At 63.7% G+C, this 113457-nt stretch carries 106 protein-coding genes, 1 tRNA gene and 2 pseudogenes (1 of these 109 cut by a window edge); 41 read left to right on the top strand and 68 right to left on the bottom strand.

The annotated features are described in order from the left end of the window. The 10 genes from QQK18_RS14325 to QQK18_RS14280 all read right to left on the bottom strand — a co-directional run. A protein-coding gene (locus QQK18_RS14325) for an NAD-dependent succinate-semialdehyde dehydrogenase (RefSeq protein ID WP_284341050.1) crosses the window boundary here: on the bottom strand, positions 1 to 365 show its 5' end (the start). The gene continues 1102 nt to the left of window position 1, outside the view; the window shows 365 of its 1467 coding nt (coding positions 1-365); the start codon lies at positions 363 to 365; the stop codon falls past the left edge of the window. Then, on the bottom strand, positions 365 to 1639 hold the full coding sequence (locus tag QQK18_RS14320) for an iron-containing alcohol dehydrogenase (protein WP_284341004.1): 1275 nt from the start codon (positions 1637 to 1639) through the stop codon (positions 365 to 367). Before QQK18_RS14320 ends, QQK18_RS14325 begins: the two co-directional genes overlap by 1 nt. Positions 1640 to 1642: 3 nt before the next feature. Next, the gene (locus tag QQK18_RS14315; RefSeq protein ID WP_284341003.1) at positions 1643 to 2653 is read right to left on the bottom strand and encodes an Ldh family oxidoreductase; all 1011 of its coding nucleotides are present in this window, start codon (positions 2651 to 2653) and stop codon (positions 1643 to 1645) included. After that, entirely contained in the window at positions 2644 to 3675 is a 1032-nt protein-coding gene (locus tag QQK18_RS14310) for an ABC transporter ATP-binding protein (RefSeq protein ID WP_284341002.1), read from the bottom strand. Before QQK18_RS14310 ends, QQK18_RS14315 begins: the two co-directional genes overlap by 10 nt. After that, a complete protein-coding gene (locus QQK18_RS14305; RefSeq protein ID WP_284341001.1) occupies positions 3659 to 4585 on the bottom strand; it encodes an ABC transporter ATP-binding protein in 927 nt (308 codons plus the stop codon). The genes QQK18_RS14310 and QQK18_RS14305 overlap by 17 nt, the downstream gene beginning before the upstream one ends. A 59-nt stretch (positions 4586 to 4644) precedes the next feature. Then, positions 4645 to 5457 (bottom strand): ABC transporter permease, encoded by an 813-nt coding sequence (locus QQK18_RS14300; RefSeq protein ID WP_284341000.1) that lies wholly within the window; start codon positions 5455 to 5457, stop codon positions 4645 to 4647. Beyond that, positions 5457 to 6389, bottom strand: coding sequence for an ABC transporter permease (locus QQK18_RS14295; RefSeq protein ID WP_284340999.1), 933 nt, complete (start codon positions 6387 to 6389; stop codon positions 5457 to 5459). Before QQK18_RS14295 ends, QQK18_RS14300 begins: the two co-directional genes overlap by 1 nt. A gap of 71 nt (positions 6390 to 6460) precedes the next feature. Next, positions 6461 to 8062, bottom strand: coding sequence for an ABC transporter substrate-binding protein (locus QQK18_RS14290; RefSeq protein ID WP_284340998.1), 1602 nt, complete (start codon positions 8060 to 8062; stop codon positions 6461 to 6463). Between the two features lie 25 nt (positions 8063 to 8087). Further along, positions 8088 to 9272 (bottom strand): enolase C-terminal domain-like protein, encoded by a 1185-nt coding sequence (locus QQK18_RS14285; protein ID WP_284340997.1) that lies wholly within the window; start codon positions 9270 to 9272, stop codon positions 8088 to 8090. Positions 9273 to 9284: 12 nt separating this feature from the next. Then, complete coding sequence (locus QQK18_RS14280; protein ID WP_284340996.1) at positions 9285 to 10466, bottom strand: enolase C-terminal domain-like protein; 1182 nt, start codon at positions 10464 to 10466, stop codon at positions 9285 to 9287. Between the two features lie 165 nt (positions 10467 to 10631). Between QQK18_RS14280 and QQK18_RS14275 the strand changes: the two genes are divergently transcribed. Then, complete coding sequence (locus QQK18_RS14275; RefSeq protein WP_284340995.1) at positions 10632 to 11315, top strand: GntR family transcriptional regulator; 684 nt, start codon at positions 10632 to 10634, stop codon at positions 11313 to 11315. Between the two features lie 505 nt (positions 11316 to 11820). On the opposite strand, the gene QQK18_RS14270 is transcribed toward QQK18_RS14275, so the two are convergent. The 15 genes from QQK18_RS14270 to QQK18_RS14200 form a co-directional block, all read right to left on the bottom strand. After that, a complete protein-coding gene (locus QQK18_RS14270) occupies positions 11821 to 12888 on the bottom strand; it encodes an ABC transporter ATP-binding protein (RefSeq protein ID WP_284340994.1) in 1068 nt (355 codons plus the stop codon). 28 nt (positions 12889 to 12916) lie between these two features. Continuing rightward, on the bottom strand, positions 12917 to 13801 hold the full coding sequence (locus QQK18_RS14265; protein WP_284340993.1) for an aldo/keto reductase: 885 nt from the start codon (positions 13799 to 13801) through the stop codon (positions 12917 to 12919). Then, positions 13798 to 14742, bottom strand: a complete 945-nt coding sequence (locus QQK18_RS14260; RefSeq protein ID WP_284340992.1) for an amidohydrolase family protein — start codon at positions 14740 to 14742, stop codon at positions 13798 to 13800. Before QQK18_RS14260 ends, QQK18_RS14265 begins: the two co-directional genes overlap by 4 nt. A 4-nt stretch (positions 14743 to 14746) precedes the next feature. Beyond that, on the bottom strand, positions 14747 to 15580 hold the full coding sequence (locus QQK18_RS14255) for a carbohydrate ABC transporter permease (RefSeq protein WP_284340991.1): 834 nt from the start codon (positions 15578 to 15580) through the stop codon (positions 14747 to 14749). After that, positions 15577 to 16512, bottom strand: a complete 936-nt coding sequence (locus tag QQK18_RS14250; protein ID WP_284340990.1) for a carbohydrate ABC transporter permease — start codon at positions 16510 to 16512, stop codon at positions 15577 to 15579. Before QQK18_RS14250 ends, QQK18_RS14255 begins: the two co-directional genes overlap by 4 nt. A 12-nt stretch (positions 16513 to 16524) precedes the next feature. Continuing rightward, positions 16525 to 17838 (bottom strand): ABC transporter substrate-binding protein, encoded by a 1314-nt coding sequence (locus QQK18_RS14245; protein WP_284340989.1) that lies wholly within the window; start codon positions 17836 to 17838, stop codon positions 16525 to 16527. A 19-nt stretch (positions 17839 to 17857) separates the two neighbouring features. After that, positions 17858 to 18046 (bottom strand): hypothetical protein, encoded by a 189-nt coding sequence (locus QQK18_RS14240; protein WP_284340988.1) that lies wholly within the window; start codon positions 18044 to 18046, stop codon positions 17858 to 17860. Positions 18047 to 18267: 221 nt separating this feature from the next. Continuing rightward, on the bottom strand, positions 18268 to 18759 hold the full coding sequence (locus tag QQK18_RS14235) for a TIGR02444 family protein (RefSeq protein WP_284340987.1): 492 nt from the start codon (positions 18757 to 18759) through the stop codon (positions 18268 to 18270). 4 nt (positions 18760 to 18763) lie between these two features. Further along, positions 18764 to 20485 carry a thiamine pyrophosphate-requiring protein gene (locus tag QQK18_RS14230; protein WP_284340986.1) on the bottom strand — a complete coding sequence of 574 codons (1722 nt, stop codon included), beginning with the start codon at positions 20483 to 20485 and terminating at the stop codon, positions 18764 to 18766. A 14-nt stretch (positions 20486 to 20499) separates the two neighbouring features. After that, the gene (locus QQK18_RS14225; protein ID WP_284340985.1) at positions 20500 to 21963 is read right to left on the bottom strand and encodes an aldehyde dehydrogenase family protein; all 1464 of its coding nucleotides are present in this window, start codon (positions 21961 to 21963) and stop codon (positions 20500 to 20502) included. Between the two features lie 68 nt (positions 21964 to 22031). After that, the gene (locus QQK18_RS14220; RefSeq protein WP_284340984.1) at positions 22032 to 24002 is read right to left on the bottom strand and encodes a TRAP transporter permease; all 1971 of its coding nucleotides are present in this window, start codon (positions 24000 to 24002) and stop codon (positions 22032 to 22034) included. Between the two features lies 1 nt (position 24003). Beyond that, complete coding sequence (locus QQK18_RS14215; protein ID WP_284340983.1) at positions 24004 to 24990, bottom strand: TAXI family TRAP transporter solute-binding subunit; 987 nt, start codon at positions 24988 to 24990, stop codon at positions 24004 to 24006. 15 nt (positions 24991 to 25005) lie between these two features. Further along, the gene (locus QQK18_RS14210; RefSeq protein WP_284340982.1) at positions 25006 to 26463 is read right to left on the bottom strand and encodes a UbiD family decarboxylase; all 1458 of its coding nucleotides are present in this window, start codon (positions 26461 to 26463) and stop codon (positions 25006 to 25008) included. A gap of 14 nt (positions 26464 to 26477) precedes the next feature. Then, entirely contained in the window at positions 26478 to 27728 is a 1251-nt protein-coding gene (locus QQK18_RS14205) for a flavin-dependent oxidoreductase (RefSeq protein ID WP_284340981.1), read from the bottom strand. A 78-nt stretch (positions 27729 to 27806) separates the two neighbouring features. Further along, on the bottom strand, positions 27807 to 28403 hold the full coding sequence (locus QQK18_RS14200; protein ID WP_284340980.1) for a UbiX family flavin prenyltransferase: 597 nt from the start codon (positions 28401 to 28403) through the stop codon (positions 27807 to 27809). Between the two features lie 233 nt (positions 28404 to 28636). Here QQK18_RS14200 and QQK18_RS14195 point away from each other — a divergent pair, with 233 nt between their 5' ends. Continuing rightward, on the top strand, positions 28637 to 29578 hold the full coding sequence (locus QQK18_RS14195; protein WP_284340979.1) for a MarR family winged helix-turn-helix transcriptional regulator: 942 nt from the start codon (positions 28637 to 28639) through the stop codon (positions 29576 to 29578). A 25-nt stretch (positions 29579 to 29603) separates the two neighbouring features. On the opposite strand, the gene maiA is transcribed toward QQK18_RS14195, so the two are convergent. Genes maiA through QQK18_RS14175 form a run of 4 tightly spaced genes read right to left on the bottom strand, consistent with a single transcriptional unit; the run spans position 29604 to position 32902 of the window. Next, positions 29604 to 30254, bottom strand: coding sequence for a maleylacetoacetate isomerase (gene maiA, locus QQK18_RS14190; RefSeq protein WP_284341049.1), 651 nt, complete (start codon positions 30252 to 30254; stop codon positions 29604 to 29606). Beyond that, the gene (locus tag QQK18_RS14185) at positions 30254 to 30952 is read right to left on the bottom strand and encodes a fumarylacetoacetate hydrolase family protein (protein ID WP_284340978.1); all 699 of its coding nucleotides are present in this window, start codon (positions 30950 to 30952) and stop codon (positions 30254 to 30256) included. The genes maiA and QQK18_RS14185 overlap by 1 nt, the downstream gene beginning before the upstream one ends. An 11-nt stretch (positions 30953 to 30963) precedes the next feature. Continuing rightward, entirely contained in the window at positions 30964 to 31782 is an 819-nt protein-coding gene (locus QQK18_RS14180; RefSeq protein ID WP_284340977.1) for a maleylpyruvate isomerase N-terminal domain-containing protein, read from the bottom strand. Positions 31783 to 31792: 10 nt separating this feature from the next. After that, complete coding sequence (locus tag QQK18_RS14175) at positions 31793 to 32902, bottom strand: cupin domain-containing protein (protein ID WP_284340976.1); 1110 nt, start codon at positions 32900 to 32902, stop codon at positions 31793 to 31795. Between the two features lie 141 nt (positions 32903 to 33043). On the opposite strand from QQK18_RS14175, the gene QQK18_RS14170 reads away from it, so the two are divergent. Both QQK18_RS14170 and QQK18_RS14165 read left to right on the top strand, forming a co-directional pair. Next, positions 33044 to 33469 (top strand): MarR family winged helix-turn-helix transcriptional regulator, encoded by a 426-nt coding sequence (locus QQK18_RS14170; protein ID WP_284340975.1) that lies wholly within the window; start codon positions 33044 to 33046, stop codon positions 33467 to 33469. A gap of 371 nt (positions 33470 to 33840) precedes the next feature. Continuing rightward, positions 33841 to 34359 carry a cupin domain-containing protein gene (locus tag QQK18_RS14165; RefSeq protein WP_284340974.1) on the top strand — a complete coding sequence of 173 codons (519 nt, stop codon included), beginning with the start codon at positions 33841 to 33843 and terminating at the stop codon, positions 34357 to 34359. A 125-nt stretch (positions 34360 to 34484) separates the two neighbouring features. Here the strand turns inward: QQK18_RS14165 and QQK18_RS14160 are convergent. From QQK18_RS14160 to QQK18_RS14150, 3 genes are all read right to left on the bottom strand, one after another. Then, a tRNA-Ser gene (locus QQK18_RS14160) sits at positions 34485 to 34577 on the bottom strand. Positions 34578 to 34897: 320 nt separating this feature from the next. Next, a complete protein-coding gene (locus tag QQK18_RS14155) occupies positions 34898 to 35599 on the bottom strand; it encodes a glutathione S-transferase N-terminal domain-containing protein (protein WP_284340973.1) in 702 nt (233 codons plus the stop codon). A 198-nt stretch (positions 35600 to 35797) separates the two neighbouring features. Continuing rightward, complete coding sequence (locus QQK18_RS14150; protein WP_284340972.1) at positions 35798 to 36238, bottom strand: glyoxalase superfamily protein; 441 nt, start codon at positions 36236 to 36238, stop codon at positions 35798 to 35800. A 304-nt stretch (positions 36239 to 36542) separates the two neighbouring features. Between QQK18_RS14150 and QQK18_RS14145 the strand changes: the two genes are divergently transcribed. Further along, positions 36543 to 37307, top strand: a complete 765-nt coding sequence (locus tag QQK18_RS14145) for a sulfite exporter TauE/SafE family protein (RefSeq protein WP_284340971.1) — start codon at positions 36543 to 36545, stop codon at positions 37305 to 37307. Here the strand turns inward: QQK18_RS14145 and QQK18_RS14140 are convergent. Both QQK18_RS14140 and QQK18_RS14135 read right to left on the bottom strand, forming a co-directional pair. After that, on the bottom strand, positions 37298 to 39400 hold the full coding sequence (locus tag QQK18_RS14140; protein WP_284340970.1) for a molybdopterin-containing oxidoreductase family protein: 2103 nt from the start codon (positions 39398 to 39400) through the stop codon (positions 37298 to 37300). The two genes, QQK18_RS14145 and QQK18_RS14140, sit on opposite strands and share 10 nt — an antisense overlap. A gap of 64 nt (positions 39401 to 39464) precedes the next feature. Then, positions 39465 to 40346 (bottom strand): alpha/beta fold hydrolase, encoded by an 882-nt coding sequence (locus QQK18_RS14135; protein ID WP_284340969.1) that lies wholly within the window; start codon positions 40344 to 40346, stop codon positions 39465 to 39467. A gap of 274 nt (positions 40347 to 40620) precedes the next feature. On the opposite strand from QQK18_RS14135, the gene QQK18_RS14130 reads away from it, so the two are divergent. Beyond that, positions 40621 to 40827, top strand: a complete 207-nt coding sequence (locus QQK18_RS14130) for a DUF378 domain-containing protein (RefSeq protein ID WP_284340968.1) — start codon at positions 40621 to 40623, stop codon at positions 40825 to 40827. Between the two features lie 8 nt (positions 40828 to 40835). On the opposite strand, the gene QQK18_RS14125 is transcribed toward QQK18_RS14130, so the two are convergent. Both QQK18_RS14125 and QQK18_RS14120 read right to left on the bottom strand, forming a co-directional pair. After that, the gene (locus QQK18_RS14125; protein WP_284340967.1) at positions 40836 to 41432 is read right to left on the bottom strand and encodes a hypothetical protein; all 597 of its coding nucleotides are present in this window, start codon (positions 41430 to 41432) and stop codon (positions 40836 to 40838) included. Between the two features lie 326 nt (positions 41433 to 41758). Then, on the bottom strand, positions 41759 to 42622 hold the full coding sequence (locus QQK18_RS14120; RefSeq protein WP_284340966.1) for a LysR substrate-binding domain-containing protein: 864 nt from the start codon (positions 42620 to 42622) through the stop codon (positions 41759 to 41761). Between the two features lie 112 nt (positions 42623 to 42734). On the opposite strand from QQK18_RS14120, the gene QQK18_RS14115 reads away from it, so the two are divergent. After that, complete coding sequence (locus QQK18_RS14115; protein WP_284340965.1) at positions 42735 to 42998, top strand: YjiS-like domain-containing protein; 264 nt, start codon at positions 42735 to 42737, stop codon at positions 42996 to 42998. A gap of 55 nt (positions 42999 to 43053) precedes the next feature. On the opposite strand, the gene sugE is transcribed toward QQK18_RS14115, so the two are convergent. The 4 genes from sugE to QQK18_RS14095 all read right to left on the bottom strand — a co-directional run bounded on the left by sugE (position 43054) and on the right by QQK18_RS14095 (position 47784). Then, the gene (gene sugE, locus QQK18_RS14110) at positions 43054 to 43368 is read right to left on the bottom strand and encodes a quaternary ammonium compound efflux SMR transporter SugE (protein ID WP_284340964.1); all 315 of its coding nucleotides are present in this window, start codon (positions 43366 to 43368) and stop codon (positions 43054 to 43056) included. A 213-nt stretch (positions 43369 to 43581) separates the two neighbouring features. After that, a complete protein-coding gene (locus QQK18_RS14105; protein ID WP_284340963.1) occupies positions 43582 to 45444 on the bottom strand; it encodes a flotillin family protein in 1863 nt (620 codons plus the stop codon). Then, positions 45444 to 46103, bottom strand: a complete 660-nt coding sequence (locus tag QQK18_RS14100) for a YqiJ family protein (RefSeq protein ID WP_284340962.1) — start codon at positions 46101 to 46103, stop codon at positions 45444 to 45446. Before QQK18_RS14100 ends, QQK18_RS14105 begins: the two co-directional genes overlap by 1 nt. A gap of 121 nt (positions 46104 to 46224) precedes the next feature. After that, a complete protein-coding gene (locus QQK18_RS14095; RefSeq protein WP_284340961.1) occupies positions 46225 to 47784 on the bottom strand; it encodes an MDR family MFS transporter in 1560 nt (519 codons plus the stop codon). A gap of 145 nt (positions 47785 to 47929) precedes the next feature. On the opposite strand from QQK18_RS14095, the gene QQK18_RS14090 reads away from it, so the two are divergent. Further along, positions 47930 to 48541: a MarR family winged helix-turn-helix transcriptional regulator gene (locus tag QQK18_RS14090; protein WP_284340960.1), complete on the top strand. Its 612-nt coding sequence runs from the start codon at positions 47930 to 47932 to the stop codon at positions 48539 to 48541. A 68-nt stretch (positions 48542 to 48609) separates the two neighbouring features. On the opposite strand, the gene ndk is transcribed toward QQK18_RS14090, so the two are convergent. Next, positions 48610 to 49032, bottom strand: coding sequence for a nucleoside-diphosphate kinase (ndk, locus tag QQK18_RS14085; RefSeq protein WP_284340959.1), 423 nt, complete (start codon positions 49030 to 49032; stop codon positions 48610 to 48612). A 239-nt stretch (positions 49033 to 49271) separates the two neighbouring features. Here ndk and QQK18_RS14080 point away from each other — a divergent pair, with 239 nt between their 5' ends. The 3 genes from QQK18_RS14080 (at position 49272) to QQK18_RS14070 (ending at position 52528) form a co-directional block, all read left to right on the top strand. Next, entirely contained in the window at positions 49272 to 51152 is a 1881-nt protein-coding gene (locus QQK18_RS14080) for an ABC-F family ATP-binding cassette domain-containing protein (RefSeq protein WP_284340958.1), read from the top strand. Continuing rightward, positions 51152 to 51592: a cupin domain-containing protein gene (locus QQK18_RS14075; RefSeq protein ID WP_284340957.1), complete on the top strand. Its 441-nt coding sequence runs from the start codon at positions 51152 to 51154 to the stop codon at positions 51590 to 51592. The genes QQK18_RS14080 and QQK18_RS14075 overlap by 1 nt, the downstream gene beginning before the upstream one ends. Before the next feature lie 81 nt (positions 51593 to 51673). Further along, entirely contained in the window at positions 51674 to 52528 is an 855-nt protein-coding gene (locus QQK18_RS14070; protein ID WP_284340956.1) for a DUF4344 domain-containing metallopeptidase, read from the top strand. 57 nt (positions 52529 to 52585) lie between these two features. On the opposite strand, the gene malQ is transcribed toward QQK18_RS14070, so the two are convergent. The 8 genes from malQ to QQK18_RS14030 form a co-directional block, all read right to left on the bottom strand. After that, the gene (malQ, locus tag QQK18_RS14065; protein WP_284340955.1) at positions 52586 to 54463 is read right to left on the bottom strand and encodes a 4-alpha-glucanotransferase; all 1878 of its coding nucleotides are present in this window, start codon (positions 54461 to 54463) and stop codon (positions 52586 to 52588) included. Next, the gene (glgB, locus tag QQK18_RS14060) at positions 54460 to 56676 is read right to left on the bottom strand and encodes a 1,4-alpha-glucan branching protein GlgB (protein ID WP_284340954.1); all 2217 of its coding nucleotides are present in this window, start codon (positions 56674 to 56676) and stop codon (positions 54460 to 54462) included. The genes malQ and glgB overlap by 4 nt, the downstream gene beginning before the upstream one ends. Then, entirely contained in the window at positions 56676 to 59942 is a 3267-nt protein-coding gene (gene treS, locus QQK18_RS14055) for a maltose alpha-D-glucosyltransferase (protein ID WP_284341048.1), read from the bottom strand. Before treS ends, glgB begins: the two co-directional genes overlap by 1 nt. A gap of 59 nt (positions 59943 to 60001) precedes the next feature. Further along, a complete protein-coding gene (locus tag QQK18_RS14050; protein ID WP_284340953.1) occupies positions 60002 to 62095 on the bottom strand; it encodes an alpha-1,4-glucan--maltose-1-phosphate maltosyltransferase in 2094 nt (697 codons plus the stop codon). A gap of 411 nt (positions 62096 to 62506) precedes the next feature. Then, positions 62507 to 63028, bottom strand: coding sequence for a hypothetical protein (locus tag QQK18_RS14045; RefSeq protein ID WP_284340952.1), 522 nt, complete (start codon positions 63026 to 63028; stop codon positions 62507 to 62509). Positions 63029 to 63329: 301 nt separating this feature from the next. Further along, entirely contained in the window at positions 63330 to 63947 is a 618-nt protein-coding gene (locus tag QQK18_RS14040; RefSeq protein ID WP_284340951.1) for a YitT family protein, read from the bottom strand. 10 nt (positions 63948 to 63957) lie between these two features. Further along, a complete protein-coding gene (locus QQK18_RS14035) occupies positions 63958 to 64404 on the bottom strand; it encodes a DNA polymerase III subunit chi (RefSeq protein ID WP_284340950.1) in 447 nt (148 codons plus the stop codon). A gap of 23 nt (positions 64405 to 64427) precedes the next feature. Further along, positions 64428 to 65918 (bottom strand): leucyl aminopeptidase, encoded by a 1491-nt coding sequence (locus tag QQK18_RS14030; protein ID WP_284340949.1) that lies wholly within the window; start codon positions 65916 to 65918, stop codon positions 64428 to 64430. Positions 65919 to 66156: 238 nt separating this feature from the next. Here QQK18_RS14030 and QQK18_RS14025 point away from each other — a divergent pair, with 238 nt between their 5' ends. The 6 genes from QQK18_RS14025 to rsmA all read left to right on the top strand — a co-directional run bounded on the left by QQK18_RS14025 (position 66157) and on the right by rsmA (position 73694). Next, positions 66157 to 67245, top strand: coding sequence for an LptF/LptG family permease (locus tag QQK18_RS14025; protein WP_284340948.1), 1089 nt, complete (start codon positions 66157 to 66159; stop codon positions 67243 to 67245). After that, on the top strand, positions 67242 to 68312 hold the full coding sequence (locus QQK18_RS14020) for an LptF/LptG family permease (protein ID WP_284340947.1): 1071 nt from the start codon (positions 67242 to 67244) through the stop codon (positions 68310 to 68312). The genes QQK18_RS14025 and QQK18_RS14020 overlap by 4 nt, the downstream gene beginning before the upstream one ends. After that, positions 68312 to 70615, top strand: coding sequence for an LPS-assembly protein LptD (locus QQK18_RS14015; RefSeq protein ID WP_284340946.1), 2304 nt, complete (start codon positions 68312 to 68314; stop codon positions 70613 to 70615). Before QQK18_RS14020 ends, QQK18_RS14015 begins: the two co-directional genes overlap by 1 nt. A gap of 102 nt (positions 70616 to 70717) precedes the next feature. Next, entirely contained in the window at positions 70718 to 71626 is a 909-nt protein-coding gene (locus QQK18_RS14010; protein WP_284340945.1) for a peptidylprolyl isomerase, read from the top strand. 197 nt (positions 71627 to 71823) lie between these two features. Next, entirely contained in the window at positions 71824 to 72831 is a 1008-nt protein-coding gene (gene pdxA / locus QQK18_RS14005) for a 4-hydroxythreonine-4-phosphate dehydrogenase PdxA (RefSeq protein ID WP_284340944.1), read from the top strand. Next, positions 72828 to 73694, top strand: coding sequence for a 16S rRNA (adenine(1518)-N(6)/adenine(1519)-N(6))-dimethyltransferase RsmA (gene rsmA, locus QQK18_RS14000; RefSeq protein ID WP_284340943.1), 867 nt, complete (start codon positions 72828 to 72830; stop codon positions 73692 to 73694). Before pdxA ends, rsmA begins: the two co-directional genes overlap by 4 nt. Before the next feature lie 340 nt (positions 73695 to 74034). On the opposite strand, the gene QQK18_RS13995 is transcribed toward rsmA, so the two are convergent. Further along, positions 74035 to 75168, bottom strand: coding sequence for a serine hydrolase domain-containing protein (locus tag QQK18_RS13995; protein ID WP_284340942.1), 1134 nt, complete (start codon positions 75166 to 75168; stop codon positions 74035 to 74037). 239 nt (positions 75169 to 75407) lie between these two features. Between QQK18_RS13995 and QQK18_RS13990 the strand changes: the two genes are divergently transcribed. Next, positions 75408 to 76991: a winged helix-turn-helix domain-containing protein gene (locus tag QQK18_RS13990; protein WP_284340941.1), complete on the top strand. Its 1584-nt coding sequence runs from the start codon at positions 75408 to 75410 to the stop codon at positions 76989 to 76991. Positions 76992 to 77026: 35 nt separating this feature from the next. Here QQK18_RS13990 and gmk read toward each other — a convergent pair whose 3' ends face one another. From gmk to fabD, 7 genes are all read right to left on the bottom strand, one after another. Beyond that, positions 77027 to 77665, bottom strand: coding sequence for a guanylate kinase (gene gmk / locus QQK18_RS13985; protein WP_284340940.1), 639 nt, complete (start codon positions 77663 to 77665; stop codon positions 77027 to 77029). A gap of 10 nt (positions 77666 to 77675) precedes the next feature. Then, positions 77676 to 78575 carry a YicC/YloC family endoribonuclease gene (locus tag QQK18_RS13980; RefSeq protein WP_284340939.1) on the bottom strand — a complete coding sequence of 300 codons (900 nt, stop codon included), beginning with the start codon at positions 78573 to 78575 and terminating at the stop codon, positions 77676 to 77678. Further along, entirely contained in the window at positions 78572 to 79717 is a 1146-nt protein-coding gene (gene mltG, locus QQK18_RS13975) for an endolytic transglycosylase MltG (protein ID WP_284340938.1), read from the bottom strand. The genes QQK18_RS13980 and mltG overlap by 4 nt, the downstream gene beginning before the upstream one ends. 161 nt (positions 79718 to 79878) lie before the next feature. Continuing rightward, positions 79879 to 81147: a beta-ketoacyl-ACP synthase II gene (gene fabF / locus QQK18_RS13970; RefSeq protein WP_284340937.1), complete on the bottom strand. Its 1269-nt coding sequence runs from the start codon at positions 81145 to 81147 to the stop codon at positions 79879 to 79881. Between the two features lie 25 nt (positions 81148 to 81172). Then, positions 81173 to 81409 (bottom strand): acyl carrier protein, encoded by a 237-nt coding sequence (locus QQK18_RS13965; RefSeq protein WP_284340936.1) that lies wholly within the window; start codon positions 81407 to 81409, stop codon positions 81173 to 81175. A 212-nt stretch (positions 81410 to 81621) separates the two neighbouring features. Continuing rightward, positions 81622 to 82359, bottom strand: coding sequence for a 3-oxoacyl-[acyl-carrier-protein] reductase (gene fabG, locus QQK18_RS13960; protein WP_284340935.1), 738 nt, complete (start codon positions 82357 to 82359; stop codon positions 81622 to 81624). 48 nt (positions 82360 to 82407) lie between these two features. Continuing rightward, complete coding sequence (gene fabD, locus QQK18_RS13955; RefSeq protein WP_284340934.1) at positions 82408 to 83361, bottom strand: ACP S-malonyltransferase; 954 nt, start codon at positions 83359 to 83361, stop codon at positions 82408 to 82410. Positions 83362 to 83615: 254 nt separating this feature from the next. Here fabD and QQK18_RS13950 point away from each other — a divergent pair, with 254 nt between their 5' ends. The 11 genes and pseudogenes from QQK18_RS13950 (at position 83616) to QQK18_RS13900 (ending at position 96595) form a co-directional block, all read left to right on the top strand. After that, positions 83616 to 85559: a glucose/sorbosone family PQQ-dependent dehydrogenase gene (locus QQK18_RS13950; protein WP_284340933.1), complete on the top strand. Its 1944-nt coding sequence runs from the start codon at positions 83616 to 83618 to the stop codon at positions 85557 to 85559. A gap of 422 nt (positions 85560 to 85981) precedes the next feature. Then, on the top strand, positions 85982 to 86377 hold the full coding sequence (gene rpsF, locus QQK18_RS13945; RefSeq protein ID WP_284340932.1) for a 30S ribosomal protein S6: 396 nt from the start codon (positions 85982 to 85984) through the stop codon (positions 86375 to 86377). 122 nt (positions 86378 to 86499) lie between these two features. Next, positions 86500 to 86754: a 30S ribosomal protein S18 gene (rpsR, locus tag QQK18_RS13940; RefSeq protein ID WP_379994296.1), complete on the top strand. Its 255-nt coding sequence runs from the start codon at positions 86500 to 86502 to the stop codon at positions 86752 to 86754. A 227-nt stretch (positions 86755 to 86981) separates the two neighbouring features. Further along, positions 86982 to 87563, top strand: a complete 582-nt coding sequence (gene rplI, locus QQK18_RS13935) for a 50S ribosomal protein L9 (RefSeq protein WP_284340931.1) — start codon at positions 86982 to 86984, stop codon at positions 87561 to 87563. A gap of 243 nt (positions 87564 to 87806) precedes the next feature. Next, positions 87807 to 89291, top strand: coding sequence for a replicative DNA helicase (locus tag QQK18_RS13930; protein ID WP_284340930.1), 1485 nt, complete (start codon positions 87807 to 87809; stop codon positions 89289 to 89291). 14 nt (positions 89292 to 89305) lie between these two features. After that, entirely contained in the window at positions 89306 to 90433 is a 1128-nt protein-coding gene (alr, locus tag QQK18_RS13925; protein ID WP_284340929.1) for an alanine racemase, read from the top strand. A gap of 123 nt (positions 90434 to 90556) precedes the next feature. Continuing rightward, complete coding sequence (gene radA, locus QQK18_RS13920) at positions 90557 to 91978, top strand: DNA repair protein RadA (protein ID WP_284340928.1); 1422 nt, start codon at positions 90557 to 90559, stop codon at positions 91976 to 91978. 213 nt (positions 91979 to 92191) lie between these two features. Continuing rightward, positions 92192 to 93408, top strand: a pseudogene (locus tag QQK18_RS13915) (MFS transporter). A gap of 233 nt (positions 93409 to 93641) precedes the next feature. Beyond that, positions 93642 to 94283 carry a CvpA family protein gene (locus tag QQK18_RS13910; protein WP_284340927.1) on the top strand — a complete coding sequence of 214 codons (642 nt, stop codon included), beginning with the start codon at positions 93642 to 93644 and terminating at the stop codon, positions 94281 to 94283. 87 nt (positions 94284 to 94370) lie between these two features. Further along, positions 94371 to 95861, top strand: coding sequence for an amidophosphoribosyltransferase (gene purF, locus QQK18_RS13905; protein WP_431307855.1), 1491 nt, complete (start codon positions 94371 to 94373; stop codon positions 95859 to 95861). Next, complete coding sequence (locus QQK18_RS13900; protein ID WP_284340925.1) at positions 95861 to 96595, top strand: SDR family NAD(P)-dependent oxidoreductase; 735 nt, start codon at positions 95861 to 95863, stop codon at positions 96593 to 96595. Before purF ends, QQK18_RS13900 begins: the two co-directional genes overlap by 1 nt. Positions 96596 to 96651: 56 nt before the next feature. Here QQK18_RS13900 and QQK18_RS13895 read toward each other — a convergent pair whose 3' ends face one another. From QQK18_RS13895 to QQK18_RS13875, 5 genes are all read right to left on the bottom strand, one after another. Beyond that, positions 96652 to 97929, bottom strand: a complete 1278-nt coding sequence (locus QQK18_RS13895) for a hemolysin family protein (RefSeq protein WP_284340924.1) — start codon at positions 97927 to 97929, stop codon at positions 96652 to 96654. Positions 97930 to 98033: 104 nt separating this feature from the next. Continuing rightward, on the bottom strand, positions 98034 to 99482 hold the full coding sequence (gene der / locus QQK18_RS13890) for a ribosome biogenesis GTPase Der (RefSeq protein ID WP_284340923.1): 1449 nt from the start codon (positions 99480 to 99482) through the stop codon (positions 98034 to 98036). Positions 99483 to 99501: 19 nt separating this feature from the next. Next, positions 99502 to 100242 (bottom strand): tetratricopeptide repeat protein, encoded by a 741-nt coding sequence (locus QQK18_RS13885; protein WP_284340922.1) that lies wholly within the window; start codon positions 100240 to 100242, stop codon positions 99502 to 99504. A 148-nt stretch (positions 100243 to 100390) separates the two neighbouring features. After that, complete coding sequence (locus QQK18_RS13880) at positions 100391 to 101167, bottom strand: class I SAM-dependent methyltransferase (protein WP_284340921.1); 777 nt, start codon at positions 101165 to 101167, stop codon at positions 100391 to 100393. Positions 101168 to 101445: 278 nt separating this feature from the next. Beyond that, complete coding sequence (locus QQK18_RS13875) at positions 101446 to 102078, bottom strand: TetR/AcrR family transcriptional regulator (RefSeq protein ID WP_284340920.1); 633 nt, start codon at positions 102076 to 102078, stop codon at positions 101446 to 101448. 100 nt (positions 102079 to 102178) lie between these two features. Here QQK18_RS13875 and QQK18_RS13870 point away from each other — a divergent pair, with 100 nt between their 5' ends. The 4 genes from QQK18_RS13870 to QQK18_RS13855 all read left to right on the top strand — a co-directional run bounded on the left by QQK18_RS13870 (position 102179) and on the right by QQK18_RS13855 (position 105808). Beyond that, the gene (locus QQK18_RS13870; protein ID WP_348523231.1) at positions 102179 to 103024 is read left to right on the top strand and encodes an NAD(P)H-binding protein; all 846 of its coding nucleotides are present in this window, start codon (positions 102179 to 102181) and stop codon (positions 103022 to 103024) included. Between the two features lie 3 nt (positions 103025 to 103027). Then, a complete protein-coding gene (locus tag QQK18_RS27570) occupies positions 103028 to 103510 on the top strand; it encodes an anthrone oxygenase family protein (RefSeq protein ID WP_431307854.1) in 483 nt (160 codons plus the stop codon). 32 nt (positions 103511 to 103542) lie between these two features. After that, positions 103543 to 104535, top strand: a complete 993-nt coding sequence (locus tag QQK18_RS13860; RefSeq protein WP_284340918.1) for an AraC family transcriptional regulator — start codon at positions 103543 to 103545, stop codon at positions 104533 to 104535. Between the two features lie 67 nt (positions 104536 to 104602). After that, positions 104603 to 105808 (top strand): MFS transporter, encoded by a 1206-nt coding sequence (locus QQK18_RS13855; RefSeq protein ID WP_379994305.1) that lies wholly within the window; start codon positions 104603 to 104605, stop codon positions 105806 to 105808. Between the two features lie 2 nt (positions 105809 to 105810). On the opposite strand, the gene QQK18_RS13850 is transcribed toward QQK18_RS13855, so the two are convergent. Next, positions 105811 to 106704 (bottom strand): LysR family transcriptional regulator ArgP, encoded by an 894-nt coding sequence (locus QQK18_RS13850; RefSeq protein WP_284340916.1) that lies wholly within the window; start codon positions 106702 to 106704, stop codon positions 105811 to 105813. Between the two features lie 89 nt (positions 106705 to 106793). Between QQK18_RS13850 and QQK18_RS13845 the strand changes: the two genes are divergently transcribed. Continuing rightward, positions 106794 to 107399 carry a LysE/ArgO family amino acid transporter gene (locus QQK18_RS13845; protein ID WP_284340915.1) on the top strand — a complete coding sequence of 202 codons (606 nt, stop codon included), beginning with the start codon at positions 106794 to 106796 and terminating at the stop codon, positions 107397 to 107399. Between the two features lie 68 nt (positions 107400 to 107467). Next, positions 107468 to 108211, top strand: coding sequence for a DUF4336 domain-containing protein (locus QQK18_RS13840; RefSeq protein ID WP_284340914.1), 744 nt, complete (start codon positions 107468 to 107470; stop codon positions 108209 to 108211). Between the two features lie 4 nt (positions 108212 to 108215). On the opposite strand, the gene QQK18_RS13835 is transcribed toward QQK18_RS13840, so the two are convergent. After that, positions 108216 to 108827 (bottom strand): cysteine hydrolase family protein, encoded by a 612-nt coding sequence (locus tag QQK18_RS13835; RefSeq protein ID WP_284340913.1) that lies wholly within the window; start codon positions 108825 to 108827, stop codon positions 108216 to 108218. A gap of 61 nt (positions 108828 to 108888) precedes the next feature. On the opposite strand from QQK18_RS13835, the gene QQK18_RS13830 reads away from it, so the two are divergent. From QQK18_RS13830 to QQK18_RS13820, 3 genes are all read left to right on the top strand, one after another. Next, a complete protein-coding gene (locus tag QQK18_RS13830) occupies positions 108889 to 109437 on the top strand; it encodes a DNA-3-methyladenine glycosylase (RefSeq protein ID WP_284341046.1) in 549 nt (182 codons plus the stop codon). Positions 109438 to 109621: 184 nt separating this feature from the next. Next, positions 109622 to 109810, top strand: a complete 189-nt coding sequence (locus tag QQK18_RS13825; protein ID WP_284340912.1) for a hypothetical protein — start codon at positions 109622 to 109624, stop codon at positions 109808 to 109810. After that, on the top strand, positions 109803 to 110348 hold the full coding sequence (locus tag QQK18_RS13820; protein WP_348523228.1) for a YbhB/YbcL family Raf kinase inhibitor-like protein: 546 nt from the start codon (positions 109803 to 109805) through the stop codon (positions 110346 to 110348). The genes QQK18_RS13825 and QQK18_RS13820 overlap by 8 nt, the downstream gene beginning before the upstream one ends. Before the next feature lie 19 nt (positions 110349 to 110367). Here the strand turns inward: QQK18_RS13820 and QQK18_RS13815 are convergent, their stop codons facing one another. After that, positions 110368 to 110556 (bottom strand): DUF3008 family protein, encoded by a 189-nt coding sequence (locus tag QQK18_RS13815; protein WP_284340911.1) that lies wholly within the window; start codon positions 110554 to 110556, stop codon positions 110368 to 110370. A gap of 138 nt (positions 110557 to 110694) precedes the next feature. On the opposite strand from QQK18_RS13815, the gene QQK18_RS13810 reads away from it, so the two are divergent. Further along, positions 110695 to 110937, top strand: coding sequence for a hypothetical protein (locus QQK18_RS13810; protein WP_284340910.1), 243 nt, complete (start codon positions 110695 to 110697; stop codon positions 110935 to 110937). A 26-nt stretch (positions 110938 to 110963) separates the two neighbouring features. Here QQK18_RS13810 and QQK18_RS13805 read toward each other — a convergent pair whose 3' ends face one another. Continuing rightward, positions 110964 to 111407, bottom strand: coding sequence for a hypothetical protein (locus QQK18_RS13805; protein ID WP_284340909.1), 444 nt, complete (start codon positions 111405 to 111407; stop codon positions 110964 to 110966). A 121-nt stretch (positions 111408 to 111528) separates the two neighbouring features. Beyond that, complete coding sequence (locus QQK18_RS13800) at positions 111529 to 111693, bottom strand: hypothetical protein (RefSeq protein ID WP_284340908.1); 165 nt, start codon at positions 111691 to 111693, stop codon at positions 111529 to 111531. A 129-nt stretch (positions 111694 to 111822) separates the two neighbouring features. On the opposite strand from QQK18_RS13800, the pseudogene QQK18_RS13795 reads away from it, so the two are divergent. Beyond that, positions 111823 to 112263, top strand: a pseudogene (locus QQK18_RS13795) (DUF2267 domain-containing protein). A gap of 72 nt (positions 112264 to 112335) precedes the next feature. Here QQK18_RS13795 and QQK18_RS13790 read toward each other — a convergent pair. Beyond that, the gene (locus QQK18_RS13790; RefSeq protein WP_284340907.1) at positions 112336 to 112638 is read right to left on the bottom strand and encodes a DUF2934 domain-containing protein; all 303 of its coding nucleotides are present in this window, start codon (positions 112636 to 112638) and stop codon (positions 112336 to 112338) included. A 511-nt stretch (positions 112639 to 113149) separates the two neighbouring features. On the opposite strand from QQK18_RS13790, the gene QQK18_RS13785 reads away from it, so the two are divergent. Further along, positions 113150 to 113457, top strand: a 308-nt coding sequence (locus tag QQK18_RS13785) for a hypothetical protein (protein WP_284340906.1), incomplete at its 3' end; no start/stop codon positions are given.

Below are 113457 nucleotides of genomic sequence, written 5' to 3'. Positions count from 1 at the left end.
CGGAAGAACTCGGCTGCGTAGGCAACCTCACCTTCGGCATCGGGCAACGCCTTGCCGTTCTCGAGGCTGATGAGTTCAGCGAGCATCTGCTTGCGTTCCATCATCAGCTCGAAGCAACGGCGCAGAATTTCCGAACGCTTGCGCGGGGCTGTAGCGACCCAGCCGGGCGCGGCCTCATGAGCGGCGGTCACGGCCGACAGGGCATCATCCACGGAAGCGTCTGCGACGGTGGTGACAGTCTTGCCGGTGGAAGGATCGATGATGTTGAGTCGGTTGCCGGTGCTGCCTTCGCGCCACTGCCCGCCAATCCACAGGTCGTTGGGGAGTTCGGCCGGATCAAAGGAAAGAGAGGAGAGCGTGTTCATTAGCTTGCCTTGGCGTCTGGTGTCTTGGCGTCTGGTGTCTTGGCGTCTGTTGTCTTGGCGGAAAGCATGGACAGGTCGCCGGTAAACGCGGCCTCGACCAGCAGGTCCATCCCTTCCCGGTCGACCGGGCGGGGATTGTTCTTGATCAGCCGATTGGCGGCCATCGCCTGCTCGGCGATCCACGGCAGGTCGTCGTATTTGACGCCGATCTCGGCCAAAGTATGCGGTATGGCAACATTGCGTAACAAAGCTGCAATTTCCGAGATACAGGCGTCGGCTGCCACCTCGTCACTCGATTGCTCGTCGGCGAAGTCAAGAATGCGGCCAATCGCGGCTATGTCTGCCAGCGCGAAACCACGGTTGAACGCCAATGCGTAGGGCAGCATCAGCGCCACACCCAGGCCATGCGCCGTGTGCGTAAGCGCGCCGACGGGGTACTGCACAGCATGACACACGGATGTGCCGGCCGTTCCGAAGGCCAAGCCCGCCTGTGTTGCACCGAGCATTACGGAAGCGCGCGCTTCCAGATTGCCACCGTCGCGGACTGCGGTTTGAAGGTTGCGCCCGATATTGCCGACGGCCGCCAGCGCATAATTGTCCGTCAGAGCGTTCTTGCCGATAAAGACGTGTTCATGGATCAGTCCCGGAGTCTGGGCTCGCGGCGCCGTCGTGAAGGCCTCGATAGCATGCACGAGGGCGTCCGCGCCTGAAACAGCGGTCAGCCCCGGCGGACACGTCACTGTCAGTTCCGGATCGCAAATAGCCGTATCGGGAATGAGGTATGGGCTTGCAATACCCACCTTAACCGCCCGGTCCGGATCGGCGACGACCGCAACCGGTGTCACTTCCGAACCCGTACCCGCCGTGGTGGGCAGGGCGACTAACGGCAAAATCGGTCCCGGTACCTTGAACTCCCCGTAATAGTCGCTAACTGCACCACCATGGACGGTCACCAGTGCGATGACCTTGGCGGCATCGATGCAGCTGCCGCCACCGATCCCGACGATCACCTGGGCACCGAATTCGCGCGCTGCTCCGATCCCGGCGTGCAGGCATGCCGTCGGCAGTTCAGCTTCGACTTCGGAAAATACCGAGACGTTCAGCCCCGCCGCCGAGAGGTCGGCATGGAGTGCGCGAAAACTGGCTTCGCCTTCCATTCGTTGGTCCGTCACAATCAGGACCTTTTGGCCGAAAGCTGTGACATAGCGCGGCAGCGATGCGCGCTGCCCGATGCCGAATACGATGTTACGAGGCGTACGAAGGGCGCCGAACATAATCTAGTCCTCGATGATACTGGCCGGTGCGGCCAAGTCCTGCAGACGCGACCACGTCACGTCCGCGATATTGATCCCGTCGGCCAATGCGCGCCGGCGCAGATCGCGGCCTCGCTCGCCTGGAATACGGACATGGTCGAAGCCCTCGGCTGGTGTTTCCTGCCGCAGCATCTCAACGAACGCTGCGACCGGCGCCAGAGGCTGATCGATGACGATGAAAAGGTCGGCCTTGGTGCAGCGTTTCGTGGAATCGAGCGTGCCCTTGACCTCTCTGCCGATCGACGAACCGGCGAGCGCCGTCAGCATAAGTTCGAAGGCCAACCCGAGAGCATAGCCCTTCGGTCCGCCAAATGGCGCGATGGCGCCGGAACGGGCTGCCGCCGCGTCCGTGGTCGGGTTGCCGTCACCGTCCAGCGCCCAGCCGAGCGGGATAGGGGTGCCCCGGTCGGCGTGGTCGTGAATCTCACCCATGGAGACGATGCTGGTGGCTGTATCCATCATGAAAATGCCATCGCCTGTCGGCAAGCCGATGGCGATAGGATTGGTTCCGATCATCGCACGCCTTCCGCCCCAAGGATGCACCAGCGCTTCGCTGGTCGAAAAGGCGATGAGACACCTGCCGGCTTCAGCGACGCGATCGGCATAAAAACCCAGCATTCCGATGTGGTTGGAGTTGGCGATAGCCGCCACCGCCACGCCCTGCGTCGCGGCACGGTCCAGCAACGCGTCGATAGCCGCCTGAGCCACGACCGGGCCGAGGCCCTGCTCCCCGTCGACTTTCAGGAAGCCAGGTGCGGTCCACTCATGTTGTCCTCGCGTCAGCGGATCGGCAACACCATTGCCGATCCGTTCGACAAGACGCGGCAGGCGCAGAAGCCCGTGCGAGGCAATGCCGCGCATTTCAGCGTCCAGCAGGAGGTCGCGCTGCAGGGCAGCGTTGTCGGGCGGAACTCCGGCGGCCGCGAGCGCTCGGTCGACGAGTTCACTGGCTCGGCTGACAGGCACTACCGGCATACTTGAAGATCCCCCGGTACATTGTCAAAGCGCCCGCCTTCCGTCGGCGCATCCACATCCTTCAGCCGCGACGCGATCGGCCAGGCCTGCGCGAAATGGCACGCAGCGAGATGGTTATCCGCCACCGGCTTCAGCGGAGGTTCGCTACTCTTGCAGACGTCCTGGGCAATTGGACAGCGTGTATGGAAGCGGCAACCGCTGGGAATGCTGATCGGGCTCGGGGGATCACCGGCAAGCAGGATGCGCCTGCGGCGCTTGCTCGGGTGCGATGCGGGAACTGCCGACAGCAAAGCCTCGGCATAAGGGTGCTGCGGCCCGGCAAAGAACGACGTTTTGGGCGCCAGTTCAACGATCTTTCCAAGATACATCACGGCCACCCTGTCGGCCATATGCCGCACAGTGGCCATATCGTGAGAGATGAAAAGATAGGCCGTGCCCTTGTCCTCCTGCATATCCTGCAAGATGTTTATGACCTGCGAGCGCACGGAGACGTCCAGCGCGGACACCGGCTCATCGGCAACAATGAGGCGCGGCCCCAGCGCGAAAGCGCGGATGATGCCCAGGCGCTGCCGCTGCCCGCCGGAAAACTGTCGCGGCCAGTTGTCGACGTGCTTGGAGCTGAGCCCCACGGCCTGCAGCAACCGTTCTGCTGTGCTGCGACGCTCACGCCCATTCCGAACCAGACCATGGACGGAAAGCGGCTCTGTCACGATCTCGCCGGCCGTCATGCGCGGATCCAGCGAGGAGAATGGGTCCTGAAAGACGAACTGTATCTCGCGCCTGATGCTCTTGAGCGCGCCCTGGGATATGCGCGTGATATCCTTGCCCTCGAAACGGATCGTACCTTGGGTAGGGTTGGTCAGCCGCAGGATCAGTCGCGAGACGGTCGACTTGCCGCATCCGGATTCGCCTACGAGCGCCAGCGTCTCGCGTTCAGCCAACGAAAAGCTCACGCCATCGACCGCGCGCACCGACCCGCCAAAGATTTTCTTGAGGTCGGTGACTTCAAGCAACTTGTTCATCGGCCGTGCTCCTTGCCCAGCAGGCGACGCGCTGATCGAGCGCGACGGTTTCGAGGTTGGGGACCAGCCGGTCGCATGTCGGCCGGCGTTCCGGGCAGCGCGGATGGAAGGCGCAGCCCGACGGCATTTCGGAGATATGCGGCACGGCGCCACCAATGGCGGGCAACCGGCGCTGCTGCTCCATCTCGATGGTTGGCGTGGCGTTCAACAATCCAATCGAATACGGGTGCAGGGTGTGGTCGAACAGCGCCCCGACGCCAGCCTCCTCGACCACGCGGCCGCCGTACATCACATTCACCCGGTCGGCAATTTCAGCAACGACGCCGAAATCGTGGGTGATGATGATGATGGCCAGATCCATTTCCTTTTGCTTGGCTCGCAGTAGATCGAGTATCTGCGCCTGAATGGTGACGTCCAGCGCCGTAGTCGGCTCGTCGGCAATCAACAGCTTAGGCTCGCAAGCCAGCGCCATGGCAATCATGACGCGCTGACGCATGCCGCCGCTCATCTCGTGTGGAAAATTGTCAATACGCCGATGCGGGTCGGGGATGCCGACAGAGTCCAGTTGCTCGATGGTCCGCGCTCGTGCCGCCTTGGCCGAAAGCCCCTTGTGCTTGCGCAGAGGCGCAGCGATCTGATCGCCGACGCGCATGACCGGATTGAGAGCGGTCATCGGCTCCTGGAAGATCATGGACATCTCGTTGCCGCGCAACTGTTCCAGCCCTTTTCGCGACAGGCTGGTCATGTCCTGGTCTTTGAAAAGAACCGATCCGCCAGTGATACGTGCCGCCGATGGCAGGAGACGCATGGCCGCCAGCGCGGTCAGGCTCTTGCCGGAACCGGATTCACCGACAACACCCAGGCACTCACCGCGCCTGACGGTTATGTCCACGCCGCGCAACGCTTCCATGGAAACCTTTTCGGGGCCGAATGCGACCTTGAGATCGCGGATGGTGAGAATGGGTTCGCTCATCGCACAGTCCGATCCGGATCGAGACGATCGCGCAGGGCGTCTCCGAGAATATTGAAGGAGAGTACCGTCAGGGTAATGGCGAGGCCGGCGAAAAGAGCCGGGAGCGGCGAACCGAAAATGTTCTGCACTCCATAGCGCACTATATTTCCCCAGGAGGGAGCGGGCGGTTGGGCGCCCAGCCCGATGAAGCTCAACGTTGCCTCGAGACGAATGGCCGTGCCGATCCACAGCGTCGTCATCACCACGAGCGGCCCGGAGATATTGGGCAGGACGTGGCGGACGATGGTCGAGTAGGATGGACGCCCCATGGCTATCGCAGCATCCACATAGGCCTCCTGTCGAACCGCCAGCGCGGATGCGCGGGACAGCCGGATGAAGCTCGGGATCAGCGCGAAGGAAATGGCAATCGACAGGTTGAGGATGCCCGGCCCCAGCAGCGCCACGACCAGAACGCCCAGCAGCAAGGGGTCGAAAGACATCATCATGTCGGTAAGGCGGGTGACGATGCGTTCCGGCCAGCCGCCGAAATAGGCAGCGCTCGTGCCCATGGTGATGCCGATTATCGCAGCGATCAGCGGCGACACGAGACCAACCGTCATGGACAGACGCGAACCTTCGAGAATGCGAGAGAACACGTCTCGGCCGAAATCGTCGGTACCCAGCCAATAGGTTGAACTCGGCCCCTGATCGCGGACCGCGAAGTTCTGCAACAACGGATCGTGGGGCTGGATGAAGTCGCCGAACACGACGACCACGGCCAAAAGGACCAGGAAGCAAACGGAAAAGGTGACAAATATCCGGTCGAGCATCAGGCGGCCCTCACACGCGGATCGATCACTGCGTAGAGCAAGTCGGTCAGGAAGTTGATCGTCACGACCAGTACCGAAAGGATGACGATGCCGCCCTGGATAAGCGTGTAGTCGCGGGAGGTGACGGCGCCGACGAGCAATTGTCCGACGCCGGGCCTGTTGAAGACCAGTTCGATGGCGATGGTGCCGCCCAGCGTGGCGATGATCGACAGTGACAGGTGCGTGGTCACCGGAATGAGCGCGTTGCGGAAAATGTGGCGCCAGATGACATTCTGTCGGCTCATGCCAAGCGCTTCGGCAGTGCGCACATAGTCGCGGCCCGCCACGTCGAGCACCGCGGTGCGTGTAAGGCGGATCATCCCGAATCCCTTGAGCAGGCCAAGGGTGAAGGCGGGCATAGCCAGGTATCTCAGATCGAAGGCATTGTCGCCGCCGCCCAGAAGCGGGAACCAGCGCAGCGTGAGGCCGAAAAGCAGCAGGAAGAGCACGCCCAGGTAGAAATCGGGAAGTGCAGAGCCGAACAGCGAACCGAGGCGGGTGGCGTGGTCCGTTGTCTTGCCGGCCCGCATCGCCGATACGACGCCGAGCGGAACGCCGATCAAGATGCCCACAATGGTCGAAGCTATGGTAAGCGCGACGGTATAGGGCAGGTTGCGCAGCATCGTCTCGGTGACCGAGGCGCGATTGATCAGGCTGTTTCCGAGGTCGAAATTCAGAAGGCCCCAAAGAAACTCGCCGTATTGGACCAGGATAGGCTTGTCGAGGCCGAGGGAGGCCCGCACATTCTGGATGGTTTCGGCGCTGGCGCGGTCGCCCAGCATGGCGATCACCGGATCGCCGGGCAGCAGCCGCATGGCAAAGAAGACGAAGCTGAAGACCAGGAAGGCCGTCAGGATGGCGTCGGCCGTGCGCTGGAGCACGAAGCGAAGCATTTGGCGATCTCCTTGGGAAAACGCTGGGGAACCGGACCGCCGGGAGGATGGCGGCCCGGTCCTTAGAGGCTTTACTCGCTGACTCGACGTGCCGTGGCGAACTCATGCTGACCGAAGCCGCTGATGGGCTCGTAGCCGAGGTCGATATCGCCCTGCATCACCGACACCAGGGGCGCGGTCTGCAAGGGGAACACGGGAACGTCGCGAAGAATCTGGAGTTGGGCCTCTGTGAGCAGTTCCATCTGCTTGGCGGTGTCGGTTTCGCCCACTGCCTGGGTAACCAGGTCGTCTACATTGCCGCCGATCTCGCCATAATGGGAGAAGTTGCGCAGAGCCGAAGGCTTTCCGACGGCGGCCGCCTCGCTGAGGAACTCGTTGATGACCGCGGGGGCCGTGGGCGCGATCGCCGTTGAAAGCTCGACGATCGTGCCTTTGTCCTCGCGGATATTGGCGTGATAGGTGGCATGGTCCTGCACCTGCAGGTTCACCTCGATCCCCACCTGCCGCAACATGTCCTGCACCATCAGCATGTTGGTGAGGTAGTCGTCGCGTTCCGAGATGATCGCATCCAGGGAAAAGCCATCAGGGAAGCCGGCTTCGGCAAGAAGTTCGCGAGCCTTGTCCGGATCGTAGTTGTAACGCAGCTCTTGCGGAATGTCGGCGGTCTGGACGGCACCGTAGAAGGATGCCGGAACGATGGCCGTCAGATCGCCATGCAGGATGCCGAATACCTCTTCCCACACATCGCGATTGATGGCGTAGGCGATAGCCTGACGCACCTGCACATTGTCGAGGGGCGGCACGGTCATGTTGAAATGCAGAAACTGCAGCGAACCGGGCAGCATGGTGATGATGTTGGCGTCGGGCGCGGCTTGCTGGATCTGCTCCACCCATTGCGGCGTGCGCTCGCCGCCCGAGGCGTCCAGTTCGCCAGCGATGAAGGCGATGGTGGCGGCGTTATTGTCCGGAATGTAGCGCAGATGCAGTTCGTCCATGGGCGGACGGCCAAGGAAATAGTCGTCGAAGGCCTTGAGCACCACGCGGTCTTGCGGGCGATATTCGGCGAATTCGAACGGTCCGCTGCCTACGGGAGAAAAGCCGAACTCGTCGCCGAGTTCTTCCACCGCCTTCTTGGGCACGATGAAGCGACCGAATCCCGGTGTCAGCGCCGACGCATGGAAGAAGGCATTCGAGCTCTTGAGCGTGAAGCGAACCGTCAGCGGATCGATGACCTCGATGGACTCGATATCCTTGAAACTGGCTCCGTGTACTCCGCCCAGAGCCGGGTCCATCTGGCGCTCATAGGAGAACTTGACGTCCTCGGCCGAAACTTCGCCATAGCCCTTGTGCCACTTCACACCCGGGCGCAGATGAAAGGTCCACTGCGTCTTGTCCTCCGAGATTTCCCAGCTCTCAGCCAATTGCGGCTGCAGGTTCTCGAGGTTCATATCCATGGTGCCGCGCGGCGGCGCCACGAGCGAATTGAAAACCTGCAGCACGACGGTCTCGTCGTCGCCGGTCTTGGTCAGTGCGGGATCGATCGAGCCGATATCACGCGCGCCGAGGCGAATATCCATGGTTTCCTGTGCGGTCGCCATGCCGGTCATTGCCGTGCCGGTCAGGGCGACGGCGGTCGCGGCTGCCAGCAGCAGCCTCTTTCCCCAAAATTTCATGACTGTAGTCTCCTCTCCTACTGGGTCATTGAATGACGATGTGATCGACCAGGTTCTTCCTCACGAAGTCCCAGTCGTACTGGACGCCGAGCCCGGGGCCTTCGGGCACGGCGAAGCAACCATCCGCGCCCACCGCATCGAGCGTGTCGGAATAGTCCGAGGCGTAGATGGAATTGACGGCCTGGCCCCGTGACGGGCCCACCATGGCCAGCTCGTAGAAATTGGTGTTGCGGATCGCGGCCATGCAGTGACGATGGGCCGGCCCATTGCCATGAAGCTCCACATCGAGGCCCAGCGCTTCGGCGAGGTGCGCGATCTTCATGGTTCCGGTAATGCCGATATCGAGGTCTGGGTCGGCACGGACGAAGTCGGTGCCGTCCAGCAGCACTACGTTGGCCATGGCCTCTACTCCGCGGACATGCTCTCCAAGCAGAATTGGAGTCTTGATGATCTCACGCAGGCGGCGATGGGCGTGGGCAGCGAGCCCGCCATCGCTATAGGGATCCTCGTACCAGAAGAAGCCTGCCTCATCGCAGGCCCTGCCCACCAGCACTGCATCGCCGAAGGTCTTGAGATGACAGGCGCTGTCATGCATCAGCGCCATGCGACCGCCGACCCGCTTGCCCAGGGCCAGGATGGCACCAATGTCATTCTCGGTGCCGCCATCGGTCCAGCCATGCATCTTGAAGGCGCGATAGCCGAGCTCGTAGCACTCGTCGGCAAAGTCGGCGAAAGCCTCTGGACTGGCGAGGCCGCCACCGGGACCGGCAAACCAGGTGGACGCATAAGCCGGCAACCGCCGCGGCGCTCCACCGAGCATCTGCGTCACCGAAGCGCCAATCCTCTTACCGGCGAGATCCCAGAGAGCATTGTCGATCTGGCAGGCGCCGATCCGGTCTTCCTTGCGCAGATAGCGACGCGCGATCTCGTAGATCTGCTCGCGCCCAAAGGCATCCATGCCAAGGATCCACTTGGCAAGGAACTTGGCGTGCAGATAGGTATCCGACCGGCCGCCGATATACTCCCCGCGCGACCCGTCCCGTGTCTCGACGGCGACGCCCAAACGCGTGCGCCTGTTCCGCACGCCCGGCATATCGATGCCGCCGGGATTGACGTCAAAGCCGACGTTTTCGATCTCCTGGGTGAAGAGAAAGAGTTCGACTTTTTTGATTTCCGAGCCGCGGCCCGACGCTGTCGTATCCTGTGCCATCGCGCCCTGCCCTTACTGGATCGTCACGTGCTGAGTGGTCATCTCGGCGATGGCATCCCAATCGTAGCTGACGCCGAGGCCAGGCCCCTCCGGCACCGGAAAAGTGCCGTCCGGGCTGACATCGTCGAGGGCGTCGGAATAGCTGCAGGTATAGACCGGCGCATTGAAATTGCCGCGCGACGGGCCGACCATGGACAGCTCGTAGAAATTCGTGTTGCGGATCGCCGCCATGCAGTGCCGGTGCGCGGGGCCCGGAGCGTGCAACTCCACGTCGAGGCCCAGCGCCTCGGCGAAATGGGCGATCTTCATCGTTCCGGTGATGCCCATGTCGAAGTCGGGGTCGGCGCGCACGAAATCGGTGCCGTCCGCCAGCGTCAGCGTCGCCATGGATTCAAGTCCGCGGACATGCTCCCCAAGCAGGATCGGGGTCTTGATCAGCTCGCGCAAGCGGCGGTGTCCATGGGCGGAAAGGCCGCCGTCGCTATAGGGATCTTCGTACCAGAAGAAGCCGGCCTCATCGCAGGCGCGGCCTACGGCCAGCGCATCGGCAAAAGTCGTGAAGCTGCAGGCGCTGTCATGCATCAGCGCCATGCGGCCGCCAACGCGCTTACCCAGTTCCAGGACAGCGCCGATATCCTTGTCGATGCCGCCATCCGACCAGCCGTGCATCTTGAAGGCCCGGTAGCCCATGGCGTAGCACTCTTCGGCGAAATCGGCATAAGCCTCGGGCGTCGCAAGGCCGCCACCGTCCCCGCCGAACCAGGTCGAGGCATATGCCTTAACCGAACGCTTTGAGCCGCCCAGAAGCTGAGCGACCGAAGCACCGAGACGCTGACCGGCGAGGTCCCAGAGGGCGCAGTCGATGACGCCTGCCCCCATACGGTCTTCCTTGCGCAACTGGCGGCGGATGTTCTCATAGGCCTTTTCGCGGGCAAAACAGTCCGTACCCAACACCGCCTTGGCGCAAGTGGCGGCCTGTGCGAGCGAATTCGCCTGCCCGCCGACGTAGGCGCCGACCGCACCATCAACCGTCTCGATCCGCACGGCAATGCGGGCCCTGCTGCCCGTCGCTCCCGGCATGTCGATGCCGCCGGGACCGACACCCGTCATTGGGTAGCTGAACAGACGGAGGTCGATGCGCTTGATCAAAGTCGCCTTCGATTCAGGCACGTCGCGACTGGCGGCCTCAGCCATATCTGATATCCTCCCGTATATCCTATAGTATTTGCTAAAGGGGTATAGGGCCCAGCCGAAGGGGGAGTCAACGCAAATTTCGCCCGCCTGCTGTTTTCAATGGATATGCTATAGGATACACGACGCCCTCTCCGCAGGCGCCAGTCAGAAAAGGGACGAGAACACTTGGCGACGTCACAGAACCCACCCGCGAGCACCGCGATCAAGCGCCCGCCCCGACTGGGCGACGAGGTCTACAACACGATCTACGCGCAGTTGATGAGTCAGAAGATTCTGCCCGGCAGCCGTATTTCCATCGACAATCTGGCGCGCGAACTGGGCGTCTCGCAGACACCTATCCGCGAGGCCCTCTCGCGCCTGGAAGCGCAGGGCCTGGTCGTCAAGACACACCTGATCGGCTTCAGCGCCGCCAGCCAAATGGATCGCACTCGGCTCGACCAGCTCTATGAGCTGCGATTGCTGCTGGAACCCTTTGCGGCACGCAAAGCGGCGACGCTGATGAGCTCGGAGCAGTTCGAAGCGCTCAAGCGAATGACCGACGACATGCGCAATGACCGCGGCCAGGGCCGCGTGAGCTACAGCGAATTTGCGCGGCTCGACAGCCAGTTCCACGACCTGATCGCGCAGGCCAGCGGCAATGATCTCGTACAGGAGACCCTCGCGAACCTGCACACCCACGTGCATCTCTTCCGGCTGTTCCATCACCAGCAGGCGACATCAGACGCCAATGCCGAGCATGCCAAGTTGATCGAGGCCTTCGAGGCCCGTGATCAGGATCGTGCCGAGCAGGCCATGCGCACTCATGTGGAACGGTCCTATGCCCGATTCCGAAGCTTCTTCGAGGACTGATGGGACAGGTGGCGGCGGGCAAGGCCTGCCGCCACGAAAGGCCTAGTCAGCGACCCCCGTTTGCCACCTGTAGTCAGGTGTGCCGGAGCTGACGCAGAGGTCGACGACGGCTCTCCACTCGCGGTAATGGTTATCGTGGCAGTTGCAGAAGGCCCAGCAAGATCGCTCTTGTTCGCCCGACCAAGTGGTACCGCTGCCACCGCGACCAATCAAACAAAGACGCAAACAGAGCGTTTCGCAGCGCGTCCGGCTAGGGACGGTCAGACGGTCGAAAGGGAGCACAACGCGGATGATCGGCCATGGGCCGGAAGACCAAGTATCCGGACGATTACCTCACCAATGAGCATATGGTTCGGCGCAGTGGCTATTTTCCGCAGTGACCTTGAAATGATCATGCTCAGCCCATAGGCCGACTGCTGGTTGACCGGTCTCTCGTTCGGAGTTCAACGCCGACCATTCAGTAGGCCGGGCAACGAATCGGGTGGGGCCACTCGAGAAGCGGGTTTTATCCAATCCGCTGACCGGTGGTCCGATCGAACAGATGGACAGTCGCCCCTTCGAACTTGAGATTGATGGTGTCGCCCGAGTTGATGGGTTGGCGATCACGCACGACGACGCTGACGGACTGCTCTCCAATCCGGCAATTGACAAGTGTCTCGGCGCCCGTCGGTTCGACGATGTTGACAGTGGCCGGAACGCCCTCACGGGAAACCGAGAGATGCTCGGGCCGGATACCGAAGGTCACCTCGACGCCATCGGCGTCGACGGAGAGATGCGGCAGGCCGATCACCGGACCGGACGGCAGCATGAGTTCCGAACCGCCGCCGGCGCGGCGCAACGTACCATCCATCAGGTTCATAGAGGGCGAGCCGATGAACCCAGCGACAAAGATGGTCTGCGGCCGATCATAGAGTTCGAGGGGCGTCCCCAACTGCTCGATATGACCCGAATGCATGACCACGATCCGGTCGGCCAAGGTCATGGCTTCAACCTGGTCGTGGGTCACATAGACGGTGGTCGTGCGCAGACGCTGGTGCAACTCCTTGATCTCCGCACGCATCTGCACGCGCAGCTTGGCATCGAGATTGGACAGAGGCTCGTCGAACAGGAACACCACCGGATCGCGTACGATGGCCCGACCCATGGCGACGCGCTGCCGCTGGCCGCCGGAAAGCTGCTTGGGCAGGCGCTGCAGCAACTCGGTCAGCCCCAGAATCTCTGCCGCGCGCCGTAAGCGGCCATCGATCTCGGCTTTGGGCAGGCGCTTGAGCCTCAGCGAGAAGCTCATGTTTTCTGCCACCGTCATATGCGGATAGAGCGCATAGCTCTGGAACACCATCGCGATGTCGCGGTTCTTGGGCGCAACGTCGTTCACCTTGCGCCCGCCAATCAAAATCGCGCCGCCAGTGACGGTTTCGAGGCCGGCAATGGTGCGCAGTAGCGTTGACTTTCCGCAGCCGGACGGGCCCACCAAAGCCACAAATTCACCGTCGGTGATTTCAATGTCAATGCCATGCAGGACATCGACTGGTCCGAAAGACTTGCGAAGCCCCTTCACTTCCAGTGCCGACATGGAATCCCTCCTCAATGTTCCGGGGCGCCTAGGCCTTGCCGTTAGGGTAGAAATTGTGCAATTGCGCCAGATCGAAGCGCGGCGCGCGCCGTGCCAGCACCAAATTCCGGACCACTTCGCCGGCATCACGCATGCCGACCAAAGCGCAGTCGACCTCGGGGGTAGACAGAACGAACTCTATGGACGCCTCAGCGACGCGGTCCTGCGATATCTCGGGGAAGGCCTGCTCGAACAGTCGCGGCAGCACGCCGGAGGTGGCGGCGCGCATAGTCACGATGCCCAGGCCGCGCTCGCGGGCATAGGGAATTATGCCAAAGGGTTGGCGCTGGTAGTCGCAAGCGCCGTGATAGATCAGGCTATAGGCTATCTGCAATACATCGAACCGGCCGCTATCAACCAGCCGCTCCAGGGCGCCCGAAGGCGTCTCGGCAGAGAGGCCCACGGCGCGGGCGATGCCACGCTGCTTTAGGCCGGTCAGCCAATCGAGAAAGCCCGACGCCAGCATGCGATCGGCGAAGCTGTTGGTATATTGCGAACCATGAATCTGCAGCACATCGACATAGCCGGTTTGCAGGCGCGTCAGACTGGCTTCGACCTCGGCGTCCAGTTGGGCCGCCGTGGCGTCGGGATCGTAGCGGACCTTGGTTGCCAGCACGACGCGGTCGCGCATGGGCGCCAAGGCCTTGCCGAACAGCCGCTCGGAAAGGCCGTTGCCATATCCTGGAGCGGTGTCGAAATAGGTGATGCCCGCTGCCACGGCGGCTTCAACGGCCTCCATGCCCTCGCGCTGCCTGGCAGCCGCAGTACGGTCACCGCCGCCCAGATAGCCCGAGAGCCCAAGCGGCGCGCCGCCAAAGCCGATGCGCGTCACCTCCAGCCCGGTACGACCCAGTGTCTGAACCGGCAGGCTCACCGCCCGAAATCCGGCAGTATCTTGTCGAGGACCTCGTCGATATAGTGCGAGAGCGGACCGCGGGTCTCGCCACCCCAGGCTATCCAGCCATGCACCAGGCGGCCACCGATGTCGCTGCGCACATTGATACCGAAAGGATAGAAGGGCGAGCGCCGATGGGGATTGTCCTTCCACGGATCAAAGGGCATAGAGAGCGGCTTGACCGGGCGCCGATGCGTCTCGATGAGCCGTGACGCGTTGCCACCGAAGAAGGCCTCTCGCTGCTCCGGACTCGGCTTAAAGCGCTCGATCCATTGTCGCGTGGGGGCTGCAGGTTCGTCGCGCCAGAACAGCACGGGGGATTCCGTGCCCCACAGGATGCGCTCCCACCCCAGCCGATCGAGCAGTGCGTCGGCCCATCGGTCGATCAGACTCGCTTCGAAAATGCCCTGACGCGAGAACACGACCGAGAAACGCGGGTGCGCATAGAGCGCTGCTAGCGCCGGTTCGTCGAGAATGGTGGGGGCAGCAGGCCCGGAGAAGTGGCCGGAGATGACGTTGTTGTCCGGATAGCGCACGAGATGGGTGAGCAGCGCGTCGGCGACCTCTCGCAGGCCGTCCTGCCCGACGATGAAGGGTAGTGCCCGACGTTCGCCCAGGATGTCGAGCACGAAAGGCCACTGCTTCATTTCGCCGGTCGAGATGCGCAGGCCGATAAAGCCGGCGTCGAGCTGGGCATGCAAGCCGGCCTCGACCTCGGTGCGGTTGCCTCCAAGCGGTAAGCCAATACCCAGGAACGCTCCTGCAGGATCGGACATGGCCCGGTGGACCTCGTCCAGGTCCGGGCAGGCATCAAAGGGGCAAACAAGGGCCTTCTCGATGCCGAGCAGGCGCATGGTTTCTTTATAGTCCTCGAGGGTCTGAAAGCGGGGCACGCCCAGATGGGCATAGGCGTCGAACATGACATTAACCTTTCGTCGCGCCGGCCGTCAGGCCATCCACGAGGTAGCGCTGGAAGAAGACGAAAACGATGATTACCGGGAGCGTGGTCAGCACGCCGGCGGCATTGAGACCGCCCCACTGCGTGTAGCCCTGCCCAATCATGATACCGAGCGCAGCAGGCAAGGTCCGCACGTCGTTGGAGGTCGTCAGGACAGTGGCATAGAGAAACTCGTTCCAGCTCAAGATGAAGCAGAATACGCTGGTTGCCACCAGAGCCGGTATCGACAGCGGCAGCACGATACGCACCAACACCTCAAGACGGGAGCAGCCGTCGATCACGGCCGCTTCCTCGATTTCACGGGGGATAGTGTCGAAGAAGCCCTTCAGCATCCAGGTGCAGAACGGAATGGTGAAGGCGACATAGGCGACGAACAAAGCCCAGTAGGTGTTGATGAGGCCGAGCTTGGAAAAGACCAGATAGAGCGGGATGATGCCGGTCACCAGGGGGAACATCTGGGTCGAGAGCACGAGGAAAGCCAACGAGCTACGGCCTTTGTAGCGAAAGCGCGAGAAGCTGTAGCCGGCAAGTGTGGACGCCACCAGGCTGCAGACGGTGCTGACGATAGCCACGATCATGGAGTTCATGAAAAACCGAGGATAGGGCACGAAGTCAAAAATCATTTGGTAGTTTGCCAGCGTTGGATTGCGCGGCAGGATCGAGAGCGTCTTGGAGAATACTTCCTGTTCCGGCTTGAACGAGATTGAGACCATCCAGATGAACGGGCAGACGACGAAGGCTATTAGCAGTGCGAGCAGCGCCCAGCGCAGCATCACCCAAGGGTTGTAAGCTCGCGTCATTCCGTGCCCCTCAGTTGTAAGTAAAAGAAGCAGATGATCGAAGTGATGATCATGATGACAAAGGCGATGGCGGAGGCCATGCCGAAGTCGAACTCCGCGAATGCCGTGCGGTAAGCATGGAAGGCGATGACCTTGGTACTGTCGGCGGGGCCGCCGTAGGTCATGATGTACTGAAAATCGACACCCTTAAGGGAGAAGATGGTGGTCAGGAGCACAGCGATGACCATCACGCCTCGGAGGCCAGGTATGGTCACGTTCCAGAACTTCGCCCATTCGCCGGCGCCGTCGATTTCGGCGGCCTCGTAAAGCTCCCTGGGAATCGACTGGAGGCCCGCGAGCAGCACGATGGTGACGAAGGGGAACGACTTCCAGATATGCGCGATGATGAGCGTAGGCATCGCCCAATCGGTGCTCGATAGCCAAGGAATGGGCTGGCTGATAATGCGAGCGCCCAGCAGAACTTCATTGATGATGCCCAGCGTATTGAACATGGTAGAAAAAACGATCGCGGCCAGCACCGTGGGCACCGCCCAGGGAATGAGGATGATGGCACGGGCGACCGACCGCCCCACAAAGGTCTGGTTGAGCAACAAGGCCGCAATCATGCCGACGGCAAGTTCGCCCCCTACAGACCCCACCACCCAATACAGCGTCCGTCCAAGCGACTGATAGAAACTGCGCTCCTGGAACAGCTCGAAATAGTTGGCAAGCCCCACGAACTGCATGCCCTTCCACGGGGTATTGAGATTGTAGTCGTGCAGGCTCAACCAGAGGCCGTGCGCCAGCGGATAGATGAAGATCACCGAAAGGATGATCAGCGCCGGCGCAAGCAGGAAGTAGGGGAAGGCATTGGCTCCGAACCGAGCCAAGGAGGAGACCCGCTCCTCCCCGGCTTCAGAGACCTCGCTCAGCGATGCCATATCGCGTGCCATATCGATTATCCGTTATTGGATCGATGCTGCGAGCGAGTCGTGCATCTCCTTAACGCCGTCCTCCACGCTGATTTCCCCGGCCAGCATGCGCTGGTAGAGCGGAGTCCAGATAGTGTCCATCAGGGTTCCCGCGCCCCGCAGGCCGAGCCACTTCGGTGCCGGCAAGTCGGCCGAATTTATGGTTTCCAACAAAGTGGCATAGTATGGATCTTCCGAGTAGAAGGGATCGGCCAGAGCTTCCTTGTTGGCGGGGATCATGCCGTTGACATGCATGTAAAGCGCCAGGCCCTCGGCAGAGGTATAGAACTTAAGGTATTCGATCACTTCCTCTGGGTGCTGCGTCTGGCTGAACATCCCCAGCGCGCCGACATAGGCGAATTCGCCGCGGCCACCGGGGCCCTCGGGGAACCGCATCAGGCCGAATTCCCACCCATTTTCCTCAAAAGTCTGCTTCGTGAGTTCAAGCTCCCAAGGCCCCATGAAGGCCATTGCGACACGGCCGGCCCGGAAGTTGTTGGCGACATCGCGTACGGTGTCGGAGATGGTGGATGGCGGCGAGCAGCCCTCATCGTACATGCTCTTCAGCCAGTTGAAGCCTTCGACAGTACCTTCGCTATTCCAGGTGATCTCGTCGCCGATTTGGCTATCAACATAGCTGCCTTCGACCAGCCGACCGCCGAAGGAATGCGCGGCCATGGTGTACTGGCGTACCGGACCACCTTCAGCACCGGCGGTCAGGTTTACGCCCCACTGGTCCACGCGCCCATCTCCATCGGTGTCCAGGGTGAGCTGGCACGCGATGTCCTTGAACTCCTCCACCGATTGAGGCGCCGACTCCGGATCGAGCCCGGCCGCGTCAAACATGGTCTTGTTATAGAACCAGACTTCGGTCGCGAGCATCTTGGGAACGCCCCAGATGTGCGCCGGCTGCTGGCCGTCTACGGAGAACTCGGCGTCCGCCCAAGCGACGTCGAAGATGGAGTCGCGCCAAGCCTGGTCGATATACTCGTCGAGCGGCTGTACGTAGCCCACAGCGGCGGCTTGGGCGAGGTTGCCAATGCGACCCACATCGGGGAGCCCGCTGCCGGCATTGAAGGCGGCAAGTATCTTCTGCGGATGGGTGTCCCAGGGCGTCGATTCGATCTGGATCCGGATATCGGGATGCAGTTCCATGAACCGGTTAGTCAGCGCGGTAATGCCTTCGATATCGGGCGGGCGCAGGTTGGTTTGCCACTGCACCAGTTCGACGTCCTGCGCACTGGCCAGGGCGGTCGTGGCGACCACCGCTGCGGCGGTCACAAAGCCGCGTACAACGTATCTATGCATATCTTTCCTCCTTGATGTCTTAGGCGATAGTCACGAGCTGGACGGTCGTCGCTTCGATGCGCTCCCAGGCGTAGCTGATGTCGAGAGTCGGCGGGCACCGTGCCGACCGGGCTGACATCGTCGAGAGCGTCGGAGTAGTGGCAGATACGGATCGGCACGAGGTCCGCGCCTCGGCGAAATAGGCGATCTTCGTGGTGCCGGTGATCAAGCCACCTTCGATCAGGGCACGCCGCCAGCGGCGACGTCAGCCATATCTGATATCCTCCCGTATATCCTATAGTATTTGTGCGATAGGATATATGATCGGTTTAGACGGAGAGTCAAACGTAAATTCATTCCCGATCGCAGTTTCAGGTCAAAGAGCGACATCTACCTATGGGCTCGATCTCTCAAACCCCTTCCAGCACCCGCTTGTCAGGAAAAGTCGCCCTAACGGGCTGTGACCGCCTCCATAAGGATCGGCAGATCGACGGGGTCGCCATTGTAGTAGGCCGTCACTGCTCGCATGGTGGCCGCCACACGAGCTTCAGTGCCCAGATCCAGCTCGTATGGCGCCGGCCACCGCGTAGCGGCTTCGGCCAAAAGCTTGAACTCGATGCGCTCTGCTTGCAGTTCGTCACCGAGCACAGCCCGGCGCAACTCGGCAGCTCCGGCGACATCAAGGGACTTCAGGGCGTCACGGGCGGTGCGCAGGGGTTTAACGACATCCGAGCGCCACCTCTCCACCGCAGCATCCCATGCGGCGAGTGTGCGAGCGTCCGGCAGCCGCCCCTCTGCCGCCGCGAACGCTGCGGCGAGCAGCACGCAGACATCACATCCGTGCCGGCGCTGTGCAGCAAGGCATTCCTCCGCGACAGCGGACTGCGCATAAACGGTGACCGCGAACCGCCACAAGTTCTCGCCGGTCTCGGCAGCGTCCATGGCTTCAGGTCGTGCACATGACGTTGAGCAGCACCTGCCGGCGCTCGCTGCGAATGACCGTCAAGGCCCGATCGAGGGCTTTGGGCAGATCGTCGGGGTGCTCGACCCGTTCGCCGTGGCCGCCGACCACGTCCATGACCTTCTCGAAATTCATCTCAACACCAAAATCGGTCAGCGGTTCATTCGCCTGCTTGGAGGCGTCTGCCGCATAACCCTCCTTATACATGCCGCGGGTCGAACGGCGAACCGCATGCCAGCCGCGGTTGTTGAACACCACGAACAGCACCGGCAACTGCTGCTCGGCGGCCACGAAATGCGCCGCCAGCGGCGTGCCGAACATGTAGGAACCGTCGCCCACGGTCGAGATCACCAGCCTGTCCGGCGCCGCGACCTGCGCACCCAGCGCTGCTCCGAGGCTCCAGCCCAGGCCGCCCGCAGCGCCGGAGAAGAAATACGTGCCCGGCTCGTCGAATGTCATGTGGTCGATGCGCAGGCCCGATTCCTTGAACACCAGTGCATCGCCCTTGATGGCATCGATTGCGCGGCTGATGTGCAGTGGCGTCAGGTCGCCTGACGACTGCGCCGCCCGCCAGGCGGCAAGCCGCACCGCCTCCAGGTCGCGCCGGCGCTCGGCAAGGCCGGCACGGCGGTGCTCGACCTTGTCAGCATCGCTGCGCCCATCGGCCATCAACCGGCCGAGTTCACCGAGCACAATCTCGGTGTCGGCGGAAATCGCGAGATCGCACTGAAAGCTGCGGATCGGCAGGTTCTGGTAAAGCGGATCTTCGCCAATATGGATGACCTTTGCCCCAGCTCTCGGACTGCCCTCACGCGGCAGCCACGGCACCATGGTATCGAGGACCAGGATAGCGTCGGCTTGGCCAAGCCAGGCATTGATATCCTGTCCCATATTCATGGGGTGCGTGCTCGGCAGGTCGACTGTCCGGGGATTGTAGCTGACGACCGGGATCGCCATATCGAGCGCGAAGCGCGACAACGCCGCCATGGCAGCCGGATTGCGGCCCAGGGTCGAGGTAATGATCAGGGGAGTGTTTGCCCTGGCGAGGATATCGGCCGCTTCGGCAAGTGCCGTCAGATTGGCCCCAGCCGCTGTGACGGCCCGCTGCCGGCCACCGCCCGGCGTGTAGGTGAAGCTCTCCAGTGTTGTTGCCAGCACCTCGCGCGGGAGCGTCAGGTAAACCGGCCCTTGCGGCGCCGACCCGGCGATGCTGAGCGCGCGATCAACCACGAGCTCGAGCTGCTCGCCATTGCGCAACTCATAGTCCCATTTGACAGCTTCGCGCACCATGCCGGCCTGGTCGTACATCTCCTGCGTCCAGTGGACGAACCCGGAGCGGGCGCCCCTCATGCCCTCCTCCATAATCGGCGTCCGGCCGGCATTGAACAGCATCGGCGCGCGCACGCGCTGAGCGTTGAGCAAACCGCACAGCGCATTGGCAGTGCCCACATTGACGTGCACCATCACCGCCTGCGGCTTGCCGGTGACCAGTGCATGGCCAAGGGCCATCGAGACCGCGATGTTCTCGTGGGGCGCAGTCACTGGTTTGGGCAGTGTCTGCCCCTGTGCCTCGCCCTTGGCGAAGGCCTCGATCAGGGGCGCGAAATCCGTGCCCGCGTTGGCGAAGAAGTATTCGATACCCCGGTCGGCCAGCAAATGCAGATAGGCCTCGGCGACGGTCACATTGGTCAAAGTCTTCTGAGTCACGGTCTGATCCCCGTTCAGTGCCCGAACGGCACGTAGATGTGCTTGGTATGCTGGAATTCGCCGAGCGCATCGGCTCCGTGCAGACGGCCGACACCGCTGTCGCGATGTCCTTCCATCTCCGCTTCGGCGAGCAGCTTACCGTGGACGTTGAGCCAAACCGTACCGGCACGCAGCCGGCGCGCCATCCGCATGCCGCGCTCGAGGTCGCGGGTGAATACGCTGGCGGCAAGGCCATAGGCAGTCGCATGCGCCTTGGCCAAAGCCTCGTCCGCATCGTCGAAGGGCTCGAGCGTGATGATCGGTCCGAACAGCTCTTCCTGCACGATCGGCGAGGCGGTGTTTTCGAGGAGCACCAGGCTCGGCGTCAGGAAGGCTCCGCCCGGATAGATATCCTCGAGGGTCGTGCCGCGCAGCACCACCTCGCCCTCGCCGGCGGCCCGGTCGAGCCAGCCAGTCAGGCGATCGCGATTGGCGCGATCGATCAGGGCACCGACCTGGTTATCGGTATCGTAGCCCGGTCCCACCTTCAGGGTGCGGAAGCGCGCCGACAGCTTCTCGGAAAGTGCCTCCAACACACCGCGTTGCACCAGGAACCGGCTCGCGGCGACGCACTGCTGTCCGGAGTTCACCAGAGACGCCCGCGTCAACTCCACCGTCGCCAAGTCGAGATCGGCATCGTCGAACACGATGGACGGCGTCTTGCCGCCAAGCTCCAGCGATACACGCTTCAGCGACGGCGCCGCCGCTGCCATGATCCGCTTGCCCACGGCCGACGAGCCGGTAAAGCTGATGACGTCCACATCCGGATGCACCACCAGCCGCTCGCTGACGGCAACGCCCCCGTCATTGACCGAACTCACCACGCCCTTTGGCAGGTGCGGCACGTCGAATAAATGCTTCAGCACCGCAGCATTGATCAGCGGCGTCTGCGGCGCCGGCTTGACGACTGCGGTACAACCAGCCGCAAGCGCCGCCGCCAGCGACCGGATGAGCAGCGTCACCGGTGCGTTCCACGGCACGATCACCGCCGCGACACCCACCGGCTCGCGACTGATCATGGAGTAGGCCCCGGGTTCGGGCTCCATCATCCGTCCGCTCGCGGCGCGGGCGAGCCCTGCATAGTATTTTGTCTCCGAGATCGCCGCGCCGACCTCGGCCTTGGCCTGCGTGAAGCTCTTGCCGTTCTCGTAGGCATTGAGCGTTGCCAGAGCTTCGTGGTCGCGCGCCATGTTCGCGGCGAACGCCAGCAGCACGTCGGCGCGCATTCGGGGGGCGCTTGCCCAGTCGGTGCGTTCGAACGCCGCGCGGGCGCTCGCAACGGCCTCGTCGATCAGCTCGACACTGCCCGGCGCATATGCGCCCAGCACGGTGCCTGTGGCGGGATCAAGAGACGTCCGGCTCTCCCCACCGGTCGGGCGCCATGCGCCATCGACATAATTGTCCGCAACAAGGCCCTTCGGCCGCTCGAGCAAAGCCATTCGATCTACCCAGCAATCAATGGAGATAAAAAGATGGGCGGGCGCTGTTACGGCACCCGCCCGTCCAGTCAGCTTGCCGCCTGCAGCTCCTGGCTGATCAGGCGCATGTCCGGCCAGAAGCGCTGCAGGCTCAGCACTACTGCCGTGGTCGCAAGTCCGATCACAGGCAGAACGATGCCCGGTGCGATGAACATCAGACCGGCTGCGCCGAGCGCGATACGACCCACCCAGGTCAGCGGGGCCAGCGCGAAGCCGCGCAGGGCGGCGGACAGCACCACAGCACCGACCAGCGCCGTCGCCGTCGCCACGACGATCTCTGGTATCGTGCCGTCGAGCAGCAGCGCCGGCTCGAGCACGAACGCAAACGGAACCAGGAAAGCACCCAGCCCCAGACGCAGCGCTTCCCAACCTGTCTCCCACACATTGCTTCGCGCGATGCCGCAAGTCACGAACACCGCGATGCAGAGTGGCGGCGTGAAGAACGACGCCAGTCCCCAGTAGACGACGAAGAAGTGCGCACCGAGAGTGCTTACACCCGCTTGGGTCAGCGCCGGCGCCAGGAGCGTCGCCAGCGTGATGTAGGCGGGAATGGCATCAAGCCCCATCCCGAGGATGAGCGCGGCGAAACCGACCATCAATAGCAGCGCCACCAGGTTGCCGCCCGAAAGGTCAATGATGAATTCCGACACCTTGATGCCGACGCCGCTAAGCTCCATTGCGCCGACCATGATGCCCACGGCAGCGGTGATGATGGCGATACCCTTCCAGCTGTGCACCGCCTCGACCAGGCCGTCGGCGATACGCCGCGGCGTCAGCCATTGCGAGGGGTTCCTGCTGAGGAAGCTCACCGCAACAATAACCGGCAGTGAAATGCTCGCCGCCATTTGAGCCGGCATGTGCATGGTGAACAGGCACACACACAGCACGACCAACGGGATCACGTAGAACCATCCGGCCGTCAGTGTCTCTTTCAGCTTCGGCAGCGTGGACGCATCGAGCGGCACGATGTTCTGCCGACGCGCCTGGAAGTGCACCGACGCGAAGACGATGAGGATATAGAGGATAGCCGGGATCGCGGCGATCTTGACGATCTCTGCATAGGTGTTGCCGGTCCATTCGGCCATGACGAAGGCGATCGCGCCCATCACCGGCGGCAGGATCTGTCCGCTGGTCGAGGCCACCGCCTCCACCGCAGCGGCGAACTTTGCCTTGTAGCCGACCCGCATCATCAGCGGGATGGTGAGGATGCCTGTCGATGCCGCATTGGCCGAGGGGGATCCGGACACCGAGCCGAAAAGCGCGCTGGCAACGACCGCCGCCTTGGCCGGACCACCCACCTGCCGTCCGGAAATCAGCAGGGCGATGTCGAGGAACCACTTGCCGGCGCCCGACGAGGAGATCAGCACGCCAAAGATCATGAAAACGATGATGATCTCGGCGGCCACCTTGAGCGGCAGTCCGAAGATGCCGTGATTGCCGACATAAGAGGAGAACAGCAGCCGGTCGAGGGGATAACCGCGCCCGTAAAGCACACCCGGCAGGAAGTTCTGGAACAGCACGATACCGACCAGTGCCAGGATGATGATCGGCAGCACGATGCCGGTCTTTCGCCGCAGCGCTTCGAGCAGCGGGATGACGAGGCAGAGGGCCATGACGACGCCGATCGGGTCCAGGCTGCCGAACATGGAGTACATCAGGATGGTGTTGTAGTCGAAGATGACGCGGCCCAACGATATGAGCGCGGCCACGGCGAGGACGACCGAAAGCGCGATCCCGAGTGGGCCTTGCTTGCGGCCGACATTGATGAGCAGCACAGCGATCATCGCGCAGGAGAGCGAGATGGCGGCTTGAACCTGAGAGGTCAGGAAGAAGCCGAAACGGGCGAAAAGCTGGATGCTCGCCGCCAGGTGGTAGAGAGCGATCAGCAGACAGACGACGTAGCCGATGGACTGCAGGACCGTGGACCGGCGCACTCCGGCATCGTCTGCGGAGGTGCCGTTCGGCACCTCCGTCTCAATTGATAGAGCGCGCTCGGACATCCTAGAAGCTTTCCTCGAGCGCGGCCTGTGCCTCGGCGCTCCACCGGCCCTTCTCGATCAGGTACTTGGCAGTGCCGGCATGGAACGGCACGGGCGGACGGTCGAGCGTATTATCCACGTTCCACTCTGCGCCGGTCGGGTGGTAGCCGGCGAACTCCTGGACATGGTCGAAGAGCGATTGGGCGACGCGATAGACGATATCCTCCGGCAGATCGCAGTTGGCGACGAGGATCGTACGCATTCCAAACACCTGAACCGGCTGCTTCTGGTTCGGGTAGGTATCCGCCGGCAGCGTGAAGATGGACAGGCCGCGCGGTAGATTGGGCTCTATCGCGGCAACGTTCTCCGGCGTCATATAGAGGAAGTCGATCGTGCCGGAGTCCATCAGTTGGGCGACGTTCGGCGCGCCGGCACTGGCGGGGAGCGTCACGGCGTCAATGGTGCCGCCTTCGAAACCGTTGATGGCTTCGATGCTCTCGGCCATCGACACGTCCTGCCAATCTCCCTGGTTCAGCCCGCCGGTTTCCGCGACGGTCGCACTGATCAGCGCGATATCCGGGTTGGCGGGCATCGTGGTGATCCAGGTCTTGCCGGCGAGGTCGGCGATGGTCTCGATGCCGGCGCCCTTGCGCACCAGCACCTGGCGCAACGTCGGCTGGCCCTGGGCGACGAGGCAGTTGTTGACGGCCTGCGGGAACGGCGGATTGCCGAAATAGCCATCCGACGCCGCCATGGCGTTGATGATGGCGAAATCGACCTGATCATTCATCATCGCAAAGACGTTGGCGTGCGAACCACCGACGGACTCGACGCTGACGTTGATGCCGCCGTGTTCGGTGATCAGTTGCGAAAGCCCGACACCCAGCGTGTAGAACACGCTGCCCGAGCCGGATGTGCCCAGACGCACCGAATCCTGCGCCATGGCAGGGGCGGCCAAGGCCGCGATGGCGGCCGTTGCCGCCGCGAGCTTTACGAATTTATTCGACATGAAATCCTCCGGTCACTAGTCGAGTTGATCTTTGAACTTTTCCGCAACGGCGTTGCGCAACGCATCGGATGCGCGGGCGACCGGCGGGAAGGTGTTGAGGCGTTCGAACGGGCGGCAGGCATCGATGAGCCCGCGCGAGTTGGTGCCGCTCGCCTCGGTGAGAATGGGATCGAGCGGGCCGGACCAGGCGCGGCGGATGAACTCGATATCCTCGCCCGGATCGCACCGGGTGCTGATTGCCCACAGTACGTCGAAGGTGTTCGTGGGGTCGACGTCGTCGTCCACAACTACAGTGAACCGGCCCATATAGGAGGCCGACTGGCAGCTTGCCGCCAGGTGCAACGCCTGGCGGGCGTGGCCGGGATAGCGCTGCTTGATCGAGATTACGTTGAACATGCGTGCGCCGCCTGCTTCGTGACACCACACGCCCTTGACGCCGGACAGCCCTGCCCGCTCGATCTCGTCCCAGATCATGCCGGACTTGGTCACGCACTTGGAGAAGCTGAAATCCGAGGGCGGCTGCATGGGCGAAGCCATGGTCATGATCGGATTATTGCGGTGGTAGATGCGCTCTATGCGCACCACCGGCTGCGGGCTGGCATGGCTTGCGTAATAGCCGGTGAACTCGCCGAACGGCCCTTCGATCCTGCTTTCGCCCGGCATCATCACCCCTTCGATGACGATCTCGGCGTGCGCGGGCATGGGCAGGCCGTGCACCTCGCTCTTGACCACGTCGAAGGGCACGCCGCGGTGGCCACCGGCGTAGTCGTATTCGGACAAGCCATAGGCAAGTTCATTCCCGGATGCCAGGAACAGCAGCGGATCGTGACCGACGCAGATCAGCACCGGGCATGGTTCGTCAGCCTTGAAGTGCTTGTCGCGAATTTGGCGGCCCTGCTTGCCCGGCGAAATCCACAGGCCCAGCGACCTGGCATCGTGCACCATCGAACGGTAAGTGCCGATATTGATCCAGCCGCCCTCGGGGTCGCGCATGATCACCAGGTCATCCGTGCCGATATATCGGCCGCCGTCGAGCTCGTGCAGCTTGGGCACCGGGAACTTGAGGATGTCGATATCGTCGCCCCTCAGCACGTTTTCGTAGATCGGCGCCTCGGACGGCTCGACATAGACCGGCGGCAGCGACTGGTGCGTCTTCATGCGGTCGCGGTAGGATTGAACGATGTCGAGCGGCTTCTTCGACAGCGGGAAGCCCAGCGTTACCGCCAGGCGCTGGCTGGAATTGGTGAGGCCTGAAACGCAACGGAACCCGGAGTAGCCGGGAATGTCGTCGAAGAGGATCGCCGGCGGGCTGTCCTGGCCCGAATGGTAGATGATCTCGGCGAGGGCACCCATTTCGAGGTCCCAATGGGCGCCGGTCACTGTCTTGAGTTCCCCGATCGCATCGATGCGCTCGAGGAATTCGCGCAGATCCTTGTAAGGTGCATCGCGGCGGGTGATGGGCTGATGTTCCATGACGGTTCGGATCCTCAGTTTGCGCCGGCGGTCGCCAGGCGTTCGCGGTCGAAACCCGCTATCTTCTTGTAGTTGTTGGACAGTTCGGCAAGCTCCTCGGGGGAGATCACCATGTCGATGTCCTCGAACGGCTTATCGCCCGTGCGGTCGAAGACTTCCTTCAGGATGATGTCCGGCGGCGTGGAACGATTGGTCAGCACCACGCGCGTCGTCGCCGGCCGTCGCTCGGCCTCGTAGGCCTCGAGCGCATCCCGCGGGTCCGCCGCCCCCAGCAGCGCCCGGCCCAATACGTCGCCGTCGATGATGGCCTGGCAGGCGCCGTTCGAACCGCGCGGATACATCGGATGGGCTGCATCGCCGATGAGCGTGACCCGGCCACTGGTCCAGAACGGCAGCGGGTCCTGGTCTACCATCGGATATTCGAGAATCTTCTGGGTGCCGCGCAGCAGAGCCGGGACGTCCAGCCAGTCGAAATGCATGCCCTCAAAGGCGCCGATGAAATCGTCGATCGAGCCTTCCTTGTTCCAATCGCGCTTGGCCTTGTACTTGGGGGTTTCGATCTCCACCACCCAGTTGACGAGTTGGTTACCCTGACCGTCGACGTCGTTGCGGATGGGATAAAGCACCAGCTTTCCGGTTTTCAGCCAACCGAGGCGAACCATGTTGGCACCATGCAGGAACGGCTTATGCACCACCGCACCGCGCCACATGTTGACACCGGAATAGACAGGATCGCCCTCGCCCGGATGCAGTTGCTTGCGGATCACCGAATGGATGCCATCGGCGGCGATCAGGACGTCGCATCGCACGCTCGGCAGCGGCGCGTCGGTGGCGGTGTCGTGGAAATGCACCGTCACACCATCCGCATCCTGTTCGAAGCCGACGCAACGGTGGCCAGTATGCACGCGCTCGGCGCCCGCAAGTTCAATGAACCTGTGCAGCATCGGCTGGTGCAGGTCGCCCCGGTGCACCGAGTACTGAGGCAGATCGTACCCCGCATGGCGACCGGCCGGCTCGGAATAGATGTGTTGGCCGAAGCGATTGAAGAAGGTGGATTCGTATGTCTCGACCGAACGCTGCGCGATCTCGTCGATCACTCCGATGGCCTGCATCACCTTGCCGGCGTGCGGCAGGAGGTTGACGCCAAGGCCGATCGGCTCGAGCCGGGGAGCGGAATCATAGACGTGCGCGATGATGCCACCAACCGCAAGTTTGCAGGCCAGGGTCATGCCCCCGATGCCACCGCCAACGATTACTACCTTCATTCATTCACTCCGAAGCGATGTCGTATGATAATCAGACATCTGACTAATAAGCCGCAACAGTGCCCTCACCCCGTGCGGTTAGATGATCGTTGAAATGGGGCGCTCAGCCATATTGAGCCCGGTCCAGCGCTTGGCTTTCCCCGCATCGAGCTCGAACAGATCGAGCGCACGGCTGACCATATGATCCACCAATTCCTCGATCGATTTCGGATGCGTGTAGAACGCAGGAACTGGCGGCATGACAATGCCGCCCATCTCGGAGACGGCGAGCATATTCTTGATATGAGTGTTGGTCAGCGGCGTCTCGCGCGTCAGCAGCACCAGCCGGCGCCGCTCCTTCAGCACCACCTCCGCCGACCGCGTCAGCAGCGACGAGGTCACGCCTGTCGCGATCTCAGCAAGGCTGCGCATCGAGCATGGAGCAACGATCATGCCGAGTGTCTGGAACGAGCCGCTGGCGCAGGCGGCGCCGATATTTCCGGGCGCATGCACATGGTCGGCGAGCTTGCGGACGGATGCGGCCGAGACCCCGAGCTCCTGCTCGATGGTCAGCACGCCGCTCTTCGAGATGACCAGGTGCGTCTCGACCCCGAGTTCACGCAAAAGCTCCAGGCAGCGCACACCGTAGATGGCGCCTGATGCCCCGCTGATGCCCACGACAAGTCTCGAACCCATAAGCTCTCCCAACACGGCCTTCAGCCGTTTCGCGTCGATGACGCCGCACTTCTCTCCCCAAACACTTCCAGGGAAGTTAGAACGACGTCTGACGAATTGCAAGCGGGTTTAGGATTTTTTCCTTTGCAAAGATTCCAACGAAACGCCGCCGCCTACAGCGTGCTGCCGCGATTGACAAAGACTCAGCTAAGAGCACAAGTTAGAACGACATCTGATCAATCGCGGACCACTTCATGCCAGAAAACGAGATGCCGGTCGCCACGGATCGCCCAATCGACACGCGTGTCGGATGCGCCCATCGCCTGGCCGATCTCTACGCCCGGCCCGGCTTCAAGATTCGTCGCGCCCATCAGATTGCCATGGCGATCTTCGCCGAGGCCAACGCCGAGTTGGGAGTGACCACCACGCAGTTCGGTATTCTCCACACTCTGGCGCATATTCCAGATCTCGACCAGATCGGGCTAGCGCGCCTGGTCCGCCTCGATCGCTCAACCACGGGCCTCGTGCTCGATCTTCTGGAGAAGCGCGGCTGGGTCGACCGCGTTGTACATGCAGAGGACCGGCGCCGCCGCCAACTCACTCTGACCGATCAAGGCCGAGCCAGTTTCGAGCGTATGCGTCGTCCGGCAGCGCAGGCGGTCGAGACGCTGCTCGCCGACACAGGCAAAAAGCAGATCGAGCAGTTCCTCGACAGCATGGAGCGCCTGGTCGATGCCGGCCTGGATGGCGTGGAACCGGCGAACCGCGGCGCCATGCGCGATCTCTACCGGCGTCCCGGCTTCCTGATCCGGCGGGCACACCAGATTTCATCCGGGCTTTTCGTGCGCGAGTGCCAGGCCTACGACGTGACGCCGACACAGTACGGCGTGCTCTACGCGCTCGAACGGTGCCCTGCCATAGACCAAGGTACCCTCGCCTGGCTGGTGCGCTTCGACCGCTCGACCACCGCCATGGTGGTGGGATTGCTGGAAAATCGCGGGCTGATCGAGCGCCGCACCGACCTCGTCGACCGCCGTCGCCGGGTGCTCAACCTTACCGAGGCCGGTCGCCGCCTTTTGACCGACGTGACGCCATTGGCACGGGTCGCTGTCGACCATCTCGTGCAGCCACTCAGTGCCGCCGAGCGTAAGCTGGTGATGGCAACGCTCGACGACATCATCGCACGGCTGGGCTGACCGACCTCGGACCCGGTATTGAGATCTAGGCCTCGCTGTCCGGCTGCCTTGCCGGATGCGCGTCGGCAAAGGCCGGCAATGCCTTACATGCCTCGCGCACGGCCCGCAGCCGCGGCATAGCCGCAAGATCGACCCCGAACCGATCGGCGGAAAACATCTGCGGGATGAGGCAGATATCGGCAAGCCCTGGCGTATCGCCGAAGGCGAAGCGACCGTTGGCGCCCCCGCGCTCGAGCAGACGCTCGCATGCCGCGAGGCCGTCCCCGATCCACCGCCGACACCAGGCATCCGCCGCCGCCTGGTCATGACCGAGCTCTCCCTTCAGGTAGTCGAGCACCCTGAGGTTCTGCAATGGATGAATATCGCAGGCTATCGCCTGCGCGAAACCGCGCACCAGGGCACGCTCGCCCGCCTGCTCGGGCAGGAACGCCGGCTCCGGATGCGTCTCGTCAAGCCATTCGATGATAGCCATCGACTGCGTGAGCACCAATCCGTCGTCGGTTTCGAGCGCCGGCACCAGCGCCTGCGGATTCAGGGCTTGGTAAGCCTCGCTTTTCTGCTCGCCGCCGCCGCGCCACAGGTGAACGGAGACGAAATCGGTCGAAACGCCCTTGAGGTTGAAGGCGATCCGGCAGCGGTACGCCGCAGAGCTGCGGAAATAGCCATGAAACAGCATCATTCCGCTTCCCCGAGCGCCAGGGTAACCGGTGGCAGGCCATCAACGTGTCCTTCAATCCTGTCACCAGCGACTACCGGGCCGACGCCTGCAGGCGTGCCCGTATAGATCAGGTCGCCGGGCACCAGGTGATAATAGTGCGACAGGTGCCTCACCAGCTCGGGCACTGACCACACCAGGTCCGACAGCCTTGCATCCTGGCGGACTTTACCGCCGACCGAGAGATGGATCCGCTGCTCGCCGATGGCGCCGTACTCCTCCTTGCGGACGATCTCCGAGATGACCGCGGACTGCTCGAAATCCTTGCCGAAGTCCCACGGACGCTGCTTGGCGCGTGCATCAAGCTGCAAATCGCGCCGGGTCATGTCGAGTCCGGTTGCATAGCCGAACACGGCGCTGTGCGCCGCGGCCTCGTCTGCTCGAAAGACCGGCGAGCCGATGGCGACGACGAACTCCATCTCGTAATGATAGTTCGACGTGCCCGGCGGATAGGGAATGGTCGACCCGCTCTCGACGATCGCAAGCATCGACTTCAAGAAATAAAACGGCGCCTCGCGGTCGACCTCGACCCCCATTTCCTTGGCGTGGTCGGCATAGTTGCGGCCGACGCAGAAGATGCGGTTGACCGGACAGCGCTGTTCGGCGCCGCGCACGGGAACAGTCGGCCACGTCGGGGTGGGAAACAGGGTGGCAGTCATCGCAATGTCCTTCAGATAAGGGATGTGAGCCGGCTGTGACGGCCGACGAGATAGGGGCCGGCAGGCAGCGCCGGCAGTTCGGGTGCGGAATGTTCCAGCCGGCGCGCGCCACGTCCGGCCAACCATCGCACGAGATCTGCCATACGGCCGTTCACCGCCGTTGTGCCCGCACCGAGCCGCACCGGTTCGGGCCGGTCCGTTGGCTGCAGCAGCAGGTCGGGTACCGTGCCCGCGCTCTGCCAATGGCCGACGATGTCGGCCACCAACGCATCGAGCACACCGAGCGGAAAGTCGAGGTACGCCCCCCCATTGTCGAGATCGACAGCATGGACCCAGAGGGCACGCGCACGGATCCACGGCGTTGCTCTCACGGCGACCGAACCGCCATCGATGTCGCGAACCGACCGCTCCCAGAGGGAATTGGACAGATCGCGCCATTCGACATTCAGGTGTACCTCGGCATGGTCGAAGAGGTTGCGTAGCGCCCGCGCGGGCAGCGTCGCAGCGAGCACGATCTGCCCGGCCTGCTCCGCCTGGTCGGGCAGAGCGACCGCTTCGCCCGTGCGCAATTGCTCAATGGCGAGCGCCTGCCAGCGCGCCTGATAACCGATCAGCGCCACGACGTGCCGGCGCGACCAGCCGGGGATCAGCGAGGCGCCGTCAAGCGCCTCGTCCCTCAGCTCGTTGAGCTTACGGGCAAAATAGGCTGTGCCGCGCCGGGCCCATCCGAGTTCACGCGCCGGTGCGGCGGCCGCATCGTAACGCGCCCCGACGCCAAGACGCTCGCGCAACGCCTCTCGCGCGCCCTCCTCCTGCGACACCGCTTGCATGAGCTGCGCCCTACCGGCTGCTGTCATCGATATGCGTGCGGTGGAAGTGCAGCCGCTCCATGATCGGCGCATCCGAGAAACGGAACAGGTCGAATTGCGTCTCCGCCGCCAGCGACCACGACACCCATGATGGCACCACGAAGAGATCGCCGATGTCGAGCGTGTGCTCGACGCCGTTCATCGTCACTGTGCCCTTGCCCTCGAACACCTGGAAGACGCTCGAGCCCACCTCGCGCCTGCCGGGCGTCACCGCTCCGGCGCGCAGGCGATGGAACTCCGCCCGGATCGTGGGCATCACGTCTCCGCCGGTCGTCGGATTCATGTAGCGCACCGCCGCGTGCCCCTGCTCGACCGTCGCCGGCTGGCCTTCGTCCTCGAGCAATAGCTGTTCGGTCAGCGCGCGGTCGGTGAACTCCCAGCGATACGCCATCAGCGGCGAACTCACCGCGTCCTGCAACCCGGACAGCGGCCGCAGCCCGGGATGCGCCCACAGCCGCTCACCGCGCGATAAGTTCGGCGTCGCGTAGTCTGTCACGCGCTCCGAACCGAATTCGAAGAAGCCGACATCGTTCTGGTACGAGAACGGGATGTCGAGACCGTCGATCCAGGCCATCGGCTGGTCGGTCTCGTTGTGATGGCCGTGGAAGTTCCAGCCCGGCGTCAACAGGAAGTCGCCGCGGCTCATGCGCACCGGATCGCCATTGACGACCGTCCACACGCCCTCGCCTTCGACGACGAAACGGAACGCATTCTGCGCGTGCCGGTGCTCAGGAGCGGTCTCCTTAGGACCGAGATACTGGATCGCCGCCCACAGCGTCGGGCTGATGTAGGGTCGTCCGCCAAGGCCCGGATTGCCGAGCCCGATCGCGCGCCGCTCGCCGCCGCGCCCAACCGGCACCAGGTGGCCCGAGCGCTGCGCCATGGGATAAAGCGTCGACCACTTCCACACATGCGGAACCGCCTTCGACTTCGGATGCATCGGCATCAGGTCGTCGATTTGCGTCCACAGCGGCATCAGGTGTTCGGCGGCGAAATCCTCGTAAAGCTTTGCCAGCGCCGCTTCGTCAACGGGCGGCAGATCGTCGCCCCGCTGCGCTCCATGTCCGGTCATGGCACTCATCAAACCCTCCCGTACCGGCCTCGCTCCGGCCTTTTTAAAAATAGAACGTCGTCGTATGATATGTATACATATCGTGAAGCATGGTAGCTTGCAAGCTGGCTGGGCGGCGATTATGCAGCCCACCCGAACCAAGGAGCCGACATGACCGAACTTGCTGAGCTTCCTGGCTACCTGATCCGACGACTGCAGCAACTGGCAGTGTCAATGTTCGTGACAACGATGGGCGAGGCCGGATTCGACCTGACGCCTGTGCAGTTCGCAGCCATGACCGTGATCGGCCAGGAGCCTGGCATCGACCAGGCCACTCTCGCTAGCCGCATCGCCTATGACCGCGCGACGATCGGCGGCGTCATTGCGCGCCTGTGCCAGAAGGGCTATGTCGCCCGCGCGATCAAACCCGAGAATCGACGGGCTCGCGTGCTCAGCCTCACCACCAGCGGCGAGCAGGTCCTGGCACAAGTGACGCCAATGGTGATGTCTGTGCAGACTGAGATCCTTGGCGATCTCACCGACAGCGAAAGCGCACAGTTTCTCGACCTGCTCCGTAAGCTCGTTGCGGGTAGATAGCCCATCCCCAGACTTCATGAAGTCGTGACTGCCGCGGCTTGGGCGTGGCGGAAGGACTGCGGCCGCCGGCAGGTCTGCGCTTAGCCCCTGCTCCGACCGATTGCACGCAAGACAGGTAATTCGAGAAAAGCAGATGGTGGCGACATAAGAGCGGCCACCGGGGACGGACGAAGTCCATGAACGCGGCCGCGATTGCGCAACTCGCCGTGACAACCGATAAATCAGCAAATTGCCGTCGCAGCGTCACAATCCGAAGCCGGGTTCGGGCTGCATTGGTCGGCCTGCAAACCCGCTTCGACAGGTAAAACCAACCACAGGAGAAGGAAATGCCTCATCTAAAACCCGAGCTACACTGGTCCAGGCCAAAGGGGATGCTGCCCAATAGCCGATTTCCTCTCCTGATCTATCGCGGCGGCGTCCCTGGCGGCGGTGAGCAGGCAGTGCTCGGCCGCTTCAGGGCCAACAACTGGCTGAACAACTGGCGCTATCCTGGCGTCTACACCTACCCACACTTCCATTCCACCACGCATGAATGCCTGGGGGTCGCAGCAGGCTGGATGGAGGTTCGCGTGTTTGGCCGGGACGGCACCCGCCTCAGGGTAGACGCGGGAGACGTCATCGTGATGCCTGCCGGTGTCTCCCATGAAATGGTGGGGCAATCAGACGATATCCAAATGGTGGGCGGTTATCCCGACGGCCGCGACTGGGACAACATGCAGGACGACCACATTACCGAGGACATCCGTCGCGCTGCTGCCAAACGCATCATGATGCTGCCCATCCCCTCCCGCGACCCGGTGACGGGAAATCCCATGCAGGAGTGGATCGAGGCCCCCTCGTCCGTTGATGCCGATCTCAACGATTTTCGAGATGGACTCGACGCTGTTTGAGGTCATTGGCCCAAGGGCCAAACAGACAGGCAGACAACGCCTCAAACACTCCCTTCGCTGTGAAGGGATGCTGTAACAGAATCCGTTCTTGGTTCGGATCCTAGGCGATATCAACGATTTAGGAATGGCGGAGAGGATGGGATTCGAACCCACGAGGCAGCTTTTAACCACCTACTCCCTTAGCAGGGGAGCGCCTTCGACCACTCGGCCACCTCTCCAAGGCCGGCTGATATAGGGGAAACACCCGGTAGCGCAAGGCATTTCTGATCCCTGGTGATAAAGTTCACAGGAACGACCCTGCAGCGACATGCAGGAATTTGCCCGCACAAAACCAGTTTGTGCGGGTTTCCCCGCACAAACCGGTTGATCATGACAAATCGCTGACAGAGACCCTCAGCCGCCGTTCAACTCGAAACTGGCACTATTATGTGCAAGGGGCGCGGCGTATGTGGCCCTCGCGGGGGAGAGGGGAATGCCGCAGTCTGCCTCTCCCTCGTTCTGCTCGTTTCCATCCACCGTCAGACCGCCGGCTGCAGCCTCAGCGCTGGCCGAAGAGCACCTTCTTGGCTTCCTCGTCCTCGGTAAGGTCTATCCGCTCGCCGCTCTCAACCGTCAGTTCGAGCCCCTTCTTCGCCCCCGGCCTGTTGCTGACGCGTTCGATCCAGGCGGCAACGTTGGGGAATTCCTTGAGGTCCATGCCCTGGCGCTCCCAGCCGCGGGCCCAGCCGATCGAGGCGATGTCGGCAATGGAGAACTCGCCGGCGATATAGTCCTTGCCCTCGAGCTGGGTGTTGAGCACCCGGTAGAGCCGGTGCGTCTCGTCTCGGTAGCGCTTGATCGCGTAAGGGATCTTTGCGGGAGCATAGAGGGCGAAGTGATGGTTCTGGCCGAGCATCGGACCGAAGCCACCGACCTGCCAGAAGAGCCATTCGTCGACCTTGACCTGCTGGCGGGGGTCTGCCGGATAGAATCTGCCGAACTTCAAGGCGAGATATTTGAGGATGGCGCCCGATTCGAAGATCGAGATCGGCTCGCCGCCCGGCCCTTCCGGGTCGACGATGGCGGGAATCTTGTTGTTGGGCGAGATCTCGAGAAACTCGGGTTTGAACTGGTCGCCCTTGCCGATGTGAACGATGTGCACATTGTAGGGCACGCCCAGTTCCTCGAGCATAATCGAAATCTTGTAGCCGTTGGGCGTCGGGAAGAAATAGAGCTCGATGGGCTTGGTTTGCGTCGTCATGTGCCGATCCGTCTCTAGAGCGCGATGCGCTTGCTTGTTGGTGTCGCGGGATTTTCGCGAAAAACCGGTACCCACTTTTTCGCATCCCGCTCAGGGGAGAAGAGCGCCGGCAGGACCCGGCGCAAGGAAGAGATTCGTTATATCGGCATTTAACGATACAGGGCAAGGTGAGCCCGGCCATGGCCGGGCTCACGCGCCCTATTCGCGCGTGATGCGCATGTGCGGTTCGCCGTCGCTGGTGGTTGCCAGTGAGACTCCGCGGATGTCGACGGTCGCCGTAACCCGCTGTCGCAAAGCCGAAAAATGCTCGGACTTCACCACATCGACGGGATCGTCGAACTTCACGGTCACCTGGTAGTGCTGCATATCAGCCATGAGGTTGACGCCGATGACGAGGCCGCGGAACGGGTGGCCAAGATACGTGCCCTTGGCACGGCTGCCGACCTGCACGGGCGCGCTGACGCGCTCGGGGAGCAAGGCGCGGGCGGTGTTCCAGTCGCGGTAGCCATGGGCTTTGGCGCTCATTTCGAGGGCGGCGCCGTGGCTGATGGGATTGCCGGCGCGGGCATGCTCCTGGCGCAAGGCTTTCGCCTCGGCCTTGAGGGTAGCTGCGCTGGTCATATCAAGGGAGAACGCCATGATGCGATCCTCTCACGTTGCGAGGCGAAAAGTCTTCATGGGAGCCCGCCTTGCCACGAAACGCCTCTGGTGAGGGAACGTCCATGTAAGATTGACGCGACTGGCGCGGCTGGCTTCACCTTCGGGATAAACCCGGCGGGCGGCGGGTGCCAGCAACCTTGCCGCTGATATGCGGCCGGTCCCGCGCGTTGTCAATCGCATGGCGGGCATGCGGCAACATCATCGGCCGTGATCGGACGGATCAGTCATTTGCATTGGGCAGAATCCTGGTGGAGCTATAAGGGTCGGTATGAGGAGGACCCTCGTGACCGAATTTCTGCTGCTTATAGCCGGGTTTCTCGGCGGCGCCGTCAACTCGCTCGCCGGCGGCGGCTCGTTCATCGTCTTTCCAGCGCTGCTGTTCGCCGGGGTACCGCCGGTCGTTGCCAACGCGTCGAACACCTATGCGGCCCTGCCCGGCTATGTCAGTGGCACGGTCGGCTATTGGAAGGATATGGTCCGCTACAAGGAGAGGCTCCTTGTCTGGTCGCTGGTCTCGCTCGTCTTCGGCTATGTGGGCGCCGAGCTGCTGCTTGTCGTCTCCGACGAGACCTTCTCGCGTATCGTGCCGTGGCTGATGCTTTTCGCCATCCTGCTTTTCGCCTTCGGCGCGCAGCTCAATACCTTCATCCGCGCCCATGCCGGCGACGTGCGCGGCGCGAGGGCCGCTGGCGCATTGCTGCTCCTGGCATTCCTTGCGGCGGTCTGTGTCTATGGCGGATTCTTCAATGCCGGCCTCGGCATCCTGCTGCTGGCGTTCCTTGCCACCGCCGGGCTCACCGACATCCATGCCATGAACGGGTTGAAGCTCTGGATTTCGGCCCTTGTCGCCATCGTCGCCGTTGCGCGCTTCGCGATCGGCGGGTCTATCGACTGGTATCACGGCTCGATCGCGCTGGTCGGCGTGACTTTCGGCGGGTACCTCGCGGCGCGCTTCGCCCACCTCATCCCGAGCTCGCTGATCCGCGCCGGCGTGATCGTTTATGGAGCGGGGATGACGGCGTATTTCTTCTGGATCGCCTACGCCTGAACGGCATCGGCCTTCCGCACCCACACCGCCGTATCGTGGAACGGCACGCCACCGAAAGGTGGAGCGGGCTCGGCGTTGGTGAGGACGTTTATCCCCTGCCCGTTGCGATGCGCCTTGTTGGGGTGAAGGCCTTCAGCGATGACGACGCCGCGGTGCATGCCGTTAAAGAACCTCGCCATCAGGTGCACCTCACCGCGTCGGTTGCCGACAATGACCGTGTCGCCTTCGGCGATGCAGAGCCCGGCCGCGTCCTCAGGGTGGATGAAGAGCGACGGCTCGCGCTCGCGCGTGCGGCTGCCGGGGGTCTCGTTGAAGGTCGAGTTGAGGAAGGCGCGGGCCGGGCTCGTTGCGAGCTTGAACTTGTGCTCTTCGTCGGTGGGGTCGTTGATTTCCCAATGGTCGGCAAAGCGCGGCATAATGGCCGGATCGCACGTCCAGATATAGCCCTTTTTGTCAGCGGCGCCCTGCCAGTTCGGGGCGAAGCGGTAGCGCCCGTCGGGCCAGCCGAAGCCATTGGCGAAGCGCTGCTCCTCATCCGGGCGCTCGCGGTTGACGAAGCCGATTTTCTCGATCTCGTCGAGATCGCCATAGCCCGAGCGGGCGAAGGTATCGGCAACGACCTCGCGGTCTTTCACCGCAAAGCTCGGATCGTCGAGGCCCAGGCGCAGGGCCAGCGCGTTAATGACCTCGTGGTTGGACCAGGTTTCGCCCGGCCGTTCGATGACCTTGGGGCCGTAGAGCACGCGGGTGTGGCCGCCACGCGTGTAGTAGTCGTTGTGTTCGAGGAACATGGTGGCGGGCAGCACGATGTCGGCCAACTCGGCCGTCTCGGTCATGAACTGCTCGTGGACGACGAGAAAGAGGTCCTCGCGCATCAGTCCCTGCCGGGTCAGCCCCTGATGCGGGGCAACGCTCGCCGGATTGGTATTCTGCACGATCATGGCCTTGACCGGCGGGCCGCCCTTCAGCGCCCTGGCGTCGCCGGTGAGGATCGGGCCGATCTCGGACATGTCGAGCTCGCGCACCCCGCGCGTCTTCAGATGCTTACCGGTCAAACGGGTCTTATCGAGCTTCCACGTGCCGGAATTGGAGTGGAAGGCACCGCCGCCGCGGTGCTGCCAGGCGCCGGTGATCGCCGGAATCGAGAGCGCCGCGTGCATGTTGATCGTGCCATTGCGCTGGCGGGTGAAGCCGTAGCCTAAGCGGAAGAAGGTGCGCGGCGCTGCGACAGTGCGGGCGAAGGTTTCAATTTCCGCAACCGAGAGGCCGGTAATGGGGACGGCCCATTCAGGTGTGCGAGTTCTCAAATGGGCTTCGAACTCGGGCGAAAAGTCCGTGTACCTGGCCAGATAGTCGCGGTCTGCAAGGCCATCCCGCAGCATCACGTGCATTGCGGCGACGGCAAGGGCACCGTCCGAGCCCGGGCGAATGAGGACAGGCAGGTCCGCCTGCTCCATGGTGGCGTTGCGGTAGATGTCGACAACGACGATCCTGGCCCCGCGCTCCTTTCGGGCTCGCATGGCGTGGGTCATGACATTGACCTGGGTGTGCACCGCATTGGTACCCCAGATGACCACGACGTCGCTCTCGGCCATCTGCTCGGGATTGACGCCACCGAGAACGCCGGTGCCGGCGATGTAGCCGGGCCAGGCGAGGCCGGTGCAGATCGTATCGTACTGGTCGGAATAGCCCCTGGCATTGCGCAGCCGGTCGATGCCGTCGCGGTGCACGTGTCCCATGGTGCCGGCATAGAAGTAGGGCCAGACGGACTCGGTGCCGTATTCGTCCTCGGCGGCCTTGAAGCGTGCGGCGATCTCATCGAGCGCCTCATCCCAGCTGATCCGTTGCCAGTGCCCCTCCCCTTTGCGGCCGACGCGGCGCCGAGGGTTGAGCAGGCGCTCGGGATGGTGGACGCGCTCGGCATAGCGGGCGACCTTTTCGCAGATGACGCCGGCAGTATAGGGGTCGTCCTTGGCGCCGCGCACGCGCCCAATGGTGTGTTCATCGAGTACATCGACGTCGAGCGCGCAGGCCGAGGGACAGTCGTGCGGACAGACAGTGCGGGCGACTCTGGCGATGGCGGATTTGGTCATCAATTCACTCGAAGCAAAGTCGCCGCAAACTAGCGCTTCTAGGACCGGCTGGCCAGAAGCGGGTTTATCGCGTGTGCACTTGCTCGAGAAAGCCGCGGATCAGCGGCCGGGCCTCCTCGAAGTGGGTCTCAAGCAACCAGTGGCCGGCACCATCAATGAGGTGCAGGCCGGCATCCGGCAGGTCGCGCAGATACGCCCTTGCCGACGGCTCAGGCATATACCCGTCCTCGGGACCCCAGACGATAAGGGTCGGCGGCTGGTTCTCGCGCAGGTACTCTTGATAGCCGGCAAACCACCCAAGGTTCTCCTCGAGCTTTTCCATGAGTCCCACGCAGAGGCGCCGGCGGACGGGCGTGTCCATCAGCGGCCAGTGCAGCTTCCAGAGATCGGGCGGCACGAGGCGAGCGACGTTCTCATCGATCTCGCCGACGAACTCATGGCGGAAGCCTTCCTCGCTCACCGCATCCTCGAGCACCTTGTGGTTCTCGTCCGAAGGATCGGACCAATAGGTCTGAATCGCCTCGTATTTGGGCCCGAGCACATCCTCATAGATGTCGCCGTTCTGGATGATGAGGCCGGAGATGCGCTCAGGGCTGCGCATGGCGAGCCGCAAGCCGATCTGGGAACCGTAATCATGGAGGTAGATGACGAAGCGTTCGACGCCCATCTTCTCGAGAAACGAATCCAGAAAGTCCGAGTAGGCGTTGAAATCATAGCCGAACCGGGCGGAATTCGGCGTGTCGCTATAGCCAAAGCCGGGGAAATCCGGCGCCAGTAGGTGCCAGCGGTCGGCGAGTGCGGGAATGAGGTTGCGGAACTCGTAGGACGAGCAGGGATAACCGTGCGGCAGCAGAACGGCGGGCGCGCCCTGCTCTCCTCCTTCGCGCAGGAAGATGGACATGCCGTCGATGTCGACGGTCCTGTGCCGTACCGGTTCGTGGTTCATGATTCCCCCGGTTGCCGGAGAGGAACAATGCGGGCGGCGGGTTCGTTCCCCGCCGCGATCGATCTTAAAGCGAGTCGAAAGCCTTGGTGGCCGTTTCCAGACTGCGCCGGGCTCTACGTCGCGTGCACCCTGCGCCGCAGGTCCGAGAGTTCAGGTGGGGTTCGCGCGTGCCCGGTGGGGTAGCAAAACGATGACAGGGCCCTCAGAACGCACTAAATTGCAGATACCGGCGAACGTTCGCCGGCGAGGTGGTCGGGGGCTTATGGAGGTCGGAATGCGGCCGCAGACACTCTATGACTGGGTGGCCTTCGCACTGGTCATCGTCGGGGCGTTGGCGTGGGGGTTCTTCACCTTCGACGTCAACATTCTCGACCTCGTACTCGAGGCGATCTGGGATCCGCTCGACAATATCGTCTTCGCGCTCATCGCGCTTGCCGGCATCTACATGCTGGTGCGCGCTTTCATGCGTTCGGACGAATAAAGCGAGGCTTATGGCGAAGCGAAAGCCTTGGTGGCCGTTTCCAGATTGCGGCGGGCGCGATTGGTGGCGTGGCGGGCAAGTTCGGCGGCGCCGCTATTGAACTGGCTGAAGGTGATGCGCCGACGGTCGTGGGTGGTGACCGCCACGCCCCGCCAGCTCGGCCGGCAACTCTTTACGTCCGACCAGGCAATGCGTTTTTCCCGGCCCAAGGCGCTGCGATATTCGAGCTCGCGGTGGTTCCAGCGCACGCGCACGAAAATGCTGGTCATGCCGATGGCAACGGCACCGAAACCGAGGGTGACGGAGGCGAGGAAGGCCGTCAGAACGCTGCCCGGATCACCCGCATACCAACCCTGGAAGGTGACGGCGAACATCAGCAGCAGCGACAGCGCCCCTGCCCCATAGACGGTGAAATATTCGACCATCGACGGCTGCAGTTCCGACCAGCCGTCGACGAACATCGCCTTCTCGTCCTGCATCAGGCGCATGGCGAGGAATGCAGCATAGCCGAACGCGACAATGCCGGCGCCGCGCGCGAGCGGCAAATGCTGGGTTGCGGGAACGTGCTTGAGGACGAGAAGAACGGTGATCAAAACGAGTGGCAATGCCACTTCCTGCCAGCGCAAGGGCACTAGTGCTCTCCAGATGTTTTGGAGCCGGTGACGCAGTTCGGCTTGATACTGCGCTCCGGAGCCCCCGATGCGCATGAATTCAATCTAGCAAGGATCGCCGCTTTGGCTATTAACAAAGTCGCGAACTGGGCAAAATCAGGCAGGTCGACTGGCGCTTTTGCCACACATGTGGCGCCGCCGTGGTCGCAGCCGTCTTCACGTTTTGAATCATCTGTTCAATGCAGTGATTCAACAGCGTCGCAACCCGCGCCCGGCAATGCGCGTAACCTATTGATCAGGAAGCGTTTTTTGCATTGACCTCACGCGGCTTTGCTATGCGGAGTGCGAAAATGGGTCCGCAGATGGGCGTTGAAGGCGTCGGCGGCCGGCGTGCGATGACCCGGGCGGGTCATGATGCCCATTTCGACAAGCCCCAGCGGATAACGTTCGTCGAGCTCATCGAGAATGCGCAGTCCCGGTGCCAGGAACCAATCGGGAGCGATAGTGACGGCAAGGCCACTGCGGGCGGTGGCGGCAAGCAATGGTCCATTGGAGGTGGTATAGGCGTGCCGCCAGGGGCGCCGGTGGCGGGCAAGCGCGGCCAAAGCCATTTCCCGCCACGAACAGCCTTCCGGCCAGAGGGCAAGCGGCAGGGTTTCGTCGAACTGCGCCGTCGCCCCCTCGGCACCGATCCAATGCAGCTTGTCCTGGCGCAGGACCTCCATCTCCTGATCGCCTGCCCGGCGAGCGACGACGAGAATGTCGAAGTCGTTCATGCGCGGGATCAAATCGGAGCTGGTGCCGGTGACAATCTCGACCCTCACGGCCGGATGCGTGCGCGCGAAACTTGCCAGCACGTCCGGGAAGAACACCTGCGCGTGATCGTCGCTGGCGCCGACCTTCAAGTGCCCGCTGACTTCGGGGGGCCGGAAGATGCCGACAATCTCCTCATTTAGCTTGACCATGGCACAGGCATATTCGAGCAGGCGCCGGCCTGAGGCGGTCAGCACATTGCGCCGCCCGTTCTTTTCGAAGAGCGCCGCACCGAGAATCTCCTCCAGGCGCTTGACCTGCGCGGAAACGGCCGATTGCGTCTTGTTTACCCTAAGGCCCGCGGCCTCGTAGGTGCCGGTCTCGGTAATGGCGATGAAGGTACGCAGGAAATCCGGGTCAAGGGCATGCATGGTCCGCTCCCGTCAATTGATCGATTTTCTCGATTAGAGTGCACCAAAACATTCGTTGGATCAATGTTTCTATCTGCGCCAATCTACACTCTCAGAGATGGGAGTGAAGACGATGACCTTGTCCGCACGAGAAATGCACCGCCATCATCACCCAGCCGGCGCGCTTTCCGGGCTCGTCGAATGGCTGGGGCTGAATGGCCAGCGCGGCGGACGCGACCGCCGGCATGCACTGACAGAACTCGCCAGGATGGCGGACTGGCAACTCGAGGATGTCGGGCTAACCCGCCAACGGCTCGAGCGCGAGCTGGCCACGGCCGGCCTTAGGGATGACCGGGAGCAGACGCATCCGGGTGCGCGATGGAACCGCAATGGTTAGAACTGCTGCGGCGTTCTCGAACCGCAAAAGTGGCGTCCACTTTCGCTGAAACGCTCTAGGAAACGAGCTTGAGGCCGACGATACCCGCCACGATCAGCCCTATGCAGCCAAGCCGCAGGGCCGTAGCCGCGTCGCCGAAGAGATAGATGCCGAGCAGTGCCGTGCCGACGGTGCCTATGCCGGTCCAGACCGCATAGCCGGTGCCGACCGGCAGGTCCCGCAATGCGAGCCCGAGCAGGATGACACTCAGAACCATGGCGCCGGCGGTCAAAACCGATGGCACCGGGCGGGTGAAGCCTTCAGTGTATTTGAGACCGATCGCCCAGCCGACCTCCAAAAGGCCGGCAACAGCCAGATAGACCCAAGCCATGGGTTTTTCCCTTCCGTGGCGGGTCGTCCCGACCGATGTAATGGAGAAAACGCGGGGTCGTCCCCGCACATCTCAATCTAGATACGGACGCCAACCAAGAAAAGTGATTCCGGCGCAAATCGGATATGCGCCGGGAGAAGCGGCCGACGTGGCTTTCTATTGCTGCGCAACCCTAGCCGCGAAAGTGGTGTTCGAATTTTTGCTGAACACGCTCTAGCCTTTGCGCGATGCAGGCCGCGTTTCGACGGGTGGCTTGGAGGCGGGCTGGTTCTCGCTGATGCTTGTCGAGGCGAGCCCATTGAGTGTGCCACCGGAGAGACCCAACTCGCCCATCAGTGCATCGATCAGCGGTGCCTGGCTGCGATAGCGGAGCGCGGCGGCGACGGCCTGGTCAGCCAGGCCCCCGTTGGTGGTGACGCCTTCGCCACTGCCGTTGCCGCCGGCACCGAGCCCATTGAGCCCGTCGACCTGCAGGATCTTGATGCCTTCGATATTCTCAATCGGCTTGACCGATTCGGCGATGATCTGCGGCAGGGCCTCGATAAGCCTGACCCGCACCTGCATGGCGATCTGATCGGGGCTCAGGACATTAGACGCTTCGTTGACCGAGCGCTTGCCCTCGGCCTCGACCTTGTACACCGCCGCCAGGGCCTCGGCACGCAGCTTTTCCGCGTCTGCCGCACCTTTGGCGGTCAGCCGTTGCTTTTCGGCCTCGGCATTGGCAGCGACACGCAGCGCCTCGGCCCGGTCGGCCGCCGCAGCCTTTTCGGCGTCCGCGGCCACGGTTATGGCGATGGCCTGCTGCTCGGCAGCCTTGCGCGCCTCGATGAGCTGGATCTCCTTTTCGCGCTCGGCAATGGCGGTCTGCCGCGCCGTCGCCACCTCTTCGGCGGCCTTGGCAGCAATGGCGCGCGCTTCGTCGGCGGCGGCATCGGCTTCGGATTTCTCGCGCGACTTCTCGGCGACGGCGATGTCGCGCGTCTGCTCGGCGAGCGATATCTGCTTGGCCTTGTCAACGGCGGCCGCCTCGACCGCCAGAGTCCTGGCGATCTCGCGCTCAGCCACGATCTGGTCGGAGGAGATGCCGGCTTCGCGCACCCTCTGGTCGGCGAGGATCCGCGCCTGCTCCGCCTCCCGCTCGCGGTCGGCCTGCTCCTGGCGGATGAGCGCGGTTTGCTCAGCCGCGCGGACCTGGATCTCGCGCTCCTGCTCCAGACGGGCGAACTCCTTGTCGCGGGCGATCTGGTATTTCTGCTGCTCGGCGTCGAGATTTTTGCGCTCGATGAGCACCTGCGTTTCCTGCTCGATGTCGTTACGCGTCTTGCGACGCTCCTCGATGGCCTGGGTGAGCTTGGTCAAACCTTCGGCGTCGAACGCGTTGTCCGGGTTGAAGAACTCGCGGTTGGTCTGGTCGAGGCCGGTCAGCGAAACCGACTCCAGCTCCAACCCGTTCTTGAGGATGTCTTCGGAGACCGCCGCCTGCACCTTCTGCACGAAGCTGACCCGCTGCTCGTGCAGTTCTTCCATGGCCATCTCGGCCGCGACCGCACGCAGGGCATCGACGAACTTGCCTTCGACCAGTTCCTTGAGCGCGCCAGGCTCCATGGTGCGCCGGCCAAGCGTCTGGGCGGCGTTGGCAATTGATTCGACCACCGGCTGCACCCGCACATAGAATTCGGCCTGTACGTCGACACGCATGCGGTCCCTGGTGATCAGCGCCTGCTCATTGGCCCGCCGTACCTCGAGCCGCAGCGTGTTCATGTTGACGGGGATCTGCTCGTGAAGCACGGGAAAAACCAGCGCGCCGCCATTCATGATGACCTTCTGGCCACCGAACCCGGTGCGGACGAACGAGACCTCCTTGGACGAGCGCCGGTAGAGCCTGGAGAAAACGAGCCCGATGGCAAAGAGCACCACAAGGATGACCGCTGTGGCGGTCAGGATGTCGAGAAACGATTGAGACATGGGGGCGAACTCCTCGGTCGCGGGGGTGGCGGGGACACCGGTCGTCGTGGTTGCCTCAGGCAGAGAGTCGGTAATCTGCTGCCCGTCGGGCGTTTTCTGCTTGGTCGCCATCAGGGCGCGGGCTTCAGCCGGGTGATGGCCCGATAGACGCCGCCGTCCTGGCTGACGATCAATACCTGGGAGCCGGCGGGGAACACCTGTTCGGGGTCCTCGGGCTCGACCAGCAGGTATTGGGTCTTGCCGCGGGTATCGACGAGCTTTGCTTCCGCCGGTTGTCCCGGACGCGCCTCGCCGCGAAAGATCGTGGCGATACGACCGACGAAACTACGCGTGCTGACCGCGTCGGTTTCTTCCCTCGGCATGATGCGGGCCAGGCCCCGACCAAGATGGCGGGTGACAAAAGCGGCACCGACAACGGCCGGGACACTGGCGATCCAGGGATCGAGTGCGAAGCCGAAGGTGCGGCGCAGGAATTCCTGTTCGGCAAAACCGATGAGCCCGAAGCTCGACGCGGCAATGAGCAGCACGACAAGGGCAGGCAGCCGCCCGAACGAAAGCCAGCTCAACACGTGGCTCAGCGGTGAGAAGCCGGCATCGGGACTGGCGAGGTCGGGTGCGTCGACATCGACGTCGAGATCGGGGAGAGCGGAATCGATTGCGGCCGAGGGCTGAAGTCCGGCGAGGAGCCCCACCAGTTCGAGGACAGCAATAGAAAGGGTTACGGCCAGGGCGACGGCGAACGGCGCGGTTTCGCTCGCAAATACGTCCATCGTCTCCGCCCCCTTCCATCGGATACGACCGACAATACTGATCTGATCAATATCGCCTGACTTTTATTTAAGCTCCCTGGAGGGTCGGTCAAGTCTTGACCGACTCGACACGCTCGAATGGTTACCTGCCGACGGCCGCGGCGGTCGCCGCTTCCTCGGCGTCGATCTCGGCCTCGGGCTCCTGTCGGAAGCTCGAAGCGAGCGGCACCTCCTTGAGGAACAGCGAGAAGCAGCAGGCCAGGGCCGCGGCGCCTGCTCCAACGTAGAAGATGGGGTGAAGGGCGCCGACAAAGGCATCGAGCGCAAGGGTACGACTTGCATCGGGAAGTGTTGCCAGGGTCGCGGCGCTGATGGAGTGCTCGCCTTCAAGACCGGGGATAGCAGCGAGACGGGCGGTCAAACCGGCCGAAAAGAGTGCGCCAAAGGCCGACACGCCGATGGAGCCGCCGATCTGGCGAAACATGGTGACGCCGGCAGTGCCGACCCCGACCATGCTGCGCGGCACGGCATTCTGGACGGCGGTGACCGAAACGCTGTTGACCGGGCCGATGCCTGCGCCAACGAGGAACATGTAAAGGCCAATGAGCCAGGTGGACGTATCGACGCCAACGGTGGACAGCAGCATCATGCCGACGAAGAGCACAGCGGTCGAAAGGATCGGCAGGACCTTATAGCGGCCGGTGCGGCTCATGGCGAAGCCGGAAAGGGTCGAGGCGCCGATGAGGCCGACCATCATCGGAACCAGCGCCAGCGCGGACTGGGTAGGCGAGACGCCCTGCACCGTCTGCAGGTAGAGCGGCAGGAAGGTGATGGAGCCGAACATGGCGAGGCCGACAATGGCACTGACGGTGTTGGAGATGGCAAAGACATTGTTGGCAAAGAGCGAAAGCGGCAGCACCGGCTCCGCTGCCCTTGTCTCGGCCCGGATGAAAAGAGCGAGCGAGACGACCGCGATCGTAACGAGCGCGATGCTCGGCGCCGACGCCCAGGCGATGGTGCTGCCGCCGAGGCTGGTAAAGAGCACGATAGCCGAGAGCGTTGCAGTGAGCAGCACGGCGCCGAGATAGTCGATGGAACGCGCGGCACCCGGCCTGGGCTTGAGCGCAATCGAGATCACCGCCAGCGCGACTAGGCCGAGCGGCAGGTTGACAAAGAAGATCCAGTGCCAGGAGAAATGCTCGACGAAGAAACCGCCGAGCAGCGGGCCGACTATCGTGGACACTCCGAACACCGCGCCGAAGATGCCCTGGATCTTGCCGCGCTTGCGCGGCGGGATGACGTCGGCGACCACAGACATGGCAACGACCATCAACCCGCCGCCGCCAAGTCCCTGAACCGTGCGGCCGATGATGAGGGTGAGCATGTTGACGGCTACGCCGGAGACAATGGCGCCGGCAAGGAAGATCAGGATCGCTACCTGCAGCACACGCTTGCGGCCATAAAGGTCGCCGAGCTTGCCGTAGATCGGCGCAACGACCGTCGAGGCCAGCAGATAGGCGGTGACCACCCAGGTGAGGTGGTCGAGCCCGCCAAATTCGCCGACGATGGTCGGAAGCGCCGGAGACACGATGGTCTGGCCGAGGGAGGCGAGCAGGAGCGTGACGGCGACGGACCCGATGATCAGCGGTATGGACTGGCCGGCGGCGGGATCTGCCTCCGGAGAAATCGGCGTGGGTGACATGAGAAGGCTTTCGTTGCCGGCACCGGTCGGGCGCCGCGGAATAAATTGACGACTTGAAATCGCTGCATCAACCTATATCTGTTCGCAGCAGATGCATGTCAACAGCATGCATCTGCACAAAGCATGCATCAGGAGCGCCCGTGCCATGTCCGAACCGAGAACGCCCGAGGTTGAAAGCCTGTTGCAGCAGGCGGGTGCCGATGACCAGACGATCGACGCGGTGAAGCGCGTGGATGCCCTGTTGCAGAACTGGCGCCGACGGGTGGTCAAGCGCGAACTCAGCCACGTGGCCATCCGGGACCTGGGCTTGAAACTCGACCTTGCCCAGCTCGATGTGCTCACCGCCATCGAGGCGCCGGTGCACGAGTTCGGCGAGACGGGGGGCGAGGAGACGATGGTGTCGACAGTGGCGGCCCGTATCGGCATCGATCCGTCACGGGCAAGCCGGCTGATCGCCGAACTCGTCGATGACGAGTATGCCGAGCGCGTGGCCAGCCAGGCGGATTCCCGGCGCACGCTCATCGCCCTGACCGACAAGGGCCGCGAGGTGACGGGAGCGGTGCGCGCCTATCGGTTCCTGTTGATGGGAGACTTTTTTGCCGGGTGGAGTGCCGAAGACCTCTCCCGGTTCCTGCCGCTTCTCGAGCGGTTCAGCCACTGGGCCGAGGACGTCGAGACGCGGCGCGGCAACGTCCTGGCACAGATAGAGGTACTGGCCGAGCACGTGGCGGGGGCGTCGGAGCCGGAGGGGGTTTAGACGGCGCTATGCCGGCAAACAAAAGGGCCGCCCGGAGGCGGCCCAGAATTTGCGTGAATGCGACGGTGTCAGCCGACGATCTCGTCGTCGGTGAAGAAGAACTTGATCTCTTCGCGCGCGGTCTCGGGGGCGTCGGAGCCGTGCACCGAGTTTTCACCGACCGACAGGGCGAATTCCTTGCGGATCGTGCCCTCGTCGGCGTTGGCCGGGTTGGTCGCGCCCATGATCTCGCGGTTGCGCGCGATCGCATTCTCGCCCTCGAGCACCTGAACGACGACGGGCGAGGCGATCATCTGCTCGACGAGCTCGGTGAAGAACGGACGCTCCTTATGGACGGCGTAGAAGCCTTCGGCCTGCTCGCGCGTCATGTGGATCTTCTTCATCGCCACCGGGCGCAGACCGTTCTCTTCGAACTTGGCGATGATCTTGCCGATGAGATTGCGGCGGACGGCATCCGGCTTGATGATGGAGAAGGTGCGTTCGAGCGCCATTTGGGTCGATCCTTGAATGGGTCTGTTGGAAAAGGTGGCGCCTTGTAGCGGGAGAGTTTGACGGAGGCAAGACGCGCCACTTCCCTGGCCGAGCAGAGGGCGACGGTAAGCGTCAGGGGAATGGAGTGAGAGGTGCCTGCGCATTAGACATCTCCTCGGGCACGCGCTATTGGCTCACCCACAAACGCAATTCCTAGACGGACCGCTGATCCACCCGGATGGATCGGCGAGATTATGACATGCTCACAATTTTGAATCTCACCTATCGCATTCAGGGCCGCGAGCTTTTCGAAGATGCCTCGGTCGTGCTGCCGACGGGGTCGAAGACCGGGTTCGTGGGCAAGAACGGCACCGGCAAGACAACTCTCTTCCACCTGATCCAGGAGCACATCGCGCCCGATGCCGGCTCGATCGAGCTGCATAAACGCGCGCGTATCGGCGCGGTCGCGCAGGAGGCGCCGGCGGGCGAAGAGAGCGTCCTTGACGTCGTCCTTTCGGCCGACAAGGAGCGCGCGGCGCTGATGCGCGAGGCCGACACGGCGACGGACCCGCACCGGATTGCCGACATCCATACGCGGCTTGCCGACATCGATGCCCACAGCGCCGAGGCGCGTGCCAGCGCCATCCTCAAGGGCCTCGGCTTCGAGCAGGACCGGCAGCTTGCACCGACCCGCGAACTTTCGGGCGGTTGGCGCATGCGCGTGTCGCTGGCGGGCGTGCTGTTCTCGCAGCCGGACCTCCTGCTTCTCGACGAGCCGACGAACTATCTCGACCTCGAGGGTACGCTATGGCTCGAGAAATACCTGGCCAACTATCCCTATACCGTCTTTCTCATCAGCCACGACCGCGACCTTCTCAACAAGGCCGTCACGTCGATCATCCATCTCGAGCACAAGAAACTCACCTTCTACAAAGGCAACTACGACACCTTCGAAGCCACGCGCCGCATGCAGATGGAGCTGCACAACAAGGGCCGCGTGAAGGCGCTCGACCAGATCGCCCACATGCAGAAGTTCGTCGACCGCTTCCGCGCCAAGGCGACCAAGGCCAAGCAGGCACAGGCGCGCATGAAGATGATCGAGAGACTGAAGCCCCCCGAGGCCCTGTTCGACGAATACGCGGCGCCTTTCCAGTTCCCGCAGCCCAAGGACGTCATGGCCATGCCCATGATCAACCTGGAGAACGTCGCGACGGGCTATGGCGACAGGGTTGTGCTGCGCAACATCACCCAGCGCATCGATCCGCAGGACCGCATCGCCCTCGTCGGCGTCAACGGCAACGGCAAGTCGACCTTCGCCAAGCTCCTGGCCGGCGACCTGCCGGTGATGGGCGGCACGCTGCAGAAGGGCAAGAAGCTCGAGATCGCGCATTTCGCCCAGCACCAGCTCGACAAGCTCAAGCCCGAGCAGACACCGCTCGAGCACGTGATCGAGTTGATGCCCTATGACAGCGAGGCCAAGCGCCGTTCGAGGCTGGCGCAGATGGGGCTGACCAAGTCGCGCATGGACACCAAGGCCAAGAACCTGTCGGGCGGCGAACGGGCGCGGCTGCTCCTGGGGCTCATCACCTTCAACGGACCAGGCATGATGATCCTCGACGAGCCGACAAACCACCTCGACATCGACAGCCGCGATGCACTGGTGGCCGCACTCAACGACTACGAAGGCGCCGTGCTCATCATCAGCCACGACCGGCACCTGATCGAAGCGACCTGCGACACGCTGTGGATCGCCGCCGACGGCACGATCAAGGAACTCGACGACGATCTCGACGGCTACCAGCGCGCCATTACCGGCACGCGCGAGAAGGCGGGAGCAGGCAATGGCGGCGCGCTTTCCAAGGACGAGCGCAAAGCTGCCAAGCAGGAGGCGGCCGCTCGCCGCGCCGAGGTCGCGCCGCTGAGGAAGGCGATCAAAGACGCGGAAGCCAAGATGGAGCGCCTGAAGGTCGAGATCGAGAAGATCGAGGTTCAATTCGAAAATCCCTCGATCTACGACGGTGCGCCCGAGCGCGTCACCAAGCTGGGCAAGGACAAGGCGCGGTTTGCCGCCGAGCTCGAAGCGCTCGAGGAGAAGTGGCTGACCATGAGCACGCAGCTCGAGACGGCCGAGCAGGCATGATGAGTGACGTGACGGCTCTTTCCGCCGGCGACGTCATCGCCGCCCTCGGCATGTCCCGACACCCGGAGGGCGGGTGGTATGTCGAAACGTTCGCCGACCCGGGAGGGGTCGGTGGACGTCCCCACTCCACTGCCATCTATTACCTGCTCGAGGCCGGCGACCGCTCGCACTGGCACCGGGTCGATGCCGTCGAGGTCTGGCACTGGCATGCTGGCGCGCCGCTCGAATTGCGGCAGTCGGACGGGACACGCCTCGAGCTTGCAACCCTCGGTCCCGACCTGCTGGCCGGAGAGCGCCCGCAGATCGTGGTGCCGCGCCATGGCTGGCAGTCGGCACGCTCGCTCGGGGAATGGACGCTGGTCGGCTGCACGGTTGCTCCCGGCTTCCGCTTTTCGGGCTTTACAATGGCACCGCCCGGCTGGGAGCCGGGAAAGCTTTAACCGACCCGCCGCGAGCGCGATTGACACTGACGGGAGCTTGCCGTTTGCTTCCGATCCAAGCCCCCGCCGTAGAGAACCGTCATGTCCAGCATTCTCCTGCGCGTCATCCTGGTCCTCTCGATGGCGCTGGTCCTTGCGGGCACGGGCCTCGCACAGGAGGCAATGGGCAAGAAGACGCGGGCGGTGGCGCATCGGTTCGCGGCCAACAACAGCCTCTTCGTCCTCTACCATGAAGTAGGACACCTGCTCATCGACCAGTTGAAGCTGCCGGTGCTCGGGCGCGAGGAGGACGCGGCCGACAACATGGCCACCTGGACGCTGCTCAGCAAGAACACGCCCGCGGCGCATGCAGCGCTGGCCGATGCCGCCTATGGCTGGCTGCTTTCGGGCATCGCTTATGGCAGCAATCTCGACGACAGCGACTACTATGCCTCGCACAGCCTCGACCGCCAGCGCGCCTTCCATATCGTCTGCCTGATGGTGGGGAGCGACGACCGCTCCTTCCGCGCCATCGCGACCGAATACGCCATCGATCGCGACCGCCAGGATACCTGCCTCTGGGACTACGAGCTCATCAACCGCTCGATGCGCAGCCTGATGGCGAGCCACCAGCCGCGCAAGGCGCGCACAGCGCAGGTGCGCATCACCTATCACGACGTGTCGGGGCGCCTGAGGAATGCGGCGGACGCCTTCCGGCAGAGCGGTGTCTTCGAGCAGGTGGCAGCCGAGGTCGAGCGGCACTATTCGCTGAACAAGCCGGTGGAATTCAACGCCAAGCGCTGCGGCGAAGCCAACGCCTTCTACGATTCCGACACCGTCGAAATCATCTTCTGCTACGAACTGATGGAAGACTTCATCTCGCTCGCGGCCAAGGACCTGCAGAGCAAGGGCGGCCTCCATCTTGGCCCGGGCGCCGGCGGCCGGATCAGTCAGTAGAGCGCATTCGACTCGATCGGCTCAAACCGCGCAGCCGATACGTCGCCCTGGGCGTCATCACTCCTGCCTCGGACGCTCATCGGCCAGGGCCCCGGTCAGCGCCCTGAACAGCGGCTGAGCCTCCATTCCTTCGATCGGCTGGGTCAGCTTGCGCTGCCAGTTCGGGTAGCTATCGACGGTCCCGGGCAGATTCACCGGCTCCCGCTCTCCGCAGAGATCCTCGATGCGCACCGCCAGCAGGCGAGAAGGCGTGCTGGCGATATAGCGGTGAATGGCAACGAGCAGCGCCGCGGGCAGGCTGGTGTCGCTGCTTGCCGCTGCCGCCGCGGCAGTGTCCGCCTCCGTCAGTAGTCCGGCACGTGCGAGCGTCCCGCAGAGCTGATTGCGGTCGAGAGCTCGCTGCGTCAGTTGCTCCTCCATCGCCTCGGCTCCGATCAGCTGATGCTCGTGCCGCAGGCGGACGTCGTCGCCGCGCCACCATCCCTCGAAGGTGGGCAGATCGTGGGTCGAGAGGCAGCACAGCGCATCCCGCGGATAGAGGTCGGGCGGGGCGAAAGCATCGTCATGGCGCTCGAAATAAAGGATGCGATAGGAGAGGATTCCGACCGCGGACATGATCTGCCTGAACCCGCGTGGGACATTGCCGAGATCTTCGCCGATGACGATGGTGCGGTGCCGGTGCGAGGCGGCAGCGACATCGGACAGCATCTGTCCCATCGGGTAGCGAACATAGGTGCCGGCGGCGGGGGACTGCCCCTCTGGCACCAGGAACAGGTGGTGAAGCCCCATCACATGGTCGATGCGCAGCGCCCCGCCGTAACGCATGGAGTCGCTGACGAGGTCGCGATAGTGGCCGGATCCGTCGCCGAGCAGCACGACCGGAGAAAGCGGCGACAGCGCCCAGTCCTGCCCGTTGGCGGAGAAGTAGTCGGGGGGAGCGCCGATATGGACGCGCCGCATTGTCGATTGCGGCTCACCCCAGGTGGCAGAACCGTCGGGGGCCTCGCCGACGGCGAAGTCGAGATAGATCCCGATCCGCATGCCGTTGTCGGTCGCCGCCTCCCCTGCTGCCGCAAGTTGCACGGCGGCCAGCCATTGCAGCCACTGGTGAAAATCGACATCGTCGCCGTTGGCTTCGGCGAACTTCGCCACCGCCCGGCTGGAGACCGAGCGGTAGTCTTCCGGCCAATCGACCCAGCCGCTGCCACCCGCTTCCGACTCGATCATGAACAGTGAAATGGCCTCGAACAGCGCGTGACGCCGCAGCGGTTCGCCGCGTTCGCTTTTGAAGGCATCGAAAGCGGCCCGGGAGTACACGGGCAGCTCATCAAGCTGCTTCCAGACCGGCCACAGCCGGCGCAGCGCCGCAAGCTTGAGCGCCGCCACCGCGGCATAGTCGACGAGGGGCGCCTGCCTTGCCGCCTCGACCAACGGCTGATCCGTCATGGCTATTTCGTATCCGGGAAGCCGGTCGACAGCGATGTAGAGCGGATTGAGAAAGCGCCGGTTGGAAGGGAAGAAAGGGCTGCGGCGGTTCGGGTCAGCGAGGAAGCCGGCGTGCAACGGGTTGATGCCGACGAAGTCGGCTCCAGCCTGCGCGGCGGTCGCACAGAAAGCCGCCAGATCGACGAAATCGCCGATGCCCCAGTTGCGCTCGGAACGCAGAGCGTAGAGCTGCAGTGCCATGCCCCAGCAGCGCTCTGGCCGATCCGGAAGATAACATCGGGTGCCGGGAGGAATACCCTGATCGCTCTGCAGTTCGGGCGCCGCAGCCAACCGCTCTCGCAGCTCGTCGTCGTTTGCCGTAGAAGCCCCCATGGCGTTCAGGACGGCACGCTTGGTGGCGTCGGGCACGTCGTGGAAACGGCCATCGAGCCCCTCGTAGCGAAGAGCGATGCCGTGGCGCTCGGCAAGCTCGTCTAGAAGTTTGCTCATGCGCCATCCGGCGCCAGGATCACCGCACCCAGGGGCGGCAGCGTCAGCCGCAGCGATGCGGCACGGCCGTGGCTTTCCTCGTCCAGCGCGTTGAGATACCCGCCATTGCCGACGTTGGAACCGCCATAGATTTCGGAGTCGGTATTGAGGATCTCCCGCCAGCGCCCGCCATGCGGCACGCCGACGCGATAGTCCTGGCGGACCATGGGGGTCATGTTGCAGGCGACGACGATCGGTGGAGCCTCCTCACGGCCTTTGCGGAGGAAGAGGAAGATGCTGTTCTCGGCGTCGCCGGCTTCGATCCATTCGAAACCGGCAGGATCACAGTCGAGCTGGTGCAGCGCCGGGCAGTCCCGGTACACCCGGTTGAGATCGCCGACCAGGGTCTGCAGCCCCTTGTGCATAGGGTCCTCGAGCAGGTGCCAGTCGAGCGCGCTGTCGTGGTTCCACTCGCGCTGCTGGCCGAACTCGCCGCCCATGAACAGCAGCTTCTTGCCCGGATGCGTCCACATGAACGCGTAGTAGGCGCGCAGATTGGCGAATTTCTGCCAGGTGTCGCCCGGCATCTTGCCGAGCATCGAGCCCTTGCCGTGGACCACCTCGTCGTGACTCAGCGGCAGCACGAAGTTTTCCGAGAAGCCGTAGTGAATGCCAAAGGTCATCTGCCCGTGGTGGTGGCGGCGGTGGATCGGATCCTTGCTCATGTAGGTCAGGGTGTCGTGCATCCAGCCCATGTTCCACTTGTAGCCGAAGCCGAGCCCGCCCATCTCGATCGGGCGGCTGACCTGCGGCCAGGCAGTCGACTCCTCCGCCATAGTCTGGGCACCGGGGTGGCGGCCGAAGACGAGCCTGTTGGTTTCCCTGAGAAAGTCGATGGCCTCAAGGTTCTCGTTGCCGCCGTGGCGATTGGGAATCCACTCGCCGGGTTCGCGGCTGTAGTCGAGATAGAGCATCGAGGCCACGGCATCCACGCGCAACGCATCGATGTGGTAGACGTCGAGCCAGAACAATGCGTTGGCCAGAAGATAGTTAGCCACCTCGTTGCGCCCGAAATTGTAGATCAGCGTGTTCCAATCGCGATGGAAACCGAGCCGGGGATCCTCGTGTTCGTAGAGCGCCGTGCCGTCGAAACGCGCCAAGCCGTGGGCATCGGACGGAAAGTGGGCCGGGACCCAGTCCATGATGACGCCGATGCCCGCCGCGTGCAGGCGGTCGACGAAGCCGGCGAAGTCCTCGGGCGCTCCGAAACGGCTGGTCGGGGCGAACAGCCCGATCGGCTGGTAACCCCAGGATCCGGTAAACGGGTGTTCCGTGACCGGCATCAACTCGACATGGGTGAAGTTGAGCGCGGTAAGGTAATCGACGAGTTGGTCCGCGATCGCCGCATAGTGCAGCGGGGTGCCGTCCTCATTGGTACGCCAGGATCCAAGATGCAGCTCGTAGATCGAGACCGGTGCCGATAGCCCCTGGCGCGCCTCGCGCCCTGCCATCCACTCCCCGTCGTTCCATTGCGGCTGCGGCAGTCCATGGACGATCGACGCGGTGGCTGGTGCCAGCTCCTGATAAAAGGATACCGGATCGGCCTTGAGGGGGAGACGCTCCCCATGCAATCCGAGGATTTCGTATTTGTAGGTGGCGCCGCGTTCAAGCTGCGGCACGAACAGTTCCCACACCCCGACGCCGATCCGCTTGCGCATGGGGTGACGCCGCCCGTCCCAGGCGTTGAAGTCACCGACGACGCTGACGCGCCGGGCGTTGGGCGCCCAGACGGCAAACACCACGCCGTCGACGCCGTCGACGGTGCGAGGATGCGCGCCGAGCTGCTCGTACTGGTCGAGATGCCGCCCTTCCCCCAACAGATACTCGTCCAGCTCACCGAGGATCGGCGGGAAAGCGTAGGGATCCTCCAGTTCCCACTCAAACTCCCCCGCGCGCAGCCGCAGACGGTACCGAAATCGCTGGTGCCGCCCCTCAATGAACCCGGAGAAGAACCCTTCCGGATGGATACGCGACAGTGCGGCCACGACTTCTCCGGTCGCAGCATCCAGGACCTCGACCTCGCCGGCCTGCGGACTGAAGGTGTTCACGGCCAGCGGCTTTCCATCCCCGCCCTGCATTCCGAGCACGACGAACGGATTGCCGTGCCGTCCGCGCACGATAGCCTCGACATCGGCAGGATAGGCAGATGGAGGGGCTCCCGTGGTGGTGGTCATCAATTGCGCTCCTGGGTAAGGAGATCGTGGATTCCGCGCAGCGGCACTTCCACCCAAGCCGGGCGATTGGCCAGTTCGTAGCCGATCTCGTAGATGGCCTTCTGGAGCAGGAAGAGGTCTATCAGGGCCTGTTCGAAATCCGCGTCCTCCGGATAGGCGGGGGAGCCGGCGATGGCGGCCCGGTAGCCGGCGAGGAAATCTACCGTGAAGGTTTCGCGCCAGACCGCAGCCCGCGCCAGGCTTTCGTCGGACGCGGAGCCCACGGCCTCGCGCCGGTGGTTGATCGCTGCTGCCGCGACATAGTCGATGGAACGAAGCATGCCGGCGACGTCGCGCAGCGGCGACGACTTGGCGCGCCGTTCCTCCAGACTGCGCCTGGGTTCGCCTTCGAAATCGATGATCATCAGATCGTCCTGGGCGACCAGGATCTGACCCATGTGATAGTCGCCGTGGACACGCGACATGCCGCCGGACGGTTGGTGCGCGTCAAGCGACCGGATGCGCTCGAGAAGCAGCTGGCGCCGCGACAGCAGATCCTGCGCCAGGTCCTTCGATCCCTCCTGCAGCTCTTCAAGCCGTTCCTGCAGACGTGCGAGCACCTGCTCGCTCTCGCTCACCGTGTCCTCGACCCAGGCTTGAACAATGTCCTTGTCCAGCGGCGTCGAACCGAAGTTCGGGTCGTCGGTGGGGGTGGCGAGGGCATTGTGCAATTCTGCCGTCCGGCGGCCAAACAACTCGCCCATGCCGAGCCACTGAGCGAATTCGTCTGACGGGGGCTCGCGATTTCCACCGTCCTCGTGACCGAGAGCGTTTTCCTCGAGATCGAAGTCGAGAGAATCCGTCAGCACCGACCAGGCATCGCCCTGGTTGGCGACGAAGGCGAAGGCGGCGGCAAGCGTCGTCGGTTCCCCCTCCCCCGGGCGATGTTCGATGGAGCCGAGGAATGCCGGTGTGTTGGGGAAGGCTGCTGTCTCGGTCAGGAAGCGTGCCACCTCGACATCGGGCTGCTCCCCGGCGCGAAGGCGGCGATAGAGCTTGAGGATGACCTGGTCACCATAGGCGATGGAGACATTGCTCTGCTCGACGGTCAGGGGGCGCGGTTCGCCAAAGTCCTCGATGCCGGAAAGGAGATCGCTGCCGGCGAAGACGACGGTGCCGTCGGTGGCATCCACCGCGCCGCCGCTGCGCAGGCTCTCGAGCAAGGTACCGGCAAAGCTCTCATCGAACACGCCATCGACCAAGGCGCCGACCCGCGGCCCCAGCCGCACTTTGGCGAGCGTATAAGAGAGCTTGGGCGCGCCCATCTGAAGGTTCTCCTCCCCCCAGCGCGCCGAGATCGGGAGGAAATAGCGCTGGGTTTCGCCGGCAATGTCGACATCCAGCACAACGAGAGCGTGTTCCGAGGTCTTCAGTTCGACGAGCGGTGTCATCCGAACGGCGCCGATAGCGGCATCCTTGGCACCAAACCACCGCTGCAGCGGGAGGAACTGCGGCAGCACCTGCGACTCGAGCTGCTGCTTCTCGCGGCCCGACAGCGCCATCATCAGGCTGCCGTCGCGAGTGGTCATGGTAATGAACTCCGGCAGCATTTCGGGCATCTCTTCGTGCCAGCGCGGCGCCTCGGCGTCTTCGGTCAACAGGAACCAGAAGAAACCGTATGCCGGCAGCGTCACGAGATAGGGAAGATCGCCTATCGGAGGGAAAACGGAGTATCCGGAGAGTTCGATCGGCACCGCCCCCTTGAACCGCGACAGATCGATCTCCACCGCCTGGGCGGCACGCGAGAGATTGGCGACGCAGAGGATGCGCTCCCCCTCGTGTTCACGCACATAGGCCAGGATTTTGCGGTTGCGCGGGTAGAGCAGTGTCATGCTGCCGCGCCCAAAGGCCTTGTGCTGCTGGCGCACGGCGATCATCCGCCGCATCCAGTTGAGGAGCGACGAGGGGTCACTCTGCTGGGTCTCGACGTTTATCGCCTGGTAGCCGTAGATCGGGTCCTGGATCGTCGGCAGGTAGAGTTGCTGCGGGTTGACGCGAGAGAAATCGGCGTTGCGGTCGGCCGACCACTGCATGGGCGTGCGGACCCCGTCGCGATCGCCGAGGTAGTAATTGTCGCCCATGCCGATCTCGTCGCCGTAATAGACGATGGGCGTACCCGGCATCGACATCAGCAGCGAATTCATCAGCTCGATCTTGCGCCGGTCATTCTGCAGCAGCGGCGCCAACCGGCGACGGATGCCCAGGTTGATGCGGGCGCGGCGGTCCTCGGCATAGGTGCGCCAGAGATAGTCGCGCTCCTGGTCGGTCACCATCTCCAGCGTCAGTTCGTCGTGGTTGCGCAGGAAGATGCCCCACTGACAGCCGTCGGGAATGTCGGGGGTCTGCCGGATGATATCGGTGATCGGGTGCCGGTCCTCCTGCGCAAGTGCCATGTACATGCGCGGCATCAGCGGGAAATGAAAGCCCATATGGCATTCGTCCCCGTCGCCGAAATATGGACGCGTGTCCTCCGGCCACTGGTTGGCCTCGGCCAGCAGCATACGGTCGGAGTAGTACGCATCGAGCTCCCGCCGGATGCGCTTTAGGACCTCGTGCGTCTCGGGCAGGTTCTCGTTGTTGGTGCCCTCGCGCTCTATCAGGTAAGGAATGGCGTCGAGGCGCAGCCCGTCGACCCCCATGTCGAGCCACATCCGCATGACCCTGAGGACTTCCTCGAGCACCCGCGGGTTGTCGAAGTTGAGATCGGGCTGGTGCGAGTAGAAGCGGTGCCAGAAGAAGGCACCGGCAACGGGATCCCACGTCCAGTTCGACGTCTCGGTATCGGTGAAGATGATCCGCGTTTCCGGAAATTTGCTGTCGGTATCGCTCCAGACGTAGAAGTTGCGGGTCGCCGATCCGGGCTTTGCACGACGCGCCCGCTGGAACCAGGGATGCTGGTCGGAGGTGTGGTTGATGACCAACTCGGTGATCACCCTGAGGCCGCGGCGGTGCGCCTCGGCAACGAACGCCTTGAACTCGCGCATCGTCCCGTAGGACGGATTGATGGCGCGATAGTCGGCGATGTCGTAGCCGTCGTCGCGCAGCGGCGAGGGATAGAAGGGCAGCAGCCAGATCGCCGTCACCCCAAGATCCTGCACGTGGTCCAGGCGCCGCATCAACCCTGCAAAGTCTCCGACGCCGTCATTGTTCGCGTCCTGGAAGGCTTTGACGTGCAACTGGTAGATCACAGCGTCGCGGTACCATTGCGAATCGGTGCGGTCGATGATGCCGTCGGCGCGTAACGAACGGCCCGTCTTCACGGCATCGCGGCGCAGAGCGAGTTCGTTCATGATGCCGGCACTCCCGATCCGATCAGCCGCCAGATCGCGTATGGCTTGTAGTAGGGGTCGAGGCGGATGTGCTGGTACTTGCCGTGCCAGGTGAAGCGGTGACCGGCGACCAGATCCTCAACTTCGATGGATGCATCGTCGGCGAGACCGAACTCCCACAACGGCAACTCGAAGCTCGCCTCCTGGGCGTGGTGCGGGTCGAGGCAGACGTGGAAAAGCAGAAAATCCGAGAGATCCGACGTCCGCTTGCCGTAGCAGAGGATGTTGTCGTTCCAGGCGTTGTAGAAGGCGAGGTTGGTGAACTCCTGCAGCGCCGGGTGTTCGCGGCGCAGCCGGTTCACCAGGCGGATGTCCCAGGCGATATTGTCGGGTTGCTCGAAGTCCCAGGCGCGGATCTCGTATTTCTCGGAGTTGAGGTACTCCTCCTTGCCGGGAACCGACGCCGCCTCGCTGATCTCGAAGCCGTTGTAGATGCCGTAATTGCCGGCCAGCGTTGCGGCGAGGACCAGTCGCGTCTGGAAGCCCGGGCGCCCGCTGTACTGCAGGTAGTAGGGGTTGATGTCCGGGGTGTTGGCGAAGAAGTTGGGCCGCATGTAGTGGCGGCACTCCTCGGTGGTCAGCTCCGTCAGGTACTGCTCCAGCTCCCCTTTCAAGTTGCGCCAGGTGAAGTAGGAGTAGCTCTGGGAGAAACCGACCTTTGCCAGCCGCTTCGTCACCTTGGGCCGGGTGAAGGCTTCGGCAAGAAAGATCGCCTCCGGGTGGTGTGAGCGGATGTCGGCGATCAGCCATTCCCAGAACGGGAACGGCTTGGTGTGCGGGTTGTCGACGCGGAAGATGGTCACTCCGTGCTCGATCCAGAACAGCACGATGTCGCGGAGCGCCAACCAGAGGCCAGGGATCGCCTTGCGATAGAAATGGACGTTGACGATGTCCTCGTACTTCTTGGGTGGGTTCTCGGCAAACTTGATGCTGCCGTCGGGGCGCCAGTCGAACCACTCCGGATGCTCCTTGATCCAGGGGTGGTCGGGCGAGCACTGGATGGCGAAGTCGAGGGCGATTTCGAGCCCGTGCCCATGCGCCGCGGCGACTAGCCTGTCGAAATCTTCCAGTGTGCCGAGCTCGGGATGGATAGCGTCGTGCCCTCCGTCTTTCGACCCTATGGCATAGGGGCTGCCGGGATCGTCCGGCTCCGGCGCCAAGCTGTTGTTACGGCCCTTGCGGTTGGTCCGCCCGATCGGATGGATGGGCGGGAAATAGAGGACATCGAAGCCGAGATCGCGGACATAAGGGAGGCGGGCGATGACGTCGTCGAAGGTGCCGTGGCGATTGACGTCGCCCGATTGCGAACGCGGCATCAACTCGTACCAGGCGCTGAAGGCCGCAGCCCTGCGGTCGACGAAGACCTTCAGCACCCGCTCGCAACGCGTGAGATTGGTGCGGGGCCCGGCCCTATGCATCAGCTTCGCCGTCGCCTCGGAGCTGAGCATCGCCAGCCGATCCTCGTCGGAGTCGCTGCTTTGACAGGCACTGAGCAAGTCTTCCAAAGCAGCGATATCCGCTTGCGCGGCGTTCCGCCCCTCATGCTGCTCCTGCCGGATTGCGTTTTCCAGCAGAAGCCGCGCCTCATCGATCTCAAGCCCTATGTCGAGGCCGGCCGCAAACTTCTTGGCGGTATCCTTGCGCCAGGTGGCGAAGAGATCGCGCCAGGCGATGAAGGTATATTCGTACATCCGGTTGGCGTCGAAGGAGAGCTCGCAGCGCCAGCGGTCGTTGGCGACGAACTCCATCGGCAGCTCCGTCCAGGCGGTATCGCCTGCCGGCCGGTAGAGCAGCGCTGCATCGATAGTGTCGTGGCCGTCGCCGAAGATGTCGGCCTCGACGATGAAGGGTGTGCCGACGACGGTTTTGGCGGGAAACCGGCCACCGTCGATCTCGGGCGAGATCCCTTCGATGGCGAGACGGCTGGCCGCGAGATGCGACAGCGTCTCCAGGTCAGCCGTCTCCTGACTGCCGGGGGCAGTTGTCGGAGCCTTGGGTTTTGCTGGCTGGCGAGTTGCCCTTACCGTATCCGTCGCTTTGAGAGCCCGCATTCGATAGTCCCCCCTTGCTGATACCCCTTCTTGCTCCGGAACCAACGCAGCCGGCAGCGGATGGTTTCGCGCCGCCGTGCAGCAAGTCTGCCAACGGCGTCGTGGCGATCGGTCGAGTTCAAGTTGGGCGGCGGGCACCATGGTTGGCCAGCCTCACGGGGCTTATGACCCCATCCGTGGAAACGCCACGGATCGATGAGGGCAGCTAAAGCGCGATCAAGAGCCCAGTCGTAGAAGTCCGTCGCTGAACGCCTAGCCAAGCTTCTCGTGGTCAGGCGTCTGGGTTCAGAGGAGCGGTCTCGGGCGTCTGGCTTGATCGCGTTACTGTCGCGCTTCCGCTGGTAGTGGAGTCTGGGAGCGCGGAATCGACGAGATCGTCGTCGTCCTTGGCCGGCTCGCCACTCAGAATGGCTAGCGATACCGTCCGACTTGCGCCTTAGCCACCCTCGCCCGCACCTGATGTGAAATGTCCGGCGCCGACTTCGGCATGCCTGCCTGCGTCATCCTGCTGCAGGCTATCACCATGCGCTTAGCGGGCACGACGCCGCCCGCTCGCGAGATGTGCTCGCTGCGCACAATTCGCACGTCGTGGAGCTTAACGCGAAGATCGGCAATTTCTCTGCCAAGGCGATCCGGCTGGGTGAACTCGATCTCGGTGGTGAGGATCGCAGAGCGGCCTTCCCTTGGCGCGTATGATGGCACGTTCCAAGCAACGTCCAGTCCCTCCGCCTTGGCCCAGCTGCCGAGGGATGTGCTGGGGACCTCACTGGTCTCGAAACCGACAAGCACCTCGTCGCCAACTTCGGGGATCGCCCCCCTCGCTGGTTCAGGATCGCTATCCCGGAAATCGGTCCAACCCGGGGTGTGAACGCTGGACCACATCGTGCCGGGGATCGACATCCCGTTCCGCTGGAATCTGATATAGACCGGCATAGCATCCCCCTATATCGTTTTCGGCCTTCTCTATATCACTTTAGATCCTTCCTGTTCAGTCTCTCCCCCCGGGGATCTGGATCGGAAAGGCCCTCCAGAAGGACTTGGATCTGGATTTGACGGGAAGCCCAGCGGGCACGGCGCGCGCCCGGCTCGGAACCGATTGAACCGTTCCGCTGTATTCGCGGAGGCAACAGCCGCGTCTGGCTCGGTGCGAGATCGGCACTGCCAAAGATATACCGCAGCCACGCCAGTCTCGGTTATTCAAGTGAATCACCAGGGCCGGACAGGGACCAGCCGATCAGCTGAATCCGACGTAACGCCCCGGCTTGTGGTTGAGCGCGACGATGAGGTTGAGCACCAGCGCGCCGAGCAGCGAGAGCAGCACCCTGTCGAAGGGCAGGATGAAGACGGCGGCAACCATGATGGCGACGTCGACCGCCAATTGGAAATAGCCGGCGCGGATGCCGAAGTTCTCCTGCAGGAACAACGCCAGGATGTTGATGCCGCCAACGCTTGCCTTGTGGCGGAAGAGCGAGAGGATCCCAAGGCCGATGAGGCCGCCTCCAACGAGCGCTGCATAGACCGGCTCGACGGATGAGATGTCGAGCCACTGCGGCGTCAGCCAGGTGCAGGCCGAGACGAGACCGACCGACACGATGGTCTTGACGGTGAAGGCCACGCCCATGCGCAGTGCCGCCAGCAGGTAGAACGGCAGGTTGATGAGAAAGAACAGCAGCCCGAACCCGATGCCCGTCGAATAGTGCAGCAGCAACGCAAGGCCCGCCGTGCTGCCAGTGGTCAGCAGCACTTTTGAGTAGAGGACTATGCCCAGCCCCACCAGCGTGGTGCCGATGAGAATGGCGAAGACATCCTCGTAGAGTGTGTGCTTGCTGGGCGTCGACAGATCCGGCGTCATCGCCCTGCCCTCATGCCTTCTTGACCCAGCGTCCCGAGGGTTCCTGCTGCCAATAGGTCACGCTGTTGCCGGTCTGCAAGGCCTTCCAGGCGACCCGCGCTTCGGCGACCGCGTCGGGGTCATGACCGGAAAAGAGATAGACGATACGCTCGTAGCCGGTGGTTTCCGCCGGGACGGCGCGGTCGACGAAGAAGCGTACGGTGGCCGCGTTCGGATTAGCGCCGTCGGTCGTCAGCAGGATTGGCTGGCGCGCCTCGGCGTCGTCGCCGGCGCGGCCATGAGGCAAGAACCCATCGTCGCGATAGGTCCAGAGATGGGCGTCGAGTGCCTCGGCACGCTCGGTACTGCCGATCTCGATGACGGCGCGCCAGCCCCGCTCCAGGGTCTTTTCAAGGAGCTGCGGCAGCACCGCCTCGATTGGCCTGGCTTCGAGATGATAGAACAACACTTCAGCCATGGATCGTCCCCGTTTCAGGGAACCTAAGCTTCGTAATTGTCACGCACCAGCCTATCGAGCAGGGCCACGCCGAAACCCGGCGCCCAGCCGGCATTGGTCTCGGTGGCCGGTGCACCGAAAGCGGTGCCGGCAATGTCGAGATGGGCCCAGGGTACGCCGTTGACAAAGCGCGACAGGAAGTGGGCGGCGGTGATGGAGGAGGCCGGACGGCCGGCGGAATTCTTGATATCGGCAAAGCGCGATTCGATGAGCTTGTCGTAGGCCGGTCCCATGGGCATGCGCCAGAGTTTCTCGTTGACGGCGAGCCCGGCCGCCAGCAGCCGCGAGGCCAGTTCGTCGTTGTTGGAGAAGAGCCCGGCATGATCATTGCCGAGCGCCACCGAAATGGCCCCGGTCAGCGTTGCCAGGTTGACCATGAATCGCGGTTTGAAGCGATCCTGCGTGTACCAGAGCGCGTCGGCGAGGACGAGCCGGCCTTCGGCGTCGGTGTTGACGATCTCGATGGTGGTGCCGGACATCGCGCGCACGATGTCGCCGGGGCGAGCCGCATCGCCATCCGGCATATTCTCGACGAGTCCGATAACTCCGACGGCGTTGACCCTGGCCTTGCGGCGGGCGAGCGCCTGCATCAGCCCGGTGACGGCGGCGGCCCCACCCATGTCGCCCTTCATGTCTTCCATCGAGCCAGCGGGCTTGATGGAGATGCCGCCGGTGTCAAACACCACGCCCTTGCCGACGAAGGCGACGGGCTGGGCGCCGGCAGCGCCGCCGTTCCAGCGCATGACGACGAGGCGTGCCGGGCGCACCGAGCCGCGCGCCACGGCCAGCAGTGATCGCATGCCGAGCTTTTCCAAATCCTCTGGCATCAGGGTTTCGACCTCGACACCGAATTCGGCAAGGTTGCCGGCGATACCGGCGAATTCAACGGGACCCAGCACATTGGCCGGCTCGTTAATGAGGTCGCGCGCCAGGAGCGTCCCTTCGGCGACGGCCCCGCGGTCGGCGATCGCTGCTTGCGCTGCCGCCGGATCGGCGATGTGCAGGACGATTTTGAGGGTTGCCGGGCCATTCTCGTCGGCAGCCTGCGACTTGTACTTGTCGAATTTGTAGTGGCGCAGGCGCAGCCCGGCGGCGAGTTCGGCGACGGCTGCCGGGCTCGCGTCGGCGCCGTCGAGGACGACGGAGACGGTCTCGGCCTTCAAGCCGCTGATCTTGCCCATCAGCGACCCGCCACGGTCGGTCCAGGCCGTCAGGTCGACGCCATTCGGCTTGCCGGAGCCGAGCACCATCATGCGCCTCGCCGGAACGTTGGACGGCGCGATGAAGTCGAGAGCCTGGCCCGGCTTGCCCTTGAAGCCGGTGCCGTCGAGAACAGCCTGCCAATCGAGGCCAGCCGAGGTCCAGACGGTTCCGCCGACGCCCCCGGGCGCCTGGCCCTCGGCGGCATAGATGACCAGCAGGTCGGACTGGCCGAGGGTCAAAGGGGCGGTTTCGACAATCAGGGTCTGCGGCATCGGGCGGATCTGTTCAGGTAAAGCGTGACGTTGGCCGGAGCGTCAAAACCGCCGCGGCTGCGGGAGGACGTCCAGCATCGGGGGGATCGACCGGCGCGTCAATCCCGCAACAGGCCGCTGGCAACCGGCAAATTCGCTGGACATGCGGCACAACGCGGCTTGTCACATCGCTGCAAGTACCGCAGTTTGCGCCCCGGAATGCAACGGCAGGCAGAGCCTGCCCACAACGACGGACCGAATGCGCCGGCTGACCCGATACCTTGCGCGAATGTTCGCCCTCGATGCGCTGATTCTGTTCGGCGTCGTCTGCTTCCTTCTATGGATGGTGCAGTGCCTGCGCATCTTCGACACGGTCTCGGTCAAGGGGCAGAGCCTCCTGACGCTCGGCTGGCAGGGCGTGCTCGCCATGCCACCACTGGTGCTGACCTTCGCGTTCGTATGCGTGGGCATCGGTCTGGCGCGGGCGCTGGTGGCACTGCAATCCAATCACGAGCTGCACATCATCCATACCAGCCATGGCCTTGGCGATCTCTTCCGGGCGGCGGGAGTGGTGGCGATACTTGGGGCGACCGGCGTGCTCATCATCTCCAATTTCCTGGCACCGCTGGCCAACCGGCAGCTCAACGCGCTCAACGCCGCCATCACCGCGGATCTCGTCAGCTCAACGCTGCGGCCCGGCCGGTTCATGCAGGTGACGCCGGGTGTGGTGCTGCTGATCGGCGGGCGGACCGGCAATGGCGAGATCACCGAATTCTTCGCCGACGACCGGCGCGACCCTGAGGTCAGGCGCACCTATGTGGCGGAATCGGCGACGGTGGCGCGCGCGGAGGACGGTTACATCCTGCAGCTGCGCAACGGATCGCTGCAGTCGCGCGGCCCGGGCGAGCGTTTTTCCGAGGTAAAGTTCGGCCAATATCACGTCAATGTCGATCGCTTCACACAGACCACTGCCACACCCGACCCTGTTTCGATCACCGACAGCGTGACGCTCGTCCGCGACGCGCTGGCCGCCGGCGAAATCGCGCCGCGCACGCTCCGCAAGCTGACCGAACGCATGGGCGAAGGCCTCAGGGTCATCGGCATCTGCCTGATGGTGCTGGCGATCAGCGCATTCCCGAGCGGTCGACGCGGACGGCTTGTGCTGCCCATGGAAGTGGTGGTGCTGGTCATCGCCTTCGTCGACCTGGCCGTCTCGTCCTACGGTTTGCTCGGCCCGCAGGTCGGGTCTGTCGCGGGTTCCGTGCTGATGATCGCAGCGGGTACCGTCGCCCTCGCCGTGCGGGCGCGACGGCGGTTCATGGCACCGATACCGCAGGCGGCCACATGAGGCGGCTTGACTGGTTCATCCTCGGGCGCGTGGGCAGCCGAATGGCGATCACCGTGCTCGTCTTCTACGGCCTGATCGTGCTGGCCGAGGCGCTCGATACATGGCGCTTCAACAATGTCGCGGAAAACTTCGGCATCCAATGGGCAATCGTGATGGTGCTGGCGAGCGGGGCGCGCTGGACCATCAAGACGCTGCCGGTGACGGTGCTGCTCGGCGCCATCATCGGCTTCATCGACCTCAAGGTTCGCCACGAACTGACGGTGATCAAATCGAGCGGGATGTCGATCTGGCGGATCATCCGCGCACCGACCATCGCCCTGCTGCTCGTCAGTATAGCGATATCCATGTTCGCCGAAACGCAGACGACGAGCCTCATCCGACAACTCGCGCCCATGCCGCCGGGCGAAGCGACGTTGCTTACGCCTCCCGGCGAAGTCTGGCTGGAGCAGCGGGCGGACGGAGCGCACTACGTCATGGTCGCCCAGGGCATGGAGGCTGGAGGGAGCCGGCTCCGGGACGTGGTGATCTTTCCCATCGGCGGCGCGGCGGGCGAACGGATCGAGGGAGAACTTGCCATCCTCGAGCGCGGCCGGTGGCTTATGGCGCGGGCAATTGTGCACCGGACGGATTCGCCGCCGGAACCGGTCACCGACTTTTCCCTGCCGACGACCTCGACGGCGGCTGAGATCAGCTTGAAGCTCACCTCGATCGAGGACGTCACCTTCTTCGAACTGGCCGCACTCATCGAGGCGGGAATCGCCGATCCCGGCGTGCGCGCGGCGGCAATGACGCGCTTCATCAAGCTCATCAGCATGCCGCTCCTCCTGACGGGCTCTCTGTTCATTGCCTTTGCGTTTACCGCAGGTTATCGAAGATCGGACAAGTATGGGCCGGCGGTCCTTTACGGCATCGTTCTGGGGTTCGTCGTTTTCGTCATCACCGAGATGTCCGAGCGGGCAGGCTCAGGGGGTGTTCTCGAACCGGCGTTCGCGGCCCTGGGACCGGCATTCGTGGCTATCGTCATCGGGGTAACGGTACTGCTTTATAGAGAAGACGGACGAGCCTGATGCGTCGGCGCCGTGGCGTGAGTATTGAGTGGTCACAGCGCCTGGCGGCAGCAGGCGTTGCCGTCCTTTTCGCCTTTTGCGGGGCGGCGCAGGCCCAGGGGCTCATTCCCGAGCGCTTCTTCAGCGACCCTGTGGAACCGGGCGGGCAGGCCGCAATCGAAGCCAATGTCCTGACCATCGAATCCGAGACCGGTCTTATCGTCGCCGAGGGCGACGTCGTCTACACCTATCAAGGCTATACCGCGCGCGGCGAGAGACTGATCTACAACCGGGACACGGGCGATTTGCGGTTCGACGGCCCCTCCTATATCCGCGACCCGGCCGGGAACATCCTCGAGGGGCAGGATCTCGAAGTCACCGACAGGCTCAAGACCGCGTTCATCGAGGCCCTGACCATCACCACCTATGACGGAGCGCGCATCACGGCCGACAGTGCCGAATACGACGAGGCGCTGCAAACGCTGTTCAACAACCCGACCTACGCGCCTTGCGGCGAGTGTATCGATGCCGAGGGCCGGCGCATCGGCTGGTCGGTCAGGGCGACGCGGTTCGTGCAGAATAACGAGGACAACTCGATCACCATCGAGCAGCCGACCCTCGAGATCCTCGGCTTTCCGGTGGCCTGGCTGCCCTATCTCTGGTTGCCCGACGCCAGCCAGACGGCGCTGGAGCGCGTGCGCACGCCAACCCTCGATTCCTCGGAACAGATCGGGGCCAAGGTCGAGGTGCCCTTCACCGCCTATTCCAGCCGTTACACCGACATTATCCTGACGCCGACGCTGGTCAGCCGCCAGGGGTTCCTGATGGGCGCCGAATGGGTGCAGCGCTTCGACACCGGCCGGTTCAACATCAAGGCGTCGGGTGTCTACCAACTGGACCCGAAAGCCTTCGAGGGCGAGGTTGGGGATCGGGAGTGGCGCGGGATGATCCAGACAACCGGTTCGTTCCGCCCGGTCACCGACTGGATCGTCGGCTGGTCCTATACCGCCTTCACCGATGCCGGGTACCTCAAGGACTATCTGTTCGATACGGGTGACGCGACAGAGGACAACGTCTATGCGACGTACCTGAACGAGGACACCTATTTCGACGTCCGGCTGCAGCACTTCAACAAGCTGGGCGAAAAGGTCGAGCCCGAGGATCAGGACCTCCAAGCCGCGGCGCTGCCCAATGTGCGTTACGACCAGATCGTCGAGCTGGGCGATGGCCTCGGTCAGCTCGAGCTCACTGGCCGGTTGCTCCACATCGTGCGCGAGGCCGATCATGCGGCCACCATCAACGGCGTCCCGCACGTCCTTGGCTTCGAAGGGGAAAAGACCCATGTCATGGCCCAGGCGGCCTGGCGGGATCAGTGGATCGGGCCGATGGGGGTCGTTGCGACGCCCTATGTCGGTGTGCGGGCGGATGCGGCGAGCTACAGCGGAGAGAGCGGCAATGCCCTCGCCCCCGATGCCGGCTCCCTGTTCAGCCTGACGCCGATCGCGGCCATGGATGTGCGCTGGCCCTGGGCCGGCAGCAGCGGTTCGGTCGTGCACCTCGTCGAGCCTATCGCCCAGCTCGTCTATCGCGGGTCGGGCGAGGCGATGCCCGGCATCATCAACGACAACGCGCAAAGCTTCGTCTTCGACGACACCAACCTTTTCAGCTACGACCGCTTCTCGGGAACAGATCGGCAGGAGACGGGGCTGCGGACCAATGTCGGCGGACGCTACGCCGTCGATTTCGGCAACGACAGCTACCTGGAGCTCATCGCTGGCCAGTCGATCCACCTGGCTGGAGTCAACGCGTTCGATGTCGGCGACCCGGGGCTGGCGGGGGCCACCGAGGCGCTCGCGGATGATCTTTCCTATGCCGTGCTTGGCGCCTATGGCGCGTTCACGCCCTATCTGCGGGCCGGCGGGAAGGTTGTGCTGGATTCCGACTACAGCGACGTCATTCGGGGAGCGCTGACCGCATCACTCAGCCTCAACGGATACTCGGCCGGACTCGACTACTATTACGAGGCCGCCAACACCGATGCCGGGGTTCTCGATGATCAGCATGAAATCGGGGCGACCATCGGTATCCCGCTGATGGATTACTGGCGCATGACCGCGGGCTATTATTGGGACGTTGCCGCCAATACCTGGTTGCAGACGAGCGCCGGCCTGACGTATGACGACGGCTATCTGGCGGCCGGCGCCAATCTGGTCATGACGGGGCCGACGCACAGGACCGAAAACGACACAAGGATAACCGCATCGATCCTGCTCAAGGCGCCAGCCGGCTTTACCGCCGGCTATTCCGGGGTATTCAGCCCCTGACAACCCGGTGATCCACCGGATTTTGGCCGTATTCGTGGCGGATGGACGGTTTTTCGGGTAGCAGGAGGTCCTATGCCCGGCGAAAGCAAACGGAAGACGACGATGCTCAATGGATTTTGGAATCGGACCAGGGCAGCGCTGGCTGCCGGCCTGTTGCTGGCGGCCATGGGCGCGGCACCGAGCGTAGCGCAAGCCGTGCGCGTGATGGTCAACGGCGAACCGATCACCGACAACCAGGTTGCTCAGCGCGTCAGGCTCTTTGCCATCGAGGGCAACAATGCAGGCACCAATGGCGCGATCAGCCAGTTGATCGACGAAGCGCTGATGGTGCAGGAAGCCAAGCGCATGGGCGTGACGGTGAGCAGTGCCCAGATCGATGCGGCCTATCTGCAGGTGGCGCGCAACATCAAAGTGTCCAAGGAAGTGCTCGACCAGATGATGCAGCGTCAGGGCATCGGCATCGAGACGCTGCGCGACCGGCTCGAGGCGTCGATCGCCTGGAACAGCGTCGTGGAGAACGCCGTCGCGCCGCAGGTCCAGATCTCCGACCTCGAGCTCGAGCAACAGGCGGCCGCCCGCGCCCAGGCGAGCGAAAGCTTCGACTATATCCTCAAGGAGATCATTTTCGTTGCTCCCGGCGGCCAGGGTGCCAGCGGGCGCGTCGGGCAGGCCAACAGCTATCGGTCAGCATTTGCGGGCTGCGACAGTGCGGTCGAACTCTCGCTCAATTACACCGACGCAGCCGTCGTCGATGTCGGCCGACGCCATGCCACGCAGCTTCCCGACGCCATTGCCGGCGAGCTGGCCGGGATGAATGTCGGGGGCATCACCAAACCCCGTGTGACCGACCGAGGCGTGTCTATGCTCGCTGTCTGCGAGAAGGCACAGGCCAACGACCTGACCTTCATCAAGGGCGAAATCCGACGGGAAGCCGGCCAGGGCGCGATGGAAACGGCGGCGGACAAGCATCTCGCCGACCTGCGCGCCAGAGCCAAAATCGTCTACAATTAGGCGTAGCGTTCGCGCATTGACTACCGAAGGCGGCGCAGGGTCTGAAGGACCGCGCGCCGCCTTCGTGCGTGGCGCGCATTCGAGCTTTTCACGTTCTGAAAGAACCAGAACGTGAGCTCTAAGTTATTGAATTGTCGCGTTTTCGAACCGCAAAAGTGGTATCCACTTTTGCTGAAAACGCTCTAGAGGGGAACGTCATGCACAAGCCGTTGGCGATCAGCATGGGCGAGCCAGCCGGCATCGGCCCCGATCTGATCCTCTCCGCCTATGCCGGCCGCGCCGAGTGGTCCCTGCCCCCGTTCTGCGTCTTCGCGCACCGCGGCTTCATGCAGGCCAGGGCGGAGCGCCTGGGCTTCGGCTTTCAGCTCCTCTCCACCACGCCCGACGAGGCCGACGCTGCCTTCGATCGCGGGCTGCCGGTGATCGACATCGAAGGGATGGTACCCGACCATCCCGGCAGGATCAGCCCGCTTTCCGGCCATGCGGTGATCGCAGCGATCGAAGCGGCGGTCACGGCCACGCTCAAGGGAAGCTGCCGGGGTGTGGTGACGGGACCGATCCAGAAGGCGGCGCTCTACAATGCCGGCTTCCGGCATCCCGGCCATACGGAGTTCCTGGCGGCGCTCTGCGCACGGGGAGCCGCGCCGCGGCGGCCGGTGATGATGCTCGCCCATGGTGGCCTGCGTACAGTACCGCTGACCATCCATGTGCCTCTTAGGGACGTACCGCGGCTCATCACCGCAGAAACGCTCGCCGAGACGTTGCGCGTCGTTCACCATGACCTGCGGCAGCGCTTCGGCGTCGCAGAACCCAGGATCGCCGTGGCCGGGCTCAATCCACACGCGGGGGAAGCGGGCTCGATCGGGCTCGAGGAGCTCGACCTCATCGCCCCGGCGATCGCCCAGCTCGTCCACGATGGGCTCGACATCGTCGGTCCCCTGCCCGCCGACACACTGTTTTATCCGCCGCACTGGCGCACATACGATGCGGTAGTGGCCATGTATCACGACCAAGCGCTGATCCCCATCAAGACCGTGGCGTTCGACGAGGCCGTCAACGTCACCTTGGGGCTGCCGATCGTGCGGACCTCACCCGACCACGGTACGGCCCTCGACCTTGCCGGGACCGGCAAGGCTTCCCCCAAGAGCTTCATTGCTGCCATCCGCATGGCTGATGAGATGACACAGGGCCAAGACCACGCATGAGCCAGATCGACACCCTGCCGCCGCTGCGCGAGGTCATTGCCGCTCACGGCCTGCGCGCGCGCAAGGAACTGGGGCAGAATTTCCTGCTCGACCTCAACCTGACGGCGCGTATTGCGCGGGTCGCCGGCCCGCTCGAGGGCGTGCGCGTCATCGAGGTCGGCCCCGGGCCAGGTGGATTGACCAGGGCCCTGCTGGCCGAGGGCGTGCGCGAGGTCATCGCCATCGAGCGCGATACGCGAGCCTTGCCCGCGCTCGCCGAGATCGCCGAAGCCTATCCCGGGCGCCTCACCGTCATTTCCGGCGATGCGCTCGCCATCGACTATCGCGCATTGGCCGATGGGCCGACGCGCATCGTTGCCAACCTGCCTTACAATATCGCAACGCCACTCCTTACCGGCTGGCTGACCCTCGACCCGTGGCCGCCGTTCTACGAGAGCCTGACGCTGATGTTCCAGCGAGAAGTGGCCGAGCGCATCTGCGCGAGGCCAAGCGAGGACGCCTATGGCCGGCTGGGCGTGCTCGCCGGCTGGCGGACAGACGCACGCATCGCCTTCAATGTGGGCCGCCAGGCCTTTACCCCACCGCCCAATGTCACCTCGGCTGTCGTGCATCTGCTGCCCAGGCCGGTCGCCGGCGACGTTTTGGTACGGCACCTCGAAGAAGTGACCCGCGCGGCTTTCGGGCAGCGGCGCAAGATGGTGCGACAGAGCCTTAAAGGCACGGGCGTACCCGTCGATGGCTTGCTCGCCGCGGGTGGCCTCAAGGGCGACGAGCGGGCCGAGGACTTGCCGGTCGAGACCTATCTTGCCATGGCAAGGACTTTGCCGGGCTTGCGCAGCTCAAGCGTTTCCCGATCCGATTAATCGAAATGCAGAGGTAACCTAGCTAGTCTTGCTGATGGACGTTGGTGACCTCCCTCAGGTCTGGAATTACTCGGAACTAGGGTGGAAGAGCGCATCAGAAATCCTGCGCCAGAATCGACCTCTGCGCCCTGACGGCCGAGTGGAACGTGGCGGCCCCTGGTCCGCCGCGATCGCCTGCCTTTGAGGCCCCCGAGCGCGCGCACCCGCGCCGCCTCCCGAGCGACCTCGAGGGCAGCGAGGTCACTTTTCTTCTCTCAGTTTGCACGAGCCAGTCCACCGGGATCGGTGCCGTTTGGCCCTGATCGACTGCGACGCCAGTGATCTGATGTTGGCTTGGTCTTCAATCTGCCCGGATAGACGGAATGATAACGTCCTCCAGAAGACCATAGGCACGCATCCAGGCTTCACTGTCGCCGTAGAACCCGGCATTCACCACCAACACCAGATCGAGATCGGGAACGATCAACAAGTTCTGGCCGCCCCATCCGGATCCTTCGATGACCTTCAGTCCGCCCTGGGTCTGACAGAGCCACCATTGGTATCCATAGCTGCAGCCGTCGACAGCTTCGGCGTGGGATACGGTTGAGATGGCTATCCATTCTGCTGGCACGAGTTGCCGACCGTTCCACCGGCCCGATTGCAGAACCAATTGACCGAGCTTGGCAGTATCGCGCGGCCGCAATCGCAGGCCCGCTGCAGCATAGGGGAGACCATTGTAGTCGGTTATCCACTCGAACCGCTCTATGCCGAGCGGTCGGAACAGCTCCTCCTCCGCAAATTCGATAAGGTCCCCGGCGGTCCCACGCCTGATGATTTCCGCGAGAAGCGCTGTTGCTCCGCCCGAATAGGTCCATACGGTTCCGGCCGTCACGGAGATGGGCCTGTCCAGCGCGAACCGAATGCTGTCGGAAACCCGGTACATCGCGTTTTCGGAATTGGAGAACTCGCCATAGGGTTGGCTCATCTCGTCCCACTCGAGGCCCATGGTCATCGAGAGGGCATGGGAGACCAGGATCTCTCGACGCCGTGGGTGACGTGGGAGGTCGGGATATTCGGGAAATGCGCGGAACAATGGCGTATCGAGCTGCGGTACGAGACCGTCTTTCAGTGCGATGCCGTAGAGAAGGCCAACGACGCTCTTGGTTATCGAGCGTATGTCGTGGAGCCTCTCCGGGCTGAACACGACGCCCTCCTTGGTCAATCCAAAGATCTCGTCGTCGCCACTGAGATACCGCTCGTAGACGAGCTTGCCGCCACGCGCCAGCACGACGGAGTGCACCCCGTCATAGAAGTCGCCACCGAGCGCTGTATCGAGTTGATCGGGTAGGTCAGCGGCGAAATTCATATCGGATGGGGTTGCTGTCTGCCAGTCCGAGCCTTGAGCCGAACCGCTTGCGAGGAGCGGTTGTGCGATCGTCGCCAGCAATACGAAGGTCCAACTGCGTAGTGAAACGAAAACGGTATGGGTGTTCATCGTAGGTCCTCCAACTCCTTGATTGAAGCTGCGCCAAGCAAGCAGAACTGCTAGACTACCTGGTGAAACACTCTCATCGAGCAATGCAGATGAGCCTTCGATTGGACGATGTTCCGGGGCCCGGTGCAGCCGCTGCCAAAGCTCGTCTCTTTGGCTGGTGGCGTCCCGAATTCGCGCCGAAACTCTTCCGAAATTCTCCGGATACGATCGAAAATTTGCTGCAGATCGGTGCTGTCCGCGTGAACCTGCGCACCGGGGAAGTGCACGCCACCGATGGTTCGGTGACGGTTCTGCGCCCGAAAACGGCCGCCATCCTGGGAGTGCTTTTCGCGCGTGCCGGCGAGTTGGTCACCAAGGACGAACTGCTCGACAAGGTCTGGCCGCAAACCAGCATCGACGAAGACGGGCTGGTGCAATGTATTGGTGAGATACGGCGCGCGTTCGGGGAGGATGGAAAAAGCCTACTGCGCACCCATGCCAAGCGAGGTTACTCGCTGCACTTTCCCCAGGGTTCGGGAGAACCGGTAGCTCCGCCCACCAAGCGCCGGCGCCTTTGGCAGCTCGGCGCGATTCTGACAGTCGTCCTGTTAGCGGCCCTCGCCTTGGCAGGGCGAGAGGCCGTCTGGGCTCCACCTCGGGCCAACGTGGAACCTCAGGTCGTTGCGGTGTTCCCGTTCGAAGCGTTGACCGGCGGCACGCGGTGGGACCGACTATCGCGCGCGCTCACGCAGGACATCATCGCCGATCTCGCGCAGAACTCGTGGCTCCACGTGTTGGCGGACGCGACCACGCGCAGTTACGGGGCGGCGAGTCCGGCCGCTGCGGCCGAGCTGGGCGCGGACTATTTCGTTAGCGGCTCGCTGCAGGTCGAAAGCGGGGTCGTTCAGGTGAACGCCGACCTGATCTCGGCAGAGACCGGTCGTCAGCTTTGGTCGAAGCGCATCGAGGGACCGGTCAGTGATCTCCTCGGCCTCCAGCGATCCGCCTCCAACGCCCTGGTCGGCGAGCTGGCGGCTCAGTGGAATGGGCCAATTGCAGAGGCCACTCGCGCGACGGCACGGCAGAGGGGTATCGACAATCTCGACGCCTATGAACTCTACCTCCTCGCGTGCGACAAGGTGGCAAGCTACACGCAAGAGGACCTCGCCGAGGCAGTGGGCATGTATCGGCGTGTCGTTGCCATGGCGCCCGAGTTCGGGGAGGCATGGGCGCAGCTCTCGCTGACCATTTACAATTCGGTTACGCCCAACATGAGCGAAGGCGAGATGGAGCGTATGTGGCAGGAAGGCCATGCAGCCGCGCTCGAGGCTTACCGCGTCTCACCCGAAAATCCGCACGCTATCGCCCAGGCCGCGAATGCCGTCCGATGGGATGATCCCGAACAGGCCGAGCGCATGGTTCGGCGCGCCGCTGAACTAGCCCCTAACAATGCCGACATCCTTGCGTATCTCGCGTTCAGGGCAACGCACTATCCCGCCCTTGCGGAGGAAGCCGAGGGGTGGATCGCTCGGGCATTCGAGCTCAATCCGCGCCATCCTGATTGGTATCACTGGAACCGCGGCGCCGTGCTCATGGTGGTCGGACGGTACTCGGAAGCAGTGCAAGCATTTGCGCTGGCACCGGACCACATCGAAGTCAAAGCTGACCGCATTGCCGCACTTGCCCTTGCCGGAGATATACCCGCAGCACGCCGCGCATTGAGCGAGCTGATGGTCGAGGCTCCGCAATTCTCTATTTCTTTTCACAAGAACGCTGCCGGGTTTGCCGATGAGGTCGGCGAAATCTTCGCTCGCGGATTGAGACTGGCCGGCGCCGCCTCTTAATGCCGAACGGGCAGAACCGTCGGTTCAACGCGCTCTCAGATCGAATCGATCTGGCTCTGCAAGCCTTTGACGAAGCTGTCCAAATTGACCTGACGCTCACGGGAGAGACGGGCTGAGGCGAGGATGGAGCGGACACGCTGCGTCGAGACCTCCAGATCCTCGTTGACGATCACATAGTCGTATTCGTTGTAGTGGGCCATTTCGACGCGGGCGTTCTTCAGGCGCTTCTCGATGCTGCCAAAGCTATCCTGGGCACGGCGTTCGAGGCGCGTCCTCAGCTCCTTGATCGAGGGTGGCAGGATGAAGACCGTCACCATGTCGGAACGGCACTTCTCATAGAGCTGGAGAGTGCCCTGGTAGTCGATGTCGAAGAGGATGTCGTTGCCGGCAGCCAACTGCTCTTCGACATGAGCGCGCGGCGTTCCGTAGAAATTGCCGTGCACCTGCGCGCTTTCCAGAAGCTCACCATCGGTGCGCATGCGCTCGAAGGTCGGCACGTCGATGAAGTAATAGTGCTTGCCTTCCACCTCATCGGTGCGGCGGGCACGGGTGGTGACCGACACCGAAAGACGAATGCTGGGATCGGCGCCGAACAGTGCCCGCGAGATGGAGGACTTGCCCGCGCCCGAGGGCGAGGCGATCACCAGCATGACCCCGCGGCGCTGAAACTCCATCTGCCCCCACCTACTCGATGTTCTGAACCTGCTCGCGTAGTTGATCGATCGCCGCCTTGAGGTCAAGGCCGATAGCGGTCAGTTCCACGGCGTTCGATTTCGAGCAGATCGTGTTGGCCTCGCGATTGAATTCCTGAGCGAGGAAATCGAGCTTGCGCCCAACCGGCCCGCCGCTTTCGAGAAGGCTGCGAGCGCTGGCGATATGGGCGGTGAGGCGGTCGAGCTCCTCGCGGATGTCGGCCTTGGTGGCGAGCAGCAGGGCTTCCTGGGCGAGGCGGTCCTCGCCGATCGCGGCGGCATCCTCCCCCAAAAGGGCAAGCTGTTGGCGCAGTCGCGCTGCGATGGAATGGCGGCTGCGAGCCGGATGCGTCTCGGCGCGGGCGACAAGCGCTGCGATCTCCTCGACACGCATCAGGAGCGTTGCGGCAATGCGTCCGCCCTCCTCCCGCCGCGCCGCCTGGAGACTGTCGATGGCATCGGCGGTCGCTTGCAGGATGGCGGCACTGAGCGTCGCCTCGGCATCGGGAGCGAGCGGCGCCTCGCGCTGTTCGAGCACGCCGCGCAGCGCCAGTATGCCGTCGAGGCGAGGCCTTTCCGCATCTACCTTGCCGGCGAGATCGCGCAACGCGTCGAGGACCGTGGCAAGCGCCTGGCGGTTGAGGAAGACCTCACCGCCGTTGGTATCGCGCTCGACGGTCAGCGTGAAGGTGATCGATCCTCGCGAAAGGTGTGTGGCAAGCAGGCGCCGCAGCTCAGCTTCGAGCGCGTCGAATCCCGGCGGCAGCCGGGTGCGGATGTCGAGGCCGCGTCCGTTGACCGAGCGCAGCTCGCAGGCGAAATGCGCCCCCGGCACAGCGCCGGAAGCGCGGGCATAGCCGGTCATGCTGGCGAGGGCAGAGTGTCGGGTCACTGGCTTTCGGCCGCCGGCTCGCTCGCAGTCCCCTGATCCTCGGCCTCGGCCGCTTCGGCCGCTTCGAGCGCTTCACGCGCGGCCTGGGCCTCGCGCTCGGCCTCGGCGGCGGCCTGGGCCTCAATCTCGCGCCAGCGGGCGACGTTGCGCTGATGCTCGTCGTAAGACTCGGCAAAGACATGGCCGTCGGACGGTACAGGACCCTTGGCGACGAAATAGAGATAGGCGTGGTCGTCGGGGTTGGCGACGGCCTCGAGGGATTCGCGCCCTGGGTTGGCGATCGGCGTCGGCGGCAAGCCGTCGATCTGATAGGTGTTGTAGGGGGTTGTCGCCTCGATCTCGGACCGGCGCAGGCCGCGGCCGAGCGTCGACTGGCCCTTGGTTATGCCATAGATGATCGTCGGGTCCGATTGCAGGCGCATGGGGACCTTGAGACGGTTGACGAAGACCGCTGCCACCTGCGGTCGCTCGCTGGCAAGGCCCGTCTCCTTCTCGACGATCGACGCCAGGATCACCAGTTCTTCGGGCGTTGCGATCGGAAGGTCGGGCTGACGCTTCTCCCAGACCTCGGCAACGGTCTCGGCCATTGCCTTCTGCATCTTCTCGAGCACGCTCTCGCGTGTATCGCCGGGCGTATAGTCGTAGCTGCCGGGTAGGATCGACCCTTCAGCCGGCAGGGACGAGATCGAGCCGGTGAGGTTGGAATCGTCGTTGAGGCGCTGGATGACGTCCCAGGAGGTGACGCCTTCGGGAAGGGTGACCGCGTAGCGGATCGGTCGGCCCTCGGTGATCTCGGTCAGAATGTCGGCCATGCTGGCGCCGGCGGGGATATTGAAATCGCCTGCCTTGACGTTGGCTTGCTTGTCGAGCGCGCGTCCGCCGAGCTGAAAAATGAAACGGTTGGTGATGAGGCCCTGGTTCTCGAGCCGCTCGGAAATGGAGCCGAGGCCGCTGCCTTGCTCGACCCGGAAGACGGTCCCCTCGGCAAGCGGACCATCGCCGTAGAACTGGGCGGCCCCATAAACCAGCACGCCCCCTACCGCCAGCATCCCGAGGACAATGAGCGAGAGCAACCCATTGAGGATTTCGATAAACCCGTTGCGGCGGCGCGGTCGGGCCCGCCGGGATTTGCGGTCGGCCATCGGTTCGGTTCACCTCTTGTCGGCCCAGCTGGCGGGGCGGCCACGGACCTTTGAATCACGTTTAGGCGCCAATGCGGCGCAATCGCGGGCATTTTTGGAGGTTCGGCGGCGGCAAGGCAAGCCTTGCCGCAAGCACACATGCGCAATTCAACCGATTTAGGTCAGGCGACCTTGCGCATGACGAGCGTGGCGTTGGTGCCACCGAACCCGAAGGAATTGGAGAGGGCCACATTGATCTCCTTCTTAAGGGCGACCTTGGGCACCAGGTCGATCTCGGTTTCGACCGACGGGTTGTCGAGATTGAGGGTGGGCGGAGCGACGTTGTCGCGCATGGCCAGGGCGCAGAACATCGCCTCTACCGCGCCGGCCGCACCGAGAAGATGGCCGATCGCCGACTTGGTCGAGCTCATGGCGACCTTACCGGCGGCGTTGCCGAGGACGCGGGTGACCGCGCCGAGCTCGATCTCGTCGCCGAGCGGCGTCGAGGTGCCGTGCGCGTTGATGTAGTCGATATCGGCGGGGGCAATGCCGGCGCGCTTGATGGCCGCGCTCATGGCGCGAAAGCCCCCATCCCCGTCCGGGGACGGTGCGGTGATGTGGTAGGCATCACCTGACAGGCCGTAGCCGATGATCTCGCCGTAGATCTTAGCCCCGCGCGCCTTGGCCCGCTCGTACTCCTCGAGGATGACGATGCCGGCACCCTCGCCCATGACAAACCCGTCTCGATCCCTGTCATAGGGGCGCGAGGCCTTCTCCGGCTCGTCGTTGAAGGCGGTCGACAGCGCCCTCGCCGCCGAGAAACCGGCGAGCGACAGGCGATTGACGCAGCTCTCCGTACCGCCGGCGACCATCACGTCGGCATCGTCCAGCGCAATGAGCCGGGCGGCATCGCCGATGGCGTGGGCACCGGTCGAGCAGGCGGTGACAACGGAGTGGTTGGGGCCTTTCAAGCCCCAGCGGATCGACACTTGGCCGGACGCAAGGTTGATCAGGCGCCCGGGGATGAAGAACGGGCTGATGCGCCGGGGACCCTTTTCGTGGAGCGTGACGGAGGCATCATAGATGCCGCCGACCCCGCCGATGCCCGACCCGATGAGGACGCCGGTACGTTCCTGCTCCTTTTTGGTCTTGGGCTCGACCCCCGCGTCGGCGATCGCCTGGGCGGAGGCTGCCATGGCGTAGACGATGAAGGGATCGACCTTACGCTGCTCCTTGACCTCCATCCACTCGTCGGGATTGTACTTGCCGTCCGCATAATCCCCGAGCGGGAGGCGGTGGGCGATCTGGCAGGCTATGTCGTCCACCTCGAAATCGTCGATACGCTTGGCGCCGCTCCTACCGGCCAGGAGGTTAGCCCAGGTTGCCTCGACACCGCAGCCCAAAGGGCTGACGATACCCATCCCGGTGACGACGACGCGGCGTAATTCCATATCGACAATTCCAGCTCGTTACGACTTAGCCGACAGCCTTCTGCAGGAAGCCGACGGCATCGCCGAAGGTCTGGATCTGCTCGGCTGCGTCGTCGGGAATCTCGACGGAAAACTCTTCTTCGAACGCCATCACCAGTTCGACCTGGTCGAGCGAATCCGCACCCAGATCATCGATGAAGCTGGCCTTCTCGGTGACCTTCTCCGCATCCACATTGAGGTGCTCCACAACGATTTTGCGGACCCGATCAGCGATATCGCTCATGTTTGACTTCCCTTTTGAAATCGACGTTTCGTTGGCTTCTTATTGGCGCATCGCCAAGTATTCAAGCACGTGTTGCATCCCGGCCGGCCCAGTGAGAGCCGACTTTAGGCGCGCTTTCGGGCCCTCGCAAGAGAGCCACAAATCCGCAACAGGGGCGCGCAGTACCATACTTCATCAGTCTTTGCCATAAGCCAGATTCCCGCTTCTCACGGCTAAATCATGGCCATGCCGCCATTGACGTTGAGCGTATGACCGGTGACGTATCCCGCCGCGTCACTGGCAAGGAATACTGCACAACCCGCGACCTCCGCGGCCGTTCCGAGACGACCGGCCGGAATCGTTGCGAGAATGCCTTCGCGCTGCTTGTCGTTGAGCTCGTCCGTCATCGCCGAGCCGATGAAGCCGGGGGCGATGGCGTTGACGGTGATGCCGCGCGATGCGACCTCATGGGCAAGCGCCTTGCCCATGCCGATGATGCCGGCTTTGGAAGCGGCATAATTGCCCTGCCCCGGATTGCCGAGGACGCCGACGACCGACGAGACGTTGATGATGCGCCCGAAGCGCTGCTTCATCATGCCCCTCAGGACCGCGCGCGAGAGATGGAAGGCGGCGGTGAGGTTGACGGCGATCACCTCGTCCCACTCCTCGTTCTTCATGCGCATGAAGAGATTGTCGCGGGTCATCCCGGCATTGTTGACGAGGATGTCGAGCCCGCCGAGCGCGGCCTCGGCGGCCGGCACGAGCTTGTCGACGTCATCGAGGTTGGAAAGGTTGCATGGCAGGATCGGGCACGCCTTGCCGATTTCCTTTGCCGTGTCCTCCAACGCGCCGACGCGCGTACCTGAGAGCGCAACGCTGGCGCCGGCAGCGGCCATCGCCTTGGCGATCTCACGGCCGATACCGCCACTGGCGCCGGTAACGAGAGCGCGTTTGCCAGAAAGATCAAACATTTGCACGTTCCTGATCGGAAATTGATTCAAGCTCTTGAGGTATCGATTTTAGTCTTGCGCGAGCGCAGCGACGAAAGCGTCGATATCACCCGCCGCACCGACGGCGGTGGCCACCGCGTCGGGGCTGATGCGGCGGGCAAGGCCGGTCAGCACCTTGCCGGCTCCGATCTCGGCAAGATGCGTGACCTGGCCCTCCCGCGTCATCCAGGCAACGCTCTCGCTCCAGCGCACGGAGCCGGTGACCTGCTCGATCAGCCGCCGGCGAATCTCTTGCGGGGCCTCGATCGGCGCGGCAAGGACGTTCGAGACCACCGGGACCGACGGCGCACGCATGTCGACCTCGCTCAACGCGGCAGCCATCGCCTCTGCGGCCGGCTGCATCAGCGAACAATGGAACGGGGCGCTGACGGGCAGCATCAGCGCGCGCTTTGCGCCCTTGGCTTTGGCGATATCGACCGCACGCTGCACGGCATTGATGGCGCCGGAGACCACCACCTGGCCCGGCGCGTTGTCGTTGGCGACCTCGCACACCTCGCCCTCGGCAGCCTCGGCGGCGAGGGCGGCAGCCGTCTCGAGATCGAGCCCGAGGAGCGCCGCCATCGCGCCGTGGCCGACGGGCACGGCCTTCTGCATGGCCTGGCCACGGGTCTTCAACAGCCGGGCTGCGTCGGCGAGAGCAAACGTGCCGGCAGCGCAAAGGGCCGAATATTCGCCGAGCGAATGGCCAGCCACGTAAACGGCGCGCTCAGCGAGCCGTACGCCCCTCGCCTCGAGCACGCGCATCACCGCCATGCTCACCGCCATCAGGGCCGGCTGAGCGTTCTCGGTGAGACGCAGGGTCTCCTCGGGTCCCTCGAACATGATGGCGGAAAGGTCCTGGCCGAGCGCGTCATCCACCTCGTCGAACACCTGCCGGGCTTCGGGGTAGGCCCCGGCAAGATCCTTGCCCATACCGACGGCCTGGCTGCCCTGGCCGGGATAGGTGAATGCGTATCGCGCCATGCGGCGGCCTCCTCCTGCGCGGCCTTGCAAGTGTCCATGGATGGACGCGGCCGCAAATCGTTGGTTGGCCGCCAAGCTACGCCAAGGGGCGAAATGCATGCAAGCCGGGGCCGCCGCATGCCCTTGCCGGACCGGTCTGTCAAGACCGGCATCCGATTGGGGCACCGGCGACATCGGCAGGAATTTTGAACCCGGCACTGAACGAATGCGGATCATGCTCGTTCTGCTCTCGATCAGACTTGGGGAGATTTCCAGTGAGATATTGCGTTCTGACCGCCGCGCTCGGCGCCATGGCCCTGTTCGCAGTGCCAGCGTTTGCCCAGGAGACACCGGAATCGGTTGTCGAGGGGGAACTACAGTTTGCCGAGGAGGAGGTCGCCAGCGGCCTCGAAGGACCGTGGGAATTGACCTGGGGGCCAGACGACATGCTGTGGGTGACCGAGCGCACCGGCAAGCGCGTCACCCGCATCGACCCTGAATCGGGCGAGGCGTCCGTTGCCATAACCATAGACGAAGTGTCGGCGCCGGGCGGCCAGGACGGGCTGCTGGGCCTTGCCCTCCATCCGGAACTGCTCGAAGGCACCGGCAACGACTACGTTTACGTCGCCTACACCTATGTCGACGAAAGCGAAGATCCGGACCCGACGATCACCGATCCGGCAAGCCCTTACCTCCACCTCTACACCAAGATCGTGCAGCTCACTTATAACGAGGCGGATGAGACGCTGACCGACCCGGTCGATCTCATCACCGGCATGCCGGCGAGCAACGACCACAATTCCGGCCGGCTCAAGGTCGGGCCGGACATGAAGCTCTATTATACGATCGGCGACCAGGGGAACAACCAGCTCGGGAACGTGTGCATCCCGATCGAAGCGCAGCGCCTGCCGACGCAGGCGGAGCTCGAAAGCGAGGATTATATCGCCTATGTCGGCAAATCCTTGAGGCTCAACCTCGACGGTACAGTTCCCGAGGACAATCCTGAGATCAGCGGTGTCGTTAGCCATGTCTACAGCTATGGCCACCGCAACATGCAGGGCATCGATTTCGGGCCGGACGGCACGCTCTACGCCTCCGAGCAAGGCCCCAAGACCGACGACGAGATCAACATCCTGCAGCCCGGGGCCAATTTCGGCTGGCCCCATATAGCCGGCTTCAAAGACAACATGGCCTATGAATATGCCCGTTGGGCGGAGGCCAGCACGCCCTGCGGCGAGCTGACTTTCAGCGATATCGAGATCGACCCCTCGGTGCCGCGCGAGCCGGAGACGGCCTTCAACCAGCCGTTCGTGCCGCCGATCGCCACGATGTTCACCGTGCCCAGCGACTACGACTTCACCGATCCGGTCTGCGAGGGCATCGACTTCATCTGCTGGCCGACGGTGGCTGCCTCGAGCATCGAATACTACCAGACCCGGGCGGGCGGCATTCCCGACTGGGAGAGAGTGCTGCTGGTGACGACGCTGAAGCGTGGCTCGCTCTATACCGTGCCGGTCAGCACCAACGGACACACGGCCGAAGGGCCCATCACCCGCTACTTCCAGTCCGAAAACCGGTTCCGCGATACGGCCGTCAGCCCGGACGGCCTGACCATTTATGTCGCGACCGACCCCAGCGGACTGGCAGAGGCGCTGGAGGGCGGGACAACCACGACGATGGAGAACCCGGGCGCCATCCTCGCCTTCACATATGAGGGCGATACCGAAGGCGTCGAGGAAGACGCGACTGGCGAGCCGCGGCCGGAAAACGAACCGGAGCCCGCCCCGGCGGATGAAGCAACCCCAAGCGAAGACGAAGCTCCAGCCGAAGACGCAGCTCCGGCCGAAGAGGGAGCCACCGAAGGACAGAGCGGGGCGGCGGCGGCGGCAGGCAACCCGCCTCAGTTCACCGCCGAGCAGGCGGTGTCGGGTAAGACGGCCTATAATTCCAACTGCGCCGTCTGCCACGGCAGTACGCTGAGCAACGGCACCTTCGGCACGCCGCTCGCCGGCCAGTACTTCGAAGGCAAGTGGGTCGGACAGACGGTCGGCGCACTCTTCGACTATGCCCACACCATGCCGCCGGCCTCACCCGGTTCGTTGCCCGACGAGACCTATGCCGACATCGTCGCCTATATCCTCGAGGTCAACGGGATGGAGGCAACCGGCGAGGAACTGCCGGCGGACAGCGAAGCGCTCAGCGAAATGGAGATCCAGTAGCCTATTCTGCCTCCTCGTCGGGCCGCTGAACTGCGGTCCGGTCAAATCGAGACCGCCGTGGTGTTGGCGCCACAGAGCAGGATACCAACGCGCTCGTCCGCTTTCGGCCGGTAGCGGCCCGCCCGCTGAGGCTATCGAGTTGTCGCGCTTTCGAACCGCAAGGCAGTGTCCGCTTTTGCTGAAAGCGCTTCGGGCCCGTCCCCCTTGCTTTTCCGGGCCTTTGCCCCTATAGCGACGCCAGCATTCGTTTGGCCGGGGGCTGAACGGAGGGTCGGCCTATCAGCCGACAGGTCGCCCGCGGGCGTCCGGCCTCCCGTGTTCCCGCTCTTTGAGAAGACTGCTTTGAACGCCTTTTCCGGCTTTCAAGGAGGCTCCGCGCCAGCGAAATGTGTATCGTCAACGGACACGACAAAAGGCGTACAATGGCCCTTTACGAACACGTTTACCTGGCTCGCCAGGACATCAGCCAGCAGCAGGTCGAAGATCTGACCAATTCGCTCAGCGAAATCCTGTCGGCGAATGGCGGCAAGATCGGCAAGACCGAATACTGGGGCCTCAAGGGCCTCTCCTACCGCATCCGCAAGAACCGCAAGGCGCACTACACCCTTCTCAACATCGACGCGTCGCCGGCGGCCGTCGCCGAGATGGAGCGGCAGATGCGCATCAACGAAGACATTCTGCGCTTCATGACCGTGCGCGTTGACGAGCTCGAGGAAGGTCCCTCGGCCATGATGCAGAAGCGCGACGAGCGCGGGGATCGCGGTGACCGCCCCGGTGGCGACCGCTTCGGCGGCGACCGCCGTCCGCGCCGCGCCTAGAGCCATTCCCGTTCCGATTTAATCGGAACGAGAGCTCTAAATTGTTGAATTGGCGCGTTTTCGAACCGCAAAGGTGGTGTCCACTTTTGCTGAAAACGCTCTAAGAGAAGGAACACGAAGAAATGGCCATCAAGGACCTTACCACTGCCCAGGCCCGCCGCCCCTTCCAGCGCCGGCGCAAGACCTGCCCGTTCTCGGGCGAGGGCGCTCCCAAGATCGACTACAAGGACGTGCGCCTGCTTTCGCGTTACGTTTCGGAGCGCGGCAAGATCGTGCCGAGCCGCATCACCGCCGTTTCGGCCAAGAAGCAGCGTGAACTGGCCCGCGCCATCAAGCGCGCCCGCTTCATCGGCATCATGCCCTACGCCATTCAATAAGCTCGCTGGGACGGCGATCTAGCGGCAATCGGCTGCACTTCCGGTGCTCACGTACGAAAGTACGCTCCGCTCCGGTTCTCGCCGATCACCACTATCTCATCCGTCCCACCGGCCTCTTGAAAGCGTAGGTGGCATACTCGTGCCATACACAGGCACATCGCTGGGGTCGCGGATGGTCCGCGGCTTCTAACCATCGACACGATGGGACAGCACCGAAAGGACAAGAAATGAAAGTCATTCTGCTCGAGCGCGTCGGCCGTACCGGTTCGATCGGCGACGAGGTTACCGTCAAGGACGGGTACGCCCGCAATTTCCTCCTGCCGCAGGGCAAGGCGCTGCGCGCCACCGAAGCCAACCGCGCCCGCTTCGAGGCTGAGCGCACTGTCATCGAGAAGCGCAACGAAGAACGCCGCAACGCGGCCGCCGGCATTGCCGAGGGCCTCAACGGGCGTTCGGTGATGATGATCCGCCAAGCCGGCGAGACCGGCCAGCTCTATGGATCGGTCGCCTCGCGCGACATCGTCGAGGCGCTTGCCAGTGACGGCTTTACCGTCCAGCGTTCGCAGGTCGACCTTGCCGATCCGATCAAGACGGTCGGCGTCCACACCGTCGCCCTGCTCCTGCATCCGGAAGTTGCCGTGTCCATCTCCGTCAACGTCGCCCGCTCCGAGGACGAGGCCCTTCGCCAGGCCAAGGGCGAGGATCTGACGGTGACCTCCTATGATGAGGACACCGAGGGCGACTTCTCGGCCGGCCAGGCCGATGCCGCGTCCGACCGCACCGAACTCGGCGGCGAGGAAGAAGCCTGAGGAGAGGCTCGCGAGCCTTACTTTTCAAAGGCCGGGCCTACGCCCGGCCTTTTTTGTTTAGAGCGACTCGCCGGTGATTCACCGGTTTTGCGTCCACAAGAAGACGAATCTGATATCCTTGCTTTGCCCACTGTTCACAGCCCTTTTGCCCGCTGGAGAACTATTCGGCGGGGTCGGGCGTGACGGGCCTTGTCTCGGGTCCACGGACGGTTAAGAGACGCTTAACTTTTTACGAGGGGATCGATGGCAGAGGTGCAGCGGCTTCGCCCGGCTGAAGACAAGTCGTTTCGGTTGGCGCCTCACAATGTGGAGGCCGAGCAGGCTCTGCTCGGCGCCATCCTCGTCAACAACGAAGCGTTCTACCGCGTCTCGGATTTTCTCGAGCCCGAGCACTTCTACGAACCGATCCACCGTGAGGTCTACGAGGTCTGCGCCAAGTTCATTCGCGCGGGCAAATCGGCCGATCCGATCACCATCAAGACGCACCTGCCCGAGGCGCTGACCGCGGACATGACCATGCCGCAATACCTGGCGCGGCTGGCCTCGGAGGCGACGACGGTCATCAATGCGGGCGACTACGGCCATGCCGTCCACGATCTGGCTCTACGCCGGGCGCTCATCCTCATCGGCGAGGAGATGGTTTCGACGGCCTATGATTCGGAGGTCGACCAGCCGCCCGAAAAGCAGATCGAGGAGGTCGAAGGCGCTCTCTTCCAACTCGCCGAGAAGGGCCGTTACGACGGCGGCTTTCAACCGTTCAACGCGGCGCTGACCGAATCCATCCGCATGGCGGCCGAAGCCTATCAGCGCGACGGCGGTCTCTCAGGCGTCGCCACCGGACTCCAGGAACTCGACCGGCAGATGGGTGGCTTGCAGAAGTCGGACCTCATCATCCTTGCCGGGCGTCCGGCGATGGGCAAGACGTCACTGGTCACCAACATCGCCTTCCACGTCGCCAAATCGTGGCGCGCGGAGGTGCAACCGGACGGACAAAACAAGACGGTGGACGGGGGCGTCGTCGGCTTCTTCAGCCTCGAAATGAGCTCCGAACAGCTCGCGACGCGTATCCTGGCCGAGCAGGCGGAGATCTCCTCTTCGGACATAAGGCGCGGACGCATCCACGACAGCCAGTACAACAAGCTGGTCGATGTCTCCAACATGATGGCCCGCATTCCGCTCTATATTGACGATACAGGCGGTATATCGGTCGGCCAGCTGGCCGCCCGCGCGCGGCGGCTGAAGCGCCAGAAGGGGCTTGATCTGCTTGTGGTCGACTATCTGCAACTCCTGACCGGCTCCAACAAGTCGTCGAGCCAAGGGCGCGTGCAGGAGCTGACGGAGATCACCACGACGCTCAAGGCCCTGGCCAAGGAGTTGGAGGTGCCCGTCATCGCGCTCTCGCAATTGTCGCGACAAGTGGAGTCACGTGACGACAAGCGCCCGCAGCTTGCGGACCTGCGCGAATCAGGCTCCATCGAGCAGGATGCCGACGTGGTGATGTTCGTCTATCGTGACGAATACTACCTCAAGAACAAAGAGCCCAAGGAGGGCACTCCGGAACATTTGACCTGGCAGAGCGAAATGGAGAAGGTGCACGGCGTTGCCGAAGTGATCATCGGTAAGCAGCGCCATGGCCCCACGGGTACGGTGCCGCTTTCCTTCGAGGCGCAGTACACACGCTTCGGCAACCTCGCCCGGGCCGACTATCTGCCTGAACGGATGGAATAACACGAAGGGCGGGAATGGCCGCAGTCACTACTGGCCTCGGGGGTCAGCTGACGATCGATCTTGCGGCGCTGGCCCGCAACTGGCGCGCGCTCGATACGGTATCGGCGGGTGCGCTGACGGCTGCCGTCGTCAAGGCAGATGCCTACGGCATGGGGATCGCCGAGGCGAGCAAGGCGCTGGCAGCGGCCGGTGCGCAATTCTTCTTCACCGCCACGGTCGATGAGGCGCTCGCCGTGCGTGCGGCCGTGCCGCAGGCGCACATCTTCGTGCTCAACGGACTTTATCCAGGTGCAGCCAATGTCTATGTACGCCAGCGCTTGATGCCTGTCATTTCCTCGATGGCGATGCTCGAGGAGTGGCTGGCCAAGTGCCTGGAACGCAACGAGGCCTATCCGGCCGCCTTCCATTTCGACACGGGCATGAACCGTCTTGGCTTTCGGCTGAACGAAGCGACGACGGTGCGCGAGCGCATCGACCTGATCGGCTTTGCGCCGCAGATGATCATGAGCCATCTCGCCTGCGCCGACCAACCCAACCACGAGAAGAACCGCACGCAGCTGGCGCTCTTCCAGTCGATTCTGACCCATTTCCCGCAAGTGCCGGCTTCGCTTGCCAATTCGGCCGGGCTGATGACGGGTCGCGACTACCATTTCCAGATGGTGCGGCCGGGCATCGCCCTTTACGGCGGCCGCGCCGTCATCGGACGCAAGAATCCGATGGCAAACGTGGCAACGCTCCATGCCCCGATCCTGCAGGTCAAGGAAGGGCGCACCGGCGAGACCGTCGGCTATGGGGCGGCCTTCACGCTCTGGCGCGAAAGCCGGCTCGCCATCATCGGGCTCGGCTATGCGGACGGGTTCCTGCGTTCACTTTCGAGCACCAATTCCCGTCCCGGCGGCAAGGTCTGGCTGCGTGGCAAGCTCTGCCCAGTCCTCGGGCGCATCTCGATGGACCTGACCATCGTCGACATCACCGACCTCGGGTCCGACCTGCCAAAGCCAGGCGAAGGGGTGGAGGTGTTCGGGCCCCATATCAGTGTCGACGACCAGGCCGACGCCTGCGGCACCATCGGCTACGAGCTGCTGACGGCCCTCAAGGGACGCTATACGCGCAATTACGTGGGCGGCGCCGAGGAACCCTAGACAACGGGCGCTGCCTTCTCGTCGCCGCGAAGGCGATGTTCTCCGTCTGTTCTTGAACAGATTGCTGGTTGCTGTTATCGGAGAGTGACCGATCAGCGGTCGCGACACTAGCGGGACAAGCCCTTGGCCAGACTGAAATCCTCGTTCGTTTGCCAGAATTGCGGGTCCGTCACGGCGCGGTGGGCCGGGCGCTGCGATTCCTGCGGGGAATGGAACACCATCGTCGAGGAAGTCGTCGACAGCGGTATCGGCGCCGGGCCGAAGTCGGCCAAGGCCAACGGCAAGCCGACGCGGCTGGTGCCGCTCTCGGGCGAGACAGAGAGTGCGGCGCGGGTGACGACCGGTCTTGCAGAACTCGATCGGGTGACCGGAGGCGGGTTCGTCAAAGGGTCCACGCTTCTCGTCGGCGGCGACCCGGGCATCGGCAAATCAACCCTGCTGCTGCAGGCGGCCGCAGCGCTGGCAGGCGATGGCCGGCGGGTCGTCTATGTCTCGGGAGAGGAGGCCGTGGCGCAGGTGCGGCTGCGCGCCCAGCGCCTGGGGCTGGGCGAAGCCGAAGTGATGCTGGCGGCCGAGACCAATGTCGAGACGATCCTGGCGACCCTCGAGCAGGGCACCGCGCCCGATCTCGTCATCGTCGATTCCATCCAGACGCTATGGACCGACCGGGTGGAGAGCGCGCCGGGCACGGTCACGCAGGTCAGGACCTCGGCGCAGGCACTGACGCGCTTTGCCAAGAAATCGGGCGCGGCGGTGGTGCTGGTCGGGCACGTCACCAAGGACGGACAGATCGCCGGACCCCGCGTCGTCGAACACATGGTCGACGCGGTCCTCTATTTCGAGGGCGACTCCAGTCACACCTTCCGCATACTGCGCGGGGTCAAGAACCGGTACGGGGCCACCGACGAGATCGGCGTCTTCGAAATGACGGCGCTGGGCCTCACCCAGGTCGCCAACCCCTCCGCTCTGTTCCTCGATCAACGCGACGAGGGCGCCGCGGGATCGGCGGTCTTTGCCGGCATGGAGGGTACACGCCCGATCCTGATTGAAATCCAGGCGCTCGTTGCCCCCTCTCCGCTCGGCACCCCGCGCCGCGCGGTGGTCGGCTGGGATTCGGCGCGGCTTTCCATGGTGCTCGCGGTGCTCGAGACCCGCTGCGGGGTGAGGATCGGAGCCAACGATATCTACCTGAACGTTGCCGGAGGGTTGAAGATCAACGAGCCGGCAGCGGACCTGGCGGTCGCCGCCGCGCTCATTTCCTCGCTCACCAACTCGCCCCTGCCGACGGATGCGGTCTATTTCGGCGAGATTTCGCTGGCCGGCGGCATCAGGCCGGTGGTGCACGCGGCACTACGGCTGCGCGAGGCGCAAAAGCTCGGGTTCGGATCCGTGTCGACCGGGCGGCTGAGTGCCGCCGACCGATCAGTCGACCTCGCCGTTTCCGAGTTCACGGAACTCGCCGAGATCGTGGGACGGATTGCGGCTGCAGGCCAACCGGCAAGCGTCCGCGAGGACGCCTATGGCGGTAGACATGAGGTCTCCTGAAGCGTGGCATAGGCAGCAAATTTTGCATTAGGGCCATGGAACGTCGCAGGGCGGCCTCCGTCTTCCTGACATAACCTGTCAGCAAAACTTGATAGGCTGGATGGGCTGCGTTGGACTGCAGTCCTAAAGCCGGCCACCACTCCACCCGGAGTCCGATTCCATTTGCCGGAACCTCGATAGCGCGCCGATCCGGAACAACGCCGAGAGCGAAAAATGAAGCCGCATCACCGCATCTTCTTCATCCAATTTGCCCTGGCGTTCTCGATGGGGGCGCTGCTCGCGCGGCTGCCTGACCTGCAGTTGAAGTTTGACCTGACCGAAGGCCAGCTTGGCCTCCTGCTCGTCACCATGTCGTTTGGCGCCCTGTTCAGTTTGACGTTCTCGGGTCGGCTTGTCGAAAGGTTCGGGGCTCGCGCCGCGGCGTACGTCACCGTCTTTGGAGCGTCGATCCTCTATGCGCTGATCCCCTGGGCGCCTTCAGCTCTGATGGCCGCGCCACTGTTCTTTATTGCCGGCATTCTGGCGGGAGCGTTCGAGATCAATGTCAATCTCGAGACAGATCGCCACGAGGCCCTGCTCGGCTATCGCATCATGAGCCGCGCGCATGGCATGTGGAGTTTCGGCTTTTTCGTAACTGCCTTTGTCGCGGCGGGCCTCCGGCAAGCTGCGATCTCCATCGAACTGCACACCTCCATGGTGCTGGTCGTCATTGTGATCGCAGGATGGATCGTCTTTTCCAAGATCGAAAATGCGCCCAGGCGAGCGGACGGTCATGCCGGTGATTCTCCGCTCATCGCGTTTCCGACAATCGGGCTGCTACCCTTTGCCTCATCGGCGCCGCGCCGCTTTTCGCCGAGGGCGCGGGCGTCGACTGGTCGGCGATCTATATGCGCGACGTCTTTGCGGTCGAGCCATTCGTTGGCGGCCTCAGCGTGACCATCTTCTCCTTGCTTATCGCTATCGCACGGTTCAGCCTTGACCCCGTGGCCGACCGCTACAGCCCGCGCTCGGTGGCCGCCGTGCTGCTCGGCATCGCGGCCATCGGTCTTATGACGGTCGCGACAGCGCCACACCCTTACGTCGCGCTCATTGGCTTTGCTCTCATGGGTATCGGCTGTTCCTCGGTCTATCCGCTTGCCATCTCGGCGGCGGCGCGTCGCACCGATCGGCCGGCTTCCGTCAACGTCGCTGCGCTTGGGCAGATGACATTCGTGGTGTTCTTCGCCGGGCCGCCGCTGCTCGGTTTCATTGCTGAACATTTCGGTATCCGCTTCTCGTATTGGGCTGTGGTGCCGATGATCATCGCGGCGCTCCTCGCCACCAAGGCGCTTGCCGGCGCCGATGCTGGACGTGGGCCATCCGAACCTGCGCACCCTATGGCCAATACACTGCGCCCGAGCTCTCCGCCGCGGGGTGCAGATCTCAGTTAGAGCCCGACGCGATCTGATCGGATTGGCGCACGCGCTGCAGATTTTCGTTGATGCGAACTTCTTCGTGAGAAACCGGGTCTGTTTTTTCGCCTCCCGCTCCGGCGATAGAGGCAAGCCGTTGCTTTTTGAGAACAACCCGGAGCTTAAGCCCCACAATGCTTGGCATTGCTGCGCAAAGCCGCTAAAGGTCCGGCAGCAAGACTTTAGCAACGAATTGGGCAGGCTCTTCTGACATGCTGACGGCTTTCGATGTGGGCGTTGGGATTCTGGTGCTGATCTCGGCGATCCTGGCCACGGCGCGCGGGCTGACCCGCGAGGTGCTGTCGCTCGCCACTTGGGCGGGCTCAGCGGCCATCGCCATCTACATGTGGCAGTACCACCCCGAGATCGCTCGCCAGTACATCGCCGAGCAGGTGGTCGCGGACGTGGCGACGGTCATCGTCACTTTCATCGTGGCTCTGATCGTTCTGCACCTCATCACCATGCGCATCGCCGATTTCGTCGTCGACAGCCGCATTGGGCCGATCGATCGGACCCTGGGCTTCGTCTTCGGCGTACTGCGCGGGCTTCTCATCGCCATCGTCATCGTTATCTTCGGTCTCTGGCTCCTCCCGAACAACCTGCCGCCATGGGCGGCCAACAGCCAGACGCTGCCGCACCTAAAAAACATGGGCGACACGTTGATCGCCATGCTCCCGGACAACCTCGAGGAGCAGGTGACGCAGGTGCTGCGCGGCGGCACCGGCATCACCGAGGAAGAGGGCACTGCCCCCGCCGCACCGCTGGATGAAGGCACTGATTCGACCGAGGACAGTACGCCCCTGCCCTCGCCTCAGGGCCTGGAGCCGACGCCCGGCGCAAACGTCGGCGCGTGATTTCGGCCGGTTGCTGACTGGCCATGTTCCCGATGGGGAACAAAGACCCAGACTGCTGTTGAGGGCAGACTTGGAATGGAGAGTTCGGTGAACCATCACCCGAGCATCGACGACGATCTCTATGGCGACACCCTGCGCGAAGAGTGCGGGGTGTTCGGCATTCTGGGGCATCCGGAAGCGGCGACGCTGACGGCTCTGGGCCTGCATGCCCTGCAGCATCGTGGCCAGGAGGCCGCGGGTATTGTCTCCTTCGACGGACGTCAGTTCCATTCGGAACGCCAGCTGGGGCTCGTGGGCGATCACTTCACCGATCCCGCGACCCTCAACCGTATTCCGGGCAGCATGGCCATGGGGCACGTGCGCTACTCGACCACCGGCGAAACGATCCTGCGGAACGTGCAGCCGCTGTTTGCCGAGCTCGAAGTCGGCGGCATCGCCATCGCCCACAACGGAAACCTCACCAACGGGCTGTCGCTGCGACGGCGCCTCATCGCGCAAGGCGCCATCTGCCAGTCGACGTCGGATACCGAGGTGGTCCTTCACCTTATCGCCCGCTCGCAGCGCACCTCCTCGTCCGACCGCTTCATCGACGCGCTGGGGGCCATCGAGGGCGCTTATGCAATGATCGCGATGACGCGCACCAAGCTCATCGGCGCGCGCGACCCCAACGGCATCCGGCCGCTGGTGCTGGGCGAGCTCGACGGCAAACCGATTTTTGCCTCCGAGACCTGCGCGCTCGACATCATCGGGGCCAAGTTCCTGCGCGACGTCGAGAACGGCGAGGTGGTCGTTGCCGAAATCCAGCCGGATGGCGAGATCACCATCGAATCGTTCAAGCCCTTTCCCAAGCGCCGCGAGCGCATCTGCCTTTTCGAATACGTCTATTTCGCCCGCCCGGACTCGATGGTTGCCGGGCGCAGCGTCTATTCGGCACGCAAGCGCATGGGCATGAACCTCGCCCGGGAGGCACCGGTCGAGGCGGACGTCGTGGTACCGGTGCCGGACGGGGGCACGCCGGCAGCCATCGGCTACGCCCAGGAAAGCGGCATCCCGTTCGAGCTCGGCATCATCCGCAACCATTATGTTGGCCGCACCTTCATCGAGCCGACGCAGCAGATCCGTGCCTTCGGGGTCAAGCTCAAGCATTCGGCCAACCGGGCCGAGATCGCTGGCAAGCGCGTGGTGCTGATCGATGATTCGATCGTGCGGGGCACCACGTCGGTCAAGATCGTGCAGATGATGCGCGAAGCGGGCGCGAGCGAAGTGCACATTCGCGTGGCGAGCCCGATGATCTTCCATTCGGACTATTACGGCATCGACACGCCCGATCCCGAAAAGCTGCTGGCCAACCAGTATTCGAGCCTTGATGAGATGTGCCGTTTCATCGGGGCGGATTCGCTCCAGTTCCTTTCGATCGACGGGCTCTACGACGCGGTCGGGGGCGAACGGCGCAATCCGCACGCGCCGCAATTCACCGATCATTATTTCACCGGCGACTACCCCACGCAGTTGACTGATCTGAACGGCCGCTCCAAGAACGAACCCAAGCAAATCTCGCTGCTTAAAGAGGCCGGTTAATGCAAGACGAAAAGGATCTTCAGGGCAAGGTCGTGCTGGTGACAGGCGCTTCCCGGGGGATCGGTTATGCCGCGTCTTTGGAAGCGGCACGGCGTGGCGCTCATGTCATTGCGGTGGCGCGGACCGTCGGGGGACTCGAGGAACTCGACGACGAGATACAGGACCTCGGCTCCTCGGCAACGCTGGTGCCGCTAGACCTCAAGGACGGCGACGCCATCGACCGGCTGGGCGCAGCAATCTTCGAGCGCTGGGGCGTGCTGGACGGGCTCATCGCCAACGCCGGCATGCTCGGCGTGCTCTCGCCCCTGCCGCATGTCTCGCCCGAGGATTTCGAGAAGGTGATGACCATCAACGTCATCGCCAATTACCGGCTCGTTCGTTCGCTCGACCTGCTGCTGCGCCAGTCGGAAGCCGGACGAGCGGTCTTCGTCTCCTCGTCCTCGGCGCGCTCGGCGCGGCCCTATTGGGGGCCCTACGCCGCGAGCAAGGCGGCGCTCGACGCCATGGTCAAATCCTGGTCGGCCGAGATGGAGCAATCCCGGGTCAAGGCCAATGTCTTCTATCCGGGCGCCGTGCGCACCGCCATGCGGGCCAAGGCGATGCCGGGCGAGAACCCGGAAACGCTGCCCCAGCCCGCCGAAATCGCCCCGAACCTCGTCAATCTCGTATCGCCGACCCTCGACGAGACCGGCAGGCTCTACGACATGCGCACGGGCGAATTTTCCGATCTCTGATCCGAACCAGACGTTCGAAAAAAGGCCCGTTCCAACGTTTTCGCAACCGTGCGGAGCTACTCGATCCGGCTCAGTAGCACTTTGTCGATGCGGCGCCCATCGAGGTCGAGCACCTCAATGCGCCAGTTCTCGCTGTCGACAGTCTCGCCAACCTTTGGCAGGTGGTTGACGAGCGAGAGCACGTAGCCGGCAACCGTCTCGTATTTGGCATCGCGTGGGATGGAAACGCCCAGCCGGTCGGCGAATTCGTCGACCGGCATCCAGCCCGCAACGATATAGCTGCCGTCCTCGCGCCGGATGACAGCGGGCTCCTCTCCGTCCTCCTCCTGGAATACGCCGGTGATGGCCTCGAGAATGTCGCCAGAGGTGATGATGCCTTCGAAGTGGCCGTATTCGTCGAAGACCAGCGCCATATGGACGGTCGAACGACGCAGGGCATGGATGACGTCGAGAGCGCTGGTGTGGTCCATGACCACCGGCGCGGGTTCGACAAATTCGCGGATGTTCAGCGGCTCTTCGGTAGCAAAGACCTCAATCAGCCGCTTGATCGCCACCACGCCGATGATGGTGTCGGCATCCCCTTCCTGCACGGGAAGGCGGGAGCGGTGGGTCGAGAGGATGGCTTTGCGGATCTCCTCGGGACTGTCGGAAAGATCGATGAGGTCGACATCGAGTCGCGGCGTCATCAGGCCGCGGGCCGAGCGGTCCGCGAGGCGCATGACGCCCGAAATCATCGACTGCTCTTCGCGCTCGAGGACACCGGCGGTCGTTGCCTCAGAAATCAGCGTGCGCACCTCTTCCTCGGTGACCGACTCCTCGCGCTCTCCGTGCTGGCCGATGAGCCGCAGCAGGCCCTGACCGGATATGTCGAGCAGCCAGACCACAGGCGCGGCGACGATGGCGATGAAGGCCATGAGCGGCGCGACGCGGGCGGCGATGCGCTCGGGATTGCGCAACGCGATCTGCTTGGGCACCAACTCCCCGACAACCAGCGACATATAGGTGATGGCGACCACGACGACGCCGACACCGAAAAAGTCGGAAGCGCCTGCCGGCACGCCGATGGTGCGCAGCCATTCGGCAAGCCTCAAGCCCAGGGTTGCGCCTGAGAAGGCGCCGGAAAGGATACCGACCAGCGTGATGCCGATCTGAACCGAAGACAGGAATTTGCCCGGATCTTCTGCAAGCCGCTGCGCAATGGCGGCGCCCTTGTCACCCTGGTCGATCAGCACGCGCAGCCGCGCCGAACGGGAGGAGACCACCGCCAGTTCCGACATGGCCAACAGGCCGTTGATCAATGTCAGGACGACGACGATAGCAATCTGAATGAACAAGGGCGTGAGGGTGTTGCGCGACCCGCACTCGGCATCGGGTCACTCGGGCACACCATTAGATAAGGCAATTGGGCCGGGTTCGCCACCGGCCATACGAGGAATCTCTATCCGATCCTGCGCTTGCCCGGATCGTCATAGGGATTTTTGCTCGACGCGCGCACCCAGAGACGGATGGGCGTGCCCAACAGTGCGAACGCCTCACGCAGACCGTTGACGAGATAGCGCTGGTAGGAGGTGGGCAGCACATCGGGGCGCGAGGCAAAGAGGATGAAGCTCGGCGGGCGCCTCTTGGCCTGGGTCATGTAGCGCAGTTTCAGCCGGCGCCCCGAGACGGCCGGCGGCGGGTGGCCCTCGACCATGCCGGCGAGCCAACGGTTGAGACGCGCAGTCGAGACATGGCCGTTCCAGGCCTTCTCGATCTCGAAGATGGCGTCCATCAGACGATCGAGATTGCGGCCGGTGAGACCCGAGAGGGTCAACAGCGGAATGCCGCGCAGCTGCGGCAACAGTCGCTCGCAGGCCTCCTTGAGAGCCGCCAGAGTTGCGGGCTTGTCCTCGATAAGATCCCACTTGTTGACGGCAATGACCATAGCCCTTCCCTCGCGCTCGACGAGGTCGGCGAGCTGCAGGTCCTGCTTTTCGAAGGGAATGGTCGCATCGAGCATAAGCACCACGACCTCGGCATACTGGATCGTGCGCAGCGCATCGCCGACGGCGAGCTTTTCGAGCTTCTCGGTCACACGGGCGCGACGGCGGATGCCGGCGGTATCGACAAGATTGATGACCCTGCCCTGCCATTCCCAGGGCACGAGAATGGAATCGCGGGTGATTCCGGCTTCCGGGCCGACCAGCACGCGATCCTCGCCGACGAGGCGGTTGACGAGGGTCGACTTGCCGGCGTTGGGCCGCCCGACGATGGCGACGTTGAGGTAGCGGCGGGGGTTCCAGCGTAGCGTTGCCTCTTCGCCCTCGCCTTCGAGCTCGCTGTCGTCGATATCGACGTTCACCTCGGGCATCGCCTCGATTTCGGGGGCGCCCTCACCCTTTGCCTCGGCGGCCCTGTCGATCGCCTCGGAGACGATCGAATGGAGGTCGGCCATGCCCAGGCCATGCTCGGCCGAGAGCGGTATGGGTTCGCCGAATCCGAGCCTGAAAGCCTCGACCAGCCCCGCCTGCGCCTCGCGCCCCTCGGCCTTGTTGGCAATCAGGTGCACATCCTTGCCGGCCCGGCGCAGCACCTGGGCGAAGCGCTCGTCGAGCGGCACGACGCCGGCGCGCGCATCGATCATGAAGAGAATGACGTCCGCCTCGCGGATGGCGAGCTCGGTCTGCTGGCGCATGCGATCTTCGAGACTGCCGTCCCTGACGTCCTCGAAGCCGGCGGTATCGAGGACACGGAACTTGAGGTCGGCGATCCGCCCCTCGGCCTCGCGCCGGTCGCGAGTGACGCCGGGCGTGTCGTCGACGAGCGCGATCTTGCGCCCGACCAAACGGTTGAAGAGCGTGGACTTACCCACGTTCGGCCGGCCGACGATGGCAACAGTGACGGTCATGGCATATCCGGTCGGCGGCCTATTCGGCCGCCGGCACCTCACCCTCCGCCGGTGCTTGCGGGGTCGGCTCACCGGCCTCACCCGCAGCTTCGGCCTCAGGATCGATGTCGCCCTGGGCGAGGAGTTGCGCGAGATAGAAGCCCGCGCGCTGGCGCTGGCTGTTCTGCGTCAGTGGGTCGTTGAGAATGGCCTCGAAGGTCGCCTGCGCACCGGTCGTCTCTCCAGCCTTGACCTGGGCCAGCCCGATGGCCTCGCGCGCGGCATTGCGCAGCGGATTGCCTTCGACGGCGATGGCGGCGACGCGGCTTTCGACTTCCTCGAGGGTTCCGGCATCGACGAGCAGATTGCCGGCCATCACCAGCGCCAGTTCCCGCAGGCGCGGATTGGACTCGCTGGTAGCAAGCGCGTCGTAGGCGGCAATAGCCGCTGCAGCGTCGCCACTGGCGGCGAGCAGGCCCGCCTCACGGAAGCGCGCGAGCGTCGGATAGCCCCCGGAACCGGTCGCCGCCAGTTCCTCGAGCGCGGCCTGGGCCGCCTGAGTGTCACCGCCGTCGGCCAGCTCCAAAGCGGCATAGAGCCGATCGGAAGATGCGGCAGCCCGTGAGTTCTGCCACCAGGCCCAGCCCTCGTTGATGGCCACGAGCAGGACGATGGCAACCGCTGCGCCGATGACATAGGGCCCGAACTGCTGCCAAAACCTGCGCATACGGTCCGAGCGCAGTTCCTCGTCGACTTCGCGGAAGATGTTGTCGTTGGACATTTGGGCCTTTGCGAGTGGGCTACACAGAAAGTGGCGGCACAATAGTGGCGCGCATTGGCGATTGCAAACGGCGCGGCGCGCAGATCGGGAGAATTCCTGAGGTTTCTCGGACGGGCGGCTGCCCCGCAAGGCCGCCGCCCGTCCGAGGTCAGCGCCTGGTGGCCCGCAGGCAAAGAAACAGCGGGATTTCAGCCTGCGCCAACCGTGCGGCCCTGGCCTCGTCGCGCTGGTTGGCGAACCCTCCCGCCACTTCGCGTAGGGCATCGACCACGAGGCCGTTGCCAGCAAGGGCCGAGACATAGGTCTCGAGTGGGCGATGGTAGCTGCGCGTCGTGCCGCGCCGTCCGTCCCCATATTCCTGCATGGGGATGTCGAGCGGGGTCAGGTAGCGGTCGATACGTCGGAACTGCAGCCGCCGTCCTTCGTCCCAACCCCAGCCGCTCTGGCGCGGAATGCGGAAGCACGGATGGGTCATGAGCAACACCAGCCGGCCGCCAGGCTTCAACGCCCAGGCGGCGGAGGCCAGCGCCCCCTCCAAGGGCTCGATATCCTGGATGCTGAGAAGGAAGGCAGCCGCGTCGAACGTGCCCGCCCGCAAATCGGGCATGGCAGCGAGGCGCGTCGCGTCTCCAACGACGAAGCGAGCATCGCCGCGATGATGCTTGCGGGCATGGGCGATGAGCCTGGCCCCCAGGTCGACGCCGGTGTAGGCAGCGCCGGCTTTCATGATAGCGGGCGCGAGCGCGCCGGCACCACAGCCGATGTCCAGCACGCCTTCACCCGGTTGCGGCCGCAAGAGGTCGATCAGCGCCGGAATGGCGAGCCTCTTATGGTGCCGGCTGCCTTCAGGACCCGACCAGCCGACATACCAGTCGGCGACGGCATCCCAGCTCCGGCTGGGTCTGCGGTTATGTTTGATTTGCACGGAAACGTCCTCATGCGTCTTCTCCGGCTCGCGTGGTGGAGAGAAGATGCGCGGACGTCCTGCAGGGCCCGATTGGCCTTGCGAGCACGATGAAGGGCTCGGGCACACGCTCAAAGCGCGCGCCTCAGGCTCCGTGAAGAGTTGGTGGGAGCTCGGGCGCGAACCTTAGCGGCAGGACGCCGCGGAAAAGCGAATGCGCACGACCGTGCAGACAGTCATCGAGAAATATCCTTGCATAATGCGGGCAACATAGGCGGGTGCAGCGGTTCCTGCAAGCGTCAGGCGCCGAACCGGGCCAGCAGGTCGCGCGCGGCCATCGTCTTGAATCCTTCGAGCACGCGGGCCGCCTCGTCGGCCGGCAAGACGATAGCCATGCGCACGGCAGCGGCGAGGAGATTCATGGCCAGCAGGGCATAGCTTTTGACCTCCGTCTTGCCGGCGGGCACGCCTATGCGCAGCATCACCCCCTCGAACTGCGCCACATGGGCGGCGGTGTCCTCGGCGTCGATGTTGCGAAGGGCCTTGTCGGCCTGCGTGGCGAACCAGATGTCCCGCGTTACCGGATAGTCCTGGAACATACCATAATACTCGTCGACGACCTGCTGGAGCGCCTGCGCCAGTCCCGGGAGGTCCTGGACCTGACCCATGATCCGCTCGACGCAGGCAAGGGCCATTTCGTTGGAGCGCTCGGCGAGGGTGCGGATCACCGCCGACTTGTCCGGAAAGTACTGATAGAGCGAGCCGATCGAAACCCCTGCCCCCTCCGCAATATCGCTCATCCTGACCGCGTCGCTGCCACGCTCGGCGATGAGGTCGGTCGCGACGGCAAGGATCCGTTCCACCCGCTCACGGCTGCGCTGCTGGGTCGGCATCTTGCGCGGCTGGGAAGGCAAAGCCTGCGTCATCGTCATCACCACCCGTCCGATTTCGTGTTGACTCAGATAATATGAGGATTTATCACATTTAGCAAATATGAGTATTCCTCATGTTTTTTGAACCCAGGAGATGATGATGACTGCGAACAAAGAGACACCTGCCCCGATCCTTGTCGTCGGCGGCAATGGCAAGACCGGCCGGCGCGTCGCCGACCGGCTGGATGCGCTCGGCAAGCTCGCACGAATCGGCTCGCGGAATGCGGAACCAGCGTTCGACTGGGAACGGCCGGAAACATGGGAGGCCGCACTCGCCGGCGCCTCGGCTGCCTATGTCACCTACTATCCGGATCTTGCAGTGCCCGGCGCGCCGGAAGCGATCGAGGCGTTTACCAAGGTCGCGCTCACAAACGGCGTGAAGCGGATCGTGCTGCTGTCCGGGCGCGGCGAGCCGGAAGCGCAGCGCAGCGAAGAGATGCTCAAGGCCAGCGGCGCCGACTGGACGATCCTGCGCTGCAGCTGGTTTGCACAGAACTTCAGCGAGGCCTTCCTGCTCGAGCCGGTCCTCTCGGGCGAGGTCTACCTGCCTGCCGGGCCGGTGCCGGAGCCGTTTGTCGACATCGACGATGTTGCCGACGTCGCGGTCGCTGCGCTGACGGAGGATGGTCATGTCGGCAAGCTCTACGAACTGACCGGCCCCGAAGCCATCACCTTTGAGACGGCTATCGCCGAGATCGCCCGCGCGACCGGCCGCAGCATCCGTTTTGCCAAGTTACCGGCCAGCGAGTTCGCCGCGGCCCTGCGCGCCGATCATGTGCCGCAAGTCATCATCGACCTGATGATGCTGCTCTTTACCGAAGTGCTCGACGGCCGCAATGTCGCGATCGCCGACGGCGTAGAGCAGGCGCTCGGCCGCCCGGCAACATCCTTTGCCGATTATGTCCGGCGTGCAGCCGCGAGCGGAGTCTGGAACCAGGAGGACTGACCAATGGACTGGATTTTCACCCTCGCCTTCGCTGGCGCACTCGGCAGTGGCCTGATGGCCGGAATGTTCTACGTCTTCTCGTTCTGCATCATGCCGGCGCTCGGGCGGCTTTCGCCCGAAGCCGGCATCCGCGCCATGCAGGCGATCAACGTCACCGTACTGGTTCCGATCTTCCTTGGCGTTTTCCTCGGCATGGCGGTGCTGGGCCTCGCCGCTATCGTCGTCGGCGGCTTCAACATCGGGCATCCGGCCGGCTGGGCGTTGATCGCAGGCGGCCTCTTCTACGTCCGGGGGCACCATGGTCCAGAACGTGCCGCGCAACGACGCCCTCGCCAAGGTTGCGCCCGAGAGCGCCGAGGGAGCGGACATCTGGCAGCGGTACCTTTCGGAATGGACCTTCTGGAATCACATCCGCGCGCTCGCCGGGTTCCTTTCGCTGGCGGCGTTTGTCTATGCCGCGGCAGAGGCCTGACAATTAGCGGCTAGCGTAGCGGCGTTTGAATGATTAGAATTGCCACATGCATGACAAATCGTCCAGCCTCCGCAACAGCCTGCCCATGGACCCGCTGAGTGAGGTCCTGCAGGACTTCCGCATGACCGGCGTCAGATATGGCCGCTTCGAAATGGTACAGCCCTGGGGAATCCACTTTCCCGAGCAGCCGCTGGCGCGGTTCCATTTCGTCGGCAGTGGGCCATGCTGGCTCCACACCGAGGCCGGAGGATGGATGGAGCTGGCGGAGGGCGACATCGTGCTTCTGCCCAAGGGCATCCCGCACGAGCTTGCCGGCGCCCCCGAATCGCCCTGCAAACCAGTGGACTACAGCCAGATGGATTCGTTCGGGGGCATCGTCTATTGCCTGACCGAGACCGGTGACGGTCAGGCCACCACGCTCTTTTGCGGCAGCATGTCGCTCGAAGCGCATGCCTTCCACCCCCTTCTCGACCTGATGCCGCAGGTCATCCGCGGCTGCGAAGTGATGGCGCGCGATCCGGTGATTGCAGCGCTCCTCGAGGCGATGAGCCAGGAAGTGGGCCAATCGCAGCTCGGCGGGGCGACGGTTCTCGCGCGGCTCGCCGATCTGCTGGTTGCCCGCGTCATCCGCTGCTGGGTCAACGGCGCCTGCGAGGCGGCACGTGGTTGGCTGGCGGCCATTCGCGATCCGCAGATTGGCCGGGCGCTGGCGGCGGTGCACCGCGATCCGGGCGAGGACTGGACCGTCGAAACCCTGGCGCGCGTGGCGGGCCTGTCGCGCTCATCCTTTGCCGAGAAGTTCGCCAGTGTCGTCGGCGAAGGCCCGGGCCGGTACGTGGCGCGCTGGCGCATGCGGATCGCCGGCGAATGGTTGAGTCGGGACCACATGAGCGTCGCCGAAGCCGCCCAAAGGCTGGGCTATGAGTCCGAAGCCTCCTTCAGCCGCGCCTTCAAGCGGCTGGTCGGCTCGCCGCCTGGCCTGTGGCGTCGCAACGGCAGCGCCGCGGGTGCAGAGACTTTCGGACGAAGTGTCATGTAATGGAGACTTTCTGTCATTAAACCTCCGAGCGGCACCGACTAGGTTGGCGCCCCTCCCGGAGGTACACATGTCGGAATTTCGTAACTCATCTACTCACGCGAGCGCGCAGGCCGGATGGCCCATGGGCATCTGGCTCGCCGTTCTCTCCATGTCTTTCGCCACCTTCGCCATCGTCTCGGCGGAGTTCCTGCCGGCCGGCCTTTTAACGCCGATGGCCGCCGACCTCGGCATCAGCGAAGGCCTTGCCGGCCAGGCAGTGACCGCGACCGCCGTCGTCGGCGCGGTGGCGGCGCTCTTTGCCAACGTCGTCATCGGCCGGCTCGACCGCAAGCTCGTGCTCATCGCCCTCAGCCTCCTCACCGTCGCATCCAATCTGATGGCGGCTTTCGCCGACAGCTTCGTGATGCTGCTGATCGCCCGCGCGGCGCTCGGCATCGCGCTTAGCGGCTTCTGGTCGCTTTCCTCCGCCGTCGTTGCGAGGCTCGTCGGCATCAACGCCCTGGGCCGCGGCATGTCCATCATCTTCGTCGGCGTATCGCTGGCGACCATCGCCGCTCCGTCGGTCGGCGCGCTGGTCAGCGACCTCTTCGGTTGGCGGATGGCCATGTTCCTGGCCGCGGGCGCGGCTGTGATCGCGACCGCAGTCCAGGTCTTCGCCCTGCCGCGCCTGCCCGCCGCGGCCAGTAATAATCTCATCAGCATTCTGCGCCTGACCGGCCGGCGCGGCGTGCAACTCGGACTTCTGGCTGTCCTCCTGGTCGCCGGTGGCCATTTCGCCGGATTCGTCTATGTGCGCGCCTTCCTCGAGCAGGTGACGCAGATGTCGCCCGCCATGGTCGCCATGACCCTGCTGGCGTTCGGCATCGCCAACTTCTTCGGCAATCTGGTGGGCGGGGCCATCGCCGACCGCAACCAGCGGCTGGGCCTTGCAACCGTCGGCACGCTGATGGGGCTTTCGGCTCTCGCACTCGCCTTCTTTGGCACCAATGCCATTCCCGCCGCAGGTCTTGCCGCCATATGGGGCTTTGCCTTCGGTGCCGGCCCGATCGTGCTGCAGACGGGGCTGGCACAGGCCGCCTCGGACGATCTCGAAGGGGTTGGCAGCCTGATCGTCGTACTTTTCCAGGTCTCCATCGCGACCGGCGCGATCGTCGGGGGCCTTCTGGTCGACAATCTTGGTGTCGCTTATGCGATCGGGTTCACCGGCATCATGGCGCTCGGCGCCGTCGGGCTCGCCGCCGCACCCCGGCGCCAGGTCGTACCGGCCGAGTAGGCCTACTCGTTCGTCTCGACAAGCCAATCAGCGGCCGCGGTCACCACCGCGGCCGTTACGTTCTCGAGCACCGGCTCCAGCGAGCGGCTCCACTGCCAGTGGAGCGGCACGTCGAGAGTGCGACCGGGAACGAGTTCGACCAAGCGTCCTAGCGCAATATGCCGGCGCACCAGCGGTTCAGGGTTCATCCCCCAACCGAGCCCGGCAAGCGCCGCGTCGACGAAGGCCTGGGTGGCCGGCAGCCAGTGGCTCGGCATGGTGAGCGGCCGGCCGACGATGCCGGCGGCCCAGCGCGTCTGCAGTTCGTCTGTGGCGCTGAAGACCAGACAAGGCGCATGGCTCAGCTGCGCTTCCCCGACCCCTTCCGAGAACCAGCGCTGCGCATATTGCGGGCTCGCCGTCGCCAGATAGCGCAATGCGCCGAGCGCGCGCACGCTGCAGCCCTGGACCGGACCGGCATTGGCGGTGACCGCGGCGCCGACTTCACCTCGTCGCAGCCACTCGGCACTGTTGCCTTCATCGTCCACCACCAGATCGAACAGCAGCCCATCGCCGGCTCCGGCCATCGCATCGATGAACCAGGTGGCAAGACTGTCGGCGTTGACGGCGATGCGCAGGCGCGCAGGCGCGCCCGTCGGCATCAGGGCGCCGAAATCGCCTTGGAGCGTCGACTCGAGCAGGCTCACCTCCTCGAAATGCCGGCAGAGGCGCTGGCCGGCCTTGGTCGCAACGCATGGCTGGCCGCGCACCACCAGTACGGCACCAAGCCGCTCTTCGAGGAGCTTGATGCGCTGAGAGACAGCCGAGGGCGTTATGTTCAGTCGCTGGCCCGCCTTCTCGAAGCTGCCGGTTCGCACCACCGCTGCAAGCGCTGCCAAATGGGCATAATCGAGCATGATTTAATTTTGCTAATCCAGAGACAGAAAGTTTAATTTCACTAATCCAGTGCCCGCCATTAGTCAAAGCGTCTCAGCAGAGGCGTTTCATGACCACAGCATTCATTCCCGGTTTCCTGCTCGGCCTCGGCCTGATCCTCGCCATCGGTGCGCAGAACGCGTTCGTACTGCGCCAGGGGCTGCGCGGCGAGCATGTTCTTGCCATTTGCCTCGCCTGCGCGGTTTCGGACGCTGTGCTGATCTCGGCCGGTGTTTCCGGGTTCGGCGCGCTGACCGCCTCCCTGCCCTGGCTCGAGACGGCGCTGCGCTTTGCCGGTGCGGCGTTCCTCGTCGCCTATGGCGTGCGGGCTTTCGTCTCGGCACTGGGCAAAGGCGGGACCCTCGTGCCGTCGAGCCAGGCACCGACAAGCCTCGCCGCTGCTCTTGCCGCCTGCCTCGCCTTCACCTGGCTCAACCCGCACGTCTATCTCGACACGATCCTGCTCCTCGGCTCGATCTCGACGCAGTATCCGGGCGAGGAGGCCGTCTTCGCGGCGGGCGCGGTGGCCGCCTCCTTCTGCTTCTTCTTCTCGCTCGGTTACGGAGCACGCCTGTTGCGACCGCTGTTTGCGCAGCCGGGCGCCTGGCGCGTGCTGGATCTCATCATCGGAGCAACCATGTGCGTCATCGCTCTGCGGCTGCTCGTGCGGCAGTGACGCCGCCAGGGGGGTTGGCAAAGCCCTGCCCCGTCTGCAACTCTCCCGAGCGTTCGATTGGGGGACCGATGCGGCATCACGACCAGGCGACCTATCCGCCGCTCAATACGCTGAAGCCCGTCGCCGAGGATGTCTGGATCGTCGACGGACCGATCATCCGGTTCGGCATGCCCTGGCCCAAAATGCCGTTTCCGACGCGCATGACCGTCATCCGCATCGGCCGCGATCTCTTCATCCACTCGCCGACCCCGCTCACCGGCGAGCTCGCCAGAGAGATCGCCGGCATCGGCGCGCCGCGCTGGATCATCGGGCCCAACCGCATCCACTATTGGTGGATCCCCGACTGGCATGCTGCCTATGACGACGCTCAGGTCTTTCTGGCGCCGCGCATCCGCCAGCAGGCCGGTGGACGGATCGATTTCGAATGTGAGACACTCGACCGGACCAGCGGATATCCCTGGGACGAAGCGCTGGCGACCCTGCCGGTGGTGGGCGAGTACATGACCGAGATGGTGTTCTTCCATCGCCCCAGCCGCACGCTGGTGCTGACCGACCTCATCGAGAATTTCGAGCCGGCAAAGCTCGGTTCGATTCTCATGAGATGGTTGACACGACTGGGAGGTGTGCAGGACCCGGATGGACAAATGCCGCGCGACATGCGCCTCACCTATGCGGCCAACCAGGCGGGACTGAAGGCGGCGGTCAAGCGGATGGTCGAATGGGACCCCGAACGCATCATCCTCGCCCATGGCCGCTGGTACCACAGCGACGGCAAAGCAGAGCTTGAGCGGGCCTTCCGCTGGCTGCGCTAGGATTTCACGTTTCGTGCCGCCAGGCGTCCAGCAGGTCTTCGGTGCGGCAGTCGACGAGTTGCTCGCCGAAACGGCTCCTGTAGATGCGCAGCATGGCATCGTGGGTCTCGTCGGCCGAGCTGCAGACGGCGTCCTCGGGCAGCACGACGCGGTAGCCGAGGTCGACGGCACCCATCACCGTCGCCAGGACGCAGACATCCGTCTCGCCGCCGGTCACGACCAGCGTTTCGACAGCTTCGGTTCGTAATTGCCGGTGAAGCCCGGTTTCGAGCCAGGGGGAGTAGATGGCCTTGTCGACGACACGCGCCGGCGGCACGAAGCGGGCGAGCGGGGCGCAGAGCTCGAGCAACTGGGCCGGCATGCGCTCGCGCGTCATCATGTGCCACTGCTGGTAGTAGGCACGCCAGGCGCCCCTGGCGGCGTCCGCATTCAGCGGAGGGATAAAGCGGGTGAAGACGGTGCGCTGCGGGTTGAGCTCGACGATGGCCTCGATGGCCGGCAAGGTCCGCGCAGCCCAAGGCGTATGCCAGGCGGTCTCCTCCTCGAACATGCGCTGCATGTCGACGCAGATATGCGCGACGTGTCGCCAGGCGATGTCATCGAGGCTAAGAGGCATGGCGGAACCGCCTCGGCATGTGGGGCGGCGGAAACGGACCGAAAAAGGCAAGAGCGTGAGACTGACGGCAGATTTCTTCGCGCGACCGGCGGCAGATGTGGCGGCGGCGCTCATCGGAGCAACGCTCACGGTGGACGGGATCGGCGGTCGCATCGTCGAGACCGAGGCCTATGACGCGACGGACCCGGCCTCGCACAGCTTCAACGGGCCAACGATGCGCAACGGCGCCATGTTCGGCGAGCCGGGGACTGTCTATGTCTATCGGTCCTACGGAATCCATTGGTGCCTCAACTTCGTATGCCTGCCGGGCTCGGCAGTGCTGATCCGCGCGATCGAGCCCCTGACCGGGCTCGATGTCATGGCCGAACGGCGCGGCCTTTCCGATCCCCGGCTGCTCTGCGCCGGGCCCGGTCGGCTTTGCCAGGCCCTCGGCGTCGACCTTAGTCACAACGGACGCTCCGTGCTCGCGTTTCCGTTCGATATAAATGGTGCCCCAGAAGGTTCCCAAGTCGTCGCGGGCGAACGCATCGGCATCTCGCGCAATCGCGAGGCCCCCTGGCGCTTCGGCCTTCTCGGCTCGCGGTTCCTCAGCAGGCCGTTCCGAGGCTGATTTGTGTTAGCGGTGCGACGGCGGAGAAGCCGAGCCGTCGACGGAAATCCTTTCCGCCATTTTGTTCCTGCCGCGGCCGGCGCAGCCAGGTGAGCGCGAACCTTCGGGCGCCAAAACAGTTGAGTGTAGAACCGGGTCCGCGAACGGCCCCGGCGAGCCTGTCACGACCCAGGGAGCGCATACCGTGTATACCTTGAGACTCTACATCCCTCCGGGCGAGCCTCCCACGCCTGAGCCCGAGCCGCCGCCGCTGCCGCCCGACCCGAAGCCGGATCCGGACCCTCGGCCGCAGCGCGATCCGGATCCCGACATCCCCCCGCCCGAGGAACCGTTTCCCAACCCGGACGAGGAGGAGCCGCCCAAATATGTCTGAAACTTCGAAGGTGCCGGCCGAACCTGGTCAACCCGCGGCGCAAGGCACCTTCGCGCCTCAACCGCAAGGAGCCATCATGCCTCTGACGCTTTCCAGTCCCGCCTTCGATGCAAATGGTGCGATACCCGTGCGGCACGCGCGGGACGGCGATAACCTCTCGCCGCATCTGATTTGGTCGGGCGTGCCCGAGGGCACGCTGAGTTTCGTGCTGATCGTCGAGGATCCCGACGCGCCGAACGGCATGTTCAGGCATTGGGGCGCCTTCGATATCCCGGGAGGGCAGACGGAATTGCAAGAGGGGTTCGGCAGCAAGGCCAGCGGCGACGTGCGCTTTGCCCGCAACGATTTCGGTCAGAGCCGCTATGACGGCCCCGAGCCGCCCCGCGGACACGGCACCCATCACTATATCTTCCGTCTGGCCGCCCTCGACGTGAGGGACCTCGGCGTGCCCAACGACACGCCGGTCGAGGACGTCTGGCACGCCGCCCGGCGCCACATGCTCGAAGAGACCGAGTTCGTCGGCACCTACGAGCGCTGATCGCCGGGCCGCCTGGACATCACGACTTCGATTTGTGCTCCGGTTTGCCCTTGCGCTTGGTGGACGCCATTTCGTCGAGCTCCTCTTCGCTCATCGACTCGTACATGGACTTGGACGGGCCCTTGAGCTCGCTCTTCTTGGTGTCGCCACGCTTGGCCGAGAGCGCAGCTCCGGCCGCCTTCTGCTGAGCCTTCGATTTTGCCGGCATCGGCTTGCTCCTTGGTTGTTCCGTGCCAAGGAAACGAGAAAGCCACCGGTTCGGTTCGCCGCCGGACACGCTTGTGTTAGGCCTGGAACCGTTGGCGCTGCGCTCCTGTTTCATTTTCAGCCACCGGAGCTTGCAGTGATGGGTGACGTCATCAATCTTGCAGAAATACGCGCTCGGAACATGGAGCCGGACCCGGAGTGCGTCTGCGAGGACGCCGAGGGTCGGCCGCTCTACTGCTTTGCCATCGACTACCGCTATTCGGGCAGCAACTTCACGACGACTATCTGGGCCTATTCCTGGGAAGACGCAGAGGAGCGCCTGCGGGGCATCCGGCATTCCGGCGCGGTGGTGGGCAAGATCGTTTCCGTCACGCCCGTCTGAGACCACCACCGCTACGCGAACCTGACCTAGCGCTTTTTGGAAAGAAAATCGGCTTCCAGGACTTCGCGCGGGCCGAGGGCTGGATGTTGGGAATCCGAGACCCGGCGGACGGCATAGAGGTGGGAATCGCGGAAGGCGCTGGCCAGCAGTTGCGTGGTGGCCAAGGTCGGATTCTTGCCCATCGCCTCCGCCTCACCCTCGGAGGCGACCACCCGTGCATCGCCGGAAGAACGCGCCCGCACGATCACATCGCCACGGTTGACGGTGCGGTCCCAATTGGTGTCGTCGGGCTGCGCGATGGGTGTCAGCCGGTAGATGGCGGTTTCGACCATCTCTTCCGTCTTCTCGGGATCGGTGACGTTGCGGCCCAGGTCATCCGTATTGTCGTCGAGCTGGCGGCCCTCACGATACTCGGGCGGCCCCTCCTCGGCCCGATAAGGGTGGTCGTGGTCGTCTGACGCTCTACCCATTTGTCGATCCTCGTGTTAACGATCGCGCTCTAGCTTGAGGCAGGAAACCCCGCGAAACCGGTCCCCGCGTTCGCATCCCGCTTTAGACGGGCAATTCCCCTTCCCGCTCAAAGTTCCGCCATTATGCTGCGGACCCGCCGGGCGCAAAGACCGCGAACCAGAGATAGATGAGCGCGAAGGCGACGACGATTCCGATGATGGCGTAGACCAGCACGCGCAGATTCATCAGGCGCCGATTGCCCTGGCGGACTTCCTTGGTCGTTTTATCGGGGTCATAGGTCTTCATAGTAATTTCTCCGCTTGGAGCGAAATCCGCACACGTCGCGGAAGTTCCGAATTTGCCCTGGTGAAGCGGTGGAACTCTCGGGACGACGCCCCGTTGGTGGGGTATCTTCCAAACCCCATGGAGGCGGCCATGAGCGCTACGGGCATAGACGCTTTCGATAAAACCCTGCAGGTCACCAATACCTGGCTCAAGGAGATCATGGAGGACCATGGTCCCGATCGCCAGGTGGCCTGACACATGCTGAGCGCCGTCCTGCATACGGTACGCGACCGTCTGCCGACGGACCTCTCGGCGCATCTGGGGGCACAGTTGCCGCTGCTGGTGCGTGGAACCTATTACGACCAGTTCCAGCCGTCCAAGCAGCCTGTACGATCGCGCACGCTCGATGAATTTCTCGAGCAGGTCGAGCAGGAACTCAAGTTCATCAGGCCGGTGAACACGGTCGAGGCGACTCGGACGGTCTTCAAGGTTCTCTCCCATTACGTCGACCCGGGCGAAGTGCGTAAGGTGCGTGCAGCGCTGCCGGAGCAGGTGCGCGATCTTTGGCCGGATCCCGAGAAAGTGCACTGACAGCAAGCACGCCTGAGCAGGAATGGCTGGCGCGCGATTTGATGGACTCAAATCGCGCGCTTCTCACGCATCCTAGGCATCCCGCTCGTGCTCGATTCCCTCGGCAACCTGCAAAGTCTCATCTTCGGAAAGGTCCGTGCCGCTGACGTTGCCGATCGGTTCGGGATCGTCGGCGGTGTCGGGCTTCTGGTTCTTCAATTGGCGCCGCCAGATCCCGTAGGCGCGCTCGCGGTAATGGATGGCCAGGGCCTTGTACCAGAACTCGTCTGACCGCCCCTCGGGCTTGCCGGCCTGCTCCCAGAGAAAATAGGCCGTGTCGCGCACCGCCTCACGGAAACCATCGAGTTGCTGCGGGTCGTCATAGTGGGGAGCCATCGCTATCGCTATCGTCCTTTCACTTGACCAATTCCCAGCGCACAAAGCGGTTGCAGTCATCTACAATGGACGGCGAAACGCCTGGGCACGCGCACGTGCAGGTCGGCAGGCCTCTCCCATTATACAGTTAACCTGTGTTAATAGGGAGCCGGAGAAAACAGAGTCGACCTACAACAAGACCAGGAGCGCTGCTGGCTAGGGGCTTGTCCGTGCTGCATAGAAGCTGGCCGGAGTGGTGGTTGTGACCGCAACCAATTCCTGCCTCTCGGGTTTTTATCGCGGGAGCCCCATTGCCTGTCCCCAACTGGCTTGTCCCCGAGCCCCGGGGCTCCCGCCCCAAAATCTAGCCGTCTATCACTGGCCGCCCGTTTGAACGCTCCTCGGGCGGCTTTTCTTGTGCGCACACCCGCCGGACAGCCGTCGCCAGACGCGCTGCGGCGCGGCGATACGGGATCGCCGCGCCGCGCATACTTGATCTGCAGCTCTATTGAGGTTGAGGACAGAGACCGGCTTGTACTTGTTCCGGTGTGCAGGCTGCCCCTTCAGGGGGCACCGCCTCTTCGGGCACGGCCTCTTGCTCAGGAGCAGGCACTTCCTCAGGAGCTATCTCTTCTTCAGGGGCAACCTCTTCTTCAGGGGCAACCTCTTCTTCAGGGGCAACCTCTTCTTCAGGGGCAACCTCTTCTTCAGGGGCAACCTCTTCTTCAGGGGCAACCTCTTCTTCAGGGGCAACCTCCTCTTCAGGGGCAACCTCCTCTTCAGGGGCAACCTCCTCTTCAGGGGCAACCTCTTCTTCAGGGGCAACCTCCTCTTCAGGAG

It is taken from the genome of Devosia nitrariae (genome assembly GCF_030160115.1).
GTDB classification, from domain to species: Bacteria; Pseudomonadota; Alphaproteobacteria; order Rhizobiales; family Devosiaceae; genus Devosia; species Devosia nitrariae.
The sequence above is the reverse complement of the archived record's forward strand: the minus strand, read 5'-3'. Positions and strand labels throughout refer to the sequence as shown.

What these genes read in the sequence shown, in the direction of transcription:
- QQK18_RS14320 (WP_284341004.1), bottom strand. Translation starts at nt 1,639, where the DNA reads ATGTTCGGCGCCCTTCGTACGCCTCGTAACATCGTATTCGGCATCGGG.
- QQK18_RS14315 (WP_284341003.1), bottom strand. Translation starts at nt 2,653, where the DNA reads ATGCCGGTAGTGCCTGTCAGCCGAGCCAGTGAACTCGTCGACCGAGCG.
- QQK18_RS14310 (WP_284341002.1), bottom strand. Translation starts at nt 3,675, where the DNA reads ATGAACAAGTTGCTTGAAGTCACCGACCTCAAGAAAATCTTTGGCGGG.
- QQK18_RS14305 (WP_284341001.1), bottom strand. Translation starts at nt 4,585, where the DNA reads ATGGAAGCGTTGCGCGGCGTGGACATAACCGTCAGGCGCGGTGAGTGC.
- QQK18_RS14300 (WP_284341000.1), bottom strand. Translation starts at nt 5,457, where the DNA reads ATGCTCGACCGGATATTTGTCACCTTTTCCGTTTGCTTCCTGGTCCTT.
- QQK18_RS14295 (WP_284340999.1), bottom strand. Translation starts at nt 6,389, where the DNA reads ATGCTTCGCTTCGTGCTCCAGCGCACGGCCGACGCCATCCTGACGGCC.
- QQK18_RS14290 (WP_284340998.1), bottom strand. Translation starts at nt 8,062, where the DNA reads ATGAAATTTTGGGGAAAGAGGCTGCTGCTGGCAGCCGCGACCGCCGTC.
- QQK18_RS14285 (WP_284340997.1), bottom strand. Translation starts at nt 9,272, where the DNA reads ATGGCACAGGATACGACAGCGTCGGGCCGCGGCTCGGAAATCAAAAAA.
- QQK18_RS14280 (WP_284340996.1), bottom strand. Translation starts at nt 10,466, where the DNA reads ATGGCTGAGGCCGCCAGTCGCGACGTGCCTGAATCGAAGGCGACTTTG.
- QQK18_RS14270 (WP_284340994.1), bottom strand. Translation starts at nt 12,888, where the DNA reads ATGTCGGCACTGGAAGTGAAGGGGCTTCGCAAGTCTTTCGGACCAGTC.
- QQK18_RS14260 (WP_284340992.1), bottom strand. Translation starts at nt 14,742, where the DNA reads ATGTTCGACGCCTATGCCCATCTGGGCGTGCCCCGCTTTCAGACCCTC.
- QQK18_RS14255 (WP_284340991.1), bottom strand. Translation starts at nt 15,580, where the DNA reads ATGACGCGAGCTTACAACCCTTGGGTGATGCTGCGCTGGGCGCTGCTC.
- QQK18_RS14250 (WP_284340990.1), bottom strand. Translation starts at nt 16,512, where the DNA reads ATGGCACGCGATATGGCATCGCTGAGCGAGGTCTCTGAAGCCGGGGAG.
- QQK18_RS14245 (WP_284340989.1), bottom strand. Translation starts at nt 17,838, where the DNA reads ATGCATAGATACGTTGTACGCGGCTTTGTGACCGCCGCAGCGGTGGTC.
- QQK18_RS14235 (WP_284340987.1), bottom strand. Translation starts at nt 18,759, where the DNA reads ATGGACGCTGCCGAGACCGGCGAGAACTTGTGGCGGTTCGCGGTCACC.
- QQK18_RS14225 (WP_284340985.1), bottom strand. Translation starts at nt 21,963, where the DNA reads ATGGCTTTGCTCGAGCGGCCGAAGGGCCTTGTTGCGGACAATTATGTC.
- QQK18_RS14220 (WP_284340984.1), bottom strand. Translation starts at nt 24,002, where the DNA reads ATGTCCGAGCGCGCTCTATCAATTGAGACGGAGGTGCCGAACGGCACC.
- QQK18_RS14215 (WP_284340983.1), bottom strand. Translation starts at nt 24,990, where the DNA reads ATGTCGAATAAATTCGTAAAGCTCGCGGCGGCAACGGCCGCCATCGCG.
- QQK18_RS14210 (WP_284340982.1), bottom strand. Translation starts at nt 26,463, where the DNA reads ATGGAACATCAGCCCATCACCCGCCGCGATGCACCTTACAAGGATCTG.
- QQK18_RS14205 (WP_284340981.1), bottom strand. Translation starts at nt 27,728, where the DNA reads ATGAAGGTAGTAATCGTTGGCGGTGGCATCGGGGGCATGACCCTGGCC.
- QQK18_RS14200 (WP_284340980.1), bottom strand. Translation starts at nt 28,403, where the DNA reads ATGGGTTCGAGACTTGTCGTGGGCATCAGCGGGGCATCAGGCGCCATC.
- QQK18_RS14195 (WP_284340979.1), top strand. Translation starts at nt 28,637, where the DNA reads ATGCCAGAAAACGAGATGCCGGTCGCCACGGATCGCCCAATCGACACG.
- maiA (WP_284341049.1), bottom strand. Translation starts at nt 30,254, where the DNA reads ATGCTGTTTCATGGCTATTTCCGCAGCTCTGCGGCGTACCGCTGCCGG.
- QQK18_RS14185 (WP_284340978.1), bottom strand. Translation starts at nt 30,952, where the DNA reads ATGACTGCCACCCTGTTTCCCACCCCGACGTGGCCGACTGTTCCCGTG.
- QQK18_RS14180 (WP_284340977.1), bottom strand. Translation starts at nt 31,782, where the DNA reads ATGCAAGCGGTGTCGCAGGAGGAGGGCGCGCGAGAGGCGTTGCGCGAG.
- QQK18_RS14175 (WP_284340976.1), bottom strand. Translation starts at nt 32,902, where the DNA reads ATGAGTGCCATGACCGGACATGGAGCGCAGCGGGGCGACGATCTGCCG.
- QQK18_RS14170 (WP_284340975.1), top strand. Translation starts at nt 33,044, where the DNA reads ATGACCGAACTTGCTGAGCTTCCTGGCTACCTGATCCGACGACTGCAG.
- QQK18_RS14165 (WP_284340974.1), top strand. Translation starts at nt 33,841, where the DNA reads ATGCTGCCCAATAGCCGATTTCCTCTCCTGATCTATCGCGGCGGCGTC.
- QQK18_RS14155 (WP_284340973.1), bottom strand. Translation starts at nt 35,599, where the DNA reads ATGACGACGCAAACCAAGCCCATCGAGCTCTATTTCTTCCCGACGCCC.
- QQK18_RS14150 (WP_284340972.1), bottom strand. Translation starts at nt 36,238, where the DNA reads ATGGCGTTCTCCCTTGATATGACCAGCGCAGCTACCCTCAAGGCCGAG.
- QQK18_RS14140 (WP_284340970.1), bottom strand. Translation starts at nt 39,400, where the DNA reads ATGACCAAATCCGCCATCGCCAGAGTCGCCCGCACTGTCTGTCCGCAC.
- QQK18_RS14135 (WP_284340969.1), bottom strand. Translation starts at nt 40,346, where the DNA reads ATGAACCACGAACCGGTACGGCACAGGACCGTCGACATCGACGGCATG.
- QQK18_RS14130 (WP_284340968.1), top strand. Translation starts at nt 40,621, where the DNA reads ATGCGGCCGCAGACACTCTATGACTGGGTGGCCTTCGCACTGGTCATC.
- QQK18_RS14120 (WP_284340966.1), bottom strand. Translation starts at nt 42,622, where the DNA reads ATGCATGCCCTTGACCCGGATTTCCTGCGTACCTTCATCGCCATTACC.
- QQK18_RS14115 (WP_284340965.1), top strand. Translation starts at nt 42,735, where the DNA reads ATGACCTTGTCCGCACGAGAAATGCACCGCCATCATCACCCAGCCGGC.
- sugE (WP_284340964.1), bottom strand. Translation starts at nt 43,368, where the DNA reads ATGGCTTGGGTCTATCTGGCTGTTGCCGGCCTTTTGGAGGTCGGCTGG.
- QQK18_RS14105 (WP_284340963.1), bottom strand. Translation starts at nt 45,444, where the DNA reads ATGGCGACCAAGCAGAAAACGCCCGACGGGCAGCAGATTACCGACTCT.
- QQK18_RS14100 (WP_284340962.1), bottom strand. Translation starts at nt 46,103, where the DNA reads ATGGACGTATTTGCGAGCGAAACCGCGCCGTTCGCCGTCGCCCTGGCC.
- QQK18_RS14095 (WP_284340961.1), bottom strand. Translation starts at nt 47,784, where the DNA reads ATGTCACCCACGCCGATTTCTCCGGAGGCAGATCCCGCCGCCGGCCAG.
- QQK18_RS14090 (WP_284340960.1), top strand. Translation starts at nt 47,930, where the DNA reads ATGTCCGAACCGAGAACGCCCGAGGTTGAAAGCCTGTTGCAGCAGGCG.
- ndk (WP_284340959.1), bottom strand. Translation starts at nt 49,032, where the DNA reads ATGGCGCTCGAACGCACCTTCTCCATCATCAAGCCGGATGCCGTCCGC.
- QQK18_RS14080 (WP_284340958.1), top strand. Translation starts at nt 49,272, where the DNA reads ATGCTCACAATTTTGAATCTCACCTATCGCATTCAGGGCCGCGAGCTT.
- QQK18_RS14075 (WP_284340957.1), top strand. Translation starts at nt 51,152, where the DNA reads ATGAGTGACGTGACGGCTCTTTCCGCCGGCGACGTCATCGCCGCCCTC.
- QQK18_RS14070 (WP_284340956.1), top strand. Translation starts at nt 51,674, where the DNA reads ATGTCCAGCATTCTCCTGCGCGTCATCCTGGTCCTCTCGATGGCGCTG.
- malQ (WP_284340955.1), bottom strand. Translation starts at nt 54,463, where the DNA reads ATGAGCAAACTTCTAGACGAGCTTGCCGAGCGCCACGGCATCGCTCTT.
- glgB (WP_284340954.1), bottom strand. Translation starts at nt 56,676, where the DNA reads ATGACCACCACCACGGGAGCCCCTCCATCTGCCTATCCTGCCGATGTC.
- QQK18_RS14050 (WP_284340953.1), bottom strand. Translation starts at nt 62,095, where the DNA reads ATGCGGGCTCTCAAAGCGACGGATACGGTAAGGGCAACTCGCCAGCCA.
- QQK18_RS14045 (WP_284340952.1), bottom strand. Translation starts at nt 63,028, where the DNA reads ATGCCGGTCTATATCAGATTCCAGCGGAACGGGATGTCGATCCCCGGC.
- QQK18_RS14040 (WP_284340951.1), bottom strand. Translation starts at nt 63,947, where the DNA reads ATGACGCCGGATCTGTCGACGCCCAGCAAGCACACACTCTACGAGGAT.
- QQK18_RS14035 (WP_284340950.1), bottom strand. Translation starts at nt 64,404, where the DNA reads ATGGCTGAAGTGTTGTTCTATCATCTCGAAGCCAGGCCAATCGAGGCG.
- QQK18_RS14030 (WP_284340949.1), bottom strand. Translation starts at nt 65,918, where the DNA reads ATGCCGCAGACCCTGATTGTCGAAACCGCCCCTTTGACCCTCGGCCAG.
- QQK18_RS14025 (WP_284340948.1), top strand. Translation starts at nt 66,157, where the DNA reads ATGCGCCGGCTGACCCGATACCTTGCGCGAATGTTCGCCCTCGATGCG.
- QQK18_RS14020 (WP_284340947.1), top strand. Translation starts at nt 67,242, where the DNA reads ATGAGGCGGCTTGACTGGTTCATCCTCGGGCGCGTGGGCAGCCGAATG.
- QQK18_RS14015 (WP_284340946.1), top strand. Translation starts at nt 68,312, where the DNA reads ATGCGTCGGCGCCGTGGCGTGAGTATTGAGTGGTCACAGCGCCTGGCG.
- QQK18_RS14010 (WP_284340945.1), top strand. Translation starts at nt 70,718, where the DNA reads ATGCTCAATGGATTTTGGAATCGGACCAGGGCAGCGCTGGCTGCCGGC.
- pdxA (WP_284340944.1), top strand. Translation starts at nt 71,824, where the DNA reads ATGCACAAGCCGTTGGCGATCAGCATGGGCGAGCCAGCCGGCATCGGC.
- rsmA (WP_284340943.1), top strand. Translation starts at nt 72,828, where the DNA reads ATGAGCCAGATCGACACCCTGCCGCCGCTGCGCGAGGTCATTGCCGCT.
- QQK18_RS13995 (WP_284340942.1), bottom strand. Translation starts at nt 75,168, where the DNA reads ATGAACACCCATACCGTTTTCGTTTCACTACGCAGTTGGACCTTCGTA.
- gmk (WP_284340940.1), bottom strand. Translation starts at nt 77,665, where the DNA reads ATGGAGTTTCAGCGCCGCGGGGTCATGCTGGTGATCGCCTCGCCCTCG.
- mltG (WP_284340938.1), bottom strand. Translation starts at nt 79,717, where the DNA reads ATGGCCGACCGCAAATCCCGGCGGGCCCGACCGCGCCGCCGCAACGGG.
- fabF (WP_284340937.1), bottom strand. Translation starts at nt 81,147, where the DNA reads ATGGAATTACGCCGCGTCGTCGTCACCGGGATGGGTATCGTCAGCCCT.
- QQK18_RS13965 (WP_284340936.1), bottom strand. Translation starts at nt 81,409, where the DNA reads ATGAGCGATATCGCTGATCGGGTCCGCAAAATCGTTGTGGAGCACCTC.
- fabG (WP_284340935.1), bottom strand. Translation starts at nt 82,359, where the DNA reads ATGTTTGATCTTTCTGGCAAACGCGCTCTCGTTACCGGCGCCAGTGGC.
- fabD (WP_284340934.1), bottom strand. Translation starts at nt 83,361, where the DNA reads ATGGCGCGATACGCATTCACCTATCCCGGCCAGGGCAGCCAGGCCGTC.
- rpsF (WP_284340932.1), top strand. Translation starts at nt 85,982, where the DNA reads ATGGCCCTTTACGAACACGTTTACCTGGCTCGCCAGGACATCAGCCAG.
- rpsR (WP_379994296.1), top strand. Translation starts at nt 86,500, where the DNA reads ATGGCCATCAAGGACCTTACCACTGCCCAGGCCCGCCGCCCCTTCCAG.
- rplI (WP_284340931.1), top strand. Translation starts at nt 86,982, where the DNA reads ATGAAAGTCATTCTGCTCGAGCGCGTCGGCCGTACCGGTTCGATCGGC.
- QQK18_RS13930 (WP_284340930.1), top strand. Translation starts at nt 87,807, where the DNA reads ATGGCAGAGGTGCAGCGGCTTCGCCCGGCTGAAGACAAGTCGTTTCGG.
- alr (WP_284340929.1), top strand. Translation starts at nt 89,306, where the DNA reads ATGGCCGCAGTCACTACTGGCCTCGGGGGTCAGCTGACGATCGATCTT.
- QQK18_RS13910 (WP_284340927.1), top strand. Translation starts at nt 93,642, where the DNA reads ATGCTGACGGCTTTCGATGTGGGCGTTGGGATTCTGGTGCTGATCTCG.
- QQK18_RS13900 (WP_284340925.1), top strand. Translation starts at nt 95,861, where the DNA reads ATGCAAGACGAAAAGGATCTTCAGGGCAAGGTCGTGCTGGTGACAGGC.
- der (WP_284340923.1), bottom strand. Translation starts at nt 99,482, where the DNA reads ATGACCGTCACTGTTGCCATCGTCGGCCGGCCGAACGTGGGTAAGTCC.
- QQK18_RS13885 (WP_284340922.1), bottom strand. Translation starts at nt 100,242, where the DNA reads ATGTCCAACGACAACATCTTCCGCGAAGTCGACGAGGAACTGCGCTCG.
- QQK18_RS13875 (WP_284340920.1), bottom strand. Translation starts at nt 102,078, where the DNA reads ATGACGATGACGCAGGCTTTGCCTTCCCAGCCGCGCAAGATGCCGACC.
- QQK18_RS13870 (WP_348523231.1), top strand. Translation starts at nt 102,179, where the DNA reads ATGACTGCGAACAAAGAGACACCTGCCCCGATCCTTGTCGTCGGCGGC.
- QQK18_RS27570 (WP_431307854.1), top strand. Translation starts at nt 103,028, where the DNA reads ATGGACTGGATTTTCACCCTCGCCTTCGCTGGCGCACTCGGCAGTGGC.
- QQK18_RS13860 (WP_284340918.1), top strand. Translation starts at nt 103,543, where the DNA reads ATGCATGACAAATCGTCCAGCCTCCGCAACAGCCTGCCCATGGACCCG.
- QQK18_RS13855 (WP_379994305.1), top strand. Translation starts at nt 104,603, where the DNA reads ATGTCGGAATTTCGTAACTCATCTACTCACGCGAGCGCGCAGGCCGGA.
- QQK18_RS13850 (WP_284340916.1), bottom strand. Translation starts at nt 106,704, where the DNA reads ATGCTCGATTATGCCCATTTGGCAGCGCTTGCAGCGGTGGTGCGAACC.
- QQK18_RS13845 (WP_284340915.1), top strand. Translation starts at nt 106,794, where the DNA reads ATGACCACAGCATTCATTCCCGGTTTCCTGCTCGGCCTCGGCCTGATC.
- QQK18_RS13840 (WP_284340914.1), top strand. Translation starts at nt 107,468, where the DNA reads ATGCGGCATCACGACCAGGCGACCTATCCGCCGCTCAATACGCTGAAG.
- QQK18_RS13835 (WP_284340913.1), bottom strand. Translation starts at nt 108,827, where the DNA reads ATGCCTCTTAGCCTCGATGACATCGCCTGGCGACACGTCGCGCATATC.
- QQK18_RS13820 (WP_348523228.1), top strand. Translation starts at nt 109,803, where the DNA reads ATGTCTGAAACTTCGAAGGTGCCGGCCGAACCTGGTCAACCCGCGGCG.
- QQK18_RS13815 (WP_284340911.1), bottom strand. Translation starts at nt 110,556, where the DNA reads ATGCCGGCAAAATCGAAGGCTCAGCAGAAGGCGGCCGGAGCTGCGCTC.
- QQK18_RS13810 (WP_284340910.1), top strand. Translation starts at nt 110,695, where the DNA reads ATGGGTGACGTCATCAATCTTGCAGAAATACGCGCTCGGAACATGGAG.
- QQK18_RS13805 (WP_284340909.1), bottom strand. Translation starts at nt 111,407, where the DNA reads ATGGGTAGAGCGTCAGACGACCACGACCACCCTTATCGGGCCGAGGAG.
- QQK18_RS13800 (WP_284340908.1), bottom strand. Translation starts at nt 111,693, where the DNA reads ATGAAGACCTATGACCCCGATAAAACGACCAAGGAAGTCCGCCAGGGC.
- QQK18_RS13790 (WP_284340907.1), bottom strand. Translation starts at nt 112,638, where the DNA reads ATGGCTCCCCACTATGACGACCCGCAGCAACTCGATGGTTTCCGTGAG.